The 106,586-nt window shown below is 71.8% G+C and carries 97 protein-coding genes, 4 tRNA genes, 1 pseudogene and 1 riboswitch; of the genes and pseudogenes, 60 read left to right on the forward strand and 42 right to left on the reverse strand.

The genetic code is table 11. The annotated features are described in order from the left end of the window. Window positions 1-97: 97 nt before the first annotated feature. The 8 genes from ACIBJE_RS18785 to rpmH all read right to left on the reverse strand — a co-directional run bounded on the left by ACIBJE_RS18785 (window position 98) and on the right by rpmH (window position 6,328). Window positions 98-1,150: a ParB/RepB/Spo0J family partition protein gene (locus ACIBJE_RS18785; RefSeq protein WP_396749914.1), complete on the reverse strand. Its 1,053-nt coding sequence runs from the start codon at window positions 1,148-1,150 to the stop codon at window positions 98-100. Between the two features lie 27 nt (window positions 1,151-1,177). Further along, a complete protein-coding gene (locus ACIBJE_RS18790; RefSeq protein ID WP_396749916.1) occupies window positions 1,178-2,551 on the reverse strand; it encodes an AAA family ATPase in 1,374 nt (457 codons plus the stop codon). A gap of 312 nt (window positions 2,552-2,863) precedes the next feature. Then, complete coding sequence (gene rsmG / locus ACIBJE_RS18795; protein ID WP_396749918.1) at window positions 2,864-3,577, reverse strand: 16S rRNA (guanine(527)-N(7))-methyltransferase RsmG; 714 nt, start codon at window positions 3,575-3,577, stop codon at window positions 2,864-2,866. A gap of 109 nt (window positions 3,578-3,686) precedes the next feature. Further along, the gene (locus ACIBJE_RS18800) at window positions 3,687-4,265 is read right to left on the reverse strand and encodes a protein jag (protein ID WP_396749920.1); all 579 of its coding nucleotides are present in this window, start codon (window positions 4,263-4,265) and stop codon (window positions 3,687-3,689) included. Between the two features lie 211 nt (window positions 4,266-4,476). Continuing rightward, window positions 4,477-5,451 carry a membrane protein insertase YidC gene (gene yidC, locus ACIBJE_RS18805; protein ID WP_396749921.1) on the reverse strand — a complete coding sequence of 325 codons (975 nt, stop codon included), beginning with the start codon at window positions 5,449-5,451 and terminating at the stop codon, window positions 4,477-4,479. 3 nt (window positions 5,452-5,454) lie between these two features. Beyond that, window positions 5,455-5,694 (reverse strand): membrane protein insertion efficiency factor YidD, encoded by a 240-nt coding sequence (yidD, locus tag ACIBJE_RS18810; protein ID WP_396749923.1) that lies wholly within the window; start codon window positions 5,692-5,694, stop codon window positions 5,455-5,457. Window positions 5,695-5,738: 44 nt separating this feature from the next. After that, the gene (gene rnpA, locus ACIBJE_RS18815) at window positions 5,739-6,155 is read right to left on the reverse strand and encodes a ribonuclease P protein component (RefSeq protein ID WP_396749925.1); all 417 of its coding nucleotides are present in this window, start codon (window positions 6,153-6,155) and stop codon (window positions 5,739-5,741) included. Window positions 6,156-6,190: 35 nt separating this feature from the next. Continuing rightward, window positions 6,191-6,328 carry a 50S ribosomal protein L34 gene (gene rpmH, locus ACIBJE_RS18820; RefSeq protein WP_357138246.1) on the reverse strand — a complete coding sequence of 46 codons (138 nt, stop codon included), beginning with the start codon at window positions 6,326-6,328 and terminating at the stop codon, window positions 6,191-6,193. 558 nt (window positions 6,329-6,886) lie between these two features. Between rpmH and dnaA the strand changes: the two genes are divergently transcribed. The 5 genes from dnaA to ACIBJE_RS18845 all read left to right on the forward strand — a co-directional run bounded on the left by dnaA (window position 6,887) and on the right by ACIBJE_RS18845 (window position 13,566). Then, complete coding sequence (gene dnaA, locus ACIBJE_RS18825) at window positions 6,887-8,782, forward strand: chromosomal replication initiator protein DnaA (RefSeq protein ID WP_396750108.1); 1,896 nt, start codon at window positions 6,887-6,889, stop codon at window positions 8,780-8,782. A gap of 860 nt (window positions 8,783-9,642) precedes the next feature. Continuing rightward, entirely contained in the window at window positions 9,643-10,776 is a 1,134-nt protein-coding gene (gene dnaN, locus ACIBJE_RS18830) for a DNA polymerase III subunit beta (RefSeq protein ID WP_377661899.1), read from the forward strand. 43 nt (window positions 10,777-10,819) lie between these two features. Then, window positions 10,820-11,692 (forward strand): phosphogluconate dehydrogenase (NAD(+)-dependent, decarboxylating), encoded by an 873-nt coding sequence (gene gnd, locus ACIBJE_RS18835; protein ID WP_396749928.1) that lies wholly within the window; start codon window positions 10,820-10,822, stop codon window positions 11,690-11,692. Between the two features lie 16 nt (window positions 11,693-11,708). Next, window positions 11,709-12,842, forward strand: a complete 1,134-nt coding sequence (gene recF / locus ACIBJE_RS18840) for a DNA replication/repair protein RecF (protein WP_396749930.1) — start codon at window positions 11,709-11,711, stop codon at window positions 12,840-12,842. Then, the gene (locus tag ACIBJE_RS18845; protein WP_396749932.1) at window positions 12,832-13,566 is read left to right on the forward strand and encodes a DUF721 domain-containing protein; all 735 of its coding nucleotides are present in this window, start codon (window positions 12,832-12,834) and stop codon (window positions 13,564-13,566) included. Before recF ends, ACIBJE_RS18845 begins: the two co-directional genes overlap by 11 nt. Window positions 13,567-13,626: 60 nt before the next feature. Here ACIBJE_RS18845 and ACIBJE_RS18850 read toward each other — a convergent pair whose 3' ends face one another. After that, on the reverse strand, window positions 13,627-14,181 hold the full coding sequence (locus tag ACIBJE_RS18850; RefSeq protein WP_396749934.1) for a hypothetical protein: 555 nt from the start codon (window positions 14,179-14,181) through the stop codon (window positions 13,627-13,629). 538 nt (window positions 14,182-14,719) lie between these two features. On the opposite strand from ACIBJE_RS18850, the gene gyrB reads away from it, so the two are divergent. From gyrB to ACIBJE_RS18890, 8 genes are all read left to right on the forward strand, one after another. Then, the gene (gene gyrB, locus ACIBJE_RS18855) at window positions 14,720-16,666 is read left to right on the forward strand and encodes a DNA topoisomerase (ATP-hydrolyzing) subunit B (RefSeq protein ID WP_396749936.1); all 1,947 of its coding nucleotides are present in this window, start codon (window positions 14,720-14,722) and stop codon (window positions 16,664-16,666) included. A 128-nt stretch (window positions 16,667-16,794) separates the two neighbouring features. Further along, entirely contained in the window at window positions 16,795-19,314 is a 2,520-nt protein-coding gene (gene gyrA / locus ACIBJE_RS18860) for a DNA gyrase subunit A (protein ID WP_396749938.1), read from the forward strand. A 3-nt stretch (window positions 19,315-19,317) separates the two neighbouring features. Beyond that, window positions 19,318-20,196 carry a DUF3566 domain-containing protein gene (locus tag ACIBJE_RS18865; protein ID WP_396749940.1) on the forward strand — a complete coding sequence of 293 codons (879 nt, stop codon included), beginning with the start codon at window positions 19,318-19,320 and terminating at the stop codon, window positions 20,194-20,196. Window positions 20,197-20,347: 151 nt separating this feature from the next. Continuing rightward, window positions 20,348-20,421, forward strand: a tRNA-Ile gene (locus ACIBJE_RS18870). 40 nt (window positions 20,422-20,461) lie between these two features. Continuing rightward, a complete protein-coding gene (locus ACIBJE_RS18875; RefSeq protein ID WP_211296303.1) occupies window positions 20,462-20,590 on the forward strand; it encodes a DLW-39 family protein in 129 nt (42 codons plus the stop codon). A gap of 33 nt (window positions 20,591-20,623) precedes the next feature. Further along, window positions 20,624-20,696 (forward strand) — tRNA-Ala (locus tag ACIBJE_RS18880). 112 nt (window positions 20,697-20,808) lie between these two features. Beyond that, a complete protein-coding gene (locus ACIBJE_RS18885) occupies window positions 20,809-21,243 on the forward strand; it encodes a hypothetical protein (protein ID WP_396749942.1) in 435 nt (144 codons plus the stop codon). A 489-nt stretch (window positions 21,244-21,732) separates the two neighbouring features. Beyond that, window positions 21,733-22,503 (forward strand): GNAT family N-acetyltransferase, encoded by a 771-nt coding sequence (locus tag ACIBJE_RS18890; RefSeq protein WP_396749944.1) that lies wholly within the window; start codon window positions 21,733-21,735, stop codon window positions 22,501-22,503. A 213-nt stretch (window positions 22,504-22,716) separates the two neighbouring features. Here the strand turns inward: ACIBJE_RS18890 and ACIBJE_RS18895 are convergent, their stop codons facing one another. The 3 genes from ACIBJE_RS18895 to ACIBJE_RS18905 all read right to left on the reverse strand — a co-directional run bounded on the left by ACIBJE_RS18895 (window position 22,717) and on the right by ACIBJE_RS18905 (window position 28,410). Then, on the reverse strand, window positions 22,717-23,100 hold the full coding sequence (locus tag ACIBJE_RS18895; protein WP_396750110.1) for a GAP family protein: 384 nt from the start codon (window positions 23,098-23,100) through the stop codon (window positions 22,717-22,719). Window positions 23,101-23,133: 33 nt separating this feature from the next. Continuing rightward, a complete protein-coding gene (locus ACIBJE_RS18900; protein ID WP_396749946.1) occupies window positions 23,134-23,925 on the reverse strand; it encodes an MBL fold metallo-hydrolase in 792 nt (263 codons plus the stop codon). A gap of 69 nt (window positions 23,926-23,994) precedes the next feature. Next, window positions 23,995-28,410 carry an HAD-IC family P-type ATPase gene (locus tag ACIBJE_RS18905; RefSeq protein WP_396749948.1) on the reverse strand — a complete coding sequence of 1,472 codons (4,416 nt, stop codon included), beginning with the start codon at window positions 28,408-28,410 and terminating at the stop codon, window positions 23,995-23,997. 274 nt (window positions 28,411-28,684) lie between these two features. Between ACIBJE_RS18905 and ACIBJE_RS18910 the strand changes: the two genes are divergently transcribed. From ACIBJE_RS18910 to ACIBJE_RS18925, 4 genes are all read left to right on the forward strand, one after another. After that, complete coding sequence (locus ACIBJE_RS18910) at window positions 28,685-28,936, forward strand: hypothetical protein (protein WP_396749950.1); 252 nt, start codon at window positions 28,685-28,687, stop codon at window positions 28,934-28,936. A gap of 155 nt (window positions 28,937-29,091) precedes the next feature. After that, on the forward strand, window positions 29,092-30,462 hold the full coding sequence (locus tag ACIBJE_RS18915; RefSeq protein ID WP_396749952.1) for an MFS transporter: 1,371 nt from the start codon (window positions 29,092-29,094) through the stop codon (window positions 30,460-30,462). A 66-nt stretch (window positions 30,463-30,528) separates the two neighbouring features. After that, the gene (locus ACIBJE_RS18920) at window positions 30,529-30,711 is read left to right on the forward strand and encodes a hypothetical protein (RefSeq protein WP_396749954.1); all 183 of its coding nucleotides are present in this window, start codon (window positions 30,529-30,531) and stop codon (window positions 30,709-30,711) included. Window positions 30,712-30,789: 78 nt separating this feature from the next. Next, window positions 30,790-31,341, forward strand: a complete 552-nt coding sequence (locus ACIBJE_RS18925) for a YbaK/EbsC family protein (protein ID WP_396749956.1) — start codon at window positions 30,790-30,792, stop codon at window positions 31,339-31,341. A gap of 53 nt (window positions 31,342-31,394) precedes the next feature. Here ACIBJE_RS18925 and ACIBJE_RS18930 read toward each other — a convergent pair whose 3' ends face one another. The 4 genes from ACIBJE_RS18930 to ACIBJE_RS18945 form a co-directional block, all read right to left on the reverse strand. Beyond that, window positions 31,395-32,030 carry a DsbA family protein gene (locus tag ACIBJE_RS18930; protein ID WP_396749958.1) on the reverse strand — a complete coding sequence of 212 codons (636 nt, stop codon included), beginning with the start codon at window positions 32,028-32,030 and terminating at the stop codon, window positions 31,395-31,397. A gap of 40 nt (window positions 32,031-32,070) precedes the next feature. Further along, window positions 32,071-32,499 carry a SufE family protein gene (locus ACIBJE_RS18935; RefSeq protein ID WP_396749960.1) on the reverse strand — a complete coding sequence of 143 codons (429 nt, stop codon included), beginning with the start codon at window positions 32,497-32,499 and terminating at the stop codon, window positions 32,071-32,073. A 70-nt stretch (window positions 32,500-32,569) separates the two neighbouring features. Continuing rightward, a complete protein-coding gene (locus ACIBJE_RS18940; protein WP_396749962.1) occupies window positions 32,570-32,995 on the reverse strand; it encodes a CBS domain-containing protein in 426 nt (141 codons plus the stop codon). A 58-nt stretch (window positions 32,996-33,053) separates the two neighbouring features. Beyond that, the gene (locus ACIBJE_RS18945; protein WP_396749964.1) at window positions 33,054-34,820 is read right to left on the reverse strand and encodes a proline--tRNA ligase; all 1,767 of its coding nucleotides are present in this window, start codon (window positions 34,818-34,820) and stop codon (window positions 33,054-33,056) included. Between the two features lie 164 nt (window positions 34,821-34,984). Here ACIBJE_RS18945 and ACIBJE_RS18950 point away from each other — a divergent pair, with 164 nt between their 5' ends. From ACIBJE_RS18950 to ACIBJE_RS18970, 5 genes are all read left to right on the forward strand, one after another. After that, window positions 34,985-35,752 carry an SGNH/GDSL hydrolase family protein gene (locus ACIBJE_RS18950; protein WP_396749966.1) on the forward strand — a complete coding sequence of 256 codons (768 nt, stop codon included), beginning with the start codon at window positions 34,985-34,987 and terminating at the stop codon, window positions 35,750-35,752. Window positions 35,753-35,756: 4 nt separating this feature from the next. Next, on the forward strand, window positions 35,757-36,206 hold the full coding sequence (locus ACIBJE_RS18955) for an imidazolonepropionase-like domain-containing protein (RefSeq protein ID WP_396749968.1): 450 nt from the start codon (window positions 35,757-35,759) through the stop codon (window positions 36,204-36,206). Window positions 36,207-36,274: 68 nt separating this feature from the next. Continuing rightward, on the forward strand, window positions 36,275-37,177 hold the full coding sequence (locus tag ACIBJE_RS18960) for a sulfurtransferase (protein ID WP_396749970.1): 903 nt from the start codon (window positions 36,275-36,277) through the stop codon (window positions 37,175-37,177). 159 nt (window positions 37,178-37,336) lie between these two features. Continuing rightward, window positions 37,337-37,963, forward strand: coding sequence for a TetR/AcrR family transcriptional regulator (locus ACIBJE_RS18965; RefSeq protein ID WP_396749972.1), 627 nt, complete (start codon window positions 37,337-37,339; stop codon window positions 37,961-37,963). A 59-nt stretch (window positions 37,964-38,022) separates the two neighbouring features. Further along, on the forward strand, window positions 38,023-39,360 hold the full coding sequence (locus ACIBJE_RS18970; protein ID WP_396749974.1) for an acetyl/propionyl/methylcrotonyl-CoA carboxylase subunit alpha: 1,338 nt from the start codon (window positions 38,023-38,025) through the stop codon (window positions 39,358-39,360). A 97-nt stretch (window positions 39,361-39,457) separates the two neighbouring features. Here ACIBJE_RS18970 and ACIBJE_RS18975 read toward each other — a convergent pair whose 3' ends face one another. Then, the gene (locus tag ACIBJE_RS18975) at window positions 39,458-40,402 is read right to left on the reverse strand and encodes a hypothetical protein (protein ID WP_396749976.1); all 945 of its coding nucleotides are present in this window, start codon (window positions 40,400-40,402) and stop codon (window positions 39,458-39,460) included. A gap of 973 nt (window positions 40,403-41,375) precedes the next feature. Between ACIBJE_RS18975 and ACIBJE_RS18980 the strand changes: the two genes are divergently transcribed. The 4 genes from ACIBJE_RS18980 (at window position 41,376) to ACIBJE_RS18995 (ending at window position 48,181) form a co-directional block, all read left to right on the forward strand. Beyond that, on the forward strand, window positions 41,376-42,299 hold the full coding sequence (locus tag ACIBJE_RS18980) for a hydroxymethylglutaryl-CoA lyase (protein WP_396749978.1): 924 nt from the start codon (window positions 41,376-41,378) through the stop codon (window positions 42,297-42,299). A 238-nt stretch (window positions 42,300-42,537) separates the two neighbouring features. Then, window positions 42,538-44,070 (forward strand): acyl-CoA carboxylase subunit beta, encoded by a 1,533-nt coding sequence (locus ACIBJE_RS18985; protein ID WP_396749980.1) that lies wholly within the window; start codon window positions 42,538-42,540, stop codon window positions 44,068-44,070. A gap of 77 nt (window positions 44,071-44,147) precedes the next feature. Continuing rightward, window positions 44,148-45,302 carry an acyl-CoA dehydrogenase family protein gene (locus tag ACIBJE_RS18990; RefSeq protein WP_396749982.1) on the forward strand — a complete coding sequence of 385 codons (1,155 nt, stop codon included), beginning with the start codon at window positions 44,148-44,150 and terminating at the stop codon, window positions 45,300-45,302. Between the two features lie 299 nt (window positions 45,303-45,601). After that, complete coding sequence (locus ACIBJE_RS18995) at window positions 45,602-48,181, forward strand: ATP-binding protein (RefSeq protein ID WP_396749984.1); 2,580 nt, start codon at window positions 45,602-45,604, stop codon at window positions 48,179-48,181. A gap of 311 nt (window positions 48,182-48,492) precedes the next feature. On the opposite strand, the gene ACIBJE_RS19000 is transcribed toward ACIBJE_RS18995, so the two are convergent. Continuing rightward, a complete protein-coding gene (locus ACIBJE_RS19000; protein ID WP_396749986.1) occupies window positions 48,493-49,032 on the reverse strand; it encodes a MarR family winged helix-turn-helix transcriptional regulator in 540 nt (179 codons plus the stop codon). 522 nt (window positions 49,033-49,554) lie between these two features. Here ACIBJE_RS19000 and ACIBJE_RS19005 point away from each other — a divergent pair. Next, window positions 49,555-51,033: a glutamate--cysteine ligase gene (locus ACIBJE_RS19005; RefSeq protein WP_396749988.1), complete on the forward strand. Its 1,479-nt coding sequence runs from the start codon at window positions 49,555-49,557 to the stop codon at window positions 51,031-51,033. A 9-nt stretch (window positions 51,034-51,042) separates the two neighbouring features. Here ACIBJE_RS19005 and ACIBJE_RS19010 read toward each other — a convergent pair whose 3' ends face one another. Continuing rightward, complete coding sequence (locus ACIBJE_RS19010) at window positions 51,043-52,494, reverse strand: hypothetical protein (protein WP_396749990.1); 1,452 nt, start codon at window positions 52,492-52,494, stop codon at window positions 51,043-51,045. A 215-nt stretch (window positions 52,495-52,709) separates the two neighbouring features. Between ACIBJE_RS19010 and ACIBJE_RS19015 the strand changes: the two genes are divergently transcribed. After that, complete coding sequence (locus ACIBJE_RS19015) at window positions 52,710-53,501, forward strand: PASTA domain-containing protein (protein ID WP_396749992.1); 792 nt, start codon at window positions 52,710-52,712, stop codon at window positions 53,499-53,501. Here the strand turns inward: ACIBJE_RS19015 and ACIBJE_RS19020 are convergent. After that, complete coding sequence (locus ACIBJE_RS19020; RefSeq protein ID WP_396749994.1) at window positions 53,470-53,925, reverse strand: hypothetical protein; 456 nt, start codon at window positions 53,923-53,925, stop codon at window positions 53,470-53,472. The genes ACIBJE_RS19015 and ACIBJE_RS19020 overlap by 32 nt on opposite strands. 99 nt (window positions 53,926-54,024) lie before the next feature. Beyond that, on the reverse strand, window positions 54,025-54,312 hold the full coding sequence (locus tag ACIBJE_RS19025) for a hypothetical protein (protein ID WP_396749996.1): 288 nt from the start codon (window positions 54,310-54,312) through the stop codon (window positions 54,025-54,027). A 702-nt stretch (window positions 54,313-55,014) separates the two neighbouring features. On the opposite strand from ACIBJE_RS19025, the gene ACIBJE_RS19030 reads away from it, so the two are divergent. From ACIBJE_RS19030 to ACIBJE_RS19040, 3 genes are all read left to right on the forward strand, one after another. Continuing rightward, window positions 55,015-55,896, forward strand: coding sequence for a helix-turn-helix domain-containing protein (locus ACIBJE_RS19030; RefSeq protein ID WP_396749998.1), 882 nt, complete (start codon window positions 55,015-55,017; stop codon window positions 55,894-55,896). Beyond that, window positions 55,866-56,087, forward strand: coding sequence for a DUF397 domain-containing protein (locus ACIBJE_RS19035; protein WP_396750000.1), 222 nt, complete (start codon window positions 55,866-55,868; stop codon window positions 56,085-56,087). Before ACIBJE_RS19030 ends, ACIBJE_RS19035 begins: the two co-directional genes overlap by 31 nt. A 262-nt stretch (window positions 56,088-56,349) precedes the next feature. Continuing rightward, window positions 56,350-56,757, forward strand: a complete 408-nt coding sequence (locus ACIBJE_RS19040) for a hypothetical protein (protein WP_377657929.1) — start codon at window positions 56,350-56,352, stop codon at window positions 56,755-56,757. Here ACIBJE_RS19040 and ACIBJE_RS19045 read toward each other — a convergent pair. Next, on the reverse strand, window positions 56,725-57,339 hold the full coding sequence (locus ACIBJE_RS19045; protein WP_396750002.1) for a hypothetical protein: 615 nt from the start codon (window positions 57,337-57,339) through the stop codon (window positions 56,725-56,727). The genes ACIBJE_RS19040 and ACIBJE_RS19045 overlap by 33 nt on opposite strands. 210 nt (window positions 57,340-57,549) lie before the next feature. On the opposite strand from ACIBJE_RS19045, the gene ACIBJE_RS19050 reads away from it, so the two are divergent. Beyond that, window positions 57,550-59,103 (forward strand): S8 family peptidase, encoded by a 1,554-nt coding sequence (locus tag ACIBJE_RS19050; protein ID WP_396750004.1) that lies wholly within the window; start codon window positions 57,550-57,552, stop codon window positions 59,101-59,103. A 55-nt stretch (window positions 59,104-59,158) separates the two neighbouring features. Here the strand turns inward: ACIBJE_RS19050 and ACIBJE_RS19055 are convergent, their stop codons facing one another. The 3 genes from ACIBJE_RS19055 to ACIBJE_RS19065 form a co-directional block, all read right to left on the reverse strand. Next, window positions 59,159-59,962, reverse strand: a complete 804-nt coding sequence (locus ACIBJE_RS19055; RefSeq protein ID WP_396750006.1) for a WecB/TagA/CpsF family glycosyltransferase — start codon at window positions 59,960-59,962, stop codon at window positions 59,159-59,161. Next, window positions 59,959-61,032, reverse strand: coding sequence for an NAD-dependent epimerase/dehydratase family protein (locus tag ACIBJE_RS19060; protein ID WP_396750008.1), 1,074 nt, complete (start codon window positions 61,030-61,032; stop codon window positions 59,959-59,961). Before ACIBJE_RS19060 ends, ACIBJE_RS19055 begins: the two co-directional genes overlap by 4 nt. 111 nt (window positions 61,033-61,143) lie before the next feature. Next, window positions 61,144-61,229, reverse strand: a tRNA-Leu gene (locus tag ACIBJE_RS19065). 211 nt (window positions 61,230-61,440) lie between these two features. Here ACIBJE_RS19065 and ACIBJE_RS19070 point away from each other — a divergent pair. Genes ACIBJE_RS19070 through pknB form a run of 7 tightly spaced genes read left to right on the forward strand, consistent with a single transcriptional unit; the run spans window position 61,441 to window position 70,420 of the window. Continuing rightward, on the forward strand, window positions 61,441-62,229 hold the full coding sequence (locus ACIBJE_RS19070) for a DUF3662 and FHA domain-containing protein (protein ID WP_088981323.1): 789 nt from the start codon (window positions 61,441-61,443) through the stop codon (window positions 62,227-62,229). Between the two features lie 6 nt (window positions 62,230-62,235). Then, complete coding sequence (locus ACIBJE_RS19075; RefSeq protein ID WP_088981322.1) at window positions 62,236-62,724, forward strand: FHA domain-containing protein; 489 nt, start codon at window positions 62,236-62,238, stop codon at window positions 62,722-62,724. Then, window positions 62,721-64,139, forward strand: a complete 1,419-nt coding sequence (locus ACIBJE_RS19080; RefSeq protein ID WP_396750011.1) for a BofC C-terminal domain-containing protein — start codon at window positions 62,721-62,723, stop codon at window positions 64,137-64,139. Before ACIBJE_RS19075 ends, ACIBJE_RS19080 begins: the two co-directional genes overlap by 4 nt. A 28-nt stretch (window positions 64,140-64,167) precedes the next feature. Continuing rightward, window positions 64,168-65,655, forward strand: a complete 1,488-nt coding sequence (locus ACIBJE_RS19085; RefSeq protein WP_396750013.1) for an FtsW/RodA/SpoVE family cell cycle protein — start codon at window positions 64,168-64,170, stop codon at window positions 65,653-65,655. Beyond that, a complete protein-coding gene (locus ACIBJE_RS19090; RefSeq protein ID WP_396750015.1) occupies window positions 65,652-67,163 on the forward strand; it encodes a peptidoglycan D,D-transpeptidase FtsI family protein in 1,512 nt (503 codons plus the stop codon). Before ACIBJE_RS19085 ends, ACIBJE_RS19090 begins: the two co-directional genes overlap by 4 nt. A 3-nt stretch (window positions 67,164-67,166) precedes the next feature. After that, window positions 67,167-68,603 carry a protein kinase gene (locus ACIBJE_RS19095; RefSeq protein ID WP_396750017.1) on the forward strand — a complete coding sequence of 479 codons (1,437 nt, stop codon included), beginning with the start codon at window positions 67,167-67,169 and terminating at the stop codon, window positions 68,601-68,603. Further along, window positions 68,600-70,420, forward strand: coding sequence for a Stk1 family PASTA domain-containing Ser/Thr kinase (gene pknB / locus ACIBJE_RS19100; RefSeq protein ID WP_396750019.1), 1,821 nt, complete (start codon window positions 68,600-68,602; stop codon window positions 70,418-70,420). Before ACIBJE_RS19095 ends, pknB begins: the two co-directional genes overlap by 4 nt. Before the next feature lie 58 nt (window positions 70,421-70,478). Here the strand turns inward: pknB and ACIBJE_RS19105 are convergent, their stop codons facing one another. The 4 genes from ACIBJE_RS19105 to ACIBJE_RS19120 are packed head-to-tail and all read right to left on the reverse strand — an operon-like array spanning window position 70,479 to window position 73,791. Further along, window positions 70,479-71,129, reverse strand: a complete 651-nt coding sequence (locus ACIBJE_RS19105; RefSeq protein WP_396750021.1) for an aminodeoxychorismate/anthranilate synthase component II — start codon at window positions 71,127-71,129, stop codon at window positions 70,479-70,481. 4 nt (window positions 71,130-71,133) lie between these two features. Further along, complete coding sequence (locus tag ACIBJE_RS19110) at window positions 71,134-71,421, reverse strand: hypothetical protein (RefSeq protein ID WP_396750023.1); 288 nt, start codon at window positions 71,419-71,421, stop codon at window positions 71,134-71,136. 4 nt (window positions 71,422-71,425) lie between these two features. Beyond that, entirely contained in the window at window positions 71,426-72,994 is a 1,569-nt protein-coding gene (locus ACIBJE_RS19115) for a class E sortase (protein WP_396750025.1), read from the reverse strand. After that, window positions 72,991-73,791, reverse strand: coding sequence for a DUF881 domain-containing protein (locus ACIBJE_RS19120; RefSeq protein ID WP_396750027.1), 801 nt, complete (start codon window positions 73,789-73,791; stop codon window positions 72,991-72,993). The genes ACIBJE_RS19115 and ACIBJE_RS19120 overlap by 4 nt, the downstream gene beginning before the upstream one ends. A 216-nt stretch (window positions 73,792-74,007) precedes the next feature. Here ACIBJE_RS19120 and ACIBJE_RS19125 point away from each other — a divergent pair, with 216 nt between their 5' ends. Both ACIBJE_RS19125 and ACIBJE_RS19130 read left to right on the forward strand, forming a co-directional pair. Continuing rightward, entirely contained in the window at window positions 74,008-74,271 is a 264-nt protein-coding gene (locus tag ACIBJE_RS19125) for a cell division protein CrgA (RefSeq protein WP_396750029.1), read from the forward strand. Window positions 74,272-74,615: 344 nt separating this feature from the next. Next, window positions 74,616-76,811, forward strand: coding sequence for a (Fe-S)-binding protein (locus tag ACIBJE_RS19130; protein WP_396750031.1), 2,196 nt, complete (start codon window positions 74,616-74,618; stop codon window positions 76,809-76,811). A gap of 246 nt (window positions 76,812-77,057) precedes the next feature. Here ACIBJE_RS19130 and ACIBJE_RS19135 read toward each other — a convergent pair whose 3' ends face one another. Continuing rightward, on the reverse strand, window positions 77,058-77,732 hold the full coding sequence (locus ACIBJE_RS19135; RefSeq protein ID WP_396750033.1) for a GPP34 family phosphoprotein: 675 nt from the start codon (window positions 77,730-77,732) through the stop codon (window positions 77,058-77,060). Between the two features lie 135 nt (window positions 77,733-77,867). Here ACIBJE_RS19135 and ACIBJE_RS19140 point away from each other — a divergent pair. The 3 genes and pseudogenes from ACIBJE_RS19140 to ACIBJE_RS19150 all read left to right on the forward strand — a co-directional run. After that, window positions 77,868-78,428: pseudogene (locus tag ACIBJE_RS19140) on the forward strand (CBS domain-containing protein); the annotation flags it as partial. Between the two features lie 129 nt (window positions 78,429-78,557). After that, window positions 78,558-79,574 carry a C40 family peptidase gene (locus ACIBJE_RS19145; RefSeq protein WP_396750035.1) on the forward strand — a complete coding sequence of 339 codons (1,017 nt, stop codon included), beginning with the start codon at window positions 78,558-78,560 and terminating at the stop codon, window positions 79,572-79,574. Window positions 79,575-79,805: 231 nt separating this feature from the next. Next, window positions 79,806-79,932: riboswitch (cyclic di-AMP (ydaO/yuaA leader) on the forward strand. Between the two features lie 141 nt (window positions 79,933-80,073). Continuing rightward, window positions 80,074-80,985 carry an NlpC/P60 family protein gene (locus tag ACIBJE_RS19150; protein WP_396750037.1) on the forward strand — a complete coding sequence of 304 codons (912 nt, stop codon included), beginning with the start codon at window positions 80,074-80,076 and terminating at the stop codon, window positions 80,983-80,985. A gap of 124 nt (window positions 80,986-81,109) precedes the next feature. Here ACIBJE_RS19150 and dcd read toward each other — a convergent pair whose 3' ends face one another. Next, on the reverse strand, window positions 81,110-81,688 hold the full coding sequence (dcd, locus tag ACIBJE_RS19155; protein WP_396750039.1) for a dCTP deaminase: 579 nt from the start codon (window positions 81,686-81,688) through the stop codon (window positions 81,110-81,112). 95 nt (window positions 81,689-81,783) lie between these two features. On the opposite strand from dcd, the gene ACIBJE_RS19160 reads away from it, so the two are divergent. Continuing rightward, on the forward strand, window positions 81,784-82,341 hold the full coding sequence (locus tag ACIBJE_RS19160; RefSeq protein WP_396750041.1) for a pyridoxamine 5'-phosphate oxidase family protein: 558 nt from the start codon (window positions 81,784-81,786) through the stop codon (window positions 82,339-82,341). Window positions 82,342-82,405: 64 nt separating this feature from the next. Here ACIBJE_RS19160 and ACIBJE_RS19165 read toward each other — a convergent pair whose 3' ends face one another. Then, a complete protein-coding gene (locus ACIBJE_RS19165) occupies window positions 82,406-83,389 on the reverse strand; it encodes a zinc metalloprotease (protein ID WP_396750043.1) in 984 nt (327 codons plus the stop codon). A gap of 277 nt (window positions 83,390-83,666) precedes the next feature. Here ACIBJE_RS19165 and ACIBJE_RS19170 point away from each other — a divergent pair. Then, window positions 83,667-83,740: transfer RNA gene (locus ACIBJE_RS19170), tRNA-Gly, on the forward strand. A gap of 51 nt (window positions 83,741-83,791) precedes the next feature. Here the strand turns inward: ACIBJE_RS19170 and ACIBJE_RS19175 are convergent. Continuing rightward, window positions 83,792-84,010, reverse strand: a complete 219-nt coding sequence (locus tag ACIBJE_RS19175) for a hypothetical protein (RefSeq protein WP_396750045.1) — start codon at window positions 84,008-84,010, stop codon at window positions 83,792-83,794. A gap of 95 nt (window positions 84,011-84,105) precedes the next feature. Between ACIBJE_RS19175 and ACIBJE_RS19180 the strand changes: the two genes are divergently transcribed. The 3 genes from ACIBJE_RS19180 to ACIBJE_RS19190 all read left to right on the forward strand — a co-directional run bounded on the left by ACIBJE_RS19180 (window position 84,106) and on the right by ACIBJE_RS19190 (window position 85,948). Then, the gene (locus tag ACIBJE_RS19180) at window positions 84,106-84,459 is read left to right on the forward strand and encodes a hypothetical protein (protein ID WP_396750047.1); all 354 of its coding nucleotides are present in this window, start codon (window positions 84,106-84,108) and stop codon (window positions 84,457-84,459) included. A gap of 170 nt (window positions 84,460-84,629) precedes the next feature. Beyond that, window positions 84,630-84,890, forward strand: coding sequence for a hypothetical protein (locus ACIBJE_RS19185; RefSeq protein ID WP_396750049.1), 261 nt, complete (start codon window positions 84,630-84,632; stop codon window positions 84,888-84,890). Between the two features lie 173 nt (window positions 84,891-85,063). After that, complete coding sequence (locus ACIBJE_RS19190) at window positions 85,064-85,948, forward strand: LLM class flavin-dependent oxidoreductase (protein WP_396750051.1); 885 nt, start codon at window positions 85,064-85,066, stop codon at window positions 85,946-85,948. A 54-nt stretch (window positions 85,949-86,002) separates the two neighbouring features. On the opposite strand, the gene ACIBJE_RS19195 is transcribed toward ACIBJE_RS19190, so the two are convergent. Beyond that, entirely contained in the window at window positions 86,003-86,434 is a 432-nt protein-coding gene (locus tag ACIBJE_RS19195; protein WP_396750053.1) for an ASCH domain-containing protein, read from the reverse strand. A 155-nt stretch (window positions 86,435-86,589) separates the two neighbouring features. Further along, entirely contained in the window at window positions 86,590-87,141 is a 552-nt protein-coding gene (locus ACIBJE_RS19200; protein ID WP_396750055.1) for a phosphoribosyltransferase family protein, read from the reverse strand. A gap of 171 nt (window positions 87,142-87,312) precedes the next feature. Between ACIBJE_RS19200 and ACIBJE_RS19205 the strand changes: the two genes are divergently transcribed. The 4 genes from ACIBJE_RS19205 to ACIBJE_RS19220 all read left to right on the forward strand — a co-directional run bounded on the left by ACIBJE_RS19205 (window position 87,313) and on the right by ACIBJE_RS19220 (window position 91,675). Further along, complete coding sequence (locus tag ACIBJE_RS19205) at window positions 87,313-87,966, forward strand: septal ring lytic transglycosylase RlpA family protein (protein WP_396750057.1); 654 nt, start codon at window positions 87,313-87,315, stop codon at window positions 87,964-87,966. Window positions 87,967-88,061: 95 nt separating this feature from the next. Beyond that, entirely contained in the window at window positions 88,062-89,189 is a 1,128-nt protein-coding gene (locus ACIBJE_RS19210) for a PP2C family protein-serine/threonine phosphatase (RefSeq protein WP_396750059.1), read from the forward strand. 115 nt (window positions 89,190-89,304) lie between these two features. Continuing rightward, window positions 89,305-91,161, forward strand: coding sequence for an acyl-CoA dehydrogenase (locus tag ACIBJE_RS19215; RefSeq protein WP_396750061.1), 1,857 nt, complete (start codon window positions 89,305-89,307; stop codon window positions 91,159-91,161). A gap of 244 nt (window positions 91,162-91,405) precedes the next feature. Then, on the forward strand, window positions 91,406-91,675 hold the full coding sequence (locus ACIBJE_RS19220) for a DUF6458 family protein (protein ID WP_396750063.1): 270 nt from the start codon (window positions 91,406-91,408) through the stop codon (window positions 91,673-91,675). Between the two features lie 69 nt (window positions 91,676-91,744). Here the strand turns inward: ACIBJE_RS19220 and ACIBJE_RS19225 are convergent, their stop codons facing one another. Beyond that, window positions 91,745-92,287, reverse strand: a complete 543-nt coding sequence (locus tag ACIBJE_RS19225) for a SixA phosphatase family protein (RefSeq protein ID WP_396750065.1) — start codon at window positions 92,285-92,287, stop codon at window positions 91,745-91,747. Between the two features lie 118 nt (window positions 92,288-92,405). Between ACIBJE_RS19225 and ACIBJE_RS19230 the strand changes: the two genes are divergently transcribed. Next, window positions 92,406-92,687, forward strand: coding sequence for a DUF6458 family protein (locus ACIBJE_RS19230; RefSeq protein ID WP_396750112.1), 282 nt, complete (start codon window positions 92,406-92,408; stop codon window positions 92,685-92,687). A gap of 151 nt (window positions 92,688-92,838) precedes the next feature. Here the strand turns inward: ACIBJE_RS19230 and ACIBJE_RS19235 are convergent, their stop codons facing one another. Then, window positions 92,839-93,462 (reverse strand): hemolysin III family protein, encoded by a 624-nt coding sequence (locus ACIBJE_RS19235; protein WP_396750114.1) that lies wholly within the window; start codon window positions 93,460-93,462, stop codon window positions 92,839-92,841. 153 nt (window positions 93,463-93,615) lie between these two features. Here ACIBJE_RS19235 and ACIBJE_RS19240 point away from each other — a divergent pair, with 153 nt between their 5' ends. The 3 genes from ACIBJE_RS19240 to ACIBJE_RS19250 are packed head-to-tail and all read left to right on the forward strand — an operon-like array spanning window position 93,616 to window position 95,874. After that, window positions 93,616-94,290, forward strand: a complete 675-nt coding sequence (locus ACIBJE_RS19240) for an allophanate hydrolase subunit 1 (protein WP_396750067.1) — start codon at window positions 93,616-93,618, stop codon at window positions 94,288-94,290. Beyond that, window positions 94,287-95,135, forward strand: coding sequence for a biotin-dependent carboxyltransferase family protein (locus tag ACIBJE_RS19245; protein ID WP_396750069.1), 849 nt, complete (start codon window positions 94,287-94,289; stop codon window positions 95,133-95,135). Before ACIBJE_RS19240 ends, ACIBJE_RS19245 begins: the two co-directional genes overlap by 4 nt. Next, a complete protein-coding gene (locus ACIBJE_RS19250; protein ID WP_396750071.1) occupies window positions 95,119-95,874 on the forward strand; it encodes a LamB/YcsF family protein in 756 nt (251 codons plus the stop codon). Before ACIBJE_RS19245 ends, ACIBJE_RS19250 begins: the two co-directional genes overlap by 17 nt. A 99-nt stretch (window positions 95,875-95,973) precedes the next feature. Here the strand turns inward: ACIBJE_RS19250 and ACIBJE_RS19255 are convergent, their stop codons facing one another. Both ACIBJE_RS19255 and ACIBJE_RS19260 read right to left on the reverse strand, forming a co-directional pair. Continuing rightward, the gene (locus ACIBJE_RS19255) at window positions 95,974-96,411 is read right to left on the reverse strand and encodes a VOC family protein (protein ID WP_396750073.1); all 438 of its coding nucleotides are present in this window, start codon (window positions 96,409-96,411) and stop codon (window positions 95,974-95,976) included. A gap of 1 nt (window position 96,412) precedes the next feature. Next, complete coding sequence (locus tag ACIBJE_RS19260) at window positions 96,413-96,997, reverse strand: DinB family protein (RefSeq protein WP_396750075.1); 585 nt, start codon at window positions 96,995-96,997, stop codon at window positions 96,413-96,415. Between the two features lie 61 nt (window positions 96,998-97,058). Between ACIBJE_RS19260 and ACIBJE_RS19265 the strand changes: the two genes are divergently transcribed. Next, entirely contained in the window at window positions 97,059-98,018 is a 960-nt protein-coding gene (locus ACIBJE_RS19265) for a helix-turn-helix transcriptional regulator (RefSeq protein WP_396750077.1), read from the forward strand. A gap of 304 nt (window positions 98,019-98,322) precedes the next feature. After that, window positions 98,323-98,646 (forward strand): hypothetical protein, encoded by a 324-nt coding sequence (locus ACIBJE_RS19270; protein ID WP_396750079.1) that lies wholly within the window; start codon window positions 98,323-98,325, stop codon window positions 98,644-98,646. A gap of 72 nt (window positions 98,647-98,718) precedes the next feature. Here the strand turns inward: ACIBJE_RS19270 and ACIBJE_RS19275 are convergent, their stop codons facing one another. Then, entirely contained in the window at window positions 98,719-100,557 is a 1,839-nt protein-coding gene (locus ACIBJE_RS19275; RefSeq protein ID WP_396750081.1) for an NHL domain-containing thioredoxin family protein, read from the reverse strand. Window positions 100,558-101,456: 899 nt separating this feature from the next. Between ACIBJE_RS19275 and ACIBJE_RS19280 the strand changes: the two genes are divergently transcribed. Further along, window positions 101,457-103,022: an RICIN domain-containing protein gene (locus ACIBJE_RS19280; protein ID WP_396750083.1), complete on the forward strand. Its 1,566-nt coding sequence runs from the start codon at window positions 101,457-101,459 to the stop codon at window positions 103,020-103,022. 93 nt (window positions 103,023-103,115) lie between these two features. Here ACIBJE_RS19280 and ACIBJE_RS19285 read toward each other — a convergent pair whose 3' ends face one another. Together ACIBJE_RS19285 and ACIBJE_RS19290 are read right to left on the reverse strand one after the other, a co-directional pair. Then, entirely contained in the window at window positions 103,116-105,815 is a 2,700-nt protein-coding gene (locus ACIBJE_RS19285) for a hypothetical protein (RefSeq protein WP_396750085.1), read from the reverse strand. Between the two features lie 343 nt (window positions 105,816-106,158). Beyond that, window positions 106,159-106,302 carry a hypothetical protein gene (locus tag ACIBJE_RS19290; protein WP_170107854.1) on the reverse strand — a complete coding sequence of 48 codons (144 nt, stop codon included), beginning with the start codon at window positions 106,300-106,302 and terminating at the stop codon, window positions 106,159-106,161. Between the last annotated feature and the right edge of the window lie 284 nt (window positions 106,303-106,586).

Raw genomic sequence — 106,586 nt, forward strand, 5'->3', positions numbered from 1 at the left:
ACGGGGAAATATAGAACGACCGCGAACCGGGTCAGCTTCCGGGTCGCGGTCGTTTCCTGTGGCGGAGAGGTGTCCCTCCGGGGCCTCGGTGGGCGGGTCAGGACTCGGGGTCCTCCTCCTGCCCGACGCCGATGAGCCCGACGATCCGTTCGAGGTCGTCCACCGTGGCGAACTCAATCGTGATCTTGCCCTTGTTCCGGCCGATGTCCACTTTGACGCGGGTGTCGAACCGGTCGGACAGACGGTCGGCGAGATCGGTCAGGGCGGGCGCGTGCGGCTTGGGTCGACGCCGGGCGGCCGGCGTCTTCGTGCCCTCCTCGCTGAGCGCCAGCGAGACGATCTCCTCGGTCGCCCGCACCGAGAGGCCCTCGGCCACGATGCGCAGCGCCAGCTGTTCCTGGGCCTCGGACTCGTCGAGACTCAGCAGGGCGCGGGCATGCCCGGCTGAGAGCACCCCGGCCGCCACCCGCCGTTGCACCTGCGGCGGCAGGTTGAGCAGTCGGATGGTGTTCGAGATCTGCGGACGGCTCCGCCCGATGCGCCGGGCCAGTTCCTCGTGGGTCGCCCCGAACTCCTCCAGCAGCTGCTGGTACGCGGCCGCCTCTTCGAGCGGGTTGAGGTTGGCCCGGTGGATGTTCTCCAGCAGCGCGTCCCGGAGCATCGCGTCGTCCCGGGTGTCCCGGACGATCGCGGGGATGCTCTCCCGGCCGACCGCCTGGGCAGCCCGCCACCGCCGCTCGCCCATCACCAGTTCGTACTTCTCGCCGTCGAGCTGGCGGACCACGATGGGCTGGAGGAAGCCGACCTGCTCGATCGAGGTTTTCAGCTCCTCCAGCGCCTCCTCGTCGAAGACCTGCCGGGGCTGCTTCGGGTTGGGAACGATCGAGTCGACCGGGATCTCGGCGAACCGGGCTCCCGGCACCGGGGAGAGCTGGACCGCTGCGGGTGCCTCCTCCGGTGTCGAGACGGGTGCCAACGGGGTACCGGTGGACGGGAGCGTGTCAACGGCAGGGTCGGCTGTGGCCGTGCCCACGGCCGGGGCGGCCTCTGGAGCGGGTGTGATCGTCGTGGTCTCCGGCGTCTCCACGGGACCGGTGGGGATCAGTGCCCCCAGCCCCCGACCCAGTCCGCCACGCGGACGGTTCTTCATGCGACGCCTCCCAGCGACTTGCCCGCACTACCCATTCCGGCTCACCGGCTCCTTGACTCCGCGCTCGGCGATCTCCTGCGCGGCGGCGAAGTAACTGGTGGCACCTCGTGAACCGGGATCGTAGGTCATCACCGACTGGCCGTAACTGGGGGCCTCGGAGACCCGTACGTTACGGGGAATGACCGCCTGGAGCACCTTCTCCCCGAAGTGGTTCCGGACGTCCTGCTCGACCGCGTCCGCCAGCCGGGTGCGCCGGTCGTACATGGTGAGCAGGATCGTGGAGACCTCGAGCATCGGGTTCAGATGCTTACGGACCAGGTTGATGTTGTTGATGAGCTGGTTCAGTCCCTCCAGGGCGTAGTACTCGCACTGGATCGGAATGAGCACCTCCTGCGCGGCCACCAACGCGTTCACCGTGAGCAGGCCGAGGGACGGCGGGCAGTCGATGAACACGTAGTCGAAGTGACCCGGGTAGGCAGCGATGGCGCGGGCCAGCCTCGACTCCCGGGCCACCACCGAAACCAACTCGATCTCGGCGCCCGCGAGGTCGATAGTGGCCGGTACGCACCACAGGTTCGGGATGCCCTCCACCCCTTGGGCCACCTCCTCCAGGGGCACGCTGTCGATCAGGCAGTCGTAGACGTCCGGCACACCGGTGTGGTGCGGGACGTTGAGCCCGGTCGAGGCGTTGCCCTGCGGGTCCAGGTCGACCACGAGGACCCGGTTTCCGTGCAGGGCGAGCGCCACCGCCAGGTTCACCGTGGTCGTGGTCTTCCCCACGCCACCCTTCTGGTTCGCGACGCACATCACCCGGGTCCGCTCGGGGCGCGGCATGGTGACCTCGCCACTGGGATTCAGGATCTGCACGGCGCGCATAGCCTCCATAGCCAACGGTGGGTCATCCTCTTCGCGCGTCGGAGTTTCACGTGAAACGTACGCGTCGCCGGCCGGTTCCCCGTGCGGAGAGCCGACCGACGACGTGGGCATGTCGATGGTGCCGAGTGGCGGTCCGGACACCGCCGCCGGACCGGGCTGGTGTGGCACGACAGGCGCCGGAGTGGGGTCGGGAAAGGCGAGCGCGTCGACGGCCCGGCGGACCGGCTCCGGATCCGTCGAGGAATCGGCCCGGTACATCCGACCGCGTCCGCGCTCCGCCCGCCGTGGCACGGGATCGCGGTCGACCGTGGACGGTCCACCGCCGTGGTTGGACACGGGCTGCCCGCCGTAGACGGTCCCGTCCCGGGGAGGGTCCGGGGCCCGGCCCACCGGCCCGGCGTCCTCCTGCTGCCCCGAAACCGGCCAGTTCACCGGATCGGTTTCACGTGAAACAGGGGCGGCCGTGGCGGGTTCTGCCCGTCGTCCGGTCACCCCGGGATCGTCGTACCTGCCGTCGTCATGCACCTGTCATCCCTGCCCGCTTCGGATGGTCGGTCCGCACACCGTCGCTGCCGCACGTGCCCGCTCCACGAAGCGTACGGCCCGGCGGGGGCGACCGGGACCCGGTGATCCGGCCGTCGTTCGCCCCACACTATCGACGCGCGGCCAGCCTACGGCGGACGGGCGGAGAAGGTCCATGCCGAGGATCTCAGCCGTCGATGGTCTCGCAAAGATTTCAACGACTCAACGGGTGACCGGACTACGGCCGAGCCCGCGCCTTCCCGCCGTTCCCACGGTCACTCAGCCCCACCGACACCGGCCGGGCGGGGGCCGGGATCAGCGTCCCCGCGACCGGCCGCCCCGACGCTTCGCCCGACGCGCTCCGCGTGCCGGGCCGACCACGCGTTCCCGCACGATCTCCACGACGGTCGTCGGTGGGTCGATCACGTCCACACCGCACCGGTGGATGGCTGGCTCACCACCACCGAGCCGCTCCACCGTGGCCGCGTGCTCGGCGATCTCGTCCGCGACCGAGGAACCCTTCAGCGCGACGAGTCGTCCACCCCGGACGGTCAACGGCAGGCACCAGGCGGCCAACCGGTCGAGAGGAGCCACCGCCCGCGCGGTGACCACGTCGGCGCGGAGCGGGTCGCCCCCACCGGGGCCGGCGGCGGCCTCCTCGGCTCGCCCCCGGAACACCCGGACCATCCGGGTCAGCCCGAGCCCCTGGACCGCCTCGATCAGGAAGGCGGTCCGGCGGGCGAGCGGTTCGACCAGCGTCACGTTCAGATCGGGACGGGCGATGGCGAGCACCAGACCGGGCAGCCCCGCGCCCGAGCCCACGTCGATGACGGTCGCGCCGTCGGGGATCCGCTCCGCCACCGCCGCACAGTTCAGCAGGTGCCGGTCCCAGATCCGGGGAGCCTCCCGGGGGCCGATCAGGCCGCGGACCACGCCCTCGGTGACGAGCAGTTCGGCGTACGCGGCGGCCAGGTCGAGCCGGTCACCGAAGAGGGTCCGCGCTGCCTCCGCCAGCTCCGGCGGCAGCACTGCGTCCTGGGGGGAGGGGAGGTCGGATGGTCGGGGGTCGACAGGCGACGGCCCGGGTGGCGTACCACCCGGGCCGGGAACGCCAGCCGTGGCGTCGGAGGTCACCAGATCAGTCCGCCGGCCGGACGATGATCCGCCGGTTGGGCTCGACACCCTCGGACTCGCTCTCCACACCGGCCATGGCGTTCACCACGTCGTGCACGCACTTGCGCTCGAACGCGGACATCGGCTCCAGCCGGACCGGCTCGCCGTACTCCTTGACCTTCTCCACCGCGTTCTTGGCGACGGCGGCCAGTTCCTTGCGACGGTTGGCCCGGTAGCCGCCGACGTCCAGCAGCAGCCGGCTCGGCGTACCGGTCTGCCGGAACACCGCCAGCCGGGTCAGTTCCTGGAGCGCCTCCAGGGTCGCGCCGCGCTGCCCGACCAGGTTCTGCAGGCGGGCACCGACCACCTCGACGACCGGCCGGCCACCCGACACCAGCTCGTCGATGTCCCCGTCGTAGTCGAGGATGTCGAGCAGACCCTCGACGTAGTCCGCCGCGATCTCGCTCTGCCGGAACAGGTCACCTTCCGCCGGGGCCTTCTTCCCGCGCGCCTCGCCCTCGGTCTCCTCGGTCTCGCTCTTCGCGATCGGAGCAGCGTCCTCGTCTGGGGACTGGTCAGCGCGCGGGATGCTGGTGTCGGTCACGGTTCATCTCCGTACTTCGTTCGGCCGGACCGTCGGGTCCGTTGGTTTCCCGGCGGCGGCGGAATTTCTCGCCGATGCCACCGGGCACGTCTGTACGGGCAGTGTCGCCCGTGACCGCGCGGTCGCGCGGCGGATCCGCCCGGCATCGGCCGTGAGCCGGTGGTACGGATCCGGCCGCCGCCGGGCAGGCCCGGCGGCGGCGCGTGGATCGTCAGCCCTGCCGCTTGGCAGGCCGGTTCTTCTTCGGGTTGACCGGCTTGGCGCCCGGCTTGGGACCGGCGACCTTGGGAGTGGAGGGCTTCACCGGGGCCGGCGCGGGCTTGGTACGGCCCAGAAGGGTCTTGGTCGGCTGCGGCGTGGTGCGGCCGGTGGTGCCCGTCTTGCCGGTCATGGTGGGCGGCGGCGGGTACTTGCGGAGCACCCACTGCTGCTGGCCGAGGGTGAAGAGGTTGTTGGTGACCCAGTAGATGATCACACCGATCGGGAAGATCGCGCCGGAGATCAACAGCGACAGCGGGATGCCGTAGAGCATCAGTCGCTGGATCATCCGCTGCTGCGGATCCTCCGCCCAACCGGTCTTGAGGATCATCTGGCGGCTGGTCAGGTAGGTGGTGCCCATCATGACCAGGACCAGGATGCCGGCGATGACCTTGACGGTGGTGCCGTTGGCACCGAGCCGGGACAACTCCTCGGCGGTGGAGCCGAACTTGCCCGCGATCGGTGCGGTGAAGAGCGAGGCCGCGGAGGCGCTCTCGAACTGCTCGACCGTCCAGCCGTACAGGGTCTTGCCCTGGTTGGCGGGGTCGAGGCGGCGGAGCACGTGGAAGAGACCGAGGAAGACGGGGATCTGGAGGAACATCGGAAGGCAGCCCATGAGCGGGTTGGCCTTTTCCTTCCGATAGAGCTCCATCATCTCCTTCTGGAGCGTCTCCCGGTCACCCTTGTGCTTCTCCTGGAGCGCCTTGACCTGCGGCTGCAACGCCTGCATGGCCCGCTGCGACTTGATCTGCTTGACGAAGATCGGGAAAAGGATCACCCGGACGGTGACCACCAGGAAGACGATGGCCAGGATCCAGGCCCAGTTCGTGCCCGCCACCGCGCCGTCCGCCACCCCGACGGCGTCCCAGGCCGAATGCCAGGCCAGCAGGATCCACGAGATCGCGTAGTAGATCCAGTCGAGACTCAATTCTCAGGCTCCAGTCTCATCGGCACGGCGGCGGCCGCCCGGCTCCGGCACCGGGTCATATCCACCGGGGTGGAAGGGATGGCAGCGCAACAGCCGCCGGATCGTCAGGACGGTCCCCCGGAACGCGCCGTGTCGGGTGACGGCCTCCAGACCGTACGCGCTGCACGACGGGTGGAACCGACAGCGGGCCGGCAGTGCCGGGCTTATCCAACGACGGTACGCGATGATGGGTCCGACCAGCATCCGGGCACCGAGTGTCGTGGGCCGGGGCGTGGCGGAACCGCTGCTCACCGGGACCGCCGGCTCCGGGACGCCCGCGCCGAGGCGACGGCCGCGTCCAGGTCGGCACCGAGCCGGGCGTGACTCGCCCCGGCCGCTGCGGGAAGTGCGCGTACCACGAGTGTGCTGCCGGGGGGCAGCGCGGCGAGCCGTTCCCGGACGAGGTGCCGTAGCCGTCGGCGGACCCGGTTGCGGACCACCGCGGGCCCTACCGCCTTGGACACGACGAAGCCGGCGCGGGTCGGTGCGGAGGAGTCCTCCGCGCCGACTGCCCGCGCCGGCTCCGGCGAAGACGGTGCCTCGGACCCGGGTGTCGGTGGCAGAGCCAGGTGGACGACAACCGCGCCACGGCCGGCGCGGCGCCCACCACGGATCGCTGCGGCGAAGTCGGTGCTGCGCCGCAGTCGCTGTGCGGCTGCCAGCACGACTGCCCACGTCCTCCGAACGGGCCCGGCCGGCGTCAGGCCGACAGGCGGGCGCGGCCCTTGGTGCGACGGGTCGAGATGATGGCGCGGCCGGCGCGGGTACGCATGCGCAGCCGGAAGCCGTGGGTCTTCGCGCGCCGGCGGTTGTTCGGCTGGAAGGTGCGCTTGCTCACGTCAGGCTCTCCGTTTTCCGTACGCCCCGCGCGGGGGATCGCTCGGGGTGTGTGGTGGTCCAGGCCGGTTGGTGGCCTACGATCGGCGCTGCCCGACGTTGCGGGACCTCGACGATGCGGGCACCACGACCGCGGACAGCAGGCACCCATCACCCTAGCAGAGGGCGACAGAGCAGCCGTTCCACCCTACGCAGGGCGGCAATGACCGTCAAACAACCCCGCCCCGCGCCCGGGGCGTCCGAACGGCACGACGCGCCCGGGGTGCAAGCGGTGGTTTTCGCTGATGCCGACAAGGGGCACACCGCCCCGCCGGTTGAAGCGGTGCGGACAACGCTGTTAGCGTGCGCGCTTGCGGTCAGGGTCGTGATCGGGGTCGGAATCCGGCGCCGCTGACAGGCAAGACCGGACCGGGCAATGGATCGTTCGGCACGGTGAACCCGCTTCAGCACCCGTTCAGGCAGGGGGCAGGTCCCACCCGCATCCGGCGGGCAGCCACAATCGGTCGGTACACAGGCTGTGGATAACTTGTGGATGGCGACCGGTCAGCCGTCCGGGCGGATGGTGTTTCAGCCGCTCAGACGCGGTGGCGGGCCCGGGACGGCCGACTGGGGGAACAGCGGCGGCCGGGAGCAGAGGCGAGGGGGTGGCACGACAGTGGCCGGAACGACCGACCTTGCCGCGGTGTGGACCGCGACGACGGACGAGCTCGCCGACGAGATCATCTCGGCTCAGCAACGTGCCTACCTGCGGCTGACCCGGCTGCGCGCGATCGTCGAGGACACCGCGCTGCTCTCCGTGCCCGACGCCTTCACCCGGGACGTGATCGAGTCCCGGCTCCGTCCGGCGATCACCGAGGCCCTGAGTCGCCGGCTGGGCCGGCCGATCCAGGTGGCGGTCACCGTCCGGGTCGCCGAGGACGGCGCGGGCCGCCCGGCGGGCACGGTGTACCACAGCGTGCCCGAGGCCGACACACCCGAACTGCCCTTCCCCGGCTACGACGCCACCTCCGTCCACGCCGAGGCGCCGGCCCCGTTCCGGGATGTCCCGTCCCCCGCGTTCCGTCCGGGCGACGAGGACGGCCCCGACCCGCAGGTCGATCCCGGCCGGGGCGGACCGGTCGGCGACGACGCCCGGCGGCTGATTCCCACCAGCCGGGGCAGTCAGGAAGCTCTCTTCACCGCGAGCTTCGCGGAGCCGTTGCGGGGCGGGCCGCCCGGGGTGGACCGGCGCGGCTACGACGACCGCGGTGACGGCGGCCCGGCACCGGGCCACCCGTACGACCAGCGATACCGCGACGACACCGGTCCGGTACGGGACCGGCTGCCCCGCGACGGCGGCACGGACAGCGGGCCGGGACGCGGTGGCGTGGACCACCGACCGGGTGGCCGGGACGACCGACGACTTCCCGGTGCGGCGGACACCGGTGGGAACCGGCTGAACCCGAAGTACATGTTCGAGACGTTCGTCATCGGCTCGTCGAACCGGTTCGCGCACGCGGCGAGCGTTGCGGTGGCCGAGTCGCCGGCCAAGGCGTACAACCCGCTGTTCATCTACGGCAGCTCGGGGCTGGGCAAGACCCACCTGCTGCACGCGATCGGGCACTACGCCACGACGCTGGGCAACGCCCGCTCGGTCCGGTACGTCTCGACCGAGGAGTTCACCAACGACTTCATCAACTCGCTGCGCGACGACAAGACCAGCGCGTTCCAGCGCCGCTACCGGGACGTCGACATCCTCCTGATCGACGACATCCAGTTCCTGGAGAACCGGGAGCGGACCCAGGAGGAGTTCTTCCACACCTTCAACACCCTGCACAACGCCAACAAGCAGATCGTGATCACCTCGGACCGGTCGCCGAAGCAGCTCGCCACCCTGGAGGACCGGCTGCGGACCCGGTTCGAGTGGGGGCTGCTGGCCGACATCCAGCCGCCGGACCTGGAGACCCGGATCGCCATCCTGCAGAAGAAGGCCGCCCAGGAGCGCCTGTACGCCCCACCGGACGTGCTGGAGTTCATCGCGTCGCGGGTGTCGAACTCGATCCGCGAGCTGGAGGGCGCGCTGATCCGGGTGACCGCGTTCGCCAGCCTCACCCGGTCCACGGTCGAACTCTCGCTCGCCGAGGAGGTGCTGCGGGACTTCATCCCGGACGGCGCCGGCCCGGAGATCACCGCCGACCAGATCATGGTCTCCACCGCCGACTACTTCGGCGTCAGCCTGGAGGACCTGCGCGGCCACTCCCGGTCCCGGGTGCTGGTCAACGCCCGGCAGGTCGCCATGTACCTCTGCCGCGAGCTGACGGACCTCTCGCTGCCCCGGATCGGCCAGGCGTTCGGTGGGCGGGACCACACCACCGTCATGCACGCGGACCGCAAGATCCGTCAGCAGATGGCCGAACGCCGCTCGCTCTACAACCAGATCGCCGAGCTGACCAACCGGATCAAGCAGACCTCCTGAGCCACGCACGACGGCGGGCCTGCCTCCCGCAGTCGGCCCGCCCGTCCCGTCAGCCTTCCACCAGCCGCCCGAACGGCACCGTCACCAACGCCCGGCCCGACGGCCGGGCGTTTTTCGTTCACCCGCTGGACGACACCCCGCGCGGTCTTCCGCTCCGTCGACGGCTGTGGACCACGTTCCGGGCGGTCCGGCGTACCCACAACGCCTTCCGGCTGTCCACAGCAAAGCCGAGTTGTCCACAGCAAGTTATCCACAGGGAGTGGATAACTACCGAACGCCTCCACCCGGTTACCCACAGGTTGTGGAAAAATCCTGGGGACGACACTGTGGATGGTTGTGGACAGTCTCTCGGTTATCCACCGGTCGCGGGCTGCCTGTGTACGACCTGTTGAAGGTTCTGTGGACAACGGCTACCGGAGCCGGTCTCCTTGTCCACAGGCCTGGGGAGAAAGTCCGTGGATAACCGGTGGATAACCGGTGGATGACGGTGGACAACGTCGCCCGAGACGGGGCCTGTGGACAAGTACGCGAGTTGTACCCATGGTTCTCCACAGGTAAACCACCGGTGGATAATCTGTCTGACCTGCGAAAACGCGACTTATCCACAGTTTGCACAGGTGCGATGAAGACGATGGGTTATCTCTTTGAAGAGAACAAAAACCAATCATCACCGTTGGACTTCCTGTGGATCGTTGCCTGCCGGCCCCCGACCGGAGCGGGTCGGCAGCAGAAGCACGGGGTCGGGCGCACAGCCGATGCCCACGCGCCCTAAGGTGCGATGGGTACCCGCACGGTCGGGCGGGACGGTGGGCAGCGGTCGGCATGAGAGAGTTGTCGCTGACGTCGACGCGGAGGCATTGATGAAGTTCCGAGTAGAGCGCGACGCGCTCGCCGAGGCTGTGGCGTGGACCGCGAAGAGCCTCCCCAACCGGCCGTCCGTACCGGTGCTCGCCGGGGTGATGCTCCGGGTGACCGACGGCAACCTGCAGGTCTCCGGCTTCGACTACGAGGTCTCCAGCCAGGTCACGGTCGAGGTGCAGGGCGACGCCGACGGTGCCGCGCTGGTCTCCGGTCGCCTGCTGGCCGAGATCACCAAGGCCCTGCCCGGCAAGCCGGTCGACATCGCCGCCGTCGGCGCGCACCTCGAACTGGTCTGCGGCAGTGCCCGGTTCACCCTGCCCACCATGCCGGTGGAGGACTACCCCTCCCTGCCGGAGATGCCGGAGAGCGCCGGCACCGTGGACGCCGCCGCCTTCGCCGCAGCGGTCGCCCAGGTCGCGGTCGCCGCCGGCCGGGACGAGACCCTGCCGATGATGACCGGCGTCCGGCTGGAGCTGAACGGCGACACCCTCGCCATGCTCGCCACCGATCGCTACCGCCTCGCCCTGCGCGAGATGCAGTGGCGGCCGGACGACGCCGGAGTCAGCATCAACGCCCTGGTCCCGGCCCGGACGCTGCATGACACCGCCAAGGCGCTCGGCCCGCTCGGCGGTGAGGTGACCCTGGCCCTGTCGCAGGGCGCGGCCGGCGAGGGGATGATCGGCTTCTCCGGCGGCACCCGGCGGACCACCAGCCGGCTGCTCGACGGCGCGAACTACCCGCCGGTCCGGTCGCTCTTCCCGCCGAGCCACAACGCCGAGGCGCGGGTGTCGGTGAGCACCCTGATCGAGGTGGTCAAGCGGGTTGCCCTGGTCGCCGAGCGGACCACTCCGGTGCTGCTCAGCTTCAGCTCCGACGGGCTGGTCGTGGAGGCCGGCGGCACCGAGGAGGCGCGGGCCAGCGAGGCCATGGACGCGACCTTCACCGGCGACGCGCTGACCGTCGGCTTCAATCCGCAGTACCTGATCGACGGCCTGGCGAACCTGGGCGCCCAGACCGCCATGCTCGCCTTCGTCGACGCGCTGAAGCCCGCCGTGATTTCTCCGGCCGGTGAGGATGGCGAGGTCATTCCGGGGTACCGGTACCTGATCATGCCGATCCGGGTCTCCCGCTGATCGCGCACACACCCCGAACCAGAACCACCGGAGGTAGGTACAGATGCAGCTCGGCCTGGTAGGACTCGGCCGCATGGGCGGCAACATGCGCGAGCGGCTGCGCGCCGCCGGGCACGAGGTGGTCGGCTTCGACCACAACGCGGAGCTGAGCGACGTCGCCTCCCTGGCGGAGCTGGTCGAGAAGCTGGCGGCACCGCGCGCGATCTGGGTGATGGTGCCCGCCGGGGTCACCGACGCCACCATCGACGAGCTGGCCGCCCTGCTGGGCGCCGGCGACATCATCATCGACGGCGGCAACTCCCGCTTCAGCGACGACGCCCCGCGGGCGGAGCGACTCGACGTACAGGGCATCGGCTACCTCGACGTCGGCGTCTCCGGCGGGGTGTGGGGCCGGCAGAACGGCTACGCGCTGATGGTGGGCGGCTCCGAGGAGCACGTCGCCCGGCTGATGCCGATCTTCGAGGCGCTCAAGCCGGAGGGCGAGTTCGGCTTCGTGCACGCCGGTCCGGTCGGTGCCGGGCACTACGCGAAGATGGTGCACAACGGCATCGAGTACGGCCTGATGCACGCCTACGCGGAGGGCTACGAGCTGCTCGCCGCGTCCGAGCTGGTGACCAACGTGCCCGGGGTCTTCAAGTCCTGGCGCGAGGGCACCGTGGTCCGCTCCTGGCTGCTCGACCTGCTCGACCGGGCCCTCGACGAGGACCCGGAGCTGGCCGAGCTGAGCGGCTACACCGAGGACACCGGCGAGGGCCGCTGGACGGTCGACGAGGCGGTCCGGCTCGCCGTGCCGCTGAACGTCATCACCGCCTCGCTCTTCGCCCGGTTCGCCTCCCGCCAGGACGACTCGCCCGCGATGAAGGCTGTCGCCGCGCTGCGCCAGCAGTTCGGCGGGCACGCCGTCCGCAAGCGCTGACCGGTATCCACAGCCTGTGTACGTCCGCCGGCTCGAACTGGTCGACTTCCGCTCGTACGAGCGGGTCGGCGTCGACCTCGAACCGGGGGCGAACGTCCTGGTCGGGGCGAACGGGGTCGGCAAGACCAACCTCGCCGAGGCGCTCGGCTACGTGGCGACCCTGGACAGCCACCGGGTCGCCACCGACGCCCCGCTGGTCCGGCTCGGTGCCGAGTCCGCGGTGATCCGATGCGCGGTGGTGCACGAGGGCCGGGAACTCCTGGTCGAGTTGGAGATCGTCCCCGGTAAGGCCAACCGCGCCCGGCTGGGACGGTCCCCGGCCCGCCGGGCGCGGGACGTGCTCGGCGCGCTGCGGCTGGTGCTGTTCGCACCGGAGGACCTCGAGCTCGTCCGGGGCGACCCGGCCGAACGCCGCCGCTACCTCGACGACCTGCTGGTGCTCCGTCAGCCCCGGTACGCCGGGGTGCGGGCCGACTACGAGCGGGTGGTCAAGCAGCGCAACGCCCTGCTGCGCACCGCGTACCTGGCCCGCAAGACCGGCGGGTCCCGGGGCGGGGACCTCTCCACCCTGGCGGTGTGGGACACCCACCTGGCCGGACACGGGGCGGAACTGCTCGCCGGGCGGCTGGAACTGGTCGCCGCGCTCACCCCGCACATCACCAAGGCGTACGACGCGGTCGCCGCCGGACGGGCGTCCGCCGGGATCGCCTACCGACCGTCGGTGGAGCTGCGCGAGGCGGTGCCGGACCGGACGACCCTCACCGAGGCGTTGACCACCGCGCTGGCCGAGGCCCGGACCGCCGAGGTGGAGCGGGGGACCACGCTGGTCGGCCCACACCGCGACGATCTCGCGCTCACCCTCGGCCCGCTCCCGGCCAAGGGATACGCCAGCCATGGCGAGTCCTGGTCGTTCGCGCTCGCCCTGCGGCTGGCCGCGTACGACCTGCTCCGCTCGGACGGGATCGAGCCGGTGCTGGTGCTCGACGACGTCTTCGCCGAGCTGGACGCCGGCCGCCGGGAGCGGCTGGCGGGCCTGGTCGGCGGGGCCGCACAGCTTCTGGTGACCTGTGCCGTCGACGACGACGTGCCGGTGGCCCTGCGAGGTGCCCGCTACCAGGTCGGCGAGGGGACGGTACGCCGTGTCGGATGACCCGCGCCTGCCTCGTCCCGCCGGCGATCCGGCCCGGGGCGCCGCCGGTGGCACCCGGGCGGCCGGAACCGGTGGTCAACGGTCGACCGGCCCCGGGGCGGGAGCCGGTGGATCCCGGTCGACCGGCTCGGCGTCCCACCGGGCCGCTGGGGGCGCGGACGACGGTGGGGCCGGCGGACGTCCGGCGGAAACCGGCGGGAGCACCGGAAACCTGCCGGACGGCGCGTCCGGCCCGCAGTTGGCCCGGGCGGTGCTCGACGCGGCGAAGGCCCGGCGCGAGGCGGCCGGCCCCCGGCGACGCAAGGTGGTCGACGGGGGTGGCGACGGCCAGCGGAGACTGCGCGGCTACTCCGGTCCGGGACCGGACCCCCGGGATCCGCAGTTGCTCGGCGCGGTGCTCAGCCGGCTCATGAAGGCCCGGGGTTGGGAGCAGCCTGCTGCGGAGGCCACCGTCTTCGGTGCGTGGGAACGGGTGGTCGGACCGGAGATCGCCCAGCACAGCCGGCCGGTGAAACTGGAGGACGGCGAACTCACCGTCGAGGCCAGGTCGACCGCGTGGGCCACCCAGCTCCGTCTGTTGGCCGGTTCCCTGCTCAAGCAGATCGCCCGTGAGGTCGGCCACAACGTGGTCCGCAAACTGCACGTCCACGGCCCCGCCGCGCCGTCCTGGTCGCGGGGCCCCCGACGCGTGCGTGGCCGCGGACCCCGCGACACCTACGGCTGAGCTGCCGCCCGCCGACCGCCCCCCGTCCGGGACGTTGTGCGGGTCGTGGGGGTGGAACGGTCAGGTGGCGGCGTAGACGGCGAAGCCGCGGTCGGCGCAACGACGGTAGAAGGCGGCCAGGACGGCCAGCTCGGCGCAGGTGAAACTCCACTGCGGCGGCTCGCCGGCCTCGTCGCGGAGGCCGTCGAGTCGGCTGTCGAGCCAGCGGAGCTGCTGCTCGGCGAGGCGGCCGTCGGCGAGCAGCCCCCGCAGCACGACGCTGACCGAGTCGAAGGTCACCGGTTCCCCGTGCTCGCGGTGCCGGGCGACGAACCGCTCCAGCCCGTCGGCGATCCAGGCGCAGCCGTCCGGGTCGATCACCGGGTCCTCGTCCTCGGCGGAGTTCTCCGTGGCGTAGAGCACATTCTCCAGGCCGAGCAGAAGATCCACGAGTTCGGTGTACGCGGTCGCCCGGACCGTGCCGGTCTTCGCGATCAGCTCGGCGAGAGCCGCGGTCGGCGCGGAGATCTGGGGGATCTCCACGATCTCGCCGAAGTCCACGAACTCGGCCGGGGCCACCGGGTCGTAGAACCGGCCGGTCCGCGGCCAGACCACCGCGACGTTGTCCAGCCCCATCGGGCGTCACCTCTTAAGTGCACGTGTCGAGCCAGTCGGTCCGATCGTCCGATTCTGCCGTCTAAAGATCAAGAGCGGCACCCCGGGCGGCGCCGCCAAGGTACGGCACCGTGCGTACTCCGCGCGACCCCGGGGCGTACCCGTCGCGGGTGGTGTCGGTGGGCCGACCGTCGGCAACCGCGCCCACGATCAGGGCCGCTCGTGTAGGGGGAGTTACGGGAGGCGCGATTCGGGCCGCAGCGGAGGTCTGAGCCGCCTTCAAGGGGTGCCGAGTGGTGGTTCTGTCGGCTGCGCACAGTAGGATTGGAGGCGAGACGACGATCTGACGCGGAGCGACGCCACGGACCCGGCCGGGCCCCGACGTGCCTGCGTCGTATCGAGTTGATCGCGATCCGCGGGCAACCGCGGCGACCGGCGCGTGCGGCCGTACCCCGGAGGTTACCTGGTGCCGGTCCCCGCGCCCGACGTCGCGTCCTGTCCGCCGAACCCGCGCCCGACGCGCCCTTCCGGTGCCGACGGCGCGAGAAAGTGGCCGAGGGTGGCAGCGCAGAACAAGCAGGAGTACGGCGCCGAGTCGATCACCGTCCTCGAAGGGCTGGAGGCGGTTCGGAAGCGGCCCGGCATGTACATCGGGTCCACCGGGGAACGTGGTCTGCACCACCTTGTCTGGGAGGTCGTCGACAACGCGGTCGACGAGGCGCTGGCGGGCCACTGCGACACCATCGACGTGGTGCTGCTGGCCGACGGTGGCGTCCGGGTCACCGACAACGGCCGAGGCTTCCCGGTCGACCTGCACCCCAAGCTCAAGAAGCCCGGCGTCGAGGTCGCGCTGACCGTGCTGCACGCCGGTGGCAAGTTCGACGGCAAGGCGTACGCGGTCTCCGGCGGTCTGCACGGCGTCGGCGTGTCCGTCGTGAACGCGCTCTCCACCCGGATGGCCGTGGAGATCCACAAGGACGGCTTCGTCTGGCGGCAGCAGTACCACAATTCCAAGCCGAGCCCGCTGGACAAGGGCGAGACCACCGACCGTACCGGCTCAGCGGTTGCCTTCTGGCCCGATTCGGACGTCTTCGAGACGGTCGACTTCGACTTCCAGACCATCTACCGGCGGCTCCAGGAGATGGCCTTCCTCAACCGGGGTCTGACCATCCACCTCCTCGACGAGCGGGTGCCCGAGGAGGAGGACGGCCGCCAGCGCGAGGTCACCTTCTGCTACAAGGGCGGCATCGCCGACTTCGTCCGGCACCTCAACGCTTCGAAGACCCCGATCCACAAGACGGTGGTCGAGTTCGCCGGCGAGGAGGAGGGCATGTCCCTCGAGATCGCCATGCAGTGGAACGAGTCGTACGGCGAGTCGGTCTACACCTTCGCGAACACCATCAACACCCACGAGGGCGGCACCCACGAGGAGGGTTTCCGCGCCGCGTTGACCACCCTGGTGAACAAGTACGGCGCCGAGAAGAAGCTGTTGAAGTCCGACGAGAAGCTCTCCGGCGAGGACATCCGCGAGGGGCTCGCCGCGATCATCTCGGTCAAGCTGGCGAACCCGCAGTTCGAGGGGCAGACCAAGACCAAGCTCGGCAACACCCCGGTGAAGAGCTTCGTGCAGCGGATCTGCAACGAGTGGTTGGTCGACTGGTTCGATCGCAACCCGGCCGAGGCCAAGGTGATCATCACCAAGGCGTCCCAGGCCGCCCGGGCCCGGATCGCCGCCCAACAGGCCCGGAAGCTGGCCCGGCGCAAGTCGCTGCTGGAGTCCGGGTCGATGCCCGGCAAGCTGGCCGACTGCCAGTCCACCGACCCGCGCGAGTCCGAGGTCTTCATCGTCGAGGGTGACTCGGCCGGTGGCTCGGCCAAGCAGGGCCGCGACCCGCGTACCCAGGCGATCCTGCCGATCCGGGGCAAGATCCTGAACGTGGAGAAGGCCCGGATCGACCGGGTGCTGAAGAACAACGAGGTCCAGGCGCTGATCACCGCGCTGGGCACCGGCATCCACGACGACTTCGACATGGAGAAGCTGCGCTACCACAAGGTGGTGCTGATGGCCGACGCGGACGTCGACGGCCAGCACATCCAGACCCTGCTGCTCACCCTGCTGTTCCGCTTCATGCGCCCGCTGGTGGAGCTGGGGCACGTCTACCTGGCCGCCCCGCCGCTCTACAAGATCAAGTGGAACAAGCGCGGCGACGACGCGCAGTACGCCTACTCCGACCGGGAGCGGGACGGGCTGATCGCGCTGCGCCAGCAGAAGAAGGCGAACGCCAAGCCGGACGACATCCAGCGGTTCAAGGGCCTCGGCGAGATGAACTACCCGGAGCTGTGGGAGACCACGATGAACCCGGCGACCCGCACCCTGCGTCAGGTCACGCTCGACGACGCGGCGACCGCCGACGAGTTGTTCAGCGTGTTGATGGGTGAGGACGTCGAGGCGCGCCGCTCGTTCATCCAACGGAACGCCAAGGACGTGCGCTTCCTGGACATCTGACGGTTGCCGGTGAGTCGTCGGAAAGCTCCCGGCGGTTCACCGGTCCACAGAGTTATCCACAGCTTCGACGGTATCCACAGCCGTTATCCACAGCACGAAAACGACTCTGAGTCTGATAAGGGTTAACAGTGACCGATACTCCCGAGTCCACCCCCAACGAGCCGGAGACCCCGGAAGGCGCCGCCACGGTGGTGGCGCACGACCGGATCGAGCCGGTCGGCCTCGAGGTGGAGATGCAGCGCTCCTACCTCGACTACGCGATGAGCGTCATCGTCGGGCGGGCGCTGCCGGACGTCCGGGACGGGCTCAAGCCGGTCCACCGCAAGATCCTCTACGCCATGTTCGACTCCGGCTACCGGCCGGACCGCGGCTACGTGAAGTGCTCCCGCGTCGTCGGCGACGTGATGGGACAGTTCCACCCGCACGGCGACTCGGCGATCTACGACGCGCTGGTCCGGATGGCGCAGCCCTGGTCACTGCGGTACCCGCTGGTCGACGGCAACGGCAACTTCGGCTCCCCGGGCAACGACCCGGCCGCCGCGATGCGCTACACGGAGTGCAAGCTCGACCCGCTGGCGATGGAGATGCTGCGGGACATCGACGAGGACACCGTCGACCTCCAGGACAACTACGACGGCCGGGCCAAGGAGCCCACGATCCTGCCGTCGCGGATCCCGAACCTGCTGATCAACGGGTCCGAGGGCATCGCGGTCGGCATGGCCACCAAGATCCCCCCGCACAACCTGCGGGAGATCGGCGCGGCCGTGCAGTGGTGCCTGGAGCACCCGGAGGAGGACGAGGCCACCACGCTCGAAGCGCTGCTGGAGATCGTCAAGGGTCCGGACTTCCCGACCCACGGCCTGATCGTCGGCACCACCGCCATCCAGGACGCGTACCGGACCGGTCGCGGCTCGATCCGGATGCGTGCCGTGGTGGAGGTCGAGGAGGACAAGCGGGGCCGGCCCTGCCTGGTCGTCAGCGAGCTGCCCTACCAGGTCAACCCGGACAACCTGGCCGAGCGGATCGCCGAGCTGATCAGGGAGGGCAAGCTCGGCGGCATCGCCGACATCCGGGACGAGTCCTCCGGGCGTACCGGTATGCGGATCGTGCTGGTGCTCAAGCGCGACGCGGTCGCCAAGGTGGTGCTGAACAACCTCTACAAGCACACCCAGCTCCAGGAGACCTTCGGCGCGAACATGCTGGCGCTGGTCGACGGGGTGCCGCGCACGCTCAACCTGGCGCAGTTCATCCGCTACTACGTCGAGCACCAGATCGAGGTCATCCGGCGGCGGACGGCGTTCCGGCTGCGCAAGGCCGAGGAGCGGGCGCACATCCTGCGCGGCCTCTCCAAGGCGCTCGACGCGCTGGACGAGGTGATCGCTCTGATCCGGCGTTCGCCCACCGTCGAGGACGCCCGGCAGGGCCTGATCCAGCTGCTGACGATCGACGAGATCCAGGCCACCGCGATCCTCGACATGCAGCTGCGCCGCCTCGCCGCGCTGGAGCGGCAGCGGATCCTGGACGACCTGGCGAAGCTCGAGATCGAGATCGCGGACCTGAAGGACATCCTGGCGAAGCCGGAACGGCAGCGGCGGATCGTCTCCGAGGAGCTGGGCGAGATCGTCGCCAAGTGGGGCGACGAGCGGCGTACGAAGATCGTGCCGTTCGACGGCGAGGTCTCGATGGAGGACCTGATCGCCCGCGAGGACGTTGTGGTCACCATCACCCGGACCGGGTACGCCAAGCGGACCAAGGTCGACCTCTACCGTTCTCAGCGACGGGGGGGCAAGGGGGTCAGTGGCGCCACGCTGCGGCAGGACGACATCGTCAGCCACTTCTTCGTCTGCTCGACCCACGACTGGATCCTGTTCTTCACCAACAAGGGGCGGGTGTACCGGGCCAAGGCGTACGAGCTTCCGGAGGCCAGTAGGGTGGCCAAGGGCCAGCACGTGGCCAATCTGCTCGCCTTTCAACCGGAGGAGCAGATCGCACAGATCATCGAGATCCCGAACTACCAGGTAGCCCCCTATCTGGTACTGGCCACGAAGAACGGCCTGGTGAAGAAGACGAAGCTCGAGGAGTTCGACTCCAACCGCTCGGGCGGCATCATCGCGATCAACCTGCGCGACGAGGACGAGCTGGTCGGGGCCGCCCTGTGCGCCCAGGACGACGACCTGCTGCTGGTCTCCAAGAACGCCCAGGCCATCCGGTTCAACGCGAGTGACGAGGCGCTGCGACCGATGGGGCGGGCCACCACGGGCGTCATCGGCATGCGCTTCAGTGACGAGGACGAACTGTTGGCCATGGAGGTCGTCCGGGAGGGCATGGACGTCTTGGTGGCCACGAACGGGGGGTACGCGAAACGAACCCCCATCGAGGAATACCCGGTGCAGGGCCGGGGAGGTAAGGGCGTGTTGACCGCAAAGATCACAGAGCGCCGTGGAGGGCTCGTCGGCGCTGCCGTGATCAGCCCGGACGACGAGCTCTTCGCGATCACCAGCAACGGTGGCGTCATCCGAACTCCGGTGAAGCCTGTACGCCGTACGCGGGATCGGAACACAATGGGGGTCAAGCTGATGGACCTCCCGGACGGCGTAACTATCGTGGCGATTGCTCGCAATGCCGACGAGCCTGACGAACAGGACTAGTTGATGACGGAGACACAGGCGAAGTCGGGGAACAAGGGGACCTCGGCCAAACCGGTCGACGAGGATGCCGCGAAGGGCGGTGCACCCGCAGCCGGCCGCGCCGCCGTGGGCCGGGCCACGGTCCCCGCTGACGCGCCTGCCCCGAAGTTCACCCGGGCTCCGGGGATGGCACCGCCTCCGGAGAAGCCCGCCGCCGACGCGGAGAAGGGCGACCGGACCGAGGCGATCAACGTCGACGCGCCGACATCGGCCGGGACGACACCGGTCTCCGGTGCGACCCGTCCGGCCACGACGACACAGCCGATCCCCACGAAGGCCGCCCAGGCGGCGACGACGGGTACCCAACCGCGGGTGGGCGCCGGCACCCAGCCGGACACCGCGCGACCGGGCGTCGCCCGGCCCAACGGCGGCGGGCTGCCGCCGGGGGTCGGCGGTGCCGCGGCGGTCGGGGCGGCCCGGGTCAACGACGCGGTACGCGCCGCCCGGAGCTCGGTCAGCTCCGCGGCCTCGCGCGGCCCCCGTCGGGCCCGGCTGAACCTCAAGCGGATCGACCCGTGGTCCGTGATGAAGTTCGCCTTCGCGGTCTCCGTGGTGCTCTTCATCGTGGTGGTGGTCGCCACGTCGGTGCTCTACCTGGCGCTCGACGCGATGGGCGTGTTCCAGAGCGTCAACGAGAGCCTGACCGACCTGGTCAGCGCCGGTGGTGGGCAGAGCGCGGACGGCTTCCAGATCACCGCCAAGGGCGTGATCCTCAGTTCGGCGCTGCTCGGGCTGGTCAACGTCGTCCTGTTCACGGCGCTCGCCACGCTGGGGGCGTTCGTCTACAACGTCTGTGCCGACCTGGTCGGCGGGGTCGAGCTGACTCTCGCCGAGCGGGACTGAACCGGTCCGGGAAACACGTGACGCCGGGGCACCGCGTAAAGCGGTCGCCCCGGCGTTGGTCGTCGGGGTAGGTTCGTCAGCGACGGTGCGTGAGGCCCGACCCCGATTTTGGGCGGGACGTTCGGATGGGTTAATGTTGCTCGTCGCACACGGGGCTATAGCTCAGTCGGTTAGAGCGCAGAGCTGATAACTCTGAGGTCGCTGGTTCGATTCCAGCTAGCCCCACCGCATACCGTCCGACGACAGTCGAGCGAGGGGACGCCCCATGGTGAAGAAGCTTCTGTTGCTGGTCGGCGTGGTTGGCGTGGCGGTTGTCGTTGCCCAGCGGATCAAGGCGTCGAACGACGAGCGCGCCCTGTGGCACGAGGCGACCACCGCCCCCGACCTCCGGTAAGGCCCGACCCGGGCGGGTTCATCCCGCCCCTTCGGGGCCCTAGCTCAACTGGCAGAGCACTGCCTTTGCAAGGCAGGGGTTAGGGGTTCGAGTCCCCTGGGCTCCACCTGAAACCCGTGCACGTCGCGGGCCCCCTTACCCCCCCAAAGGGCACTGGCCGGTGCCGCGCAGCGGTGAGTGGTTGGTGACAGCTGGACCGATGTCGTTACGGTGTGCTCGTGGCGAACGGAACAGCTGGCTGGGGGATGAAGTTCCTGCTCTGGGTTGGGCTCCCTTTCTTCGCCCTTCTCGGGCTGGCTCTCGCCGTTCCCGACGTCGCTGCGGCCTGGCAGGCGAAGTCCGGTGACGGCACGGCGGGCACCTTCATCGCGCGCTACGAGGAGTGCAGCCGTAACTGCAACTGGTACGGCGACTTCGTCCCGGACGGGGGCGGGACGCCGCGTAACGACGTCATCGTCTACGACGGGCCGGATGAGCTGTCCTCCGGGGCCACCGTGGCGGCCCGCGACACCGGCGCCCGCAGAGGTGTCTTCGCCGCCCAGGGCGGCAGCAGTTGGCTGCTCTTCACCGGGCTCGCCGTGGCCGGCGCGCTTGCCGCGATCGGCTGGGTGGTCACCCTGGTCCACGCGATAGCCAACCGGCTCCGGACGTAGCGGAAACCGACGACGGCAGCAACGGCACCCAGGTCCCCTGTGCTTCACCAGCGGGAGATCGCTCGATCTGTTGACAGCTGCTCAGGCAGAGGAGAGACAGCAGATCCGGGCACGGGGCTGGCCGTCGGGCGGGAGGTGTCGCTGGTTGGACGCTTTGGAGCTGCCCCGTCTGTGCTAGCGGGCCGGGCCGGGCCGGGCCGGTGTGCGTGGTGCGAGGCTGTGGCCGCGTGGCCGACCGTCCCCCGGTGCCGCCTGATCCTCCGTGCCGGCCAGGACGCCCGCAGTGCTGGAGAGCACGGGTGCCCCGTTCGTGCGGGCAGCTCCACAGCGTGCTCGGGGTGACACGACCGCTCGGTGACCGGGATGGTCCCCCGCCGCCCGTTCGCGGGGGCGGTCCGGCTGCGTACGGGGAACCTCGTCGGTCCGACGCGGTGACCGCTGCCGCCCTCTCCGGCGGAGTCCGACCGTACGGGCCACTACGCTCGCGCGATGCCGGTACGCCCAGATCCAGAGGACCGCGCCGATTCGTTGCTCGTCGCCGACGACGGCACGGCACTGGCCCGGATGCGCCTCCGTGACGAGGCGGGAAAGCGCGTCGCGACTGCGGTCAGCCCGCTGCCCGGGACGGTGCGGGGCCGGCTTGCCGAGCAGCTACGCCGCGATCTTGCCGGTTGCCGGCTGGAGACGTCGGACGATGGTCTGGTGGCGGTGTTGATGGCCGGCGGTGTCGAGCTGCACCGGGCCGCGACCGACATGCGTCACGATCTGACCTGGGTGCCCGCGCCGGTGGCGTTGCCTGCCGGATGGTCCCTGGGCAGTCCGGGCTGGGACGACGATCTGGCCGAAGGACTGGCCGCGGCGTACGGCCCGGACCATCCGGACGGGCGGTGGCAGGCCCGGCACACCGAGCAGGTTCGGGCGATGTTCGACGGTGGCGAGCCGGTACCGCCGCTGCTGGCGGCCTCGGCCCGGCTGGTGGATCCCGACGGACGCAGCGCTGGCCACGTCCTGTGTGCCGGACCGGTGCCGTGGACCGACGATGCCTGCGCCTGGATCATCAACCTCGCCGTGGCTCCTCGCGCGCAGCGCAGCGGCTTCGGGCGGGCGCTGCTCACCCATGCGTTGCGTGGGGCGCACGAGGCGGGGCTGCCGGCCGTCGGCCTGTCGGTGGTGGACGGAAACCCCGCCCGCCGGATCTATGACAGCGCGGGTTTCCGCCCGCTCGCCCGGGTGTTCTCGGTGCTTCTGCCCGCCCTCTGAGATCCGCCGCTGTCTGTCCCCGCCGGGCGATCGTCATGAGAGGACCCGTCGTCCGGCCCGCTACACGTAGGCGAGTTCCGTCGCTCATCGCCCGCCGGTGAAGTGGGTCGCGGGCACGAAGACCCGATGACCGGACGGATAGGAGAGCCACACGCCGTCGGTGGTCCACTCGACGGTCAGGTCGGTCGGGTCCATCGAGTATCGCCGCACATGTCAACGCAGCAGGTCGCGGACCACGGTGGCGAGGAAGATCAGGATGACCGCCTCGCTGACCACCCACGCGTGTGTCTCGGCCCAGTTCCGGATCCTCGGCAGCACCGCCAGGGCGCGTCGGCCCAGGACGAGCAACGCCAACAGCGGCAGGGCGAGCAGCAGCAGCGTCAACCCCGCGAACGGCAGCAGATGCCACCACGGCCGGTGGTGGCCGGCCAGGCTCGCCGCCACGGTCAGCATGGTGGCCTCGTCGGTGGGCATGGCGGCGAGGAGCAGGAAGCCCAGCCCGAACGCGAGCCGGGGACCGGCGTCCGCCAGCCGACCCATCCACCCGACCGGCCGGTACCTGACCGTGTCGACCTCGATCCGCCAGGCGCGTCCCAGCGCGGCGGTGAGGGTCTCCCGACAGGCGTACGGTCACCGTAGCGGGGTGCGTTCACCCCGGGCGACGGTGCGGATCTGGTGGGCGAAGCTCCGACGGCGGGCCTCGTCGAGGAAGTGCCGCAGTGGGGACCGGAAGACCCGATAGTCGTCGTAGTGGATGGGGACGGTCAGCGCGGGCCGGATCAGCTCGACCGTGTCGGCGCCCTGTCTCGCGTCCATGGTGAGCAGGATTCCGGCAATCCGGGTGCCCCCGAGGTGGATGAGCATGGCGTCGATGCCGGGGAAGCGTTCCGGGATCTCGGCGAGCATCGGCCGGTGCAGCGTGTCGCCGGTGACGTAGAGCCGGAACTCGCGGTGGCCGCCGCGTTCCAGGTCGATGACCGTGCCCATGACGTCGGGCAGCAGCCGGTCGAGCAGACCGGGGCCGTGTCGTCCCGGCACGGCGGTCAGCCGCAGGGTGGCCCCGTCCCGGGTGAGTTCCCGGGACGTCCAGGTGGGCAGGCCGTCCGCCGCACGGAATCCCCAGCGGCGCAGCTTCCGTTCCGCCGCCGGCGTGGTGACGATCGGCAGTCGCCGGTCGAGTTCCCGGCGGGCGACCCGGTCGAAGTGGTCGCCGTGCAGGTGGGAGAGGACCACCGCGTCCAGCGCCGGCAACTGGGCGATCCGTAGCGCCGGGTCGGTACGCCGTTTCGACCAGAGCCCGTGGCCGAGGTAAGCCCGCTGCCCGCGGTGCAGGAAGTTCGGATCGGTCAGCAGGGTGAATCCCCCGATGTCGAGCACCGTGGTCGCGGTGCCGACGAACGTGACGCTTGCTTCCGTGGTCATCCGTGTTCACCTCCGTTGTGGCCGTACCCCGGCAGGGCGGTGGCATCCGGGCCGGCGATCGGAGATCCGTCAGGACGGTGGTCGGGGCAGGTGGTCCACCAGCCTGCTGAGCGCGCCGTTGCCGAGGGTGGCGCCGAGCGCGGAACCGGCGGCGATGGTCCAGCCGACCGGCCCGAGCGGCGTGCAGCCGAAGAACTGGCTGACCCCGGGGGTCTGCACCACCGCGACCAGCGCGCCGACCGAGGCTGCGGTGGAGGCGAGCACCGTCGGACTGGTGCCCCCGGCGAGCACGGTCTGTCCGAGCTGGGTGCCGACCAGGGAGGCGAGGGCCACCGTGCCGGCCCTCCGCTGGCTGCCCGTCCAGCGGGCGAGCGTCCAGCCGGCGGTCGCGCCGAGCGTGGTGGCGGCGGCCCGCAGCCCGATCTCCCGGCTCAGGGTCTCCCCGAGGGAGGTGTCCGGTCCCTCGCGCAGCAGGTGGTCGCCGTCATGGAGACCGGGTGGTCGGACCGCGATGGCCATCGCCGGCACCAGGTCGGTGAGGAGGTTGACCAGGAGCAGTTGCCGGCCGGTGAGCGCGGACCGGCCGGTCGCGCCGGCGGTGAGCACGCTGAACGCGATTTCGCCGAGATTGCCGCCGACCAGGATGCTCAACGCGTGACGGACCGAGGACCACATGGCCCGCCCCTCGACCAGGGTGGCGATGATGGTCTCCAGCCGGTCGTCGGTGACCACCAGGTCGGCGGCGGCCTTCGCGGCCGGGGTGCCCCGTTGGCCGAGGGCGATGCCGACGTCGGCGAGGCGGATCGCGGGGGCGTCGTTCGCGCCGTCCCCGGTCATCGCGACGACCCGGCCGCACTTCTGGAGTGCCTGGATGATCCGTACCTTGTGGGTCGGGGTGCAGCGGGCGACCACGTCGGTGCGGGCGAGGCGGGCGGCGAGTGCCTCGTCGTCGAGCTGGTCCAGGTCGGCGGCGGTGACCACCCGCTGGTCGCTGTCAGTGCTGATGATCGAGGCGATCGCCTCGGCGGTCGCCGGATGGTCGCCGGTGATCATGATGGTGTGCACACCGGCCTGCCGGATCCGGTGCACGGCTGGCGCGGCGCTCTCGCGCACCCCGTCGGCGAGGGTCAGGTAGCCCACGAAGACCAGGTCACGTACCTCGTCGTCGGTGACCTCCCGATCGTTCATCCGCCGCTCGGCGATCGCGAGCACCCGGTGTCCGGCCCCGGCCCGTTCGGCCAGGGCATCCTGCAAGCGGGTCCGGCCGGCGTCGTCCAGGGGCCGCTCGGCACCGTCGGCGGCCCGGCGGGTGGCGCAGCGGGGCAGCACCCGCTCCGGCGCGCCCTTCACACTGAGCAGCAGGCCGTCGTCGGTCTCGCCGAGCGTGGCGTGGTAGCCCCGGGACGGCTCGAACGGCAGCCCGCCGACGGACCGCCAGCCGTCGGCACCGATCTGCTCGGCGACCCCGTCGACGGTCCGGGAACCGGTGCGGATCGCCCGGTCGGTCTGCTCCGGCAGTTCCGCCGGGTCGGCCGAGTCGGGGGTGGCCCGCAGCGCCGCCGCGAGTGTGGCCCGCAGGGCGCGTGTCCCGTCGAGCCGGTCCACCGGGGCGTACCGGTCGCCGTCGCCGATGCCGGCCAGGCGCAGTTGTCCCTCGGTGAGCGTGCCGGTCTTGTCGAAGCAGAGCACGTCCACCCGGCCCAGCGCTTCGATGGTGCGCGGGTTGCGGACCAGCGCGCCGTGCTCGGCGAGGCGTCGGGCCGCTGCGAGCTGCGCGGCGCTGACCAGGAACGGCAGTCCCTCCGGCACCGACGCGACGGCCAGGTTCGCGGCGGTCGCCGCCGTCTCCGCCAGTGGTACGCCCCGCAGCAGCCCCGCCCCGGCCACCGCGATCGCCGAGGCAGCGGCAAGGGGAAGCGCCGCCCGGGTCAGGTTGCCGAGCCGGGCCTCCACCCCGCCGGCCGGTGCCGCCTGCCGGGCCAGCGCGAGACTCCGTCCCGCCTCGGTGTCGGCCCCGGTGGCGACCACCACGGCGGTGCCGTGCCCGGCGGCGACGGTGCTGCCCTCGTAGAGCATCGAGCGCCGGTCGGCCACTGCGGCGGCCACCACCGGACGGTCGGTCTTGGCCACCGGCAGCGACTCCCCGGTCAGTGAGGACTCGTCGGCCTCCAACCCGACCGACTCCAGGATTCGGCAGTCGGCGGGTACCGCGTCCCCGGATTCGAGCAGGATCACGTCACCGGCCACCAGGTCGTCGGCGGCCACCACCTGCTCGACACCGGCACGCCGGACCCGGGCGGTCACCGCCGTCCGGGCGAGCAGTTCCGCCAGGGACCGTTCGGTGTTGCGCTGGTGCACCGCCCCGATCAGGGCGGACCCGCCGACGACCCCGCCGACCAGGGCGGCGTCGACGATCGATCCGAACGCTGCGGAGAGGGCCGCCCCGGCGGCGAGGACCGGGGTGAGCGGGTTGGCGAGTTCGTCGAGCAGTGCCCGGAGCAGGCTGCCGTCGTCGGTGCCGTTCCCGGCCCCCCGGCCCCGCCGGCTGGCCGCCTCGGTCGCGTCGAGTCCGTCCGGGGCGGTGCCGAGACGGTCGAGGACCACGTCGACCGGCATCAGGTGCCAGGCGGTCACCGTCGCGGCCGGCGTGTCCGTCCGGTCGGGCAGCCGCCGGGCCCGCCAGACCCCGTGCGCGAAGGCCAGCGCGGCGGCGGCGTTCACGGCGGAGAGGGCCCGGCCGGGCAGGTGCTCCCGGTCGGCGGTGAACGCCCCGAGCGCACCGAGCCCGGCACCCGCCTCGGCGAGGCGGATGTTCTGCCGGCTCATCCGGCGGGCCACCCCGGTCGCCTCGACGACCAGCGTGCAGGTGCGTAGGTCGGTGCCGACGAGCAGGTGCGCGCCCCACGGCGGCGGGTCGTCGGGGCCGCCGGTGCCGAGGCCGCAGTCGGAGGCGCCGAGCGCCACCCGGTCGGCGGAGACCAACATGACCACCGCACCGTCGAACTGGAGGGCCCGTACCGTCTCGGCGAGGCGCGGCCCACCGGGGAGGACGGCGTCGGCGAAGGCGTACCGCTGGTCGGCGTCGCCGCCCACCACCACCCGCAGACCGGCCTGCCGGGCGGCGACCGACAGCGCGTCGACGCCCGGTGCCGGCTCGGGCTCGACCCGCAGCACCGCCGCCAGGGACTCTCCCTCGGCCAGCCCGAGCAGCAGACCGCCGCCGTCCCGGAGCCGCCGGCTGGCGTCGGTGTCCCCCGGATCGCGTACGTCGAGCCGGTCCAGCGGCGCGAGTCGCCAGCCGCCGCCCTCCCGGCACCGTCGTGGTGCGTCCGGGTCGAAGAGGGCGAAGGCGCGGGTGGCGACCTCCTCCGCGTCCCTTCCGGACAGCGGGGTCAGGTCGACCAGTGCTCCCCGGTCGGAGCCGAGCACGGCAGCGTCCAGGACGAGCGTGTCGATCCGGTCGAGTTCCCGCAGCACGCCACGGTCCATGGCGATGACGCCCCGGCGGGCCAGGATTCGACCCAGTTGTGCGGCGTACCCCTCGCGGCCGGAGCCGGGGGCCTTCGGCAGGGAGGCGAGGGCCAGCGCGGCGGCCCGCTTCCCGCCCACCGCAGGCAGCGCCGCCGCCCCGGCCGCCGCCCCGGCGAGGAGCATCCGGTTGACGTACCGCTCGACCGGCCCGTCGGGTTTGGCACGGGGCCGGCCGTGGGTGGGCGCGCGGGCGACGGCCCGGTCCGGGTCACCGGTGAGCTGTGGCTCGGCGCGTTTCCAGGCGCTCTGCTGGGCCCGGGCCTCACCCCACTGGACGACCCGCTGCGCGCTGTCGAGCACCAGGCTGGTCCATCCGCCGGAGAGCCCCAGCACCACCGCCTCGGCGAGTGGGAAGAACAGGTCGGCCCGGGGGTCCGCGCGCAGGCCCCGGTCGGCCAGGGCGTGCAGCTTCGGATGCAGGTCGACCGCCGCGAGGAAGCCGGCGGCCTCACCGGGCAGCGGGGTGAAGGGCAGGATCCGGGTGGCGGCGGAGAGGGTCAGCCCGAGGACGTCGGAGGCGAGCGCGCCGAGTGTGCGTGGGGTCTGCGGGCCCTCCTCGGGCGGGTGTGGTGGCGGGATGTCCGGGTCGGGTTCGTGGTCGCTGCGACGTTCCACCCGTTCGATCGCCCGGACCAGGTCACGGAGGCGGGGCTCCGGCGCCTCGACGGCCACCACCACCCGGCCGGACGGCGCGTTGACCCGGGCCCAACTCACCCCGGGCAGCTTCTCCAGCGCCTTCTCGACCTGGCGGGCCAGCCGGTCGCCGCCGTCCTGGCAGACCCCGTGCACCTCGATGTGGTGTCGTCCGGGTCGGGACCAGACCCGGCGGGAGGTGAGGCCGGCGGTGCGGGCCAGGCGGACGGCAGCCGTGCCCGCGCTCCGGGAGGCTTCGCCCACCAGTCGGGGCACGACGGGGGGAAGGACCCGGCCGGCGATCCGGCCCAGCGGGGTCATCCGGTGGTACGACCGGCCGGGAGCCGGTCCGGTCCCCCGTCGCCGTCGTGCAGGTCGTACGCCATCTCGCCTCCCACGCCTCGCTCCGCGCGGCCTGGCTTCCCGCCCTTCGGCCCGTCATGCCCCGTGCCACGAGGTATTTCCGGCCGGATCGGGTTCCGGCCGGGTGCGTTCGGGACCTGGTGGCCGGAGCATTCGCTGCCGGTGCGGTGGCATGAACCGGGGCGGGGGTGGAATTCCCCGCCGACAGCAGAGCCGACGCGGGGAGGCGGAGATGAGAGCACCAGCCCGGCACGAGGCACGCGAGCGGGTCCGTCCGTACGAGCGACGGGTGGACGTTCCGCTGCTCGGGGAGGTGACGCTGCCGCCGGACAAGGTCGCCTACTACGCGGGAGTGGGCGTGCTGGCCGCGCTCCAGGTGATCGAGTGGCCGCTGGCCCTGGTCATCACCGCCGGTCACCTCCTGGCCGACCAGCATCTGTCGGGGCTGGCCCGGGGCGTGGGAGAGGCGCTGGAGGCAGCCTGACGGTGTCACGGACGCTGTGGGGACTCGACGGCTGCGGGGACTCGACGGCTGCGGCCCGGGCGGGGCCGGCGACGGTCGCGGTAGGCACGGGCAGGCGAGACCCGGGTCACGGCGGGGTTGACCTGAAGTCGGGGTTGAAGGCGCAGGGTGGGCGCATGCTCGTCGATTCAGCGCCGCCCGCCGTGCCGGATCGGCTGCTCTCCGCGCCCCTGCGGGCGATGACGGTGGGCAGCGTGGCGTTGATCTCGCTGGTCGCGTTCGAGGCCCTGGCGGTCGGGACCGCCATGCCGACGGTCGCCCGCAACCTGGACGGCCTGGCCCTCTATGCGCTGGCCTTCGGTGGGCCGTTCGCCTCCGGGGTGCTCGCCATGGTGCTCTCCGGCATCTGGTGTGACGCCCGGGGCCCACGGGTGCCGATGTGGCACGGGGTCGCCTGGTTCGTCACCGGGCTGCTGCTCGCCGGCACCGCGCCGGTCATGGAGGTGCTGGTCGTCGGGCGGGTGGTGCAGGGCTTCGGCTCGGGGCTGCTCTCGGTCGCGCTCTACGTGATCGTCGGTCGGGTGTACCCGGAGTCGCTGCACCGGCGGATATTCGCTGTGTTCGCCGCCGCGTGGGTCGTACCGTCGCTGGTCGGACCGGCTCTGGCCGGTCTGGTCGTGGAACACCTCGGCTGGCGCTGGGTCTTCCTGGCGGTTCCGGCCGTGGCCGTTCCGGCGGTGCTGCTGGTCCACCCGGGGTTGCGGGCGGTGGGCGTGCCGATCGGCTCCCGGCCGGCCCGGGACGCCGGACGCCGGATCGGCTGGGCCTGCGGGGCCGCGGCGAGCGCCGCACTGCTGCACTACGGGGGGCAGCAGCGCGGTCCGCTCGCCGTCGGTCTCGTGGTCGCCGCGCTGGTCGGGCTGGTCGGGTGCGCGCCTCGCCTGCTGCCGGCCGGTGTCCTGCGCGCCGGCCGGGGACTGCCCACCGTGATCGGGCTGCGAGGGCTGGCCTCGGCGGCGTTCGTCGGGGCGGAGGTGGTGATGCCGCTGCTGCTGTCCCGGGAACGAGGGCTCTCGCCGACCGCCGCCGGGATCGCCCTGACCGTCGGAGCCGTCTCCTGGTCGGCGGGCTCGTGGTTGCAGGGCCGGCTGCCCGAACCACGCTCCCGGGCGACGCTGCCGCGCGTCGGGCTGCTCTGCATCGCCGCCGGCATCGCGGGATTCGCGCTTGCGGTGTGGCCGGCCTTCCCGGTGCCGGTGGGTCTCCTCGGCTGGGGCCTGGCCGGGCTCGGCATGGGGCTGACGTACCCGTCGCTGTCGGTGCTCACCCTGGAGCTGTCCGCCCCCGGCGAACAGGGGCGCAACAGTTCGTCCCTGCAACTCGGCGACGCGCTCTGCGCCGCCACCGTGCTGGCGCTGACCGGTGCGCTGCTCGCCGCCGGCTCGGGGCCGGATCCGGCGACCTACGCCGTCGCCCTGGCGGTCTCCGCAGGACTGGCGCTGCTCGGCGCGTTGGTCGCCGGACGGGTCGTGCCGGCTGCCGGCTGACACCCGTCCGGGGGACGCTGGCCGGATGAACCCGTCCCCGGTTCACGTTCCTCCTACCGTGGCCGCATGCTCACAATGGCCTTCGTCACGATCCTGTACGTCGCCGGATTCGTCTTCCTCTACGGCGTGATCCGGGTGGCCGTCCGGCACGCCCTGGAGGACCTGGACACCCGCCGCGCGGAGGCGCTGCGGCCCGGTCCGCCGCAGGAGCGGCCCTTCGCTCCGGAGCGGTTCCTCGCCGGCAATTGACCGGAGCGGGTGGACCACGGCACGGGAACCGGCCCCGGCGGGTGTTTCCGCTGGCCGGGTGCGAGGATCGCCGGTGTGATGGGAACGCTGAAGACCGAGCCCGCCCGCACCCGGCCGGACCTGCTCGCGCCGCCGGTCGCCGCCGCGCTCGGCCGGTGGCCCACCGACGCTCCGGTCGACGTGGCGGACGTGCTGGTCGCGCCGATCGACGCGACGCTCGCCGACACCGCCGCCTTCTGCGCCGCGTACGAGGTGGGGCTGGACGAGTCCGCCAACTGCGTGGTGGTGGCCGGCAAGCGGGAGGGCAGTGTCCGCTACGCGGCGTGTGTCGTCCTCGCCACGACCCGGGTCGACGTCAACGGAATGGCCCGGCGGGCGTTGGACGTGCGCAAGGCCAGCTTCGCCCCGATGGCCGACGCGGTCGAACTGACCGGCATGGAGTACGGCGGCATCACCCCGATCGGGCTGCCCGACGGGTGGCCGGTCCTGGTGGACAGCCGGGTGGTCGCCGCGCCGTACGTGATCGTCGGGTCGGGCGTACGACACAGCAAGCTCGCGTTGCCGGGGGTGGCGCTCGGCGCCCTGCCGCACGCGCAAATGATCGAGGGGCTGGCCAAGCCCGTCGAATGATCGACCCGGACCGATGTTGTTGCACGTGAAACATCGGTGCGGGCGCACTTTGGTCAGTCGGCTGACGACTCCCGGCGCTCCACCTCGGCCAGGGCGGCGAGGAGCGTCTCCGGCTCCTGGGCGCCACTGACCGCGTACTTGCCGGCGAGGACGAAGGTCGGGACGCTGGTCACCCCGATGCTCCGGGCCTCCGTCAGCTCCGCTCGCAGCTCGGCGACCCCGGCGTCCGAGTCGAGGAAGTCGCGGACCTCGGTGGCGTCCAGGCCGGCCGTGGCGGCGAGCGAGGCGAGGGCGGAACGCGAGCCGATGTCGACGCCGTCGGTGAAGTGGGCCCGGAAGAGAGCCTCGATCATGTCCGCTGCCCGGCCCTTGCCGTCCGCGAACCGGATCAGCCGGTGCGCGTCGAAGGTGTTCGCGGTGACCGCCCGGTCGAAGTCCAGCTTCAGTCCCACCCCGGCGGCCACCCCGGTGACCTGGTCGGCCATCTGCCGGGCCCGCTCCACCCCGCCGAACTTCGCGCCCAGGCCCTCGATCAGCGGCCGGGGCGCGGTCACGGGACTCGGGTCGAGCTGGAACGGCCGGTAGCGGAGGGTCACCTCACCCTGGTACGCCGCCAGGGCCTGCTCCAACCGGCGCTTCCCGACGTAGCACCAGGGGCAGACCACGTCGGCGTAGACCTCGATCTCCATGCCCCGGGTCAACCCGGCACCCGGCGGATCTGTTCCCGCCTCAGCCGACCTGTTCGCGTACCTGCCGCTTGAGTCGGGCCAGGATCGCGGTGCCGCCGCGCACTCGCAACGGGCTGATCGCCTGGGCGAGCCCCATCCGCTGGTACAGGTCGTCGGGGACGGCGAGCACCTCGTCGGCGCTGGCCCCGGCCAACCCCTCGGCCAGGATGCCGGCGAAGGCCCGGGTGGTGGGAGCCTCCGGCGGGCAGTCGAAGAGGGTGGTCACCGTCCGGTCCGGGGCGACCCGGGCGCGCAGGAAGAAAGCCGTCTGGCACTCCGGCACCTGCTCCATGCCCTCGTGACCCGCCTGGTCGGGTGGCAGCGGAGGGATGACGTCGGCGAACTCCAGCAGCATCTCGAGCACCACCTCGCGCGGGGCGGTGGCGAACTCGTCGACGATCTCGGCCAGCCGGGCCGGCATCTCAGGCATCCCGCCAGGCTACCGGCGTGGTTGCGGGGCTTCCGGCATGGTTGCGCAACCACCTCACCCCGCAACCACCTCACACCACCGGTGCCTTCTCGCTGATCTCGCTGAGGGCCGAGTTCGGATCCAACTGCATCGCCAGGTCACCGAGGGAGACGATCCCGACCAGCTTGCGGTCGGTGTCGCAGACCAGGATCCGCCGGAGGCCCCGATCGCGCATCAGGGCCGCCGCCTCGGCCGTCGAACAGTGCTGCTCGATCATCACCACCTCACGAGTGATGATCGAACCGATCGTGGTGGTCGCCGGGTCGCTGCGTTCGGCCACCGCGCGGACCACGATGTCCCGGTCGGTGAGCATGCCGGCGAGGGTGGCGCCGTCGGTGACCACCACGTCGCCGATGTCCGACTCCTTCATCACCCTGGCCGCCTCGTCCAGGGGCGTCTCCGTCGACAGGTAGACCACCTGTCGGGTCATCACGTCACTGACCCGGTAACCGGACATCGAGAGCCTCCGAGGATTGACCCAGCAAATGTCACTGCGGTACCCAGTGGCGGCGTTGCTACACCAGGTCGGGCGGTATCGCGGCGAGTCCGGTGAGCGCGGTGGTCAACTCGACCACCGGCAGTTCCGTGCGGTCGCCACGTGCGCGGTCGCGCAGCTCCACGTACCCGTCGGCGAGACGGCGGCCGACCACCACGGTGCGCGGGATGCCGATCAGCTCGGCGTCGGTGAACTTCACCCCGGCCGAGACGTGCGTGCGGTCGTCGACCAGCACCCGCAGGCCGGCGGCGGCGAGGCGTCCACCCAGGTCGAGCGCCGCGTCGAGCTGCGGCCCCTTCCCGGCCGCCACGAGGTGTACGTCGCACGGCGCGACCGCCGCCGGCCAGCACAGTCCCCGCTCGTCGTGGTGCTGTTCGGCGATGGTGGCGACCAGCCGGGAGATCCCGATGCCGTAGCAGCCCATCAGCGGCCGGACCGGTTTGCCGGCCGGACCGAGCACGTCCACCGCGAACGCGTCGGTGAACCGGCGGCCGAGCTGGAAGACGTGCCCGATCTCGATGCCCCGGCGCATGGTGAGCTGCCCGTCCGGGCAGGCCGGGCAGGGGTCGCCGGGGCGTACGTCCGCCGCCTCGATGGTGCCGTCGGGGACGAAGTCGCGGCCACAGACGACGTCGACCGCGTGCCGGCCCGGCTCGTTGGCCCCGGTCAGCCAGGCGGTGCCGGGCACCACCCGGGGGTCGACCAGGTAGCGGACGCCGAGCTTCGCCATGACCTGCGGGCCGATGTAGCCCCGGACCAGCTCCGGCCGGTCGGCGAAACCGTCGAAGACGGTGACCGTCGCCGGGTGCAGTGCCGCGCCGACCCGCTTGAGGTCCACCTCGCGGTCGCCGGGCACGCCCACCACCAGCAGTTCCGCCTCGTCCCCGCCGGGTCGTCGGACCGAGAGCACGACGTTCTTCAGCGTGTCGGCGGCGGTCCAGTCGTCCCGGCCACCGAGGCGGCGGGTGTTGGCCAGGTCGACCAGGGCGGCGATGGTCGGGGTGTCCGGGGTGTCGTGGACGGTGGCGGGCGGGTGCGCGTCCGGGTCGCCGGCCGGCGGGGCGGGCGTGGTCACCGCCTCGGTGTTGGCCGCGTAGTCGCAGGCGGTGCAGGCGACGTAGCTGTCCTCGCCGACCGGCGTGGCGGCGAGGAACTCCTCCGAGGCCGAGCCGCCCATCGCCCCGGACATCGCGGTGACCACGGTGTACTCCAGCCCCAGCCGGTCGAAGACCCGCTGGTACGCCGCCCGGTGCCGGGCGTACGCCTCGCGCAGGCCCGACTCGTCCAGGTCGAACGAGTAGGCGTCCTTCATCAGGAACTCGCGCCCGCGCAGCAGGCCGGCCCGGGGCCGGGCCTCGTCGCGGAACTTGGTCTGGATCTGGAAGAGCGTCACCGGGAAGTCCCGGTACGAGGTGAACAGATCCTTGACCAGCAGCGCGGCCAGTTCCTCGTGGGTCGGGCCGAGCAGGTGCGGCGCACCCCGCCGGTCGGCCAGGGTGAAGATGTCGTCGCCGTACTCCGTCCACCGCCCGCTGGCCTGGTACGGCTCGGCCGGCAGCAGCGCCGGGAAGTGCACCTCCTGGCCGCCGATCGCGACCATCTCCGACCGGACGATCTCGGTGACCCGGTCCAGTACGAGCTTGCCCAGGGGCAACCAGGTGTAGCCGCCCGGCGCGGCCCGGCGGACGTAGCCGGCGCGCAGCAGGAGCCGGTGGCTCGGCACCTCCGCGTCCGCCGGGTCCTCCCGCAGGGTCCGCAGCAGCAGGGTCGACATCCGCAACATCATGGGCGCAGCGTACGACGGAGGGTCGGCCCGTCCATCCGAATTGTCGGGTGCGGTGGCCCACGTTCGGACCCACGTCGGCGCGGTGCCCCGGTGCGGACGGTGCGAGACTGGTTCCCGCTGTGACACCGGGACTCGACGACACCGGGACGACGGGGAGGGGCGACGTGCGCTGGCGCAGCTACGTGGCGGTGGGAGACAGCTTCACCGAGGGCATGGACGACGCGTATCCGGACGGCACCTACCGGGGCTGGGCGGATCTGGTGGCCACCCGGCTCGCCGCCGAGTCCGGTCCCGACTTCCGCTACGCCAACCTTGCCGTCCGGGGCAGGCTCTTCCCGCAGGTGGTGGCCGACCAGGTGCCCGCCGCGCTGGCGATGCGCCCGGATCTGGTCAGCTTCGCGGCCGGCGGCAACGACGTGCTGCGTCGCGGCTTCGACCCGGAGGCGCTGGTCAGCCGTTTCGACGACACGGTCCGGCAGTTGCGGGCCGACGGCGCGGACGTCCTGCTGTTCCGGTTTGCCGACGTGATGGCCCGGCTGCCCGGCCAGCGCATGGTCGCGCCCCGGGTGCAGCTGCTCAACCGGGCGGTCGGTGAGACCGCCGAGCGGCACGGCGCGATCCTGGTCGACCTGTACGCCGACGACACCTACCTGAATCCGATGCTCTGGAGCACCGACCGGCTGCACCTGTCGGCGGCCGGGCACCGGCGGGTGGCCGGGCAGGTGCTGACCGCGCTCGGGGTCGGCTGCGACGAGGAGTGGCTGCTCGTACCCCCGCACCCGGAGCCGACGCCGTGGCTGGCCGCCCGCGCGGCCGACCTGCGGTGGGCCGGCCGGCACCTGGCCCCGTGGGTCAGGCGGCGGTTGACCGGCCGGTCCTCCGGTGACCTCGTGACGGCGAAGCGGCCGCAGCTCGGCCCGATCGCGGAGTAGCGACGTGGCGACCACCATCCATGCGGCCACGCTGCTGCGGCACGGTCCCGACGGCGAACCGGTGGCCGGGTGGGCCGTGGTGGTGAGCGGGGACCGGATCGCCGCGGTCGGGCCGGTCGACGACCTGCTCGGAGCGCACCCGGCGGCCCGGGTACGGCGGTGGGCCGGCACGCTCGGCCCGGGGCGGGTGCACCCCGGCCCGCTCCCGGCGGCGGAGACCCCCCGGGAGCGGGTGCACGCGCTGCTCCGGCTCGGTGCGACCGCCGTGCTGGCGGCCCACCTCGACGAGCCCGGCCTGCGGGCCGTGGTCGAGCGGAGCGACGTGGCCGTGCTGACCGCCTCCCGGCCGGTGACGCTGGCCCCGGGCGGGCGGGCCGACCTGGCCGTCCTGGCCGACGACGGCCGGTGCGTCGCCACCGTGGTCGCCGGGCGGCTGGTGCACCGGCGGGCCTGAACCCGGCGCACCGCACGGGCGGGTCCGTTCCCGCGCCGTCCGTCCGGATCGGGCGTACCTTGGGGCTCATGGCTGTGCCGAGCGACCCGAACCCCCGTCTCCAGTCGTACGCCGACCCGCAGCGGCTCGTCACCACCGAGTGGCTCGCCGAGCACCTCGGCACCGACGGCCTGGTCGTCGTCGAGTCCGACGAGGACGTGCTGCTCTACGACACCGGCCACATCCCCGGGGCGGTCAAGATCGACTGGCATCTGGAGTTGAACGACCAGGTCACCCGGGACTACCTCGACGCGAAGAGCTTCGCCGAGATGTGCGCCGCCAAGGGCATCGGCCGGGACGACACCGTGGTCTTCTACGGCGACAACTTCAACTGGTGGGCGGCGTACGCCCTCTGGGTCTTCTCCCTCTTCGGCCACCGGGACGTCCGCCTGCTCGACGGAGGAAGGCAGAAGTGGATCGCGGAGGGACGCGAGACGACCCGGGAGAAGGTGACCCGTCCGCGCGCCGAGTACCCGGTGCCCACCCGGGACGACGCCCCGGTCCGGGCGTTCCGGGAGCAGGTGATGGCGCACGTGGCGGCCGGTCGGCCGCTGGTCGACGTCCGCTCTCCCGGCGAGTACACCGGCGAGATGCTGCACATGCCGGACTACCCGCAGGAGGGCGCGCTGCGCGGCGGGCACATCCCCGGTGCGGTCAACAAGCCGTGGAGGTCGGCGGCGAACGAGGACGGGACGTTCCGTTCTCCCGAGGAACTGCGCGCGATCTACGCCGACCAGTTGGGGCTGAGCCCGGACGACGACGTGATCGCGTACTGTCGGATCGGCGAGCGGTCCAGCCACACCTGGTTCGTGCTGCGGCACCTGCTCGGCTATCCGCAGGTGCGCAACTACGACGGCTCGTGGACCGAGTGGGGCAACCTGGTCCGGGCCCCCGTCGTCCGGGGCGACCAGCCCGGCGGCCTCAACCCGTGACGGTTCCCCGGCCGGGCGTGGTCGCGGCCAGACGGGCCGCCGGCCGGCTGCTGCCGCCGCCGTCGAGGCCCGGGTCACCGGAGATCGCCCACGGCGGCCCTGGGTCCGACGGGTGAACCGGCGGACCCGGGGCGGTCGACATCGGTCTACGCTTGCCGGGTGACGGTGGAGCAACAGGCGGCGCGGGGCGGGACGAACGGTACGACGGGCACGGGCCGGCGACGGTCCCGCCGGGACGAGATCCTGGACATCGCGGTCGGTCTGTTCGCCGCCCGGGGCTACCACGGCGTCTCGATGGACGACATCGGCGCGGCGGCCGGGGTGACCGGGCCGGCTCTCTACCACCACTTCGCCGGCAAGGAGGCGATGCTGGCCGCCGCCCTGATCCCGGTCAGTGAAGGGCTGCTCGCCGGCGGCCGGGAACGGGCCGGCGGTCACCCCGGCGACCCGCATGCCGTGCTGGAGTCGCTGATCGACTTCCACGTCGACTTCGCGCTGGCCCATCCGGCGGTGATCGCGCTGCACCTGAACGAGCTGGACCGCCTGCCCGAGGAGCCCCGACGGACGATCCGCCGGTTGCAGCGTCTCTACGTGGAGGAGTGGGTGAACGTGCTGACCGCGCTTCACCCCGGTCTGCCGGACGGGGAGGCCCGGGTGCTGGCCCACGCCGCGTTCGGTCTGATGAACTCGACCCCCTTCCTCGGCGGCGAGGTGGACCGGCACCGCCGGGCCGAGCTGCTGCGTGGAGCCACGCTCGGGGCGTTGCTCGCGCGGACCGAGTCGTAGGAGACGACCGAAGCGTGGTTTCCTGACATCGTCCACCACCCCAGGACGTTGGAGGAAACATGATCGAGTCGCTGCTGGTCGCCAACCGCGGCGAGATCGCCCGCCGGATCATCCGTACCGCGAAGCGGCTCGGGATCCGGACGGTGGCGGTCCACTCGGAGGCGGACGCGGGACTCCCGTTCGTCACCGAGGCCGACGAGGCAGTGTGCGTGGGACCGGCCAACCCGGCCCAGAGCTACCGCAACGTCGAGGCGATTCTCGCCGCCGCCAAGTCCACCGGCGTGCAGGCGATCCACCCTGGTTACGGCTTCCTGTCGGAGAACGCCGACTTCGCCCGTACCGTCGCGGAGAACGGGCTGATCTGGGTCGGGCCCGGCGCGGACGCGATCACCGCGATGGGTGACAAGATCAACGCCCGGAACCTGATGGCGGCGGCCGGCGTTCCGGTCGCGCCCGGCACCACCGAACCGGCGGCCGACCTGGACGCGGCGGTGGCTGCGGCGGCGCAGATCGGCTACCCGGTGATGGTCAAGGCCGCAGCCGGTGGCGGCGGCATGGGTATGGGCGTGGCGACCGACGAGGCCGTGCTGCGCACCGAGTACGACAAGGTACGGAGCTTCGCCGAGCGGATGTTCGGCGACGGCTCGGTGCTCATCGAGCGGTACTTCCCCCGGGTGCGCCACGTCGAGGTGCAGATCCTCGGCCTGGCCGACGGCCGGGTGGTGGCGCTCGGCGAGCGGGAGTGCTCGGTGCAGCGGCGCAACCAGAAGCTGGTCGAGGAGTCCCCCTCCCCGGCGGTCTCCCCGGAGCTGCGGGAGCGTCTCCTCGCCGCGGCGGTACGCGCCGGCGAGGCGGTCGGCTACCGCAACGCGGGCACGGTCGAGTGTCTCCTCGATCCCGCGACGAACGAGTTCTTCTTCCTGGAGATGAACACCCGGCTCCAGGTCGAGCACCCGGTGACCGAGCTGGTCTACGGCGTCGACCTGGTCGAGGAGCAGCTCCGGGTCGCCGCCGGCCTCGCGCCGACCGTCGACCCGGACGCGCTCGCCCCGAGCGGACACGCCATCGAGCTGCGGATCAACGCCGAGGACCCGAAGCGCTTCCTGCCCGGTCCGGGCGCGGTCAGCACCTGGACCGAGCCGACCGGTCCGGGCGTCCGGGTCGACTCCGGCTACGTCGCCGGCAACACGGTCACCCCGTTCTACGACTCCCTGATGGCGAAGCTGATCGTCTTCGGCGCGGACCGGGCCGAGGCGATCGAGCGGGCGCGGACGGCGGTGGCCGGTTTCGAGGTCGTCGGCCCGAAGTGCAATCTGCCCTTCTTCGCCGAGCTGCTGGAAAACGCCGAGTTCGTCTCCGGCGACTACGACACCGGCGTCGTCGGCCGTATGCGCTGACCGCTGCCGGTCGCGTCCGGAGACGCTGACAATCGCCGGTCCCCGGTCGGGTCGCTCGCCCACCGGGGACCGGTGAGTCGCCCGTCGACGCTCGTCATCAACCCGGTGGCCGCCGCCAGACCGTGTTCGGCGCGGGGATCCGCCCGGTCCCGGGCTGCGGGAAACGGTCGGTCGGTGGCGAAGGGGTGTGGCGGTCGACCGGACCGGCAGTGTTCCGCAGCCCGCCGTGCCGGAACTCCGCCATCCAGAAGGCCACCCCGGCGGTGCCGGACGACCGGGGAGCCACCATGTCGACCCGGCTCGGTTTCCGGCGCACCGGAGGATCCTCGTCCAGCCGGGTGAGGTGCCCGAAATGCCCCTCGTTCCGGGTGGTACGGGACGACGGCAGACACTTTTCGTCGTCCACCTCGTCCGACGGCGACTCGGCCTGCCACAGGCGGCCGGTCAGTTCCGCGAGGTCGGCCCGAAGCCGCAGGTTCTCCGCCCGGCTGGCGTACAGCTGCGCCCTGAGCTCGGCCTTCTCCCGCTCGGGCAGCTCGACGGGGTCGGTTTCGCCGGATCCGGGGGCCGGCGCCTCGACCGGCTCGGGGGCATAACCCTTCGGGTAACGGCCCCGGGCTGCCCGGTACAGGTCGGCCAGCCGGCTCCGGGTCGCCTCCTGCTCCCCGGCCGGAACCAGGTGCTGGACCAGCAGTTCCACCAGGGGCCAGCGCGGACCCCGGCTGCGTACGCCGAAGTTCCACGACAGCTTCTTGCGTAGCCGCCGTAGGTTGCCCTCGTCCTTCCGGGCCCGGCAGACCGCCTGCTCGCCCTGCGGCCGGGCCTGGGCACAGGCGATCTCGAGGGCGGCCCACCGCCAGGTGTCGACCGGCCCGATGTCGGCGTGCTGTTCCACCAGGTCCCGTACCGTCAGCACGTAGGCCGCCACCTCGCCGCGGTCCCCCCAGTGCCGGGTGAGCTGCTCGGCGAGCCGATCACGGTCGGTCAGCCGGTGCCGGGTCTGCCGCCGGTGGCCGGACGGCACACCGTTGTCGTTGGTCATGTCGGTCCTTCCAAGAGCACATGACACGGACCCGTATTTGTACCTCTTCCCCTCAATGGCTGTGGCCGATAGCCCCCGTCGTCGTGGAATGACCGTTGGATATCGGTCCGGATAGGACACGTGACGTGCCAACGGTGGTCGGATCGGCTTTGCCGGCAACGAAACCGGCCAAAAAAGCCGGCCAGAAAAGTCCTCGTCATCCGACTGCCCGGTGGGTGCCGTCCGGCTTGTTGATCGTTGGAAAAAGAGGCAGGGAACGGCGGTGGTCGAGCGTTCTCCGTCTGCCGGAAATGCTCCGCCCGTTGCCGGCCCCGGAAACGGAGGATCAACGAAAGGACGGTGGATGAACGACGACGCGGGACGTCGCCCGACGACCCGGGACCGGACGGTCCGGGGGCTGCGGATGGCCTCCATGGGGACCGACGCCGCAGTGGTGGTCGCCACGGTGTCGGGCCGAGAGGACATCAGCGCCTGCGCGGGTGCCCTCTCGGCCACTTTCCGGTGCGCTGCTGAGCTCTTGGAAGGACCGTCGCAGCGCTGATCCCGGACGGCGTACGGATGGTCGGTGCCGGACTCCGGTGCCGGCCATCACGCCGTGACCCAACCTATCGACCATCACCAAGGCGATCCATCACGTCGACTCAGCTTGGCCGTTGCGGTGAACCGATCCGGCGTAGCGGCGGACAAGACGCCACGGACGGGTTAACCCGATCGGGTGAGCGACACACCTGTGGTGCGACCCGGGTTGGAAAACCTCCACTATGTCCCGACCGGGGTGGGACGGCTGGCAACCCGGACCGCAACGGCCCGTCCCGTCGACTGGCCCAGGGCGCCCCGGCTCTGCTTCCCTGGGAAGGACGTCGTTCTGGTGACCGGGCGGACCTTTCCGGCGGGCGGCGTCGTTCGAGGAGGCCGCTCCAGCCGGTGCCGGGCATCGGAGCGGACCACAGACCACGTCACAGTGAGGTGACCGATGAGCCAGATGCCAGACTCCGTGTCGATCCGCGAGGTCGGGCCGCGCGACGGGCTCCAGAACGAGGAACCGATCCCGACCGACGCCAAGGTACGGCTGCTCGACGCCCTCTCCGGCACCGGCGTACGGCGGATCGAGGCGGTGTCCTTCGTGCATCCGAAGGCGATCCCGCAGATGGCCGACGCCGACGAGGTGTGGCAGCGGGCGACGAGGGCACCGGGGGTGCGCTACTCCGCGCTGGTGCCGAACTCCCGGGGCGCGCAGCGTGCCCTCGCCGCCGGGTTCGACGAGATCGAGGTGGTGGTCTCGGCGAGCGACACGCACAACCGACGCAACGTCAACCGCTCGACGGACGAGTCGCTGGACGACATCGCCGAGCTGATCGACCTGCTGCACGGCGCGGGTGCGCGGGCCGAGGTGATCGTCGCGACCAGCTTCGGGTGCCCGTACGAGGGGGACATCGACCCGCGCCGGGTCGCCGGCATCGTCGACCGGGTGGTCCGCGACGGTGCGGACCGGGTGGCCTTCGGTGACACCACCGGCATGGCGACCCCGCGCCGGGTCCGCGAACTGCTGACCGAGGTACGGGACCGCAACGCGCACGTCCCGGTGCTGCTGCACTTCCACAACACCCGCGGCACCGCGTTGGCGAACATGCTGACCGCGCTGGAACTCGGGGTCACCGAGTTCGACGCCAGCGTCGGCGGCCTCGGTGGCTGCCCGTACGCGCCGGGCGCGAGCGGCAACCTGGCCACCGAGGAGGCCGTGCACATGCTGCACGACATGGGTGTCGACACCGGCATCGACCTGGACGCCCTGATCGAGGTGGCGGAGTTGGCCGAGCGGCTCGTCGGCCGGCAACTTCCCTCCGGCGTCCTCCGTGCCGGCCCCCGCTCCCGCCTCACCCCCCTCCCCACCCCCTGAACGACGGGCCCGGCTGCTCGGGATCGGTCTGCGCCTGATCCACTCCATTCCGCCGATGTCGTGCCATCCCGCACCACCGGATGCCACCGTTTGGGCCGAATGGAGTGGATCGTGGCGGCCGGTCGCCGGACTCGCCGTGTCGGCGTACCGGATTCGCCGGAACGGGCGAGGATCAGATAGCCTAACGATCGTTCAGGTTGGTGGGGCCAGGGGCCCGGAACGCGGCGAGGGAGTCGGCGTGACGCTCGACGGTGAGGCACTGGAGCAGCTCCGCAAGCGGGCCCGGGCCGGCGGCGCGGACAAGTACCACGCGGCCAACGCGGCCAAGGGCAAGCTCTTCGCCCGGGAGCGGGTCGCGCTCCTGGTGGACGAGGGCTCCTTCGTCGAGGACGGCCTCTACGCCAACGCGATGGCCGAGGGCCTGCCGGCGGACGGCGTGGTCACCGGCACCGCCACCATCGACGGGCGGCAGGTCTGCCTGATGGCGAACGACTCCACGGTCAAGGCCGGGAGTTGGGGCGCGCGGACCGTCGAGAAGATCATCCGGATCATCGAGCGGGCGTACGACACCAGCGTGCCGATGGTCTACCTGGTCGACTCGGCCGGCGCGCGGATCACCGACCAGGTCGACCTCTTCCCCGGCCGGCGGGGCGCCGGCAAGATCTTCTGGAACCAGGTCCGTGCCTCCGGGGCGATCCCACAGGTCTGCGCGCTGTTCGGGCCGAGTGCGGCCGGTGGGGCGTACATCCCGGCGTTCTGCGACGTGGTCGCGATGGTCGAGGGCAACGCCAGCATGTACCTCGGCTCCGACCGGATGGTCGAGATGGTCACCGGGGAGAAGACCACGCTGGAGGCGATGGGCGGGGCCCGGGTGCACTGCGCCGAGTCCGGCGTCGGGCACTTCCTCTGCAAGAGCGAGGCCGAGGCGCTCGACGTGGTCAGGCGCTACCTGTCGTACCTTCCGGCGAACTGGACGCAGGCCCCGCCGGCCGCACCCGCCGTCGACGCGCCGGCCAAGGCCGACCTGGCCGCGCTGGTGCCGGCGAGCGAGCGGCAGGCGTTCGACATGCGCCGGTACGTCAAGGGCCTGCTCGACGACGGCTCCTTCTTCGAGATCCAGGCGCTCTGGGCCAGGGAGCTGACCATTGGCTTCGGCCGGCTGAACGGTGAGGTCGTCGGGGTCGTCGGCAACAACTCGATGTTCAAGGGCGGGGTGCTCTTCGTCGACTCGGCCGACAAGGCGACCCGGTTCGTGCAGCTCTGCGACGCGTTCAACGTGCCGCTGCTCTTCCTCTCCGACGTGCCCGGGTTCATGGTCGGCAGCGCGGTGGAGAAGCAGGGCATCATCCGGCACGGGGCCAAGATGATCACCGCGATCTCCGAGGCGACCGTACCCAAGATCTGCGTGGTGGTGCGCAAGGCGTACGGCGCGGGTCTCTACGCGATGGCCGGTCCCGGGTTCGAGCCGGACGCCACGATCGCCCTGCCCACCGCGAAGATCGCGGTGATGGGCGCGGAGGCCGCGGTCAACGCGGTCTACGCCAACAAGATCGCCGCCATCGAGGACGAGGCCGAGCGGGCCGCCTTCGTCGCCGCGAAGCGCGAGGAGTACGAGCGGGACATCGACGTCGTCCGGCTCGCCAGTGAACTCGTGGTCGACACGATCGTCGAGCCGCACGAGCTGCGCGCCGAACTGGTCCGCCGGTTCACCGCCGCGCGGAGCAAGGAGCGGCACTTCTCCCGGCGCCGGCACGGCGTCACCCCGGTCTGAGCCACGACGTCGGTACGACCCCGCTGCACCCGGCGTCACGAGCGCCCGGCGGCAGCCCGTCCATCCAGGAGGAACCCATGGACTTCCGGCTCACCGAGGAGCAAGAGGCGCTGCGGGAGAGCGTCCGGGACTTCGCCCGGGACGTGGTCGCGCCGGTCATCGCCGAGCACTACGAGCGGCACACCTTCCCGTACGAGGTGATCCGCCAGATGGGCAAGATGGGGCTGTTCGGGCTCCCCTTCCCCGAGGAACACGGCGGAATGGGCGGCGACTACTTCGCGCTCTGCCTCGTCCTGGAGGAGTTGGCCCGGGTCGACTCCAGCGTGGCGATCACCCTGGAGGCGGCGGTCTCGCTCGGCGCGATGCCGATCTTCCGGTTCGGCACCGAGGAGCAGAAGCGCAGGTGGCTGCCGAAGCTGCTCAGCGGCGAGGCGCTGGCCGGCTTCGGGCTGACCGAGCCGGGCTTCGGCTCGGACGCCGGTGGCACCCAGACCCGGGCGGTGCTGGACGAGTCAACCAACGAGTGGGTGATCAACGGTTCGAAGGCGTTCATCACCAACTCGGGCACCGACATCACCGCGCTGGTCACCGTCACCGCGGTCACCGGCACCCGACCGGACGGCGCGAAGGAACTGTCGACGATCATCGTCCCCTCCGGCACGCCCGGGTTCACCGTCGCGCCTGGGTACTCCAAGGTCGGCTGGAACGCCTCGGACACGCACGAGCTGACCTTCGACGACTGCCGGGTGCCGGCGGAGAACCTGCTCGGCGCGCGGGGCCGGGGCTTCGCCCAGTTCCTGCGGATCCTCGACGAGGGACGGATCGCCATCGCCGCGCTCGCCGTCGGCCTCGCCCAGGGCTGCGTCGACGAGTCGATCAAGTACGCGAAGGAGCGTCACGCGTTCGGCCAGCCGATCGGCAACTACCAGGCGATCCAGTTCAAGATCGCCGACATGGAGATGAAGGCGCACACCGCCCGGCTGGCGTACTACGACGCGGCGGCGCGGATGCTCGCCGGTGAGCCGTTCAAGCGGCACGCGGCCATCGCGAAGCTGCACGCCAGCACCGTCGCGGTGGACAACGCCCGGGAGGCCACCCAGATCCACGGCGGATACGGCTTCATGAACGAGTACCCGGTCGCCCGGTTCTGGCGGGACAGCAAGATCCTGGAGATCGGCGAGGGCACCAGCGAGGTCCAGCGCATGATCATTGCCCGCGACCTGGGTATGTGAGCAACGGCCTCCTCCCGGCCGCCCGGCGCGGCGGAGGGGGCCTCGGGCGGGCGTGGGTCCTCGACACCGGTGGGAACTGCCGGATGGTCCGGCAGTTCCGTCGTGGGAACGTCCAGGGCCGCGGCTCTCGATCGCCATGAGCAGAATCCTGCGTACGCCGGAAGCGTCGATCAACAAGTGGTCGGTCCGAGACCTTCGCTGATCGGATCAGTTCCCACTGTCGGATATCCGGTGGTGCTCGGTCGGCAGCACGACGGTCGGCTGTCGAACGTCGCACCCTGTCCGTACTCTTCCTGCCCATGACTCCCGATCATGGTCGTTCGCGGAGTTCGGCCGGTGACGCCGTCCTGCCGGCACTGCTGCGCGGGCACCGGCTCGCCGCCGGCCTCACCCAGGCCGAGCTGGCGACCCGGGCCGGAATCGGCGTACGCACCGTGCGTGACCTGGAGCGAGGCCGGTCGTCGCGACCCCAGCGGACCACCGTCGACCTGCTCGCCGAAGCCCTGGCGCTGAGCGGTCCGGACCGGGCCGCCTTCCGGGCCGCCGCCCGTGGCCGGGTGCCGACCGAAGCGGCCGAGGAGGCCGCCCCGCCGGCCGCCGTGCTCCCGCCGGCCGGGATCGCTCCGGCCGCCGTCGCCCCGACGCCCTCCGTGCCGGTCGCCCGCTCCGGATCCGAGGAGACCGACCTGCTCTGCGGACTGTCCGTGGACCTGCCGCCCCCGGTCGACCTGATCGGTCGGGACCACGACCTCACCGAGCTGACCCGGCTGCTGGCCCGGGACCGGACGTCCGTGGTGAGTCTGGTGGGACTGGCCGGGGTCGGAAAGTCCGCGCTCGCCCTGGCGGTCACCCGCCAGGTGGCCGACCGGTACCCCGGCGGAATCGCCGGCGTACTGGTCGGAGAGGGTTCCGACGCCGGATGTGTGCTCTCTGCGGCGGCGGCGGTCTTCGGCGTCACCGGGCCGGCCGATCTGGTGGCCCGGCTCACCGGCGTTCCGGCACTGCTCCTGGTCGACGCGGTGGAGCGGGCGCCGGAGGCGGTGGCCGAGGCCCTGGAGCAGCTGACCCGGGCCCTGCCCGAGCTGCGGGTGCTCGCCACCGGCCGGCACCCGGTCGGCCTGCCCGGTGAGCGGGTCTGGCCGGTGCCCCCGCTCGACGTGCCACCAGACGACAAGACCGGGCCGGACCCCGAGGCGCTGGCCGGGTACCCGGCGGTGCGGCTCTTCACCGCCCGCCTGGCGCAGGTGCGCCGGGAGCCACCCGCCCCGGAGGAACTGCCCGCCCTCGCCGCCCTGGTCCGCCGACTGGGCGGCCTGCCGCTGGCCATCGAGCTGATGGCCGCCAGGGGCCGGATCCTCGACCTGAACGAACTGCTCGACCGGTACGGCGACCGGGTCCTCGACCTGGCCCCACCACCGCATCCCGGAGAGGCGGTCGCGGTGACCCTGCGGGAGGCGGTCGCCACCAGCTACCGCCTGTTGGCACCGGACGAGCGGGCGGCACTGCGCCGCCTCGCCGCCTTCCGCAACCGGTGGTCCGTCGGCCTGGCCGAGGAGATGCTCGCCGGGAACGGGACGGAGGCGTCCGCCGACCCGGTACCGTTGCTCGACCGTCTCCTCGAACTGGGCCTGCTGAGCGTCCGGGGCACCGGGTCGCTCCGGTTCCGGCTGCTCGACGCGGTGCGGGACTTCGCCACCGAACAGCTGGTGGCGGCCGGCGAGGAGACCGGCGTCCGACGCCGGCACGCGCAGATCGTCCTACGGCTGGTGGTCCGTGCCGAACCGGAGCTGACCGGCCCCACGATGATCGGCGCGCTGCACCGGCTCGACGAGCTGACGAGTGACATCGTGGCCGCGCTCAGCCATGCCTCCGGCGACGATCCGCACACCGCCCTACGTCTGGCGGCGGGCCTGTCCCGCTGGCTGCGACTGCGTGGGCGGGACGGGGCGGGGCGGCAGTTGCTGCGCCGGCTGCTGGCCGATCCCCGTACCGCCGACGCGGATCCGGCGGTACGGGCGTCGGCGGCGCTCGCGTTGGCCCGGCTCACCGCGGTGCACGGCGTCGACCCGGTGGACGTCCCGGCGGCCCGGGACGCGCTCGCGGTCTTCCGACGCCTCGGGGACGTGGCCGGGGAGCTCGACGCGCGGGGCGTCCTCTGCACGCTCCTGATCTGCGCCGGCGAGCACGACGAGGCCCGCGAGCAGGCGGAGGCCATGCTGGTGATGGCCCGGCGACACGACCGGCCACGTGACATGGCGGTCGCCCAGCGCAGCCTGGCCTGGCACGACGTCCGGGCCGGTGACCTGGTTGCGGCGCGGCGGCGGCTGGCTGCGGTCGACCGGCTCGCGGGCCAGTGCGGGGAGCAGCGGATCCGGGTGCTGGGCCGGACGGACCTGGCCGAGCTGGCCCGGCTGGAGGGCCGGTACGCCGACGCGGTCGAGCACGGGCGGCGTGCCCTCGCGGCGCTCGTGGAACTCGGCGAGCCGGGGCACCGCCGCCGGGCGCTGGGCACGGTGGGACTCGCACTCGCACAGGACGGGCGATTCGCCGAGGCGGGTGAGGTGCTGGCGGAACTCCGGGCGACCGTACCGGCACAGTGGGGCTCCGACCGCGTCGAGGATGGCTTCTCCGCGCTACTGGAGGCGACCATCGCACTGCACCGGGGGGACCGGGAAGTGGCGGCGGAGTGGTTTGCGGCGGCTGCGGAGGCGGCCGGCCGGGGACGACGCGGTGCCGTCGAGGCGCTGGTCGGACTGGCCGCGAGCACCGGCGAAGGCGCACTGCTCGATCGGCTGGACAAGGTCTGCCAGGAGAGCGGGATCCGGCTGCTGCCACAGGAGGAAGCGTTGCTCTACGCCCTGACGGTGGCCCGTTCCTGAAGCGGGTGCCACGCACCGAACCGGTCGCCGGCCTGCCCGGTCTCCGGTTGTTTGGCGGTGGGCGGACGGTGTCCGGTGGTTGGCAATCGTCCGGGAAGGCGCGAGCGAAGAAGCCCCCTTTGTGGTGCTACCCCTCGCTCATCGCTCGCGCCGTCACCCCCCGGTATCCCCGCTGATGGAAGGTTAGCGGGCACCCTTCGACGCGGTTGTCCATTTCCTCCGGGAAGGTGGTGGGCATCGGTCAATTCTGCCGGTCGTTCTGCCGGTGCGCGCCCCCGCTGCCACCGACCGTGCGACCCGACGCAGTTCCGCTAGCGTCGCCGTCCGGAACGGACAACGGAATGCTCCGAATCCGCCGTTTCCTTGGCGCCGGGATCGGGGGCCTGACTGCCTGCGGTGGCGCCCGGGTGCACCGCGTCGCGGACCTTGCGCAGGGCGTGCAGCAACGCCTCCAGTTCCTGCGGTTCGAGCTGGCCGGTGAACCACTGCTCGATGATCTTCAGGTGGCCGGGCAGGGTCTCGTTGAGTCGGTCCAGGCCCGACCGGGTCACCACGGCGTACGAGCTGCGACGATCGGAGGGGCAGGCCCGGCGGCAGAGCAGCCCGTCGCGTTCCATCCGGTCCACCACCCGGGTCACACCGCTGGTGGACAGCGAGGTCTGTGCGGCCAGATCCGTCATCCGCAGCTGGTTTCCCGGAGACCGGGCGAGTCGGGTGAGCACTTCGAATTCAACAGCGGAAAGGCCGTTTTCCTCGTATTGCGTAGCGAATCGGGCCGACAGGCCGGCATGTGCCTCGACGAGAAGGCCGACGGCGGTGATCCGGGGGTCGTCGGAGACGTTCTTGGTCACTCGGGCATCCTAACAGTGATTGACGAGGAAAATTCTGCGTAGCGGACAGCTGTTAATGCAATTAAGCGCCCGGATGGCCGGGGTCCCTGATCCGGGCCGGTACCCGTTGGACGCCCGGGGGCGGCCATTTCGTCGCGCGACACCACCATGCTGGACCAAGGTCACAAGTGGATTGGATTCCGCTGGTCGAGCACGGCCGGGCGGAACGCCTCGGGCGACTCCAAGGCATCAACACCTGTGGATAAAAGGTAGGGTGGCCGTACCGGAGGGTCAGGTCCTGTGCGGCGGGGCGGGTGCGATTTGTCACGGGTTGCTCGTTGATCGTCCTGTGCCGTGCCGGCCGCGACCGGGTAGGGATACGGCGGACGCCTTCCCGCCGGACCATGGAAGCGGTTCGTGTCGACCACGGGCCGCGACCGCTGGTCCCGGCGTGGGTGGCGCTCCTAACGTGGAAGTTCACAACGCGCTGTCGCCGGCCGTCCCCTCGGACCGCGTCGACCGCGCCTCGCGCCGGGAGGACAGATGGGCAGAGACGTCGCGCAGGGCGCCTTCTCCCGAGAGGACCGGGTCCGCTACCGGCAGAAGGTCCGACGATGTCTGGACGTGTTCGCGCTGATGCTCGACGACTTCGGCTTCGACGCGGACCGCCCGATGACCGGACTGGAGATCGAGCTCAACCTGGTCGACTCGGCGGCGGAGCCGGCGATGCGGAACGACCAGATCCTCGCCGACATCGCCGACCCGCTGTTCCAGACCGAGTTGGGCCGCTTCAACCTGGAACTCAACGCCAACCCCCGGTTGATCGGCGGGCAGGGCTTCACCGAGTACGAGGAGGACCTGAGGGGCAGCCTGAGCCGGGCCGGTGAGCGGGCGGCGGAGTCCGACGCCGCCATCGTCATGGTCGGGATCCTGCCGACCCTGACCGAGCGGCACCTGGTGGCCGACAACCTCTCCACCGACGAGCGCTACCGGGTGCTCAACGCCCAGATCGTGGGGGCCCGGGGCGAGGACATCGAACTCGACATCCGGGGTGTGGAGCGGTTGCAGACGCACACCGACTCGATCGCCCCGGAATCGGCCTGCACCAGTCTTCAGTTCCACCTCCAGGTCGCCCCGGACAGCTTCGCCGACTACTGGAACGCCTCCCAGGCCATCGCCGGGGTCCAGGTCGCGGTCGGGGCGAACTCGCCCTACCTGTACGGCCGTCAACTCTGGGCCGAGACCCGGATCGCGCTCTTCGAGCAGGCCACCGACACCCGACCGGACGAACTGAAAGCCCAGGGGGTGCGCCCCCGGGTGTGGTTCGGCGAACGGTGGGTGACCTCCATCTTCGACCTGTTCGAGGAGAACGTCCGGTATTTTCCGCCGCTGCTGCCCATCTGCGACGACGAGGACCCGGTCGACGTGCTGCACGCCGGTGGGGTTCCGACGTTGAGCGAGCTGCGCCTGCACAACGGCACCGTCTACCGCTGGAACCGGCCGGTCTACGACATCATGAACGGCCGTCCGCACCTGCGGGTCGAGAACCGGGTGCTGCCCGCCGGTCCCACGGTGGTGGACATGCTGGCCAACGCCGCCTTCTACTTCGGGCTCGCCCGGGGCCTCGCCGAGTCCGACCGCCCCATCTGGAGCCAGCTCACCTTCAGCTCGGCGGAAGAGAACTTCCACGCCGCCGCCCGGCGCGGCATGGGCGCGGTACTGCACTGGCCCCGACTGGGCGACGTACCGGTGAGCCAACTGGTGCTCGACGTACTGCTGCCGAAGGCGGCGACCGGCCTGGACCGGTTCGGTGTCGACCCGGCAGAGCGCGACCGGCTGCTCGGCATCATCGAGCAGCGGTGCCGGACCGGCCGCAACGGTGCGGTCTGGCAGACCGAGACGGTCTGGGCGGCGGAGCGGCACCGGGGCATGGACCGCGCCGCGGCGCTGCACCACATGGTCCGGCGCTACGCCGAACTGCAACGCACCAACGAGCCGGTGCACACCTGGCCGGTCGACTGAGGCCGTCGGTCAGTCGCGGGGCCGCCGGTTCGCGGCGCGGCCCCGCGCCCGAGGCTCCGCCGCCGGTCCGGCGGCGGGGGGAGTTCCGGGGCCCTCGTCCGGGTTGGCGTGGTCGGGTTCGACGGGGGACCCGTCGGGGGCGTCGGCCGACCCGGTCGCCCCGGGGCCGGACCCGGGGCCGGCGGTCGGCTCGCCCCGACGCGGCCGGGGCACCCTCGACGTCGACCTGCTGGCGCGACGGCGCGCCGTGCCGGCGTCGGCGTCCGGGGCGGTGCCCGCGCTGGCGGGTACGCCCGCCCCGACGTCGGCGGGAGCCGGAGCAGAGCTGGCCGGACCCGGGCCGGCGGCGGGGAGCACGGTGCCGGCACCGGCCGGATCCGGGCCGGCACTCCCGCCGCCCGGAGACGTCCGGGCGGCATCGACCGCTGTGGTGCCTGTTTCGGCATCGGCCGCTGTGGTGCCCGCCTCGGCATCGGCCGTGTCGGCGGTCGCTGCGGCGTCAACGACTGCGGCGTCGGCGATCGGTGCGGCGTCGACCTCGGAGCCGGTCGCCGGGGCGGCGGTCGCCGCGTCCCGTCGCTGGGCCAGGGCGGCGACCAGGACCGAGCCGGCGATCCCGGTGACCACCGCGTACGCAGCGACGAACTGCGCGGTGAGCTGCTCGGCGCGGAGTTCGGGCAGCCGGGGGACGGTCAACAGGTAGGCGACGGCGACCAGGAGCGGCCCCGCCGCCCCGGAGGCCGCCGCCCCGACGCGCCGGTACGTCGACCGGGCGGCCCGCCGCGCCGCCAGCGCGCCGATGACCAGGGCCGAGCCGAGCGACAGCACCACCGCCAGCCAGGAGAGGTGGTCACCGGCCCGGATCCCCGGGCGGTCGGTGGCGAGCTGCCAGAACCCGAGTTGGGCGGTGGCCGTCCCGCGACCCGCGAGCACCCCGTCGACGACCGCGACCACTGCGAGCGACCAGAGCCAGCCGATGCTGGCGAAGATGTTGGCCGCGGCCGGGGGCGAGCGTTGGGCCCAGATCGCGACGAGGAACCCGACCAGCAGGCCCGCCCCGGTGTACGCGGCGGCCATGGCCTGCGGCGCGGTCGTGTCGGTCGGGACGGCCGCCCGGGCCGGTACCGCCACGAGTAGTACGGTCACCAGCGCGCCGACAGCTGCGGCCAGGGCGGACGGGATGCCGCCCGGACGGCGGTCCCGGGCATGGGCACCGGCGACGGGTCGCCGGGCGAGGCGCTGCGCCCCCACCGCCCCGGCGATGGTCGAGGTGGCCGCGATCCAGGTGGCCCAGCCCAGACCCGCCGCCCAGAGTGTCCCGGGCGACCCGTCGGCCCCGGGGTCCGGGGGCGTCCAGCTGATGATGCCCAGCCCGTACCCGAAGCCGAGTTGGGCGGCACCCGTACCGGCGGCGATACCGAACGCGGTCGCCAGCGTTCCTCCCCAGCCCCGTACGGCCATGCCGGGCAGCGTAACGTCCCGCAGCCCGTCCGGCGACCTGGTGGCCCGGGAACAAGGGCACCTCGGGGCGGTGGAACCGCAGTCCGACGGGTGGGCGTGGCCCGCCGCCCGGGCGACAGAACGGTCAGTACCTCACCTTTTGCGGCTTGTCGCCGTTAAGTAATCAGTCCGGAGTGTTGCGGGCCGGATGTCCACCCGGTCGGGAAGGACGTGGCATGAGCGACGACCGCCAGGAGTCGTGGACCGGGAAGGTCCCCGAGAACGGCTCACGACCCGTCCCGCCGTCGGACGGCCGCCCACCACCAGAGCGTCGGAACGGCACGGAGGGGACACCGGCGGGGCGCCGGAAGCCGATGGCGGGACCGCCGACGCCGACCGGCGAGCCGGTCCGGGCACGACCGGCGACCGGTGCCTGGTCCGGTCGAGCCGAGGTTCCGCCGCCCAGGCAGGCGGAGGCCCCGGGCGAGTGGTACGTCGAGGAGCAGGGCGACCGGCGGTGGTGGATGCCGATCCTGGTGGCCTCGGTGGCACTGGCGATCCTCGCCACGCTGGGTCTCGGCCTGTGGCTGATCGTGCGGAGTGGAACGACCCCGCGAGCGCCGCTGCCGTCGCCCAGTGCGGGGCCGCCGACGACCGGACCGCCGACCCCGTCGAGCACCGGGACGGCGACCGCCCGGGTTTCCATGCCGAATCTGGTGGGGCTGCCCCGTTCGGTGGCCGAGGCCGCGCTGGACCGGTTGGGGCTGGGATACCGGTCGGAGTTGCGCCGGTCGGACCGGCCGGTCGGGACGGTGATCGGGACCGAGCCGCGGGCGGGCGAGCGCGTACCGGTCAACACCGACGTCACCCTGGTCGTCTCCGAGGGCGGCGAGCCCCGCCCGTCGGGGCCCTCTCCGACCCCGGACCCCTCGCCGACCCCGGACCCCACGCCGACCGCCACCCGTACCCCGGCCGCCGGGGCGACCGGACGAGCGGTCACCACATCCGGCGGCGTGACCCCACGATGACCAGACCGGTCAGGGAGATGGTCAGCCCGAGCAGGCCGGAGAGGACCAGGGACCGGTGGAGGGTCTCCGCCGCGTCGCCCGGCGCGCCCGGTCCGGCACTCCGTGCCCGAGCCAGGCGACCGGCCTCGGTGACCGTGTCGTCCGGCGGCTCTGACCGGGCCGGCGGGGAGGGCACGTCGATCCGCTGCCCCCCACCCACCCCGGGCCGGTGGCCCTCGGGATGTCCGCCGCCGACCGCCGGGGGTACGCCGTGAGCGGACGGACCCGGTGGGAGCGGAGCGGTCAGGTGGGTGGTGGAGTGAGCCGGCACCCGGACCACGACCACGAGCGCGGTCGCGACCCCGATCAGGACGAGCAGACCAACGGCGTAGCTGACACGGGACAGGGAGCGTCGACGGACAGCGGTGCGGTTGATCATGGTCATCCCAGGGTCAGGGTCCGGGACGTGCGGGGTTCTCACCTGCCGGGGTGGGCCCGTCCAGTCTATCGGCGCCGCCCACCCCGTACCTCGGAAACGCCCAGCTCAGCCCACGTGGACCGGGGTCCTGGCCGCCGGCCGTCGGGCGGCCCGGAAGGTGTGCGGCCGGGGGTCGGGCGCGGCCTGTACCCGCACCAGACCGGCGCGTTGCACGAAGATGGATCTTCGGCTGACCGCGTCCCCCGCCGCGTTCAGCTCGTAGCCGTCGAGCCAGAGCCAGCCGTCGAAGGCCGGCCAGTCCAACACACGGATCACGCGGAACAGAATCGACCGGCGAAACTGCACACTCGCCGCACGAGTCACGTGCAGTACGTCACCAGAGCGGGGAAGCACATCGGCTCCTGTGAGGGATCGGCCGGCGAGCAGGCCGGCGGAAGGCGTGAACGGGGAGACCGGCCCGGACGCGGTGGTGCCGCTGGCGCGGATCGGCATGATGAGGCGGGGTTGGTCGGACCGTGCCCGCTGTGGCGAGTCGCGCCCGACCAACACCCGATGCTTCCGGTTACCGCTCCCGTCGCCGAAGCCGACAGGCGTCCAGCGGCGAGGTCCTTACCCCGGAGGCGGTTCTGTTTGTACTGGTCGGGCGGGATCCGTCCCAGTCACCCGCAACGCGCTGACCGCGCTGCGGAACCAGATCGAAACGGTGAGTAACCCGAGCCATGCGGACAGACTGCACGAGTGGCCGGACACATGCAAGTTGCACGTCGACTTTTGCCGATACCTGTACGCTCGGCCCGCCGGACGCCCTCGATCGTCGACGCTTGATGCCGTGGTCAGGGAACCGGCACACTGGACGCCGGTTTTTTTGCCGCCGCGGCCGGCTGATGACCGCAACCATCCCCCGCCGCGAACGATCGCCCGCCGGTCGACGGTCGCGCCCTCGGCGGGCGAGCCAGTACGGGCGCGATCGACCGGAGGTACCCCGGTGAGCGCGAGAAGTGCTTGCGAGCCCCGATGCCGTACGACATGGACCGGGACACCGCGTCGAAGGAGCGGGTCGGTGGGGCGTAGGGCCGTGGGGAAGGGGGCGGCCCGGTGAGTGAGCGCCGGAGCCCCACGATCCGGCGTCGCCGGCTCGGCGCGGAACTGCGCCGGCTGCGGGAGGGTGCGGGGATCACCATCGAGGCGGTGGCCGACCGGTTGGAGTGCTCGGCGTCGAAGGTTTCGCGCATCGAGACCGGCCACACCTCGGTCACCCCACGCGACGTGCGGGACATGCTCGCGATCTACGGGGTGTCGGAGGCCGAGAGCGAAGAGCTCGTGCAGATCGCCCGGGAGGCGCGCCAGCGGGGCTGGTGGCACCCGTACAGTTCGGTGCTCTCCGGGGCGTACGTCGGGCTGGAGGATGCCGCCGGGTCGATGCGGGCGTACGAGCAGCAGGTGGTGCCGGGTCTGCTCCAGACCGCCGACTACGCCCGAGCCATGATCGAACTCGCCCGTCCCGACATGCCCGCCGACGAGGTGGACCGACGGGTGCGTGTCCGTTCCAACCGCCACTCGTTACTGACCCGGGACGTTCCGATCGATCTTTGGGTGGTGCTCGATGAGGCGGTGGTGAGCCGGCCGGTGGGCAGTGACGAGGTGATGCGTGCGCAGATGGCCCGGCTGGTGGAACTGGCCGAGCTGCCGAACGTCACCATCCAGGTGCTGCCCTTCCATGTCGGGGCTCATGCGGCCATGGACGGGTCGTTCACGATCCTCGACTTCCCCGAGCCCGGTGATCCGGATGTCGTGTACGCGGAGAATGCCATGGGTGGGCTCTTCCTCGAGAAGAGCGACGAGCTTCAGCGTTACAACTACATCTTCGACCAGATTCGAACCCAGGCCATGCGACCGGAGGCGTCCATCGCACACATCGCAGAACTGGCAGAGGAGCCGTTGTGGAAATGGCGACCAAGAGGGTCCCCGCAGACCTGACGCACGCATCGTGGTTCAAGAGCTCGCGCAGCGGGCCGAACTGCGACAACTGCGTGGAGGTGGCGTTCGTGACCGGGGCGGTCGGGGTCCGTGACTCGAAGGACCCGACCGGGCCTGCCCTGGTGTTCGCCCCCGGTGACTGGCTCGCCTTCGTCGGCGGCACCAGGCGTGAGGGGTTCGGCCGCGGCTGAACCGCCTGGCGTGGCGGTGGTGGAGGACCGGCTCCGGTCGGGCCTCCACCACCACCCGGTGTGACAGTGTGGCGCGGGTCCCCGCACCGGCGACAGGCCGGGCGGGGGGCCGCGCCCTCGTCGTGTCCGCCGTCGGTCCGGGTCCCGCGACGGTGCCCCGGAACCCGTCGCCACTTCCGTCCCACCTCGTTGTACCTCTCGTCATCGGCCGGCCGAGCGGTCGGCCAGGGCGGATCCGCAACCGAGCGAGGCAGGTGGACGGATGACGACGATCGGATCAGAGAACCTCACCAACGGGCCGGGCAAGCCGGAACGGTTCGGCGGCAAGTACCGTGGTGCCCGCCGGGACACCGTCCTCACCGAGGTGGTCTCCACCGACTCCGACCTGGGGAGCCGGGAGAGCGGCAGCGCCGTCCCGCCCGACCAGGCCGGGCCGCTCTCCCTGCCGTCGTTGGACACCAACCCGCTCACCGAGCCGTCGTTCCCGCCCACCGGGTGGCCGGTCGAGCCCAGCGAGGCGCTCGCGGACCATCCGCTTCTGCGCGGCCTGCTGCTGGAGCTGCCGCCCCGGGGCAGCGTGCCGCCACCCGGCTGGTTGGACCGCTGGTTCGAGGCGACCCGGGCGATACTGGAGCTGCTATACGTGCAGGGTGGCGGTCGCGGTCGCTGAACCCGTCACAGCCTCCGTGCCGGCCGATGTGGCCGGTCCGCCGGCGCCGGGCAACGCTCGGGTGGCGAGTCGGCTGTGCCGCAGCGCGTGCCGTACCCCGATCACCGCGATGCCGAGCAGGCCCAGGGTGAGGGCCGGCCCGCCGAGTGGGGTGCCGGCGGCGACCACGGCGGGCATCATCGCCAGGCCGGTGACCTGAAGGGGAAGTCCGACCAGCGGATGTGCCGCGTGGGCCCGCAGGCCGGGCGGTACGGGTACCCGGGGCGCGGTGGCGAACGCACCGGCACCGGCCCGGAGTCGGTGCAGTCGGCGTACGGTGCTGCCGGCGACGACCAACGCGGGCAGCACCGCCAGCGCGAGCCCGGCGGCGGCCCGGTCGGCCCGGGTGGGGCCGGCGGTGCCCAGGCCGGCTAGCGCGACCGACGCCATCAGGCCGAGGCCGCTGAGGCTCAGGACGATCAACCACCCGCTACGCCGACGGAGGGTGTGGACCCGGTCCAGCCGGGGCAGCCCGTCGGCGATCAGACCGGCGGCGCCCCAGACCGCCGCGACGGGCAGCAGGGCGACGAGGTGGCTGTCCATACCGGACAGCCTTTCCCGTTCGGCGGCTCGCCGAATCCGGACCCGCCCCCGGTTCGTCGACGGAATCCCCCGTAGGGGCCATCCGATCAAGTTATTGATACTTCGATATGTTTCGTTGAACGGCATCGGCGGCCTAGCCTCAGCTTGATCGGCGATCTTCTATCTCCCTGAGTGGGGGGACGGTGTGCCGGTCGGAGGGGAGGTAGGGAGATGCGTCTCCCACGCAGGTCGATTCTGGTCGGGGTGGCTGCCGTTTCGATGGCGGCGACCGCGACGCCGGCTCTGGCAGCCGAGCCGGTCGGCAGCATCCTGAAGGCCGGCGGTGCCACCGCCGTGGCCGACAGCTACATCGTGGTGTTCAAGGACGCCATGGTCGCGCAGACCACGGTGCGCGACACCGCCACAAGGCTGGTCGGCAAGCACGGCGGCCAGGTCGCCCGGACCTACAGCGCCGCGCTGCGCGGTTTCGAGGTCCGGGTAGACGCGAAGACCGCAGCCCGGATCGCGGCGGACCCCGCCGTCGCGTACGTCGAGCAGAACCACACGGTCAGCATCGCCGCCACCCAGGCCCCGACGCCGTCGTGGGGCCTGGACCGGTCCGACCAGCGGGCGCTGCCGCTGGACAACTCGTACACGTACCCCGGCACGGCGGACAACGTCACCGCCTACATCATCGACACCGGCATCCGGACCACGCACACCGACTTCGGCGGCCGGGCGACCTGGGGCACCAACACGGTCGACAGCAACAACACCGACTGCAACGGGCACGGCACGCACGTCGCCGGCACCGTCGGCGGTACGGCGTACGGCATCGCCAAGGGCGTCGACCTGGTCGCCGTCAAGGTGCTCAACTGCCAGGGCAGCGGCACCAACGCCGGTGTCATCGGCGGCGTGGACTGGGTGACCGCGAACGCGCAGAAGCCGGCCGTGGCCAACATGAGCCTCGGCGGTGGCGCCAACGCGACGCTCGACACCGCGGTCCGCAACTCGATCGCCTCGGGCGTGACCTACGGTCTGGCCGCCGGCAACAGCAACAACGACGCCTGCACCGGCTCGCCGGGCCGTACCACCGAGGCCATCACGGTCGGCTCGACGACCAACACCGATGCCCGGTCGTCCTTCTCGAGCTACGGCACCTGCCTGGACATCTTCGCGCCGGGTTCGTCGATCGTCTCGGCCTGGAACACCAGCGACACCGCCACCAACAACATCAGCGGCACCTCGATGGCGACCCCGCACGTGGTCGGCGCGGCGGCCCTGGTGCTCGGTGCCAACCCGACCTGGACCCCGCAGCAGGTCCGGGACAAGCTGGTCAACGACGCCACCAACGGCGTGGTGACCAACCCGGGCGCCGGTTCGCCGAACAAGCTGCTCTACGTCGGTGAGGGTGGCGGCGGCCCCGTCGACCCGCCGACCGGCTGCACCGTCACCAACGACACCGACGTGGCCATCCCGGACCCGGGCACGGCGACCAGCTCGATCACCATCGCCGGCTGCGACCGGGCCGCCTCGGCCAGCTCGACCGTCGCGGTGAACATCGCGCACACCTTCCGCGGTGACCTGGTCATCGACCTGATCGCCCCGGACGGCACGGCGTACCGGCTGAAGAACAGCAGCTTCTTCGACGGTGCGGACAACGTCATCGCCACCTACACGGCGAACCTGGCGAGCGAGGCGGCCAACGGCACCTGGAAGCTTCAGGTGCGGGACGCCTTCCGCAACGACAGCGGCACCATCAACACCTGGACGCTGACCGTCTAGGCGTCACCACCGCAGGGGCCCCTCCGACCGGAGGGGCCCCTCGCGTGTGCGTCGGTCAGACCGTGAAGCTCGACGGGCGCTCGGTGGCCGGCGCCGGCGGGCGGGCCTTCCACAGGCCGGTCTTCTGCGCCGCGAGACGACCCAGGTAGGCGGGGTTGAGGATGACGTACCGCTTCCAGAGCCGCTTCGGCTCCAGCCCCAGCCGCCAGAACCACTCCAGCCCGGCCCGCTGCATCCACGGCGGCGGCGTGCGCAGCAGCCCGGCGTGGTAGTCGAAGGCCGCGCCGACCGCCATCAGTGGCATGTCCAGCAGCGGACGCATCGCGTACGTGAAGATCTCCTGACGCGGGCAGCCCAGCCCGACCAGGACGAGCCGGGCCCCGCTGGCCCGGATCCGGTCGGCGATCTCGGCGTCCTCGCCCGGCTGCACCTGGCGGAACTTCGACGGCTCCACCCCGGCGAGCTTCAGGTCGGGGAACATCCGCTCCAGCGCCGGAATGAGGCGGCCGAGGGTCTCCTCGGTCGAGCCGTACAGGTAGACCGGCAGCCCCTCGGCCGCGAAGCGGGCGAGCACGTGCAGGGTGAGCTGTGGCCCGTAGACCCGGTCGGTGAGGCCTGCGGAGTGCAGCAGGTTGAGCGCCCAGCGCACCGGCTGGCCGTCCGGGGTGACCACGTCGAAGGAGTTCAGCCGGGCGTTGTGCGCCGGGTCGAGGACGCCGGTCATCACGCCGTGCACGGCCAGCGCGGTGAGCGCCAGCGGTCGGCGCTCGTGCGCGGCCCGCACCACCTCCTCGGTGGCGGCGGCGTAGTCGGTGGCGTCCACCAGGACACCGAGCACGTTGCGCTTGCGGGAGGTCATGACTGCGGCACCCACTTCTCGACGTTGGCCTCGTGGATCTCGCGCAGGATCATCGGTACGTCGTAGACCTGCTTCCAGTCCGGGTAGTCCCGCTGGAACGCCTCGTTCGACCCGATCCACCACTTGTGGTCGCCGACCCGGTTCGCCTCGACGTACTCGGTGATCATCGCCTGGCCGGTGATCTGTTCGGCCAGCGCGAACGCCTCCAGGTGCGAGGTGTTCGAGTGCCGGCCGCCGCCGAGGTTGTACACCGCCGCCGAGCGCGGGTTGCGGAAGAACGCCTCGAACGCCGAGACCACGTCCGAGCTGTGGATGGCGTCGCGCACCATCTTGCCCTGATAGCCGAAGATCTTGTACGTCCGGCGTTCCATGTTGCAGCGCATCACGTAGCCGAGGAAGCCGTGCAGCTCGGTGGCGGAGTGCGCCGGGCCGGTCAGCGTGCCGCCGCGGAAGCATGCGGTCCTCATGTCGAAGTAGCGGCCGTACTCCTGGACCATCACGTCGGCGGCGACCTTGGAGGCCCCGAAGATCGAGTGCAGGCAGGAGTCGATCGACATGTCCTCCCGGATGCCCTGCTCGTACGGATGGCCCGGCTCGATCTCCCAGCGCGTCTCCCGCTCGACCAGGGGCAGGCTGTTCGGCCGGTCGCCGTAGACCTTGTTGGTCGAGCAGTGGATCACCGGGGCGTCGATGCAGTGCTCGCGGACGTTCTGCAGCACGTTGAGCGTGCCCGCCGCGTTGACGTCGAAGTCGGTGAAGGGGTCACGCACCGCCCAGTCGTGCGAGGGCTGTGCGGCGGTGTGGATCACCACGACCACGTCGCGGCCGTAGCGCCGGAAGAGCGCCGCCAGCGCGTCCCGGTCGCGGATGTCGATGCCGTGGTGCGAGTACGCCCCGCCCAGGTCGTCGGCGAGCCGGCGCACGTTCCACGCGGTGGACGCCTCCGCGCCGAAGAACTCCTGCCGCATGTCGTTGTCGATGCCGACCACGTGGAGGCCGAGACCGGCGAAGTGCCGAACCGCCTCCGAGCCGATCAGACCGCCCGAACCGGTCACCACCGCGACACTCACACGCCACTCCACGGGTCATAGGGGGCAGATAAACCATCGGAGCATAACGTGACGGTCCGTGCCGTCCTCTGGACGCAGCAAGGGCCCCGCAGCTGCGGAGCCCTTGACTTCTGGTGGGGAAGGAGGGAGTTGAACCCTCACGCCCTTTCGGGCACACGGACCTGAACCGTGCGCGTCTGCCATTCCGCCACTTCCCCGTGGCATGACCCGGATCACCCTAATGCGTGCCGCCCTCGCTGTTGTCAGTGGGGGTGGCGCGAACATCGTACGTGCTCCCGGCCGTTGCCACGATCGGTTACCGTTCGTGGCGGGGAGAAGAGTAGCACGACGAAAAGGGCCCGTCCGAACGGGCCGACAGCAGACGGCCGAGCGGCGTGTGAGCTGCGCGAGCGACGGCCGGATACCATCATGTCCTCGGGACCCGAGGAGGAGCCGGTGAGCGTGCTGCAACGCTTCGAGAAGCGTCTGGAAGGCCTGGTCGAGGGAGCCTTTGCCAAGGTCTTCAAGGGTGTAGTCCACCCCGTGGAGATCCTCAACGCCATGCAGCGGGAAGCTGAGGCGCACAAGGCGATCCTGGCTGGTGGGCGCACTCTGGTGCCCAACCGCTACGTGATCGATCTCTCGCCGTACGACCACAGCCGGCTGGCGCCGTACGCCGCCGCGCTCGCCCAGGAGTTGGCCCAGTCGCAGGCCGAGTTCATCGGCGAGCAGGCGTGGACGGTCTACGGCGACGTGATCGTCGAGATCGAGCGCGGCGAGGGGCTGGACACGGGCATGTTCCGGGTCACGGCCGAGGTGTACACCGGTGGCGAGGTGGCCCCGGTGTCGGCGCCCGGCTACGACGCCGGTCCGCCCGGATACCCGGCGTACGACCAGGGCGGCGGCTACGGCCCGCCCCCCGGCCACGGTGGCGCGCGTAACGTCCGGCTGGTCTCCGGCGACGGCCGTACCTACCCGCTCCAGATGGGCTCGACGGTGATCGGCCGGGGCGACCAGGCCAACCTGCGCCTGCCCGACGTCGGCATCTCCCGCCGGCACGCCCGGCTGGACTTCGACGGTGGCCAGGTCGTCCTCACCGACCTCGGCTCGACCAACGGCACGATGGTCAACGGTCAGCGGGTCTCCGCCGTCGCGCTGAACCCGGGTGACATGATCCAGCTCGGCACCACCACCCTGACCTTCCGCGTGGACGGCTGACCCGCCTTGCCCGAACTCGTCATCACCGTCGCCCGGTTCGGGTTCCTCATCCTCCTGTGGATCTTCGTGTTCACGGTGGTGGGGGTGATCCGGCGGGACCTCTTCGCAGGGGCCCGCTCCGGCCGGCTGGTGGCCGCCCCCCGCGCGGTCGGTGCCGCCACCAACCAGGCGGCGGCGAAGCCGGCGAAGGTCAAGCGGGGGCGGGCCGCCCACCAGCTCGTGGTCACCGCCGGGCAGCTCGCCGGCACCCGGATCACCCTGGGCGAAGCGCCCATCACCATCGGCCGGGCGGAGGATTCCACCCTGGTCATCACCGACGACTACGCCTCCGCACGGCACGCCCGGCTGCTGCCCCGTGACGGGCAGTGGTTCGTGGAGGACCTCGGCTCGACTAACGGCACCTACCTGGATCGCGCTAAGGTCACCGGACCAACCCCCGTCCCCCTCGGCGTGCCGATCCGGATCGGCCGCACTTCTCTCGAATTACGGCCATGACTCTGACCCTGCGCTATGCGGCCCACAGCGACCGCGGTCTGATCCGAGACGGTAACCAGGACTCCGTCTACGCCGGACCGCGGCTTCTCGCCGTCGCCGACGGCATGGGCGGCATGGCCGCCGGTGACGTCGCCAGCAACATCGTCATCGGTGCCATGGCGCCGCTCGACGAGGACGTCCCCGGGGACGCGCTCGTCGACGCGCTGCGACAGGCCGTGGACACCGCCAACCAGCAGCTCCGCGACACGGTGGACGCCAATCCCCAGTTGGAGGGGATGGGCACGACACTCACCGCCATCCTCTTCTCCGGCACCAAGCTCGGCATGGTGCACATCGGCGACTCGCGGGCCTACCTCCTCCGCAACAACGAGTTCGCCCAGGTCACCAAGGACGACACCTACGTCCAGATGCTCGTGGACGAGGGCCGGATCAGCGCCGAGGAGGCGAGCAGCCACCCCCAGCGCTCGCTGCTCACCCGCGCTCTGGACGGCCGGGACATCGACCCGGAGTACAGCGTCCGGCAGGTCCTCCCCGGCGACCGTTACCTCATCTGCAGCGACGGCCTCTCCGGCGTGGTCAGCGCGGAGACCATCGCGGACACCATGCGCGAGTACACCGACCCGCAGCAGTGCGTCGAGCGGCTGGTGCAGTTGGCGCTCCGCGGCGGCGGGCCGGACAACATCACCGTGATCATCGCCGACGCGACCGACCACGACATCGTCGAGGCCAGCCCGATCGTCGGCGGCGCGGCGGCCCGCGACCGGGGCATGGCCACCTCGGCGGACGTCTCCACCCCGGCGGCCCGCGCCTCGGCCCTGAACGCGCCCCGGCCGTCGGTTCCCGAGGAGCCCTCGGCGAACCGCGACGACGAGCCCGAGCGCCGCCGGCACCGGCCGGTCCGCACCGCGCTGCTGCTGGTCGTCCTGCTCGCCATTCTCGGTGGCGGCCTCTTCGCCAGCTGGAGCTACACCCAGCGGCAGTACTACGTCGGCGCCACGGACGACGGGCAGCTCGCCGTCTTCCAGGGCGTGCCCGGGCAGATCGCCGGCCTCGACCTCTCCAACGTCCACCGCACCAGTGCCGCAGACCTGGAGGACCTCACCCCTGCCGCCCAGGAGCGGGTCAAGCAGGGCATCCAGGCCAAGAGCGAGTCGGACGCCACCCGGCGGTTGGCGGAGCTGACCGATGACGACCCGGCCAACCCGAACCTGAAGCCGATCTGTCCGCCGAGCCCCACCGCCTCCCCCGGCGTGACCACGCCGACGCCCACGCCGACCCAGGCCAGCCCGGCCGCCGGTGCCCGGGTCACCCCGACGCCCTCGGCCGTGCCGAGCGTCACCCCGACCCCGGACGCCCTGCCCACCGATACGGTTCCGTCGGTCCTCGAACCGGCGGGATGTCGGTCGCCCGAGTGAGCGCCGGCCCGACCCCGAGGATCCGACCGTGACCGCCCAGGCCACTCCGGCAGTCTCGCCCGGCACGACGGGCGAGCAGCCCGGCGTACGCCTGGCCCGTGCCCGGCGTAACGCGGAGCTGTCCCTGCTCGCGGTGGCCATGGTGCTGGTCGCCGCGTACGGGGGCATGGTCGAGGCGAACGTGCTCGACGAGGTCACCGGGGACTTCTGGATCCCTGCGGTCGCGCTCTCCGCGGTCTTCCTCGGCCTGCACGTGGTGATCCGCTTCCTCGCGCCCTTCGCCGACCCGGCCCTGCTGCCCGCCGTGGCGCTGCTCAACGGCCTCGGCGTGGGCTTCCTGCGCCGGCTCGACCTGGCCGACGCGCCGGCCGCCGAGCGGGCCGACCTGGCGATCTTCGCCGGCACCGGCGGGCGGCAGCTGGCCTGGACCCTGGTCTCGGTGATCCTCGCGGCGGGGCTGCTGGCGCTCATGCGCGACCACCGCTCGGTCTCCCGGTACGCGTACACGCTCGGGCTCGCCGGCATCGTGCTGGTGATGATCCCGGCCGTGCTCCCCGGCCGCTTCTCCGAGATCAACGGTGCCAAGCTCTGGATCCGGATCGGCAGCTTCTCCATCCAGCCCGGTGAGTTCGCCAAGCTCGCCCTGCTGGTCTTCTTCGCCTACTACCTGGTGCGCAAGCGTGAGGTCCTCTCGCTGGCCAGCCGGCGGTTCCTCGGCATCGACTTCCCCCGGGGCCGGGACCTCGGTCCGGTGGTCGTGGTCTGGATGTTCAGCCTCCTGGTCCTCGTCTTCGAGAAGGACCTGGGCACCGCGCTGCTCTACTTCGGCCTTTTCGTGGTGACGCTCTACGTCGCCACGGAACGGGTGAGCTGGCTGATCATCGGCCTGCTGCTCTTCTTCGGCGGCGTCTACATCGCCTACCTGCTGGGCAGCACGATCGGCGGCCCGTTCGCCAACTTCTACGACCGGGCGGAGATCTGGCTCGACCCGTTCGCCGACCCGACCGACGCCGGCTACCAACTGGTGCAGGGGCTGCTCGCGCTCGGCACCGGCGGCCTGTTCGGGGCCGGGCCCGGCGGCGGTGCCCCGGACGTGCTGCCCGAGGTGCAGAACGACTTCATCTTCGCCGGCATCGGTGAGGAGATCGGCCTGTTCGGTCTCTCCGCCCTGCTGGTGGTCTACCTGCTGATCGTCCAGCGCGGGCTGCGGGCCGCCCTGACCGTCCGGGACTCGTTCGGCAAGCTGCTCGCCGGCGGTCTCGCCTTCACCCTCGGGCTCCAGGTCTTCGTGATCGTCGGTGGGATCAGCGGGCTCATCCCGCTCACCGGTCAGACCACGCCGTTCCTCTCCGCCGGTGGTTCCTCGCTGATGGCGAACTGGCTACTGATCGCCACCCTGCTGCGGATCTCGGACGCCGGCAGGCGTCCGGTCTCCGGCGGGCCGGCCGCCCGACCGGGCGGCGGCAACCCGCCCGAGCAGCTCCACGGCGCCCCTACGGAGGTGATCCGCCCGTGAACGCACCGCTCCGTCGGGTCGGCGTGGTCGTCATGATCCTGTTCGGCCTGCTCTTCCTCAACCTGAACTGGATTCAGGCGTACAAGGCCGACGAGTACCGCACCAGCGACTACAACGGCCGGGTCCAGGTCGCCGAGTACGACCGCAAGCGCGGCAACATCGAGGCCGGCGGCACCCCGGTGGCCACCAGCAAGGAGACCAACGGCAGCCTGAAGTACCTGCGGACCTACCCGGCCGGGCCGAAGTACGCGCACGTGCTCGGCTACAAGCCGGTCAACCTCGGGGACACCGGCATCGAGCGGGCCGAGGACGACTTCCTCGCCGGCACCAGCGACCAGCTCTTCGCCGACCGGTTCCGGGACATGCTCCGGGTCACCGGCGAACCGTCCGGCGGCGGCAACGTGCTGCTCTCCATCTCCAAGCGGGCGCAGGACACGGCGTTCACCCAGCTGGCCGACAACCGGGTGGGCGCGACCAAGGGGGCGGCGATCGCGCTGGACCCACGTACCGGTGCGGTCCAGGCCCTGGTCTCCATGCCCAGCTTCGACCCGAACCCGCTGGCCAGCCACAACGGCGGCGAGGCGTCCGCGGCGTACAACAAACTCGAGGGCGACCCGAACGGGCCGCTGAGGAACCGGGCGCTGGGCGAGACGCTGCCACCCGGGTCGACCTTCAAGATCGTGGTGGCCGCCGCCGCGCTGGAGAACGGCGTCACCAAGGAGACCGCCATCCCGGCCGGCCCCAGCTACACTGCCCCGACCTCCGGTACGCCGATCCGCAACGCCGCCCCGTCGATCTGCCCGGAGGACGAGGTGACCCTGATGAACGCGGTCACCGAGTCGTGCAACACCGGCTTCGCCAAGCTCGGCGTCAGACTGGGAGCCGACACCATCAAGGAGAAGGCCCGGCAGTTCGGCTTCGAGCAGGAGGACCTGACCATCGGCCACCTCGACGAGGCGGGCCTGACGGTCGTCGCCAGCCGCACCGGCGACATCAAGAACCCGGACGGCGGTGACGACCCGGCCGGGCTGGCCCAGTCGTCGATCGGTCAGTTCGATGTCCGGATGACTCCGTTGCAGGGTGCCCTGATCGCCGCCGCAGTGGCGAACAACGGCAGCCAGATGCGGCCGTACCTGGTCCAGCAGCTGCTCGGTCCGGACCGGACGACCAACTACTACACCGCCGACCCGAAGCAGCTCCGGCAGCCGGTCAGCGGTCAGGTCGCCAACGACCTGCGGGACATGATGGTCAACGTGGTGGCCGAGGGCACCGGTCGTAACGCCCGGATCGACGGGTACACCGTCGGTGGCAAGACCGGCACCGCGCAGGCCGGCGAGAACACCGACGACCACGGCTGGTTCATCGGCTTCGCCCTGGACAAGGACGGCAAGCCGGTTTCCGCCGTCTGCGTCATGCTGGAGTCGGCAGGTGAAGGCGGCAGCGCCGAGGCGGCCCGGATCGCCGGGCAGATCATGCGGGCGGCCATCGCGGACCCCGGAGGGCGGTGACACATGCTCAGCCCCGGCGTCCAGCTCGGCAACCGCTACCGTCTCGACGAGCGGATCGCCAGCGGTGGCATGGGTGACGTCTGGCGCGGCACCGACCAGGTGCTCGGCCGGGTCGTCGCGGTCAAGAGCCTGCTTCCCGCGTTGCTGGACGAGCCGGGGTTCGCCGAGCGGTTCCGCGGCGAGGCACGCACCATGGCGACCATCAACCACCCCGGCGTGGTCGACATCTACGACTTCGGCAGCGACCAGCAGATCGCCTTCCTGATCATGGAGTACGTCGAGGGGGACGCCCTCTCGGCGACCCTCAACCGGGTCGGTCGGCTCACCCCGGCCCGGACGATGGCGCTGGTGGCCCAGGCCGCGGACGCCCTGCACGCCGCGCACGGCAAGGGCATCGTGCACCGCGACGTGAAGCCCGGCAACCTGCTGGTCCGGCCGAACGGCACCCTGGTGCTGACCGACTTCGGCATCGCCCGCTCGGAACTGGTCGGCCAGCTCACCGCCGCCGGCTCGGTGCTCGGCACCGCCTCGTACATCTCCCCCGAGCAGGCAGCGGGCGCGGTGGCCACCCCGGCCTCCGACGTCTACGCCCTCGGGGTGGTCGCCTACCAGTGCCTCGCCGGTCGCCGGCCGTTCGAGGGGGACAACCCCCTGGAGATCGCGATGCGGCACGTCCGGGAGACCCCGCGTCCCCTCCCGGCGGACATCCCCCCGCCGGTCCGCGCACTCGTCGACCGGGCCATGGCCAAGGACCCGGCGGCCCGCTGGCCGAGCGCCGCCGCCCTGGCCGGCGCGGCCCGGCAGGTCAAAGCCGCCCTCGCGCACCAGAACCGACCGGGCGGCCGGGCCCGGCCCATCTCCGCCGCCCCGTCCTCGCCGGCCACCCCGCCGGCCCGGGCGCAGGTCCCGCCGCCGCAGCGGCAGCACCCCCGGCCGCCGGTACCGCCGTCGCAGGCCAGGCCGCCGGCAGTGGCGCGTCCGGCCGCCTCGGTGCCGGTGTCGCCGCCCCGCCCCGCCCCGCCGATGGTGCACCGCCCGGTCACCGCGCCGCCGGTCACCCCGTCGCATCAGCCGATGGCGGCTCCCGGCTATCCCCGGGGCGCGGCCCCCGTCCCGTCGGCTCCGCCGCGCCCGGTCGGGTACGCTCACCAACCCGGCCCATCGTTCGCGCCGGATAGCGGGCCGCGCGCCCGGACCGTTCTGGTCGTCATCGCGCTCGCCGTACTGGTTCTGATCTGTTCCGGCGTGATTTCCTACAGGTTGCAGGCCGATGATTCGACGGCCAGTTCGGCCGGCCTGCTCCGGTCACCGAACGTGATGTCCGAGGTGCCGACGGCCAGCGGAGATGACGACGGTGCCCCGTCGTCGTACCGTCGGATGGGACTGCCCGTGCCGGGTGGCGACGGGACGACGACGAGCGAAGGACGACAGACGCGATGACTGCGCAGGCCCGCCTGCTGGGTGGCAGGTACCAGGTCGGCGAGCTCCTCGGCTACGGCGGTATGGCCGAGGTACACCGCGGTCGTGACCTGCGGCTCGGCCGGGATGTCGCGATCAAGATGCTCCGCACCGACCTGGCCCGCGACGCGACCTTCCAGATGCGGTTCCGCCGGGAGGCGCAGAACGCCGCCTCGCTCAACCACCCCGCCATCGTCGCCGTGTACGACACCGGCGAGGAGACCGCCCCGACCGGCGAGACCCTGCCCTTCATCGTCATGGAGTTCGTCAACGGGCGGACCCTGAAGGAGGTGCTGGGCGCGGAGGGCCGTCTCCAGCCCCGCCGGGCCCTGGAGATCACCGCCGACATGTGCGCGGCGCTGGAGTTCAGCCACCGGCACGGGATCATCCACCGGGACATCAAGCCCGGCAACGTGATGCTCACCCTGACCGGCCAGGTCAAGGTGATGGACTTCGGCATCGCCCGGGCACTGGCCAGTGGCGCGACCACGATGACGCAGACCAGCGCCGTGATCGGCACCGCGCAGTACCTCTCCCCCGAGCAGGCCCGGGGAGAGGCGGTGGACGCCCGGTCGGACGTCTACGCCGCCGGCTGCGTCCTGTTCGAGCTGGTCTGCGGCCACCCGCCGTTCGTCGGGGACAGCCCGGTCAGCGTCGCGTACCAGCACGTCCGGGAGGCACCGCCGACGCCGAGCGACATCAACCCGGACGTCACGCCGCCGATCGACGCGATCGTGCTGAAGGCGCTGTCGAAGAACCCGCTCAACCGGTACCAGAGCGCCGGGGAGATGCGGGCCGACCTTCTCCGGGCCGCCGCGGGGCGTCCGGTGGCCGCCACGCCGGTGCTCCGCGAGGACGAGACGGCGGCGATGGGACCGGCACCCGCGGCGGCGGCCTTCCCGGCTGCGGCGACCGCCGCGCAGACCCGGCAGATTCCCGCCCGGGTCGGCGACCCGCGTCGACGTCGTGCCTCGTCGTGGGTGATCGCCATGCTCGCCGGCCTCGGCGTGCTCGCGGTGATCGCCCTGGTCGCCGGCCTGCTCCTGCTCCAGAACCGGGAGACCACCGTCCAGGTGCCCGACCTGCACGGCAAGACCCAGCAGGAGGCGACCGCCGAGCTGACCAACGCCAAGTTGCGGTCCCAGGTGGGCGAGCGGGTGCTCAGCAGCGACTGCAAGAAGGACACCGTCTTCCGGCAGGAGCCGCCGGCCGGCGAGGAGGTCGGCGAGAACGGGACGGTCACGCTGCACATCTGCGGCGGCAAGCCGGTGGTCACCATCCCGGGCAACCTGATCGGCTCCAAGTTCGAGAACGTCGAGGCGCAGCTCAAGGCGCTGAAGCTCACCGTGGAGCGCAAGGACGTCAACAGCGACGAGCCCGAGGGCCTGGTCGTCAAGCTGACCCCGGCGTCCGGGAAGCCCGTCGAGGAGGGCGGCAAGGTCGTCGTCGAGGTGTCCCGGGGCAACGTCCGCGAGGTGCCGAACGTGTTCGGCGAGAGCGAGGAGGACGCCCGGGAGGAGCTGGAGGAGGCCGGCTACCGGGTCAGCGTCCGCGACGGCGCGGAGGTGCCGGAGGACGAGGCGGGCAAGGTCACCGGCCAGAACCCGCGCGGCGGGACCTCGCTGGCCCGGGGGCAGACGGTGACCATCACGGTCAGCCGGCCGGCCCCCGAGCCGGACCCGAGTGGCACGCCCCCGGCGACGCCCGACCCGACGCCGACGCCGACCGACGGTGGTGGCGGTGGTGGCCTGCCGTTCCCGACCGCGCCGCCCCGCGACGAGGCTTCCCGCCGGGACTGACACCCACGGACCCCGCCGGTCCCGGTCGTTCCTGACGACCGATCCGGCGGGGTCTCCGTCAGGCGTTGGCGAAGGCGGCCAGGCGACGAGCGTCGACCTCGGCGGCCAGCTCGGGGGCCCGCTCCCGGGCCGCCGGGAAACCGCAGGTGGCGAGCCAGTTGGCCAGCATCAGGTGACCGCCCTCGGTGAGGACGGACTCCGGGTGGAACTGGACCCCCTCGACCGGCAGGGTGCGGTGACGCATCGCCATCACCACCCCGGAGCCGGTCCAGCCGGTCACCTCCAGCTCGTCGGGCAGGGTGTCGGGCAGCACCGCCAGCGAGTGGTAACGGGTCGCGGTGAACGGGTCGGGCAGCCCGGCCAGGACACCGGTCGAGGAGTGCCGCACCAGCGAGGTCTTGCCGTGCAACAGCTCCGGGGCGCGGGCCACGGTGGCACCGAACGCCTCGCCGATCGCCTGGTGGCCGAGGCAGACGCCGAAGATCGGCAGCTCGCCGGCGTACCGGTGGACGACGTCGAGGCAGATGCCGGCCCGGTCCGGACTGCCCGGGCCGGGGGAGAGCAGGATGCCGGCGGCGCCGACCCGGCCCACCTCGTCGACGCCGATCTCGTCGTTGCGGCGCACCTCGCAGTCCACCCCGAGCTGGCCGAGGTACTGCACGATGTTGAAGACGAACGAGTCGTAGTTGTCGATCACCAGTACGCGCATCGACTCACCTGTCGGGAGAAGGGGGCGGGGTGTTGTTCTGCTCCGTGTCGTACGGCAGGTCGTGCTCGTCGCCGGGCGGCTCGTCGCCGGGCACCCCGGAGTCTCCACCGGCCGGATCACCGGGCACCTCGGCGTCCTGGGTGACCTGCACGTCGTCGAAGGGGAGCAGCGGCTCGGCCCAGGGGAAGACGACGTACCAGAGCAGCGCGACCGTCGCCGAGGCGAGCAGCACCGAGCCGATCAGCTTGCCGGGGAGCCCGAACGGCAACCTTCGCCAGATCCACGCGTACACGACCTCAGCCCCCCAGCTCGGCCGGACGGCCCGCCGACTTGTCCTGTGAGCGTTCCATCTCCGCGTGGATGATCAGCCGCTCGTAGTTGTCGAACTTCGGGTTGCACGTGGTGAGGGTCAGCATCCGCTTGGTCGGCTTGGCCCCGGGCCGGCCGGGGACCGGTGCGACCACCTCGACCTGCGACGGCTTGACGATCCGCGACTGGGAGACGCGGTAGACGTACCATTTGTCCTTGGTCTCGACCACGATCGCGGCACCGTTGTCCAGCTCGTCCAGCCGCCAGAAAGTGGCCCGGTTGCGGTGTCCGGCGACGGAGAAGTTGCCCAGGTCACCCGGCATGGCGCTCTTCGGGTAGTGCCCCGGGGCGTACCGGATGTCCTTCTGGGTGACGCCCTCGACCACGATCCAGTTCTTGTCGAGGCTGGGGATGTAGAGCCCGGCGATCGGTTTGCCGTTCACCGGCGGCGCTGGCGTGGTGCGGGGACTCGGGGTCGCCGACGGCGCGACGGTCGGGTCGCCCTCCGGGCCCCATGACTGTTCCAGCTGCTGGCTGAGGTCGCTCTGGTGGGCGTCGACGATGGCGGACTTGCCCCACACCTCGTACCCGGCGAAGAGGAGCACCACCAGACCGAAGGTGATGAAGACCTCACCGCTGACCCGGACGCCGGTGCGCAACCGGGACCAGAGCGTGGGACGGGTCAGCTCCGAGTAGACGCTGCGGTAGCCCTCGTCGGTCTGCTCCGGGCGAAGCTGCACCACCCGTTCACCCCGGCGGGGCGGGGGTGGCGGAACGGCGTCGGAACCGGCGGTGGCCGGTCCGTCGTCGCGGGCCGGGAGACGGGGGACGGCACCCATCAGGGCCGTCGTGTCGAGAGCCGGAGCGGGTGCGTTCGAGCGGGCGACCTGCGGACCAGCGGCCCCGGGCCCTCGTTCGGGTCGCCCCGGGTGCCGGTCGTCGATCTGCCGGGTGGGGCCCAGGCCGACGGCAGGCCGCGTCGTCGGCCGTACGGCCGGGATCTGCGCGGTCGGCTCCTCGCCACGCGCACCGAGCGCCGCGACGACCACGGTCGGCCCCTCGATGTCGCCGCCCGCTCGTTGGTCGGCGACCGGCCCGGCGGGGCGGCTCGGGCCCGGACGCTGGCCTCGGCCGTGGCTGGAGACGGGGCCGTTCGGGCCCGGCCGGTGGGCGTGGCCGGGGGCGGGAAGGTCCGGACCCGGATCCGGACCCTGGCCGTGGCCCTGACCGTGGCCGTGGCTGGGCGCGGGGCCGGGGGCGGCGGAACGGATGTTGCCCCGACCGGCCGCGGCCGGTGGTCCGGTCGGCTGCGGCGAGCGGGGCGGGGAGGTCGGCGGTGCCCACGGCGGCGGCACCGGCGCCGGTGCGGACCGGGGCGGGGCGGCCGGCGGCGCGCCGGCCGCCGGCGGGGGACCGGGCCGCGGCGGCACCGGGTCCGGCCAGCGTGCGGTGTCGGACCGGTCCACCCGGGGGATCACCGCAGTGGGTTCCTCCGGGTGACCGGCGTGGTGCCACCCCTGACGGTTCTCTCGGCGGTCGTCGGGTGCCCCGGTCACCGGGGCACCTTCGCCGAGCGGAGCGCTGTCGAACCCTCGAACGCCGGCACACCGACCGTGGAGACGGTCTCGCGGTAGCCGAGCTGGTAGTGGTCGACCGCGTCCTTGAACAACCGGACTCCCTCGGAGGCGGCGAGGGCCTGCTGGAGGGCAGCGGGGTCGCCGATCGCTACGATCTTGAATGGAGGGGAGTACACCCGGCCGTGCAGCAGCAGGGTGTTACCCACGCAGCGTACCGCGCTGGTGCTCAGAACGCGGACGTTCATGATTGACATGGCCTCCGCTCCCCCTGCCCAGAGCGCGTTCACGACCGCCTGGACGTCCCCCTGGTGGACGACCAGGTCGTCGTTCCTGGCCCCTTCGGGCAGGCTCTCGAGCCGCCGGGCGTCATCGAGCTCGACGGTCACCCCGGAGCCGGTGAGCGCGGTGAACCCGGCGGACTGCCGGCTGGCCGCCGCCCGGCCACGTTCCGCGGCGATCGGCTGGTCGGTGTCGGCGAGCGCCTCGGTCTGCCGCTCCACGTCCGCCCGGAGCCTCGCCGCGTCCGCCTCCCGCTCCGCCACCCGCTGCCGGGTGTCGTCGATGAGCTGGGTGAGCTGGGGCCGGCGGTCCTCGCGGAGGGCGGTGCCCCCGGCCGTGGTGGCGGTGGTCGTGAACAGCAGCCCGGCGGCGGCGGCGATCAGCGGTACGCCGAGCGACCACCCCGGGCGTCGCTGGCGCGGTCGTCGGGGCAGCAGTCCGGCTACTGCCCGCCGGAGCACCTTCTGCCAGGACGCCGCGCCGGATGTGTACTCCACCGAGCGCTCCTTTCCCTGGTGTCACCCGTCAGAACGGGTTCGGCACCCGACCAGTTCCGCTCTTTTCGGTCACTACCCGCATTCGATTGACCCCGTTCATGGCCTGAACGGGTCTCTCGGACTACGCTAGCTGTCGAAACATTATTGGCCATGGACCGTCGCCCTCGCGCCCGGTTGTCAGGCCGGACGAGGTCGTATCCCCTCTTGGAGAGCGTCGTGCCCAAGTCACAGGTCCGCAAGAAGAAGGTGTACACGCCGCCGACGGACGTGCGTCCGACGGCGACGGCGGCGACGCGCAAGCCCAGCCCGGTCTGGCTGCCGATCCTGGCGGTCGCGCTGATCGTCTTCGGCATCGGTTGGCTGGTGGTCTACTACCTCTCCGAGCAGGCCTACCCGGTCGCCGCGTGGGGCTACTGGAACTTGGCGGTCGGCTTCGGCGCCATGGTGGCCTCGCTGGTCGTGCTCTCCCGCTGGCGCTGAGCGCCGACGGTCGTCCGTCCTTCCGGTCCGGCCCCCGACGTGTCGGTGTGGCCGGGCCGTGTCGTGCCCTGGTCGAGGTCCGCCGCGTGGGTGTCACCACGCGGAACCCCTGATCGGCGCAGATCGGCCAACCCTTCTAAGGTGTCGGCAGGGCGGCGTGGCCAGATGCGAGGTTCCTCACGTTACTACTGGGTAACCTTGCGCGTAGGCTGCACTGCATGACCGAGCGGAGCGAGGTCATCGGCCGGTCAGGTCCGAAGGTCGCGGTGGTCAGCCGGCGGCGCGACGACCCGATGCCGGTCGCCGAACCGCTCGCCAGGCAGTAGACCGGGGAGGCCAACGCTATGGGCAGCGTCCAGCTCGTCACGACGATCCTCGCCGCCGCCGTCACCGCACTGGCGGTGTGGCTGGCCGTGCAGGCCGTGCTGCGGATCGTGGCAGTCGTCCGGCTCGGGCAGCCGGACCCGGCGCGGTCCGGGGACACGCTCACCCGGACGAGGACGATGCTGGCCGAGACGGCCGGGCACACCCGCATGCTGCGCTGGAGCGTGGTGGGTGCCGCGCACTGGTTCGTGATGGTCGCCTTCGTCGTGCTGTCGCTGCTGGTCCTCGAGGCGTACTTCGAGGTGGTCTCGCCCACCGGTGGCCTGCCGCTGATCGGTGGCTGGGCGGCCTACGGTCTGGTCACCGAGTTGATCGGCATCCTCGGTGTGGTCGGCATCGTGGTGCTGATCGCCATCCGGATCCGCAACCGGCCCGGCCGGCCGGGCGGGCGTTCCCGGTTCACCGGCTCGACCATGTGGCAGGGCTACTTCGTCGAGGCGGTGGTCCTTGCCGTCCTGATCATGGGCTTCCTGATTCGCGGCTTCAAGGTCGCCACCGACCACTTCGAGTACCCGACCTGGGCCACCCCGGTCAGCCACGCGGTCGGCGCGGTGCTGCCGAACTGGGAGGACGGGGTCAGCGTCGCCGCCCTCATCAAGATCATGATTTCGATGACCTGGCTCATCGTGATCGCGCTGAACGTGACCATGGGCGTGGCCTGGCACCGCTTCCTGGCCTTCTTCAACATCTTCTTCAAGCGTGACCCGGGCCGGGCCGGCTCCGGCCTCGGCCCGCTCCGGCCCATGATGAGCAACGGCAAGCCGCTGGACTTCGAGGAGGCCGACCCCGAGTCGGACCAGTTCGGGGTGGCCCAGGTCGAGCAGTTCACCTGGAAGGGTCTGCTCGACTTCAGCACCTGCACCGAGTGCGGTCGCTGCCAGTCGCAGTGCCCGGCCTGGAACACCGGCAAGCCCCTCTCGCCGAAGCTGCTCGTGCTCAGCCTGCGCGACCACGCGTACGCCAAGGCCCCGTACCTGCTGGCCGGAGGCGGCAAGGACCTCACCGGCGAGGAGAAGGCGACCGCGGCCCAGCTCGCCCACGTGGACGTCCTCGCCCTCGCCGAGGCGGAGAAGCCGCTGATCGGCGGGGCCGAGGAAGGCGGGGTCATCGACCCGGACGTGCTCTGGTCCTGCACCACCTGCGGGGCCTGCGTCGAGCAGTGCCCGGTCGACATCGAGCACGTCGACCACATCGTCGACATGCGGCGCTACCAGGTGCTGATCGAGTCGAGCTTCCCCTCCGAGGCCGGCGTGATGCTGCGTAACCTGGAGAACAAGGGCAACCCGTGGGGCGCCCCGCAGAACACCCGGGAGGACTGGACCAAGGGCCTCGACTTCGAGGTGCCCCGGGTCGGCGAGGTGGAGGACTTCGAGTACCTCTTCTGGGTCGGCTGCGCCGGGGCGTTCGAGGACCGGGCCAAGAAGACCACCCGGGCCGTCGCCACGCTGCTGCACGAGGCCGGCGTCTCCTTCGCCATCCTCGGCGAGGGCGAAACCTGCACCGGCGACCCGGCCCGCCGGATCGGCAACGAGTTCGTCTTCCAGATGCTCGCCCAGCAGAACGTGGAGACCCTGAACGAGGCGTTCGAGGGCCGGGAGAAGGCCAAGCGCAAGATCGTCGCGACCTGCCCGCACTGCTTCAACACCCTCGGCAACGAGTACGGCCAGCTCGGTGGCGAGTTCGAGGTGGTGCACCACACCCAACTCCTGGCCCACCTGGTCTCCACCGGCAGGCTCACCCCGGTCCAGCCCGTCGACGGCGGGGTCACCTACCACGACCCCTGCTACCTCGGCCGGCACAACCGGATCTTCGCCCCGCCGCGCGAGGTGCTCGGCTCCTCCGTGAAGGAGACCGTCACCGAGATGCCGCGCAACAGCGAGCGCTCCTTCTGCTGCGGTGCCGGCGGCGCCCGGATGTGGATGGAGGAGCGGATCGGCAAGCGGATCAACGTGGACCGCGTCGAGGAGGCGATGTCCACCGGCGCGAAGACCATCGCGGTCGGCTGCCCGTTCTGCTCGACGATGCTGAACGACGGGGTCAACGGCAAGGGGGCCGGGGAGCAGGTCGAGGTCGTCGACGTCGCCAGCGTGCTGCTCCGCTCGGTGAAGCCGGCGCAGGAGCGCGGCGGCCAGCAGGCCGAGCCGGTCGCCGGCTGAGCCGGCCCCGCCGGCTCGCGCTCAACTGGCGGGCCCGGGGCTCACGCCGGACGACTCACCCCTACGACGCTGTGGAGCTGCCCCGTCTCTGCTACCGCGACACCGGTGGCACAGACGGGGCAGCTCCACAGGTACGACGGGGCAGCTCCACAGGTACCTCGTGGTGACCCCAGGGCACGTGGCGAGGCTCGGCCGAGGCGCGCGACGGTACGCGCGCTGTCGTGCGCCGTACGGTCGACTGGGGTGTCAGGAGGCCGTGGTGGTGGAGACGACCGCCGCGGTCGCGGTGGCCGCGATCAGCGCGGCCTGGGTCTCCTCGATGGCCCGTCTGGTCGCGGCGGAGGCCCAGCTGCCCTCGCCGATCTCCTTCAGCCGTCGCTTGACCTGCTCCTTCGGCAGGTCCCGGAAGAGCTTCCGGTCCAGGCCCACCGCCCGGGTGAGACTGACCAGCGCCGCCGTCCGCGCCGGCACCGGCCCGTCGGTCGCCACCGCGACGTGCATCCGCTGCCGGGCCGAGGCTTCCGCCGCCGGCTCGGCCCCCGTGCCGGACGGGAATCGGGTGCGCGGGAAGAGCCCCAGCACCCGGCCCGCCTCGCGGCGCAGCACCCCGGCCCCGACCAGCTCGTCGAGGACCGGCCCGCGTAGGTCGCCACCCAGCCGGGTGATCCAGTCCTTCGGCCGCCGCCGTTTCGCCTCGGCACCGAGGCGGGTGAGCGCCGCGTCCAGCACCGGCTGTCCGACCGGCGTCGGGTCGGTCACCACCACCCGGTCGTCGACCACCTCGACCCGGCCGGCGAGGGCCAGTTCGAGCAGCGCCGCCCCGGCGAGGCCGTAGTCGAGGTTCGGGGTCCCCAGCCGGTTGACGCCCTCGTCGTCGTACGCGAGCAGAGCCAGTTCGTGCGCGAGGGGCAGATCGGACATGGCTCGACGGTAACTCGAAGCCACGAGCCGGGCAGCTCGCGTACTCGTCCGGTAGCAATCAGTCATGGGAGAATCTGGCCGAGGTGAGACGGTCATCGACGGACTGGTGCTGACCACGTTGTTGCCCCTGCTCGGCTTCCTGTCTGGCGGATCGAGGCGGCGGACGCGGTGAAGACCGTCTTCACCGCCGAGGAACTGACCGGCCTGGTGTCGCAGGCCCGCACCGAGGGGTTGCTGGGCTCCACGGCACACGCCCGGATCACCGGGGCGCTCGCGCTGCACACCCGCACCGCCGCTGACGCGTTGCAGCCCTGGTCCACGGTGACCACCGTGGCCGACGACGTCTCACCGGCCTCTCTGGAGGTGCTGGCGACCCGTACCGGACGGTCGCGCTTCCCGGTGGTGCAGCGCTCCACCCGTCGGGTGCTCGGCTTCGTGCACGTCAAGGACGTGCTCGGGTACGTCGGCCCGAGCCGTCGGGCCGCGGTGCCGGCCGAGGTGTACCGGCCGTTGGCCGTGGTGCCGCCGGACCGTACCCTGGCCGACCTGCTGCTCTCGATGCGCCGTGAGCGACGGCACATGGTGCTGGTCACCGACGGACGCAGACCGCTCGGCGTGGTGACCCTCGACGATGTCCTGACCGCCATCGTCGGCGGCGTCGGCACGGTGGGTGTTCGCAGGGGTGCCGGAGCGTGATACGAGACCCCCTCGCCTTGATATCGCCCCGTTGCTTCCCTAATGTTGGGCACCGGCCGCTGTGGATCGTCTGCCCCGCCATCCTCTCCCTCGCGGGGCGCCCGGTGGTCTGGTCGCCAAAGGAGTTCGGTGCCGGTGGCAACCCTGCCCCCTCAGCGTCACGCACCGGATCGGCTCCCCACTCGTCCGGGTGGGCTGCGCCGGTTCGTTCGCACCCTGGTCACCCTGTCCGCCGCCGCCGTGGTCGGTGTCGGCCTGCTCGCTGCTCCCGCGCATGCCGCGCCCACTCCCGAGGAGATCGAGGCGCAGATCGACAAGCAGTGGAGGCAGTTGGAGCCCACGATCGAGAAGTACAACGAGGTTCGCGTCAGGCTCAAGGCCAACCAGAAGAAGGCCGCTGATCTGGAGAAGAAGATCCAGCCGCTCGCGTTGCAGAGCGACATGGCCATGAACCGGATCGGTGCCCTGGCCTCCCGGCACTACATGACCGGCCCGTCGCAGGAGATCGGCGCTCTGCTGGTCAGCGCCAAGCCGGGCACCCTGGCCGAGCAGATGGGCATGCTCGACCGGCTCGCCGCCCACCAGCGTCAGCAACTCCAGGGCGTGGTGGCGATCCGGACAAGGTACGAGGCCGAGAAGCAGAAGCTCGACACCCTCATCGCTACCCAGGTCCAGCAGCAGAAGGACCTGGCGGCCAAGAAGGCCAAGATCGACGCCGAGATCAAGCGGCTGCGGGCGTCCATGCCGAAGACTGCGGTCAGCGCCCCCGGCTGCCCGCTCATCAAGGGCGTGATCAGCAGCGACGCCAACACCGCCATCAGAACCGCCTGCGCGCAGGTCGGCGACCCGTACGTCTTCGGCGCCACCGGGCCAAACGCCTTCGACTGCTCGGGGTTGACCCAGTATGCCTACAAAGCCGCGGGCATCCACCTGACCCACTTCACCGGTGATCAGTGGAAGGAGACCAAGGAGATCAGCCGCTCCGAGGCCCGCCCTGGTGACCTGGTCTTCTTCTTCAGCGACCTGAGCCACGTCGGGCTCTACCTGGGCAACGGCATCATGGTGCACGCCCCCCGGGCCGGTAAGCCGGTGCAGGTGGCCAGCATCAACCACATGCCGGTCGCGGGCTTCCGCCGCCCCTACTGACCGATCCTGACGAAGGGTCCCCGGCCAGCGGCCGGGGACCCTTCGTGCTGGGCCAACGAACGGCGCCCACAGTGGTTACTGTCGGGAATCAGCAGGTGGCACTACCGCGAACCGTGTTGCGGATCGACGACGGTCGTCTCTAACCTCGGCACTTGCCGAGCCGGTGACAGGCCGCCAGTCGGAGGCGGCAACGGTTCGGCACCGCCGAGTCGCCCGACGCACGTCGCCACAGGAGAAACCACACCAGAGCGAGCCGGGGAACCACCAGCACCATCGGGGTGAATCCGTACCACGGTAGGGCGCTCCCTTCCCGCCCGAACCCGTCAGCTAACCCGGTAGGCGGTCAACGGAAGAAGGAGTAAGAAGCCCGGTGGCACACCATGCCCCGCGGCCACCGTCCGTCCGGGCGGCCCCGGCTGCCCGGACGACGGCTGCGCCGCGTCCATGCTGGTCCCGCTTCACCAACGCCGTCACCGTCCTCGTCGGAGCCGCTGTCCTCGTGACGGGCGGCGCCGGCGCGGCCCACGCCGAACCCTCGGTCGCCGAGATCGAACGCCAGATCGACCGGGAGTGGAACACCCTCGAACCGGTCATCGAACAGCACAACGCCACCCGGCAGGCGCTCGCCGCCAAAAAGCGGCAGGCGGCGGCACTCGCCGACCGGATCGAGCCGCTGCGCCGCCAGGTCGACCAGGCGATGCGCAAGGTCGGCGGACTCGCGGTACGGGCGTACAAGGGGGAGAACGCCTCCGCCCTCAACGCCATGCTCGCCAACCCGTCGCCGGCCACCGTCGTCCACCAACTCGAACTACTCGACCAGTTCGCCCGTCGGCAGCAGACCGACATCCGGCACGTGGTCGAACTGCGGGACCAGCTCAGCGCCCGCAAGGCCCCGCTGGACCGGCTGGTCACGCAGCTCAGCCAGGCCGAACGCCAGCTGGACGGGAAACGTCGGCAGATCGACGCCGCCATCACCCGCCTGCAGAAGATGCGCCTGGAGGCGTACGGCAACGGCGCTGGCACCAGCCTGCGCCCCGCCCCCTGCCCGGCCGTCTACCCGGGCGGTGCCGCCGGACGGGCCGTCACGTTCGCCTGCGCGCAGATCGGCAAGCCCTACGTCTGGGGAGCCGAGGGGCCGAACGCGTACGACTGCTCCGGGCTCACCCTCGCCGCCTGGGCCCGGGCCGGGGTCGCCCTGCCGCACAACGCCGCCCAGCAGCGGCGGGTGACCGCCCGGGTGGGCCGGAGCGAGCTACGTCCCGGCGACCTCGTCTTCTACTACTCGGATCTGCACCACGTCGGCATGTACGTCGGCAACGGCTGGCTGGTGCACGCCTCCCGGGCCGGCGCGCCGGTGAAGATGAAGCGGGCCGACGACGGCCCGGTGCACAGCTACGGCCGCCCCGGCTGAGGTGGTAGCAGGGGTCCCCTGTTACCGCTTTTTGCGTAGCAGGGGACCCTGCAGGCACCTGGCGAAGCGGAGCGCGCCGCACCATCACCCGTAGAACGAGGGGTGGTGGTGGATGTGGGGAGGGTCAGCGGGTGGGCCAGGTGCGCCAGTTCCGCCAGGCCCGGCTCGGGGTGGGGCCGCGCTGCCCCTGGTAGCGGGAGCCGTAGACGGCGGAGCCGTACGGATGCTCGGCCGGCGAGGAGAGCCGGAAGATGCAGAGCTGACCGATCTTCATGCCGGGCCAGAGCGTGATCGGCAGGTTGGCCACGTTGGAGAGTTCCAGCGTCACGTGGCCGGAGAACCCGGGGTCGATGAAGCCGGCGGTCGAGTGGGTGAGCAGGCCGAGCCGGCCCAGGCTCGACTTGCCCTCCAGGCGGCCCGCGAGTTGGTCGCCGAGCGAGATGACCTCCAGCGTGGAGGCGAGCACGAACTCCCCGGGGTGCAGCACGAAGGGTTCCCCCTCGGGCACCTCCACCAGCGAGGTGAGGTCGTCCTGCTGCAACGCCGGGTCGATGTGCGTGTAGAGGTGGTTGTTGAAGACCCGGAAGAGCCGGTCCAGGCGCACGTCGATGCTGGAGGGCTGCACCAGACTCGCGTCGAACGGTTCCAGTGCCAGCGTGCCAGCCTTGATCTCGCTGACGAGGTCCCGGTCGGAGAGCAGCATCGCACCACCATATCCAGTGCCGTAGCCCCCGCGATCCGGCGGGTGACCAGCGCGTCGGAGTGCTCTTTCGTACGGGTGTTCGATAGGATGTCGGCATGGCTTCCTGGTCCGAGTTCGCCGCCGACGAGCCCCGCCTCGCCGACGCGATCCGCCTTCTCATGCAGCAGTACGGCCCGGGCTTCGGCTACCTGGCCACGGTCCGGGCAGACGGTGGCCCCCGGGTCCATCCGGTCTCCCCGGTCATCACCGACGAAGGGCTATTCTGCTTCGTCATCGACTCGCCCAAGCGCCGCGACCTGGAACGCGACGGGCGGTACGCGCTGCACTCGTTCCCGCCGGAGGAGAGCGACGACGAGGCGTACGTGGCCGGGCACGCGCATCCGGTCACCGACCAGGTCCGGGTGGCCCGGCTGGCGGAGTGCTTCCGGGCCGAGCCCCGGGCGGACTGGCGGTTGTTCGAGTTCACCGTCGACGTGGCGATGCTCTCCCGGCGCGACCATGTCGCGCCGGGAGCTCCCGGCGTGGGGCTGGGCGGTCCGGCGGTGCAGGTCTGGCTGGACCCGCGGGCGAGCGACTCACCGACGGCCGGTCAGCCGTCCGTACCAGGGCCACGGGCCAGGCGACGACGGGCCACGCACCGGGCTGCGGCCTGAGTCCCGGAAACGCCGATGCCGGCTCCGTGGGACGGAGCCGGCATCGGACGGTACGTCAGGGATGTCAGGCGGCGCGGTAGGCGTTCCACGCGGTGAGCATGCGGCTGGCCTGCCCCGGGGTGAACTGGTACATGCACGAGTCGTACGTGTAGTCCATGAAGTTGGTGATCGGGTCCAGGCCGGCGGCGGCGCAGGTGTCCCGGCCGGTCGGGCACTCGAACGCCGGCTCGGCCTCCGCCGGGGTGTCCGAGACGCTGTCGCCGGAGTTGGAGCAGCCGCCCTGGAAGGTGTGGTACAGGTTCAGCCAGTGACCGACCTCGTGGGTGCCGGTGTCACCCTGGTTGTAGTTGGTGGCCGTGCCGCCCGGCAGCGACTCGCTCAGCACGACGACGCCGTCCATCTTGTTGAGTCGACGGGTCGGGAAGGTCGCCCAGCCGAGCAGGTCGTCGCTCAGCTCGCCGAAGTAGATGTTGAGGGTGTCCTTGCCGCCCTCGCGGAGCGAGGTCTTCATCGAGCGCTCAGCCGAGGAGCCCTGCACGATCGGGTACCACGCCGGGTTGACGACCCGGTTGACCTCCTGCAGTTCGAAGGCGAACGCGGTGGCCGTGCCGCCGGTCGCGCCGCTGAAGGACTGGTTCAGCACGCTGATCTGCGAGTTGATCATCGAGTCCGGGATGTTGCCCCCGGCCCGGGTGCTGTCCCGCTGGATCACGTGCACCACGACCGGGATCGTGATTGAGGCGTTCGCCGTCGGGCCCTGCTTGAGGTCGGTCCGCTTGGCCCGCGCGGCCAGCACGGCGGCCAGGTCCGCCTCGCGCTCACGGACCTGCTGGGGGGTCAGCTCGTTCGGCTCGTGCTTGGCGATGCCACCGACCTTGACCTTCGAGTGGGCATGGGTGTCGGCTGGCTCGACGCAGGCCTCGTCCGCGTGGTCCGCATGGGCCGCCGCAGGAGCGACACCGATCGCCGCCGTGCTGAGCAGCAGTGCGAGGGTCGTGGTGGCGACACCGGCCACACGCCGGGTCAACAGATTGGGACGAAGGCCCATGTGTCCACCTCTTTCTGCCCGGCGTGACGGGAGGTGTGTCACACCGCGGCTGAGAACGTTGGGCAGAGGCTACAGCCCATCAACACATTTGAAAATGGGCATGTGTCGCCGCGCGGTCACGTCTTGCCACGTCCGGTCGATGAAGCTCGGAAGCCGACTTCCGCCGCCCGTCCCAAGCCGAACGAGGTGGGAGCGCGGCTCTCCCCGGCGGCGCGGGCGGCCAGGAAGGGGTACCTTGGTGCGGACGGCGAGCCGCTCAGGTACAGTGGTGCCGCCTGCGGGTGTAGTTCAATGGCAGAACATCAGCTTCCCAAGCTGACAGTGCGGGTTCGATTCCCGTCACCCGCTCCACCACGAAGGCCCTGGTCAGGACGCAAGTCCCGAGCCGGGGCCTTCGATGTTTCAATGGGCAACGATCATGCCCACGGTGCTGCTGTGCGATTCCAGGTCGGTGCGGCGCATGGCGAGGAGGCGGACGCAGACGCCGTGCTCAGCGGCGATCTCCTTGAGCGCGTCGACCGAGCGGAAAAGCGCCACGCGGGCCGCTCGCGACCACGGCGAGGAGCAGCAGTCGGGGTGAGGGGCGACCGGTTCGAGACCGGGCAGGGTCGGAGCTCTCATCGGCCCACCGCCAAGCGGTGCGGAATGCGGTGGTGCCGTTGGTCGATCCGTCAGTACCGTTCGGCCTCATCCGGATTCCGAGTGGCGAGGTCGACATGAGTAGCGGTGACGGTACGACGGTGCTGTGGCGTCCGACCGGGCCGGAAGAACTGGCCCTCGTCCGTGAGTCGGGCTGGCGTCGCTGGCCCCCGCGCCTGCCGGACCAGCCGATCTTCTACCCGGTCCTGAACGAGGACTACGCGATCATGATTGCCCGGGACTGGAACGTACCGGCGTCCGGTGCCGGCTACGTCACCCGCTTCCGCGTGGACACGGAGTTCGCGGGCCGCTACCCGGTCCAGCAGGCCGGCGGGAAGACCATCCTCGAACTGTGGGTTCCGGCCGAGGAACTGGACGAGTTCAACGCGCACATCGTGGGCCTGATCGAGGTCGTCCACGAGTTCCACTAGGCCAGCCGCAAGACGTGCCATCGGAAGATCCTCACGAGGGGCGGACGGGATGGGTGCACCACACGCGGCGGCAGCAGCTCCGGGGCAAGGATTCCGTGCGGGGGAAGCGACCACCGCACTCCTGCTCAAAGCCCCACCGCCCGACTACGCGATCCGCCCTGGCCCCGGGCATGGTGTGGCGGCTGTACCACCGGGGCGAGTTGGTTGGCGAGATCGACGAGCAGAGCCGTGACTTCCCGTGGACGTACGGCAGGTTCCGTCCGCTGCCAGGGTTCGCGCCGCTACGTCCGCTCTTCGCCGCGTGGAACGCCGCCGTCGACGCGGAGGACGACGAGGCCATGGACCGGGCCTACGATGCCGTACGGGCCGCCGTCACGATGAGCCACCCGGACGGCCGCCAGGTGGCCGAGTTCCTGCTGACACGCCGATGACCGCCGCCGAGATCGTCGACCGCGCGTTTGCCCACCAGCCGATCGAGATGGCGTCCGCCCCCTGGACCGAAACCGCAGTCGCCTGCCGGCGGCTCGACACGGGCGAGTAGGCGGGCGTCGTACTTTCGGGGGTGCCAGGCGGCGGATCGGTCGAAATTCGCAGGCCGTAGGGTGTGATCATGCGCATCGGCATCGTCATCCTCCCGGACCAGCGTTGGTCCGAGGCGCAGCGGCGCTGGCGGCAGGCCGAGGACTGGGGTTTCGACCACGCCTGGACGTACGACCACCTGGGCTGGCGTGACCTCGTGGACGGGCCCTGGTTCGATTCGATGTCGACGCTGACCGCCGCCGCGTTGGTGACTTCCCGGATCCGACTCGGCACCCTGGTCGCCTCCCCCAACTTCCGGCATCCGGCGGCTTTCGCCCGGCAGGTGACCACTCTGGACGACATCTCCGGTGGGCGGCTGCTGCTGGGTATCGGTGCGGGGGGCATCGGATTCGACGCCACCGTGCTCGGCGGGGATACCCTGCCGCCCCGACGCCGGGTGGACCGGTTCGGCGAGTTCACCGAACTGCTCGACCTGGTGCTCCGACAGGACGGCGTGACCTGGCGCGGCGAATGGTTCTCGGCCGTGGACGCCCGGAACAATCCCGGCTGCGTCCAGATGCCGAGAGTGCCGTTCGTGGTCGCCGCCAACGGTCCCCGCTCGATGCGGCTGGTCGCCCGCTTCGGCCAGGGCTGGGTCACCACCGGCACCGGCGGGGACGACCTGGAGAGCTGGTGGGAGTCGGTGGCAGCGCTCGCCGCCCGGCTTGACGCCACCCTCGACGAGGCCGGACGTGATCCGGCCACCCTCGATCGTTACCTGTCGCTGGACGCCGCCCCGGTCTTCTCGTTGACCAGCGCGGACTTCTTCGCCGACGCGGTCGCGCGGGCCGCCCGGCTCGGGTTCACCGACGTGGTGACCCACTGGCCGCGACTCAGCAGCTGGTACGCCGGGGACGAGAACGTTCTCGCCGAGGTCGCGGAGCGCCTGCCCGAGCTGCGCCGCATCTGAGTCGTCGGCCGAGAGGCCGTCAGGTCCTGACCGTGCCGTGGGGCGCGGACCGACTCAGGTGCCCAGGTCGCCGGTGGTGGTGCCACCCGCCCCGGCCGACTCGAGTCGCAGGCGGACGCAGACGACGGGCGTGTCGTCGGTGACCGTGCTTCCCTCGGCGGCCCAGAAGTTGCGGTGACCGGTTCGCCACTCGTCGAGGTCCCGGTCCCCCTCCCCCTCCGAGCGGGCGAAGTCCCAGGTGACGTCTGCGAAACGGACCACCTCGACGGCGGTGACCTCGACGATGCCGATCGGCGCGTCGTGGTCGTCGACCAGCGCCAGCCGTTCGCCGACCTGCTCCAGTTCCTCGCCCTCCGTGGCGTACTCGCTGAGCAGCCCGGTCGTCGCGGTCTTCGCCCCGGACAGCACGAGCGTGTTCAACCTGGTCCGCATCCGGCCGGGCGTGCCGAGAGCGAGGGTGCGCAGGTCACCGATCCGTGGCCACATTCAGCCGAGGCTACCCGACCCCTGTCCGACCGTCGCCGGAGTTCTGGCCGGCTGCGGGCGGGCAGGCCGCGCGGAGGGTCGACTGCCGGGGTCGGGGGTCCGAGGCGTTCCGGTCAGGGGCCGGGGCGTTTCGGTAAGGGTGCGAGGCGGTCCGGTCAGGGTTCGAGGCGGTCGGCGTCGAGCAGGGCCCGGACGCGAAGTTCGGTGCTGACCTGCGGTGGGCAGTCGGCGACGACCACGGTGGTCCCGACCGGTTCCGCGCCCCGAGCCGCGCAGAGCTGGTAGAGCGCCCGGACCTGCGCGCCGGTGGCGAGCCAGTCGTCGACCACCAGCACCCGGTCGCCCGGCCCGAGATGCCGGTCGCGGACACCGAGGGTGACCCGGCGTCCCCGGAAGTCGGGCGTGCTCTGCGCCCAGGTGGTCGGTCCGGGCGGCTGGCGTCCGTCTCCGGGCTTCTGCGCCGGAACGAAACCCACCCCGAGGGCGGTCGCGGCGAGCGGACCGAGGAGCAGGCCGGTGACGGCGGGCGAGATCACGATGGTGGGCGCGGTGGCGCGGAACGGTGCCACCAGCGCCGGACCGATCTCGGCGAGCACGTACGGGTCGCGCCACCAGCCGGAGACGTCGCTGACCAGATGACTGCTCTCCGGGCCGGGGTCCGACCAGCGGAACAACTCGACGAGGCGCTGACTCAGCTCGGTGGACACCCCTCCATCCTGCTCGTCCGTCGCCAGGGCCCGGCAGTGTGACCCCGCCTCGGATGATCGGCTACACGTACGCCCACAAATCACAACATATACCCATGATCAGGTTGACTTCGGAAGTGCTTCTCTCGTTACGGTCCGAGCCGGTTTGCAGGTAACTGGAAGGACGGGCCGATGGCCGGCAGGCACGCTCGGAATCGAATGTTCTCCTCACCCGCCGGGATCGCGGCCTCCGCCGCCGTCGCGGTCGCGGTGGCCGTCGGTGGCACCGTCGGCGCTGTGCACCTGACCTCGGCGGAACCGGACGCCGTTCGGCCGGCACCGGTGGTCCCGACCTCGGCTCCGCCGTCACCGGAGAACCCCGTGCCATCCCCGTCGTCGGCCAGCCCCTCCCCGGAGGGCAGCGGGTCGCCGAGCGCCACCCCGGCGCCCACCCGTTCGACGGCCGCCTCCCGGGGCAAGCCGCGGACCCGGGTGACCTCGACGCCGTCGAAGCGGGCCACCACGAAGCCCGCCACGCCGAAGCGGACCGCTCCGACGGTGGTCGGGAGCGGCACGTGCGGTGCGTCGTTCTACGCCGAGGGGCAGTTGACCGCGAACGGCGAGACCTTCGACCCGTCGGCGATGACCGCCGCGCACAAGACGCTGCCGTTCGGCACCCGGGTACGGGTGACCAACCCCGCCACCGGAGCATCGGTGACCGTGCGGATCAACGACCGGGGACCGTTCATCGACGGTCGTTGCATCGATCTGTCCCGGGCGGCGTTCGGCGCGATCGCCTCGCTCGACCTCGGCCACCTCACCGTCTCCTACGAGGTGCTCGGCTGAGCCGGGTCGCGCATTGGCTGTTCAGAGAGGTCCGGCCGGTCAGAACCGGCTCGGACGACGGGTCAACGTCATGCGCTGATCAACCTCCATAGGGCATGCTGTGCAGCGTACGCACGCATCCCCTGCAGCGGTTCCGTAGTCCGCTGAGCCCCGGATCCCGCGCCGGTCTCGGCGCGGCCCTCGTCCTGCTCGGTTTCATCTCCGCGGTCGAGGCGGCCGACGGCAGCGGAGCCCACTATCTGGGCCTGATGGCCGCCGCGCCGGTGCTCGCCGCGGTCTTCGCCACCTGGCGGGTGGTGCTCGGGGCCGGCGCGGCGGCCACGCTCGCGGCGGTGGCGTTCGCGCTTTCCGAGCCGGGAGTCTCGCTGGACACCGCGGCCAGCGTCGCCGCGATCGCGGTGGTGACGGCGCTCGTGGCGGTGGTGGCCGGGATGCGGCAGCGGCAGACCGAGCAGATCGCCGAGTTGTCGAAGCTGGCCTCGGTCGCCCAGCAGGCAGTGCTGCGTCCGCTCGGCCCGCAGGTCGGGACGCTGGCCGTGGCGGCCCGCTACATCTCCTCCACGGCCACCGCCGAGATCGGTGGCGACCTGTACGAGGCGATCGACACCCCGTACGGCGTGCGCATGATCATCGGTGACGTGCGCGGCAAGGGCCTGGACGCGGTCCGGCTGGCCAGTATCGTGCTCGGCTCGTACCGGCACGTGGTCCACGAGCGCGCCGACCTGCGAACCGTCGTGTCCGACCTGGACCGAGCGGTGGCGCGCAGCGTCGGCGACGAGGATTTCGTGACCGCCGCCCTGGTCGAGGAACGGGGCGGGACGCTCACCATCGTCAACTGCGGGCACCCGCCGCCGCTGCTGCTGCGCCGGGGTTGCGTGATTCCGCTCGAACCGCCCGCCCCCGCGCCCCCGCTCGGCTTCATGCCCGTGGTGCAGCCCCGGGTGGAACGGCTGGAGCCGGGTGACCGGCTGCTGCTCTTCACCGACGGCCTCGGCGAGGCTCGCCGGGACGGCGAGTTCTTCCCCACCGCCGACCGGGCCTGGCGGCTGCTCGGCCACGGCACGGTCGCCGACGGGCTGGCCTCGCTGGAGACCGCCCTGGTCGAGTGGGTGTACGGCCGGCTCGACGACGACATCGCCCTGGTCCTGATGGAGTACGCGGGCCCGCGCAGTGACGCGACGGCGGCCGTACCGAGTTGGGAGGTGGGCGCCACCGAGGGCTGAATGCCCGGTGTGTGTCCGCTGTCACTTTCATCAGTGGCTTGTCGCTGCCTACCCGCGAGTAATACAGTCGGGGTTACTGATCGGTAACACCTGTCCGGAAGCGGGGCCAGTGATCATGACCCACTACAAGAGCAACCTGCGGGATCTCGAATTCAACCTGTTCGAGGTCTTCGGGGCGGACCAGGCGTTCAGCCAGGAGCCGTTCTCGGAGCTGGATGTCGACACGGCGCGTGACATTCTCGCCGAGGTCGACCGTCTCGCCCGCGAGGATCTGGCTGCCAGCTACACCGACAGTGACCGCAACCCGCCGGTCTTCGACCCGGCCACCCACACCGCGCCTCTGCCCGAGTCGTTCAAGAAGTCGTACCAGGCGTTCATGGACTCCGAGTTCTGGCGGCTGGAGCTTCCGGCGGAGCTGGACGGCAGCAACGCGCCGCGGGCGCTCGTGTGGTCCCTCGCCGAGTTGGTCCTCGGTGCCAACGCCGCAGTCTGGATGTACGCCTCCGGGCCGTCCTTCGCGCACGTCCTGCACGTCGAGGGCACCGAGCGGCAGAAGAAGTGGGCCAGGCTCTTCGCCGACAAGCGGTGGGGCTCGACGATGGTGCTCACCGAGCCGGACGCCGGTTCGGACGTGGGCGCCGGCCGGGCCCGCGCCATCCCGCAGCCGGACGGCACCTGGCACATCGAGGGCGTCAAGCGCTTCATCACCTCGGCCGAACACGACCTGAGCGACAACATCATCCACTACGTGCTGGCCCGGCCGGTGGGTGTCGAGGGCGTCGGCGGCCCGGGCACCAAGGGCCTCTCCCTCTTCGTGGTGCCCCAGTACCACTTCGACGAGGAGACCGGCGAACTGGGCGAGCGCAACGGTGTCTTCGCCACCAACGTCGAGCACAAGATGGGTCTGAAGGTCTCGAACACCTGCGAGGTGACCTTCGGCGAGCACGGGATCCCGGCCCGGGGCTGGCTGCTGGGTGAGAAGCACGACGGCATCCGGCAGATGTTCATGATCATCGAGAACGCCCGGATGATGGTCGGCACCAAGGCCATCGCCACCCTCTCCACCGGTTACCTGAACGCCCTGGAGTACGCCAAGAGTCGGGTGCAGGGTGCCGACCTGCTCCAGATGGCCGACAAGACCGCGCCGCGGGTCACCATCACCCGGCACCCGGACGTCCGCCGTTCGCTGATGCTCCAGAAGGCGTACGCCGAGGGCCTGCGCGCCCTGGTCTGCTACACCGCCTCCTGGCAGGACAAGGTGTCCATCGCCGAGGCGGCCGGCGACGAGGCGGCGACGGAGACCGCGAAGCGGGTCAACGACCTGCTCCTGCCGTTGGTCAAGGGAGTCGGCTCGGAGCGGGCGTACGAGCTGCTCGGACACGAGTCGTTGCAGACCTTCGGCGGCTCCGGCTTCCTCCAGGACTACCCCCTGGAGCAGTACGTCCGGGACTCCAAGATCGATACCCTCTACGAGGGCACCACCGCCATCCAGAGCCTCGATCTCTTCTTCCGGAAGATCGTCCGGGACAACGGCAAGGCGCTGCTGACCGTCTCGGCCGAGATCCAGGAGTTCATCGCCAGCGAGGGCGGCAACGGCCAGCTCAAGGAGGAGCGTCTGGCGCTCGGCAAGGCACTCGCCGAGGTGCAGAACATCCTCGGCGTGCTGACCGGCTGGCTGGGCGAGGCGCAGGCCGGTGAGCCCCGCGCCCTGTACAAGGTGGGTCTCAGTAGCCGTCGGCTGCTGCTGGCGCTCGGCGACGTGGTGGTCGGCTGGCTGCTCCAGCGGCAGGCGGACGTGGCACTGCGTGCCCTGAACGGCGAGGTCTCCGCCACCGACCGGGCGTTCTACACCGGGAAGGTCGCTGCGGCGAAGTTCTTCGCCCGTGAGGTGCTGCCCCGTATCGGGGCCGATCGGCGGATCATCGAGAACACCGACCTCGACCTGATGGACCTCCCGGAGGAAGCCTTCTGACCTCGATGTCCTGATTCCCCCCTCGACGGCCGGCGCGCCCCCCGCGCCGGCCGTCGCCTTTCCCGCTCCGCTCCGGGGCGCCGCGACAGTGGGTGGCTGACCGGCCGCAGGGCCACCTCCCAGCACGACCGCTCCCGGATGGGGTAGGGGCCGTCACCGTGGGTATGCGTGCCGGACCGTCGTCGGAGGTACGCGACGGTGTCCGGCAAGGCCCAGAGCCACCGCACGGGGGAGTGCAGCGCACATGGGCGTTGGTAGCGGCATCTTTCTCATCGCACTGGGAGCGATCCTGACGTTCGCCGTACGCGCCAACGTCTGGTGGGTCGACCTGCGCGCCGTCGGTTGGGTGTTCATCCTCGCCGGCCTCGCCGTCCTGCTCACCACGCTCTGGTTCTGGCAGGACCGCCGGAAGCGGGCCCGGACCCTCATCGTGGAGGAGAACCGGCTGTCCCATCCGACCGCGATGATGCCGCCGCCTCCCGATCCGCCGCCGCCGACAGCGCCACCCTCCTAGGGCGACCGCCGGTGCCGGGAACCACGCCGGCAGAGATTCCCCGGCGGGATGCCGTGCCGCCGCCCGTGCTCAGGCGCGGGCGGTGTGTCGTGCGGTGACCGGTGCGGGCGTGGTGCCGAGGTCGGCCCAGGCCCCGGTCACCCGGTGCACCACGACACCGCTGGTCCGCAGTCCCTCCCGGTCGGCACCGATCCGGTCGAGGGCGATCGACACCAGGGAGATGCCGGGGTTGTGGGCGACCAGCAGGACGGTGCCGGCGTCGGGCTCGACGGCTCGCAGCAGGTCCAGCAGGTCGGCGGCCTCCGCCGCGTACACGGCCGACTCGTAGCGGACCAGGGGCGTCGGTCCGTTTCCCGCCGGCCCGTCGGCCATCCCGCTCCCCGCCATTCCGTTCTCTGCCGCCTGCCAGGTCTGCCGGGTACGTCGCGCGGGCGAGCAGACCACCACGTCGGGCCGGAAGCCGTGCCGGGCCAGCCACGCGCCGGCTGCGGCGGCGTCGGCCTGTCCGCGTCCCGTCAACGCCCGTTCCCGGTCGTCGGTGCCCTCCGGGCGTTCCGCCTTCCCGTGCCGGAGCAGCACGAGTGTGTGTCCGGTGGCCCTACCCTCCGTCATGGTGCCAGCTTGCCTGATTGGCGATCTTCGCGCTCGGGTAAGTCGATGTGTGCCGCAACCTCATCCAGTGGCCGCGGCGGTAACGGAACGCCAGCTGAACGCCAAGGAGGGCGACACGATGGGCATCGGCAGCAGTATCTTCCTCATCGCGCTGGGCGCGATCCTCGCATTCGCGGTCGACGCCAACCTGGGTTGGCTCAGCCTGAACACCGTCGGCTGGGTGCTGATGCTCGCCGGCCTGGTCGGCCTGATCATGACCGCCTACTTCTGGAACACCCGCCGTCGGACCGTCGTGGCCGCGCCGCGCGAGCGCGTCGTGCAGGAGCGGGTGGTGCCGGTGCGGGACGACCGCGTGGTCCAGGAGTACCGCGAGGTGCGCCGCCCCGGTCACCAGGTCTGAACCCGCCCACTCAGTGCACCCGGGGCTCCGCGGCACGTCGCGGAGCCCCGGAAGCACGTGGGGTGGGGTGGGGCGAGGTGGTTGCAGGGGACCCCTGCTCGGCAAAAAGCGGTAACAGGGGACCCCTGCTACCACCTCAGCTGCTACCACCTCAGGCGAACAGGGCGAAGTAGATCGCGATGTGGTGACAGATCGCCGCCACCAGCGTGCAGGCGTGGAAGAACTCGTGGTGCCCGAAGACCGTCGGCCACGGGTCGGGTCGGCGCAGCGCGTAGAAGACCGCGCCGACGCTGTAGATCGCTCCACCGACGGCCAGCAGCACCAGGGCGGCGACCCCGCCTCCGTGCAGGATGTCCGGCAGGATGGCCAACGAGACCCAGCCGAGCGCCAGGTACAGCGGGGCGGAGACCCAGCGCGGCGCGTGCGGCCAGACCACCTTGACCGCCACCCCGCCCAGGGCGCCGCCCCAGACCAGGGCGAGCATGGTCGTCGCCGCGCGGTCGTCCAGCAGCAGCAGGCAGAACGGCGTGTACGTGCCGGCGATGAACACGAAGATCATCGAGTGGTCCATCCGGCGCATGATCTGGAAGCCCCGCTCCGACCAGACCCGCCGGTGGTAGAGCGCGCTGGTGCCGAAGAGCCCGCACACGGTGAGGCTGTAGACCAGGCAGCTCACCAGCGGTGCCCAGCCCGGCCGGGTGGCCGCGATCGAGCAAAGCACGATGCCGCACACCAGTGCGACGAAGAACGCGTACGTGTGCAACCAGCCGCGCATCCGCGGTTTGCCGATGTCGACCGGCCTGAGCCGTACCTTGGTCGGAGTGGTCACGCCCTTAGGTTACGGCACCGTAAGTTACTTCCAGGTAGTGGAGTGCGTCACCCCGCGTCGTCCGTGCGTGGTCGCCCTCGCGTCCGTCAGGATGACGGCATGCGGATCCGTCCCGTCGGCGCGCACGCGCTGCTGCTCGACTGTGCCGAAGCCGAAGCCGAAGCCGACCCTGGCTCCGGCTCCACGGGTGCGGCGCGGTCAGCGGTGGACCCCGCCGGGCAGGTCGAGGCCTGGCGGGCCGAACTCTGGCGCCGTCGGGAGGCCGGCGAACTGACCGCCGTCGAGATCGTCCCGGCCGCCACCACCGTGCTGCTCGACGGCGTACCGGACCCGACGGCCACCGCCGCCCGGATCGCCACCTGGACCCCACGGCCGGCCGCCCGTGCCGGCCGCCCCCGCACCGTCCGGGTGCCGGTCACCTATGACGGGGAGGATCTGCCCCGCGTCGCCGGCCACTGGGGCGTGGACGTGCCCGAGGTGCTCCGCCGGCTCACCGGCGCCGAGTTCCGGGTCGCCTTCTGCGGCTTCGCGCCCGGGTTCGCGTACCTCACCGGACTGCCGGCAGAGTGGGCCGTGCCCCGCCTGGACAGCCCCCGGCCCCGGGTGCCCGCCGGCTCGGTCGCCCTGGCCGGGCCGTACGCCGGGATCTACCCGACCGCCTCGCCCGGTGGGTGGCTGCTGGTCGGCCGGACCGACCTGCCCCTGTTCGACGTACGCGCCGACCCGCCCGCGACCCTCACTCCGGGCAGCCGGGTCCGGTTGGAGGCGACGTGATCGAGGTCCTCCGGGCCGGGGCGTTCACCACCGTCCAGGACCAGGGCCGACCCGGCTGGGCGCACCTCGGCGTACCCCGGTCGGGGGCCCTCGACGCGGCGGCGCTGCGCCTGGCCAACCGGCTGGTCGGCAACCCGGAGTCCGCTGCCGGCCTGGAGATCACCCTCACCGGCTGCGCGCTGCGGTTCCACCGCGCCGGGACGGTCGCGGTCACCGGCGCGGAGGCCGACGTACGGATCGACGAGCGACAGGTCGACCCGGGCCGCCCGCTGTCGCTGCCTGCCTCGGTGGTGCTGACCATCGGTCCCGCCCGCCACGGGCTGCGCAGCTACCTCGCCGTCTCCGGCGGGATCGCGGTCGAACCGGTGCTCGGCAGCCGTGCCACCGACACCCTCTCCGGCCTCGGCCCGTCCCGCGTCCGTGACGGCGACCGGCTCCCTCTCGGCCCGGTCGCCGGCCCGCCCGCACCGGTGGACTTCACCCCCACCCCGGCTCCGGTCACCGGGGTCCGGCTGACCCTGCGCCCCGGCCCCCGGCACGACTGGTTCACCCCCGCCGCCCGGCACCGGCTGCTGCACACCCCGTACCAGGTCAGTCCGGTGAGTGACCGGATCGGCGCGCGACTGGTCGGCGCGGCCCTGCCCCGCGCGGTGGCCGGCGAACTGCCCAGCGAGCCGATCGTGCTCGGGGCGGTGCAGGTGCCGGCCGACGGCCAGCCGTTGATCTTCCTCGCCGACCACCCCACCACCGGCGGGTACCCCGTCATCGGAGTGGTGGACGACGTCACCCCGCTCGCGCAGGCCCGTCCGGGGACTACCGTCAGGTTCCATGGACCTCAACGCTGACCTCGGGGAGGGCTTCGGCATCTGGCGGCTCGGTGACGACGAGGCGCTGCTGGAGCTCGTCACCTCCGCCAACGTCGCCTGCGGCTTCCACGGCGGCGACCCGTCCACCATGCGCCGCGTCTGTGCCGCCGCCGCCGAGCGGGGGGTTGCGATCGGGGCCCAGGTCGGCTACCGGGACCTCGCCGGCTTCGGCCGCCGACACATCGCGTACGCCTTCGACGAGTTGCGCGACGACATCACGTACCAGCTCGGCGCGCTGGAGGCGTTCTGCCGGCCGTACCGGACCCGGATCCGGTACCTCAAGCCGCACGGCGCGCTCTACCACGCCGCCGCCTGCCAGGAGTCGCAGGCCGCCGCCGTGGTCGCCGCGATCGGCGACTACGACCCGGAGCTACCGGTGCTCTGCCCGCCCGGTTCGGTGCTCGCTCAGCTTGGCACCGGAGCCGGACTGAGGGTGGTCGCCGAGGGCTTCGCCGATCGGGGCTACCTCGCCAACGGTGCACTGGTGCCCCGCTCCGCCCCCGGTGCCCTGGTCACCGACCCGCAGGAGATCGCCGAGCGGGCCGTCCGGATGGCCACCGAGCGGGCCGTGGCCACCGTCGACGGCAGCGTCGTCCCCTGCCCGGTCGAGTCGATCTGCCTGCACGGCGACACCCCCGGCGCGGTGCAGGCGGCAGCCCTGGTGCGCGCCGCCCTCATCGACGCCGGGGTGCCGCTCCGTCCGTTCAGCGTTACGTGACCCGGCCGGTGAGGTTTCGTGACCCGGCCGGTGAGCCGGACGGATCGCCGCGCGATGTCCTCGCGTCGTCCCCCACGGCGTCGCCCGCCGCGGCACGGCTCAGTCGAGACAGAACTCGTTGCCCTCGGGGTCGGCCATCACGATGTGACCGGTGCCGAGCGGGGGAGCGGGCTCGTGGCGCCGGATCCGGGTGGCGCCACGGGCGACCAGGCGCTCGGCCTCCGCCTCCAGCGCCGCCATCCGCGCGTCGCCCGCCAGCCCGGGGGCGGCTCGCACGTCGAGGTGCACGCGGTTCTTGGCCTGCTTGCCTTCCGGGACCCGCTGGAAGAACAGCCGCGGCCCGGAGCCCTCCGGGTCGACCAGCGCCGAGGCGTCGTTGCGGTTCTCGGGCGGCACGCCCATCGCCGCCAGCGCCTGCTCCCACGACTCGAAGCCGCCGGGCGGGCCCTGAAGGCGGTAGCCGAGGGTCTCGGCCCAGAACGTCGCCAACCCGGTCGGGTCGGCGCAGTCGAAAGTGATCTGGACGTCGCGGGCCATCTCAGCTCGCCTCCCGTCGGGTCTTCTGATCAGTGTGCAGGTAGAGGTCGCGGAGCAGGCACACCTCGGCCAGGTGGTGGATCAGTTCACGGTTGATGTGCAGCACCAGTTCCGCCAGCGGACGCCCGGCGTACGGCCCCTCCGCCTTCCCGCACGGGCGGGCGAGGCCGATCTCGCCGAGCGACTCCACCCCGGCCAGCCACGTGGCGTACTCCGTGTCGAGCTGGGTCAGCGCCTCGGCCGCGGTCGTGGCGTACCCGAACGACTGGTAGTCGGTGGACGCGCGACCGAAGTGCGCGGCGTTGCGCACCGCGAGCACGCCGACGATCACGTGCCCGAGGCGCCAGGCGATCGTCGGGAACGGTGCCGGGTCGGGCTCCGGCATCGCGAAGTCGATGGTCATCGCGCCGGATCCGCCCTGCACCGGTGCGGTGCCGGTGCCGTGTGGGCGCACGCTCCAACAGTCGGGCACCGGCTCCCAGAAGTACTCGTCGTCGGTGAGCCCGTCGAGGCGGTCACGAAGATGGTTGGTCCAGTGCCAGGCGATCTGGTCCCGGAGCAGGGGATTCCAGCTTTGGTCCGTCATGGCTCCAGCCTCCCGTAGATAGCGGACAGGATCGTTCCGCGATTCGTGCGACGATCGGCGCGTGACCGTTGAGGCAACGACCGAGCGGGTCCTGCGGTTGCTGGCCCTGTTGCAGCGGCGGCCGTCCTGGACCGCCGCCGAACTGGCTGCCGAGCTGCGGGTCACCGACCGATCGGTGCGCCGCGACGTGGAGCGACTGCGCACGCTCGGCTACCCCGTGCACGCGACGGCGGGAGTCGGCGGCGGTTACCAGCTCGGCGCGGGCACCCGGCTGCCGCCGCTGCTCCTCGACGACGAGGAGGCGATCGCGACGGCGGTCTCCCTGCGGCTGGCGACGGGAGGCACGGTTGCCGGGGCGGGCGAGGCGGCACTGCGGGCGCTCGCGAAGCTCGACCAGGTGATGCCGTCCCGGCTGCGCGCCGAGGTGCGGGCGGTGCACGGCGCCACCGAGACCCTGGTCGGCCCTGCCGTGGAGATCGACGCGGAAGTGCTGGTGACGCTCGCGCGGGCCTGCCGCGACGCCGTACGGGTGCGGTTCCGGTACGCCGGCCGCGACGGCGAGGAGCGCGAGCGCACGGTCGAGCCGGTGCGGATGGTCACCACCGGCCGCCGCTGGTACCTGATGGCCCGGGACGTCGACCGCGACGACTGGCGCACCTTCCGGCTGGACCGGATGCGCGAGGTGGTGGCGACGACCTGGCGCTTCCGACCGAGCGAGCATCCGGACCCGGTCGCCTACGTGCAGCGGTCCGTGACCGGGGCGCCGTATCGCTATCTCGCCCGGGTGCGGGTGCACGCCCGACCCGACCAGGTGCGGGAGCTGGTGCCGCCCCAGGTGGGGCGGGTCGAGGACGACCGCGACGGGTGGTGCGTGCTCGCCGTCGGCGGGGACGACCTGGACTGGCTCGCCGCGCACGTGGCCCGGCTCGGCTTCGAGGCGGAGGTGCTGGATCCTCCGGAGCTGCGGGAGGCCGCCGCCCTGCTCGCCCGCCGCCTCGCGGCGATGGCCGGGTCCGGCTGACGAGCCCGGTGCGGGCAGCCAGAGAAGTTCTTCGCTGGATTTCTGTTGTCGGCCGGCCCGCAGCGCGTCTGCCATACGACGGCCACGCGAGCTTCTCGTCATCTCGCCGGTGCGCCCCACGGGGCACCGGTCACGGCCCGTGCTGTGGGTGCTGCCTGGGCAGCGCACCCGCAGCGCGGCCACCACCTCCTGTGCGGTGGGTGCCGCCTGGGCAGCGCACCCACGCCACAGCCAGACAGCAGTCATCCGAAGAGGACTGCAACAGACAGGACATCGGCACTGGATCCGTGACTCCCGGGTCCGGATGCCCAGCACCGACAACGTGGCCTACGCCCACCTCCACAACAACTACGTGCAGAACACCGGGCAGGGAAACTACTCCCGGGGCGCGACCAGGATGGTCCTGGAGAACACGTACTTCGACAAGGTGACCGACCCGTACTACAAGGACTCCGCCGCCCAGCTGCGGGAGAGCGGCAGCATCGTGGTCAACAGCAGCGGCAGGCAGCAGACCGGCGGCTCGGCGTTCACCCCGTCGAGCTTCTACTCGTACCGGCTGGACCCGGCCTCGGAGGTGCCGAACCTGGTCCGCACCCACGCCGGACCGCAGGCCACCATCGGTCTCTGACCAGCGTCAGGGGGTGGTCCGCCCGACCCGGGGCGGGCCACCCCGCGTGGGAGTACCGCGAGACGGCAGGGCCTACGCGTCCAGCCCGCGCAGCACCAGCGGGAGGCGGGCCGGAGCGTCGTCGACCACCCGTACCGGCACACCCCAGTCCTGCCGGGTCAGGTGGCACGCCCCGTGCTCGTCGTGCACGTCGCAGGTGGCCGCCTGGGCGGTCACCTGGAGCACACCGGCGCGGACGGTCGGGTCCACCACCAGCCGGCGGGACAGTTCGGTGCCGGTGCCCGCGCCCTCCCGCAGCAGCTCCGGCGGGGAGGCCGAGACCACCAGCCGGGTCGACGGGCCGAAGCTCTCGTCCAGCTTCTGGCCGGGCGGGGGCGTGAAGATCACGTCCAGGGTCACCTCGCCGGAGGCGATGTCGGTGGGCGGGCGCTCGGTCCGGTGCCGGGGGCCCGCCACCGTGCTCGCCCCGACCGCCGAGAGCGCACCCGGTGCGAGCCGGGTCAGCCGGTGCGCGGCCGACTCGACCACCAGGACGTCACCGGCCGGGGTCAGCACCACGTCGCTCGGTTCGGCCAGCCCGTCGGCGACCGTCGACACCATCCGGGTCGCCGGGTCGAAGCGCCGCACCGCCCCGTTGTACGTGTCGGCGACCAGCACCGAGCCGTCGGGCAGCGCGCACACGCCGAGCGGGTGCTGGAGCAGTGCCTCGTCGGCCGGACCGTCGACGTGCCCGAAGTCGAAGAGCCCCTGCCCGACCGCCGTACCCAGGACGTCGTTCTCGACGTAGCGGAGGGCGCTGGTCTCGCTGTCGGCCACCCAGAGGCGCCGGCCGTCGGCCGAGACGGAGAGCCCGGAGGGCTGCGCCATCCACGCCTCGGCCACCGGAGCGTCCCGCAGCGCCTCGACCGTGGTGCCCGCGTACATGCCGGCGGTCCGCTTGATCGGGTCGAACCACCAGAGCTGGTGGATGCCGGCCATCGCGACCACGATCCGGCCCTCGTACCAGGCGAGGTCCCAGGGGGAGGAGAGGTCGACGGAGCGGGCGTCGTGCGCGTGGTCGTCGACCGTGGAACGCCACTGCCGGCCGGTGCCGGCCACGGTGACCACCTCACCGGTGTCGCGGCGTACGCCGCGCAGCAGGTGGTTGACGGTGTCCGCGACGACCAGGTCGTACCCGGAGACCTCGGCGACGTGCGTGGGCAGCAGGCAGAGGCCCTGGGGTTCGGAGAAGGTGGCGGTGCCGGCCGGGCCGTCCGCGCTGCCCCGGGCGCCGGTGCCGATCCGGCGGACGACCGTCTCGCCGTCGGGGGCCAGCTCCACCAGCGAGTGCCGGGCCGAGTCCGAGACCAGCAGGTTCCCACCGTCGAGCACCACGGCCTTGCCGGGGAAGCGCAGGGTGGTCTCCGGTTCCGCCGGCGGCACGTACGGCCCGTCGCCCCGGTGCAGCGTCCCCTTGGCCTCGTGTACGGCGACCAACTCGTCGATCAGTCGGGCCAGCCCTTCGGCGTGACCCTCGCCGGCCATGGTGGCGACCACGTACCCCTCGGGATCGACGACCGACAGGGTCGGCCACGCCTTCGCCGCGTACTGCTGCCACATGTCCAGTTCGGGATCGTCCAGGACCGGGTGATGCACCCCGTACCGCTCGACCGCCGCCGCGAGGGCGTCCGGGTCCTTCTCGTGCTCGAACTTCGGCGAGTGCACGCCGACGACGACCAGCACGTCGCCGTACTTCTCCTCCAGCGGGCGCAGCTCGTCCAGCACATGGAGGCAGTTGATACAGCAGAAGGTCCAGAAATCCAGCAGAAGAATGCGGCCCCGGAGGTCCCGCAGGGTCAGGTTCCGTCCGCCGGTGTTCAGCCACTGGCGGCCCCGTAGTTCGGGTGCGCGGACCCGGGGCGACGTCGACATACCGCAACCCTGCCACGCCGGCACCGGGAACGGCCGCAGGGGCCGGGAATGGTAACGATGGCAACGGACGTGAACTGCGGCTGCCCGGGACGCCCGGACCCGCCCCGGGCGTGTTCGGGTCGCGCGGCCGGAGCGGGCGGTCTTCCGGCCCTGGTCGGTCGCGCCGGCGGCGGGGTGGGCGAGCCCAGCGGACGAAACGGTCCAAACAGGTTCTCGTCGCGGGGCCGATTGGGTGGTGCCGCCGCCACGGCCATGCCGAGGTCGACCATCCTCTGCCGACCCGACCGCCCGGCGTGCGGCGGCTGGCGTCGTGAAGGGCCCGCGTCGGAGCGGTGCTGGAACTCTCTCCACCTCTTCAGCCTTCATTGACGCTAGTGAACGTGATCGACTCGGCATGCGGCATGTCGGGGTGTTCGCAATCGGCGATACTCCGAGATGCCGCAATCCGAATCGATCAAGGCGACGTTACGAAGCCTCGGCCGGGTGCCGAGGTGCGGCAGGGCAAGGGGTGGCTCGTCGAACGTAGGGTTCGCCAGCGACGGCGCCTGGCCGGTTCTGCAGTGCGGGAAACCCGTTGCGGCCTGCCGACGCGGGCTGCTGCCAGCGGCGACGACGGCGGTTCTGCCGCACGGTTGTGTCGAGTGGAACGCTGGCACTGTCACCCGAGGTGTCGTTGTGGGGCATGTCTCGAAGCGGCGGCGTCGCGGTCGTATATCGACTAGCATCGACGCGCTGACAATCCTGTGGAGGTTACCCGCAGGATTTTTCGCGATGACTCCGATCACTGTCGGCCCTCATTGTGGAGGATCCGTCAGTGCCTGTCGGGGGCCACGGGGAGAGGACGCCGGATGAGACAGGCAAGAAGGTACGGACGCCTCGCGGGGGTGCTTGCGGCGGCGATGACGGTGACTGTCGGGCTGGCGGTCGCACCGACCGCGCCCGCCGCCGCCATCCCCGGTGGAACGGCGGCGGCACCGCCCCTCCAGTGCGTCGACAACGGCACCAGCGGCCATCGGGTGCAGGTGCTCTACGCGTACGAACCCGGCAGCAGCCGGTTCGCCGAGCGCGAGCCGGCGATCCGTACGGCGGCCTGGGTGGCGCAGCAGAACGTCAACGACAGCGCCAAGCGTGACGGCGCGCAGCGGTGGATCCGGTTCCTGACCGGCAGCACCGGGTGCCACCTCACCATCGACCAGGTGCAGGTGCCAGCGGGCACCGACGCCGCGGACAACCTGATCCCCCACCTCCGGTCGGTGGGGTACGACGCCGACAACCGGAACTATCTCATCCTGTTCGAGAACCACCGGGTGAACTGCGCCGGCGCGAGTTCGGAGCCGATCACGAACCCGAGCGCGCCGGGCACCGGCAACCAGCGCAACAGCGTGACGTCCTGGGTCGCCTTCCAGCCCTCCTGCTTCACCGGGCACACGATGACCCACGAGTTGACCCACGCCCTGGGTGGCGTCCAGGCGGACGCTCCGCACTTCGACGGCGGCGGGCACTGCACCGACGGCAACGAGACGCTCTGCCAGAGCGACAGCCCCACGGTGTGCACCGACCCGCTCGCCGTACGGCTGCTCGACTGTGGCCGGGACGACTACTTCGCGGTCAACCCGCAGGGCAGCTACCTGCCGACGCACTGGAACGCCGCGACCGACAGCCTGTATCTCCAGGCGGGCACCTCGGTGTCGCCGATGACCACGATCCCGGCCCTACCTCCGCAGGTGCTGCGGGCCACCGACGTGGAGGGCACCTCACTGGTGCTCAGCTACCTGCCGAGCATGAAGCCGGTCGGCTCCGGTCACACCGTCGATCACCAGGTGCTGCGCAACGGCACGGTGGTGGCTACGGTCCCCGGCTGGCGTACCTCGGTACGGCTGACCGGCCTGGCCACGAACACCACGGCCACCTACACCGTCCGGCAGCGGGTCACCCACGGTGGTGTCACCCGTACGTCGGTCGACTCGCAGCCGTTGAGCGTGACCACCAACAGCAGCACGGCGGCGGCCGGTGCGGCCGAGAACGGTGCCACGATGATCTTCGCCAACGACGTGGTGGACGGCTCGGGTGCCAACCTCGCCCTCGACGTGCTCGGCTTCAGCGAGGCCGAGAACGCCACCGTCATCCAGTGGCCGCAGAACGGCGAGGCCAACCAGCAGTGGAAGATGGCCTCGGCGACCGGTGGCACCTACACCCTGACCAACAACCACAGTCTGAAGTGCCTCACCCCGTTGGGTGGCGCGACCACCGCAGGCACTCCGGTCGTGCAGGCGAGCTGTTCCGGCGCCGCCGCGCAGCGGTGGACCTTCACCGCGTTGACCGGGCTGACCTACCACATCAAGACCGCGTCCGGCCTGTGCGTCCGGGCGGCGGGGGCGTCCACCGGCGCGCTCGTCGCGCTCGAGCTGGCGACCTGCTCCACGACCGAACCGACCCAGCGCTGGACGACCAACCGGACCGCCTGACGGCCGGATCCACCGACCGGAGGTCCATCGGCAGGTGGAAAAGGAACGTGCGGCGGACCCGGGGGTCCGCCGCACGTCGCCGTCGTTCGGTCGTCAGCCGGCCGGTCCCAGGCAGAGCACCCGGGTGGGGGAGCTGCCGGGCAGTTCCACGCGCGGCTGGGTCGCGTCGGTGCACTTGGCCTTGTCGTCGACCCTTGAGACGATCTTGAACGCGTCCTGGTCGCCGCAGTCGGCGGCCACCGCCCCGTCGCCGGCCTGCTTGACGCAGGAACCGACGGCCGGGTTGAAGGCGGGTTCGTCCGAGCCGCCGAGCTTGCCGAGCGCCCAGAGTGCGCCGAGCGGCACGACCAGGATGAGCACGGCTGCGGTGAGCACCGCCATCAGCACGCGTCCGTTGCGGACCTTCGGGGTCGGCGGCTCGGCCGGCTTGCTCTCGGTCGCCTCCGGCTTGAAGGCGTCGAACCGCCCCTGGTCGCCCTGGGGCGAGTCGCCCAGGTCCCAGAGCGGACGGTCCGGCTGGTCGCCCGGGGCCGGGAAGGCCGCCGGGAAGCCCCGGGTGGCGTCCGGCGAGCCGTGACCCGGGTCGTGGTGACCCATGGCGCCGGGACTGACCGGTGCCGCCGCCCCGCCGTACCGGTCACCGGGCCGGGCCGGCTCACCGTGCGGCTTCGTGCCGTTGACCGGGCGCTGGTTGGTCATCGGGTCGTTGAACGTGGGCATGTTGGGCGGGAAGGGGGGCAGCGCCGGCTGCGGAACCTGCGCGGACGCGGCGGCGGCCGGCGCGTCCCCGAACCCGGGCCGGTCGTGCTGCTGGTCGTGCTCGTCGAACCGGGAGCCGGGCGGGGCGTCGAACCGCCCCGGGCCGTCGAAGCGGTCGCCCGGTCCGCCGTCGAAACGGTCTCCTGGCCCGCCGTCGAAGCGGTTACCCGGTCCGCTGTCGAAGCGCTCGCCGTGGCCGGCGTCGAAGCGGTCCCCGGGCCCACCGTCGAAGCGGGGGTTCTGGCCGGCGTCGAAGCGCGGGTTGGCGGCACCGTCGAAGCGACCGGGGCCACCGTCGAACCGGGACTCGGGCTCGCTGTCGAACCGGCCACCGGCGTCGCCGTCCGGGCCGAAGCGGTGGGGCTCCGGCTGGCCGCCGTGTTCGGCCTGGTCCGGACCGTCGGCGGGCCGGGTCGGCCGGCCGTAGACCCGGGGCTGCGGGGCCGGCATGGGAGGCTGTTGCAGGGCCTGGTCGGCCGGGGGCATCACCCGGTTGGAGACCGGCACGGAGGCGCTGGCCGAGACGCTGCCACCGGCGTCGCCCCCGATGGACTCGGGTGAGGTACGCGGGTGCGGAATGGCCTGCGGGCCGGCCTGGGCGGCCTCGGCCCCCCAGCCGTCGCCGGGCTGTGCGTCGTATCCGCTGTCGCGCCCGGCCTGCTCGCCGTACGGCGGCTGGTCGGCGGGCGGAGCGAACGGTGCCGGCTGCGCGTAGTCGGCCGGGGGCGACGCGGCCAGGCTGGCACCGGGAACCCGCGCCTCCTGGGGAGGCAGCGGTACGGCGTTCGCGGGCGAGATGCCCGGCCCCGGGGCCGGCTGGTAAGCCGGCGGGTTCTCGGCGCGGGACGGCTCCCAGCCCGGTCCGGTGGGCTCGGCCGGGGCCGGGGCCGGGGCCGGATCCGATCCGGCCTTGCCCCACACCTCGTCGGCCGACCACGGCTCACCCTCCGGGACGACCGGACGGGCGGGGACGGCGTCGTCACCGGGCCGAGGACCTCCGGCACCCCAGGCCGGGACGTCGGCGCGGCCCACCGAGGCGGTGGCGCGGGCCGGCGGCACGGGCGGCTCGGCCGGAGGCCACGCCTCGGCCGGTCGGGGCTGGTCGCCGGGCGTGTCCCACCCGGACTGCGGCGGCTCGGTCTGCGGCGGCGCGGACGCGGCGCCCCAGGCGGCCGTCGGCGGCTGCTCGTCGGCGGAGCTCCACGGCTGGGACTGCTGGCCGCCCGGCTGCTCGCCGGGTGCCGCGCCCCAGGCATCCGGCTGCGGGTCGCCCGGTGGGCGGACGGATGCCGCGCCCCGGGCCACCGGAGCATGCTCGCCCTGCTGCGGACCGGGGGCCCGGCCCCAGTCGCTCGGCTGCGGCTGGTCGCCCGGTGCGCCCCAGGCGGCGGGCTGTTCGTTCTGCTGGCCCCAGTTTCCCGGCTGCGGCAGGGTGCCCTGCGGGCTCCAGGCGGCGGCTGGCGGCTGGTCGCCGGCCGGCTCCCAGGGCGCGGGCTGCTGCGGGCCCCGGGCGGGCGGCTGCTCGCCGGGTGCCGGCCACGACTGCTGCGGGGCGCCCGGTCCGGGCCAGTTCTGCGGAGCGGACTCGCCCTGCGCGCCCCAGCCGGGCTGGGCCCCACCCTGCTGCGGGGACTCGCCCCGAGGTGGCGTCTGCGGCACGGCGGCGGCGGCCCACGCGGTGGTCGGCTGCTGCTGGTCGGCCTGGGGGTTCCAGGCGCCCGGCTGCGGCTGCCCGGCCGGGCCACCCCACGGCTGCTGACCCGGTCCGGCCGGCGGCCCCCACGGGTCGGGCTGGGATTCGCCGGGTGCCTTCCAGCCCACGGTGGGGGGCGCCTCACCGGGCGCGCTCCACGCCGGGGCGGGGGAGTTCGGTCGCGCGGCCGGTGGTGGCGGTGCCCAGCCCAGGTCGGGGGCGGCTGTGCCATACCCGTTCTCCTGCTGCGCTGACCGGTCGCCGTACGGCGCCGATCCACCGGCGCCCGGCGACACCTGATCCGGCTCCTGGCCGGGGTGGTGCGGGCCCTCGGACGTCATGGCTGCGCCTCCTCCATCACATGTCGGCCGCCGACGCCGATCGGGTGCCGTCGGCTTGCTCGCCGGCATAGCCGGCTGGCCGGCCGTGCCGCGCTCCCCCGCACCGTATCCGGTGGCCGCCCGTGGCACTCGGGGAGCACCGGCCGTCACTCCGCGTCGCCGTGTGGTGTCGAGCGGTTTCTATCCGCCTGACGTCCTCCGGCAGGGGCGGGAACGACCGTGCCCCACCGTACCGGGCGCTCGTACGAGGGCGGAATCCCGGTGCCGAAGGGTCTGAAAGCCGACGACCCGCCCGGGGTCCGGGCGGGTCGTCGATGGGGAGGAGACGAGAAAGTCGTGGCCGTCAGCGCATGGTCATGTGACGCTGGGCGATGGCGAGGATCTCGTCGCGGACCGCAGGCGAGTTGGCGGAACGCAGCGCGTGCTCGATGGCACGGGCGCGGCGGTTGGCGTCGCGGCGGTTGCGGATTCGCTCGATCATGCTCATGGGTCTCTCCTCCTGGCTATTCGGTTGTCAGCCCGTCGTGCCTCCATTGAAGCGCATATCCGAGCCGGATTCCAACGAATCCAAGGTGAGGTGGGACACCAGCCGAACGATCGAAGGTTGACGGCGGGTTGAGCCGAGGTTTCTTGCGTCCATACGGTGACGGCCGGGGGGGGGGGGGGGGACCCCCCCCCCCCCCCCCCGGGGGGCCGGGGGGGGGGGGGGGGGCCGCGCCCCCCCCCCCCCCCCCCCGGGCGGGCCCCCCCCCCCAGACCCCCCCACAAAAA

The organism is Micromonospora sp. NPDC050187, assembly GCF_044459745.1.
GTDB lineage: Bacteria > Actinomycetota > Actinomycetes > Mycobacteriales > Micromonosporaceae > Micromonospora.

Coding starts and splice junctions, on each gene's coding strand:
- ACIBJE_RS19095 (WP_396750017.1), top strand. CDS start 67,167: ATGCTCAGCCCCGGCGTCCAGCTCGGCAACCGCTACCGTCTCGACGAG.
- ACIBJE_RS18980 (WP_396749978.1), top strand. CDS start 41,376: ATGAGCCAGATGCCAGACTCCGTGTCGATCCGCGAGGTCGGGCCGCGC.
- ACIBJE_RS19005 (WP_396749988.1), top strand. CDS start 49,555: ATGGGCAGAGACGTCGCGCAGGGCGCCTTCTCCCGAGAGGACCGGGTC.
- ACIBJE_RS18975 (WP_396749976.1), bottom strand. CDS start 40,402: ATGACCAACGACAACGGTGTGCCGTCCGGCCACCGGCGGCAGACCCGG.
- ACIBJE_RS19230 (WP_396750112.1), top strand. CDS start 92,406: ATGGGCATCGGCAGCAGTATCTTCCTCATCGCGCTGGGCGCGATCCTC.
- ACIBJE_RS19275 (WP_396750081.1), bottom strand. CDS start 100,557: ATGTCGACGTCGCCCCGGGTCCGCGCACCCGAACTACGGGGCCGCCAG.
- ACIBJE_RS19240 (WP_396750067.1), top strand. CDS start 93,616: ATGCGGATCCGTCCCGTCGGCGCGCACGCGCTGCTGCTCGACTGTGCC.
- pknB (WP_396750019.1), top strand. CDS start 68,600: ATGACTGCGCAGGCCCGCCTGCTGGGTGGCAGGTACCAGGTCGGCGAG.
- ACIBJE_RS18910 (WP_396749950.1), top strand. CDS start 28,685: ATGAGAGCACCAGCCCGGCACGAGGCACGCGAGCGGGTCCGTCCGTAC.
- ACIBJE_RS19080 (WP_396750011.1), top strand. CDS start 62,721: ATGACTCTGACCCTGCGCTATGCGGCCCACAGCGACCGCGGTCTGATC.
- ACIBJE_RS19225 (WP_396750065.1), bottom strand. CDS start 92,287: ATGACGGAGGGTAGGGCCACCGGACACACACTCGTGCTGCTCCGGCAC.
- dnaN (WP_377661899.1), top strand. CDS start 9,643: ATGAAGTTCCGAGTAGAGCGCGACGCGCTCGCCGAGGCTGTGGCGTGG.
- ACIBJE_RS18850 (WP_396749934.1), bottom strand. CDS start 14,181: ATGGGGCTGGACAACGTCGCGGTGGTCTGGCCGCGGACCGGCCGGTTC.
- ACIBJE_RS19015 (WP_396749992.1), top strand. CDS start 52,710: ATGAGCGACGACCGCCAGGAGTCGTGGACCGGGAAGGTCCCCGAGAAC.
- ACIBJE_RS19250 (WP_396750071.1), top strand. CDS start 95,119: ATGGACCTCAACGCTGACCTCGGGGAGGGCTTCGGCATCTGGCGGCTC.
- ACIBJE_RS18990 (WP_396749982.1), top strand. CDS start 44,148: ATGGACTTCCGGCTCACCGAGGAGCAAGAGGCGCTGCGGGAGAGCGTC.
- dnaA (WP_396750108.1), top strand. CDS start 6,887: ATGGTGTTTCAGCCGCTCAGACGCGGTGGCGGGCCCGGGACGGCCGAC.
- ACIBJE_RS19135 (WP_396750033.1), bottom strand. CDS start 77,732: ATGTCCGATCTGCCCCTCGCGCACGAACTGGCTCTGCTCGCGTACGAC.
- ACIBJE_RS18915 (WP_396749952.1), top strand. CDS start 29,092: ATGCTCGTCGATTCAGCGCCGCCCGCCGTGCCGGATCGGCTGCTCTCC.
- ACIBJE_RS19220 (WP_396750063.1), top strand. CDS start 91,406: ATGGGCGTTGGTAGCGGCATCTTTCTCATCGCACTGGGAGCGATCCTG.
- ACIBJE_RS18960 (WP_396749970.1), top strand. CDS start 36,275: ATGGCTGTGCCGAGCGACCCGAACCCCCGTCTCCAGTCGTACGCCGAC.
- ACIBJE_RS19280 (WP_396750083.1), top strand. CDS start 101,457: ATGACGGTGACTGTCGGGCTGGCGGTCGCACCGACCGCGCCCGCCGCC.
- ACIBJE_RS19050 (WP_396750004.1), top strand. CDS start 57,550: ATGCGTCTCCCACGCAGGTCGATTCTGGTCGGGGTGGCTGCCGTTTCG.
- gnd (WP_396749928.1), top strand. CDS start 10,820: ATGCAGCTCGGCCTGGTAGGACTCGGCCGCATGGGCGGCAACATGCGC.
- ACIBJE_RS19185 (WP_396750049.1), top strand. CDS start 84,630: ATGGTGTGGCGGCTGTACCACCGGGGCGAGTTGGTTGGCGAGATCGAC.
- ACIBJE_RS19020 (WP_396749994.1), bottom strand. CDS start 53,925: ATGACCATGATCAACCGCACCGCTGTCCGTCGACGCTCCCTGTCCCGT.
- ACIBJE_RS18905 (WP_396749948.1), bottom strand. CDS start 28,410: ATGACCCCGCTGGGCCGGATCGCCGGCCGGGTCCTTCCCCCCGTCGTG.
- ACIBJE_RS19270 (WP_396750079.1), top strand. CDS start 98,323: ATGCCCAGCACCGACAACGTGGCCTACGCCCACCTCCACAACAACTAC.
- ACIBJE_RS19180 (WP_396750047.1), top strand. CDS start 84,106: ATGAGTAGCGGTGACGGTACGACGGTGCTGTGGCGTCCGACCGGGCCG.
- ACIBJE_RS19260 (WP_396750075.1), bottom strand. CDS start 96,997: ATGACGGACCAAAGCTGGAATCCCCTGCTCCGGGACCAGATCGCCTGG.
- ACIBJE_RS19255 (WP_396750073.1), bottom strand. CDS start 96,411: ATGGCCCGCGACGTCCAGATCACTTTCGACTGCGCCGACCCGACCGGG.
- ACIBJE_RS19070 (WP_088981323.1), top strand. CDS start 61,441: ATGTCCTCGGGACCCGAGGAGGAGCCGGTGAGCGTGCTGCAACGCTTC.
- ACIBJE_RS19205 (WP_396750057.1), top strand. CDS start 87,313: ATGGCCGGCAGGCACGCTCGGAATCGAATGTTCTCCTCACCCGCCGGG.
- ACIBJE_RS18930 (WP_396749958.1), bottom strand. CDS start 32,030: ATGGAGATCGAGGTCTACGCCGACGTGGTCTGCCCCTGGTGCTACGTC.
- ACIBJE_RS19035 (WP_396750000.1), top strand. CDS start 55,866: ATGGCGACCAAGAGGGTCCCCGCAGACCTGACGCACGCATCGTGGTTC.
- ACIBJE_RS19105 (WP_396750021.1), bottom strand. CDS start 71,129: ATGCGCGTACTGGTGATCGACAACTACGACTCGTTCGTCTTCAACATC.
- ACIBJE_RS19160 (WP_396750041.1), top strand. CDS start 81,784: ATGGCTTCCTGGTCCGAGTTCGCCGCCGACGAGCCCCGCCTCGCCGAC.
- ACIBJE_RS19165 (WP_396750043.1), bottom strand. CDS start 83,389: ATGGGCCTTCGTCCCAATCTGTTGACCCGGCGTGTGGCCGGTGTCGCC.
- ACIBJE_RS19045 (WP_396750002.1), bottom strand. CDS start 57,339: ATGGACAGCCACCTCGTCGCCCTGCTGCCCGTCGCGGCGGTCTGGGGC.
- ACIBJE_RS18940 (WP_396749962.1), bottom strand. CDS start 32,995: ATGTCCGGTTACCGGGTCAGTGACGTGATGACCCGACAGGTGGTCTAC.
- ACIBJE_RS18900 (WP_396749946.1), bottom strand. CDS start 23,925: ATGACCACGGAAGCAAGCGTCACGTTCGTCGGCACCGCGACCACGGTG.
- ACIBJE_RS18865 (WP_396749940.1), top strand. CDS start 19,318: ATGACGGAGACACAGGCGAAGTCGGGGAACAAGGGGACCTCGGCCAAA.
- ACIBJE_RS18875 (WP_211296303.1), top strand. CDS start 20,462: ATGGTGAAGAAGCTTCTGTTGCTGGTCGGCGTGGTTGGCGTGGCGGTT.
- ACIBJE_RS19235 (WP_396750114.1), bottom strand. CDS start 93,462: ATGCGCGGCTGGTTGCACACGTACGCGTTCTTCGTCGCACTGGTGTGC.
- ACIBJE_RS19210 (WP_396750059.1), top strand. CDS start 88,062: ATGCTGTGCAGCGTACGCACGCATCCCCTGCAGCGGTTCCGTAGTCCG.
- ACIBJE_RS19195 (WP_396750053.1), bottom strand. CDS start 86,434: ATGTGGCCACGGATCGGTGACCTGCGCACCCTCGCTCTCGGCACGCCC.
- dcd (WP_396750039.1), bottom strand. CDS start 81,688: ATGCTGCTCTCCGACCGGGACCTCGTCAGCGAGATCAAGGCTGGCACG.
- ACIBJE_RS19055 (WP_396750006.1), bottom strand. CDS start 59,962: ATGACCTCCCGCAAGCGCAACGTGCTCGGTGTCCTGGTGGACGCCACC.
- yidD (WP_396749923.1), bottom strand. CDS start 5,694: ATGCTGGTCGGACCCATCATCGCGTACCGTCGTTGGATAAGCCCGGCA.
- ACIBJE_RS19285 (WP_396750085.1), bottom strand. CDS start 105,815: ATGACGTCCGAGGGCCCGCACCACCCCGGCCAGGAGCCGGATCAGGTG.
- ACIBJE_RS18935 (WP_396749960.1), bottom strand. CDS start 32,499: ATGCCTGAGATGCCGGCCCGGCTGGCCGAGATCGTCGACGAGTTCGCC.
- ACIBJE_RS19290 (WP_170107854.1), bottom strand. CDS start 106,302: ATGAGCATGATCGAGCGAATCCGCAACCGCCGCGACGCCAACCGCCGC.
- ACIBJE_RS18970 (WP_396749974.1), top strand. CDS start 38,023: ATGATCGAGTCGCTGCTGGTCGCCAACCGCGGCGAGATCGCCCGCCGG.
- ACIBJE_RS19010 (WP_396749990.1), bottom strand. CDS start 52,494: ATGGCCGTACGGGGCTGGGGAGGAACGCTGGCGACCGCGTTCGGTATC.
- ACIBJE_RS19130 (WP_396750031.1), top strand. CDS start 74,616: ATGGGCAGCGTCCAGCTCGTCACGACGATCCTCGCCGCCGCCGTCACC.
- ACIBJE_RS18920 (WP_396749954.1), top strand. CDS start 30,529: ATGCTCACAATGGCCTTCGTCACGATCCTGTACGTCGCCGGATTCGTC.
- ACIBJE_RS19175 (WP_396750045.1), bottom strand. CDS start 84,010: ATGAGAGCTCCGACCCTGCCCGGTCTCGAACCGGTCGCCCCTCACCCC.
- ACIBJE_RS18890 (WP_396749944.1), top strand. CDS start 21,733: ATGCCGGTACGCCCAGATCCAGAGGACCGCGCCGATTCGTTGCTCGTC.
- ACIBJE_RS18785 (WP_396749914.1), bottom strand. CDS start 1,150: ATGAAGAACCGTCCGCGTGGCGGACTGGGTCGGGGGCTGGGGGCACTG.
- ACIBJE_RS19040 (WP_377657929.1), top strand. CDS start 56,350: ATGACGACGATCGGATCAGAGAACCTCACCAACGGGCCGGGCAAGCCG.
- ACIBJE_RS19215 (WP_396750061.1), top strand. CDS start 89,305: ATGACCCACTACAAGAGCAACCTGCGGGATCTCGAATTCAACCTGTTC.
- ACIBJE_RS18925 (WP_396749956.1), top strand. CDS start 30,790: ATGGGAACGCTGAAGACCGAGCCCGCCCGCACCCGGCCGGACCTGCTC.
- ACIBJE_RS18995 (WP_396749984.1), top strand. CDS start 45,602: ATGACTCCCGATCATGGTCGTTCGCGGAGTTCGGCCGGTGACGCCGTC.
- ACIBJE_RS18945 (WP_396749964.1), bottom strand. CDS start 34,820: ATGATGTTGCGGATGTCGACCCTGCTGCTGCGGACCCTGCGGGAGGAC.